115 protein-coding genes, 1 tRNA gene and 5 pseudogenes (1 of these 121 running past the window's edge) are annotated in these 110,168 nt (G+C 57.9%); 56 read left to right on the top strand and 65 right to left on the bottom strand.

Features of this window, described 5'->3' with window-relative positions; genetic code table 11:
* Positions 1-74: 74 nt before the first annotated feature.
* From I9188_RS15085 to I9188_RS15110, 6 genes are all read right to left on the bottom strand, one after another.
* Positions 75-1,205: a BamA/TamA family outer membrane protein gene (locus tag I9188_RS15085; protein ID WP_209505943.1), complete on the bottom strand. Its 1,131-nt coding sequence runs from the start codon at positions 1,203-1,205 to the stop codon at positions 75-77.
* A 293-nt stretch (positions 1,206-1,498) separates the two neighbouring features.
* Positions 1,499-1,666, bottom strand: a complete 168-nt coding sequence (locus I9188_RS15090; protein ID WP_209505945.1) for a hypothetical protein — start codon at positions 1,664-1,666, stop codon at positions 1,499-1,501.
* Between the two features lie 266 nt (positions 1,667-1,932).
* Positions 1,933-2,763 (bottom strand): neuromedin U, encoded by an 831-nt coding sequence (locus I9188_RS15095; RefSeq protein ID WP_209505947.1) that lies wholly within the window; start codon positions 2,761-2,763, stop codon positions 1,933-1,935.
* Positions 2,764-2,813: 50 nt separating this feature from the next.
* Entirely contained in the window at positions 2,814-4,262 is a 1,449-nt protein-coding gene (locus tag I9188_RS15100) for a DUF1254 domain-containing protein (protein ID WP_209599674.1), read from the bottom strand.
* 64 nt (positions 4,263-4,326) lie between these two features.
* Positions 4,327-5,817: a DUF1254 domain-containing protein gene (locus I9188_RS15105; protein ID WP_209505951.1), complete on the bottom strand. Its 1,491-nt coding sequence runs from the start codon at positions 5,815-5,817 to the stop codon at positions 4,327-4,329.
* A gap of 237 nt (positions 5,818-6,054) precedes the next feature.
* A complete protein-coding gene (locus tag I9188_RS15110; protein WP_209505953.1) occupies positions 6,055-6,462 on the bottom strand; it encodes a response regulator in 408 nt (135 codons plus the stop codon).
* Positions 6,463-6,634: 172 nt separating this feature from the next.
* Between I9188_RS15110 and I9188_RS15115 the strand changes: the two genes are divergently transcribed.
* Both I9188_RS15115 and I9188_RS20460 read left to right on the top strand, forming a co-directional pair.
* On the top strand, positions 6,635-8,467 hold the full coding sequence (locus I9188_RS15115) for a sensor histidine kinase (protein ID WP_209599675.1): 1,833 nt from the start codon (positions 6,635-6,637) through the stop codon (positions 8,465-8,467).
* A complete protein-coding gene (locus I9188_RS20460; protein ID WP_209505957.1) occupies positions 8,460-9,104 on the top strand; it encodes a response regulator in 645 nt (214 codons plus the stop codon). Before I9188_RS15115 ends, I9188_RS20460 begins: the two co-directional genes overlap by 8 nt.
* Before the next feature lie 126 nt (positions 9,105-9,230).
* Here the strand turns inward: I9188_RS20460 and I9188_RS20280 are convergent.
* A pseudogene (locus I9188_RS20280) lies at positions 9,231-9,353 on the bottom strand (IS6 family transposase); the annotation flags it as partial.
* Positions 9,334-9,641, bottom strand: a pseudogene (locus tag I9188_RS15125) (transposase); the annotation flags it as partial. The pseudogenes I9188_RS20280 and I9188_RS15125, both read right to left, overlap by 20 nt.
* A gap of 291 nt (positions 9,642-9,932) precedes the next feature.
* Between I9188_RS15125 and I9188_RS15130 the strand changes: the two are divergent.
* Together I9188_RS15130 and I9188_RS20285 are read left to right on the top strand one after the other, a co-directional pair.
* Positions 9,933-10,049 (top strand): annotated as a pseudogene (locus I9188_RS15130) (integrase core domain-containing protein); the annotation flags it as partial.
* 171 nt (positions 10,050-10,220) lie between these two features.
* Positions 10,221-10,331: pseudogene (locus I9188_RS20285) on the top strand (cytochrome C peroxidase); the annotation flags it as partial.
* Positions 10,332-10,601: 270 nt separating this feature from the next.
* On the opposite strand, the gene I9188_RS15140 reads toward I9188_RS20285, so the two are convergent.
* Genes I9188_RS15140 through I9188_RS15155 form a run of 4 tightly spaced genes read right to left on the bottom strand, consistent with a single transcriptional unit; the run spans position 10,602 to position 14,944 of the window.
* Positions 10,602-11,153, bottom strand: a complete 552-nt coding sequence (locus I9188_RS15140) for a VOC family protein (protein ID WP_209505961.1) — start codon at positions 11,151-11,153, stop codon at positions 10,602-10,604.
* 41 nt (positions 11,154-11,194) lie between these two features.
* Positions 11,195-12,727, bottom strand: coding sequence for a HAMP domain-containing sensor histidine kinase (locus I9188_RS15145; RefSeq protein WP_209505963.1), 1,533 nt, complete (start codon positions 12,725-12,727; stop codon positions 11,195-11,197).
* Entirely contained in the window at positions 12,712-13,404 is a 693-nt protein-coding gene (locus I9188_RS15150; protein WP_209505965.1) for a response regulator transcription factor, read from the bottom strand. Before I9188_RS15150 ends, I9188_RS15145 begins: the two co-directional genes overlap by 16 nt.
* A 13-nt stretch (positions 13,405-13,417) precedes the next feature.
* Positions 13,418-14,944, bottom strand: coding sequence for a DUF4173 domain-containing protein (locus I9188_RS15155; RefSeq protein WP_209505967.1), 1,527 nt, complete (start codon positions 14,942-14,944; stop codon positions 13,418-13,420).
* A gap of 280 nt (positions 14,945-15,224) precedes the next feature.
* Here I9188_RS15155 and I9188_RS15160 point away from each other — a divergent pair, with 280 nt between their 5' ends.
* Both I9188_RS15160 and I9188_RS15165 read left to right on the top strand, forming a co-directional pair.
* Positions 15,225-16,751, top strand: coding sequence for a malonyl-CoA synthase (locus I9188_RS15160; protein ID WP_209505969.1), 1,527 nt, complete (start codon positions 15,225-15,227; stop codon positions 16,749-16,751).
* A 65-nt stretch (positions 16,752-16,816) separates the two neighbouring features.
* The gene (locus tag I9188_RS15165) at positions 16,817-18,502 is read left to right on the top strand and encodes a tryptophan halogenase family protein (protein ID WP_209505971.1); all 1,686 of its coding nucleotides are present in this window, start codon (positions 16,817-16,819) and stop codon (positions 18,500-18,502) included.
* 73 nt (positions 18,503-18,575) lie between these two features.
* Here I9188_RS15165 and I9188_RS15170 read toward each other — a convergent pair whose 3' ends face one another.
* The 5 genes from I9188_RS15170 to ugpB form a co-directional block, all read right to left on the bottom strand.
* Positions 18,576-19,511 carry a glycerophosphodiester phosphodiesterase family protein gene (locus I9188_RS15170; RefSeq protein WP_245220554.1) on the bottom strand — a complete coding sequence of 312 codons (936 nt, stop codon included), beginning with the start codon at positions 19,509-19,511 and terminating at the stop codon, positions 18,576-18,578.
* Positions 19,511-20,566: a sn-glycerol-3-phosphate ABC transporter ATP-binding protein UgpC gene (gene ugpC / locus I9188_RS15175; RefSeq protein WP_209505973.1), complete on the bottom strand. Its 1,056-nt coding sequence runs from the start codon at positions 20,564-20,566 to the stop codon at positions 19,511-19,513. Before ugpC ends, I9188_RS15170 begins: the two co-directional genes overlap by 1 nt.
* A gap of 3 nt (positions 20,567-20,569) precedes the next feature.
* The gene (ugpE, locus tag I9188_RS15180) at positions 20,570-21,406 is read right to left on the bottom strand and encodes a sn-glycerol-3-phosphate ABC transporter permease UgpE (protein ID WP_209506351.1); all 837 of its coding nucleotides are present in this window, start codon (positions 21,404-21,406) and stop codon (positions 20,570-20,572) included.
* A 20-nt stretch (positions 21,407-21,426) separates the two neighbouring features.
* Complete coding sequence (gene ugpA / locus I9188_RS15185; protein ID WP_209505975.1) at positions 21,427-22,308, bottom strand: sn-glycerol-3-phosphate ABC transporter permease UgpA; 882 nt, start codon at positions 22,306-22,308, stop codon at positions 21,427-21,429.
* 63 nt (positions 22,309-22,371) lie between these two features.
* Entirely contained in the window at positions 22,372-23,682 is a 1,311-nt protein-coding gene (ugpB, locus tag I9188_RS15190) for a sn-glycerol-3-phosphate ABC transporter substrate-binding protein UgpB (RefSeq protein ID WP_209505977.1), read from the bottom strand.
* Positions 23,683-23,859: 177 nt separating this feature from the next.
* Here ugpB and I9188_RS15195 point away from each other — a divergent pair, with 177 nt between their 5' ends.
* On the top strand, positions 23,860-24,765 hold the full coding sequence (locus I9188_RS15195) for a LysR substrate-binding domain-containing protein (protein ID WP_209505979.1): 906 nt from the start codon (positions 23,860-23,862) through the stop codon (positions 24,763-24,765).
* Positions 24,766-24,864: 99 nt separating this feature from the next.
* On the opposite strand, the gene I9188_RS15200 is transcribed toward I9188_RS15195, so the two are convergent.
* The gene (locus tag I9188_RS15200) at positions 24,865-27,102 is read right to left on the bottom strand and encodes an adenylate/guanylate cyclase domain-containing protein (RefSeq protein ID WP_348540344.1); all 2,238 of its coding nucleotides are present in this window, start codon (positions 27,100-27,102) and stop codon (positions 24,865-24,867) included.
* Positions 27,103-27,311: 209 nt separating this feature from the next.
* Between I9188_RS15200 and I9188_RS15205 the strand changes: the two genes are divergently transcribed.
* The 6 genes from I9188_RS15205 (at position 27,312) to I9188_RS15230 (ending at position 30,639) form a co-directional block, all read left to right on the top strand.
* Positions 27,312-27,683, top strand: a complete 372-nt coding sequence (locus I9188_RS15205) for a YciI family protein (RefSeq protein ID WP_209505983.1) — start codon at positions 27,312-27,314, stop codon at positions 27,681-27,683.
* A gap of 3 nt (positions 27,684-27,686) precedes the next feature.
* The gene (locus tag I9188_RS15210; protein WP_209505985.1) at positions 27,687-28,922 is read left to right on the top strand and encodes a DUF6596 domain-containing protein; all 1,236 of its coding nucleotides are present in this window, start codon (positions 27,687-27,689) and stop codon (positions 28,920-28,922) included.
* Positions 28,923-28,990: 68 nt separating this feature from the next.
* Positions 28,991-29,377 carry a VOC family protein gene (locus tag I9188_RS15215; RefSeq protein ID WP_209505987.1) on the top strand — a complete coding sequence of 129 codons (387 nt, stop codon included), beginning with the start codon at positions 28,991-28,993 and terminating at the stop codon, positions 29,375-29,377.
* Positions 29,378-29,401: 24 nt separating this feature from the next.
* Entirely contained in the window at positions 29,402-29,623 is a 222-nt protein-coding gene (locus I9188_RS15220; RefSeq protein WP_209505989.1) for a hypothetical protein, read from the top strand.
* Positions 29,623-29,967 (top strand): TfoX/Sxy family protein, encoded by a 345-nt coding sequence (locus I9188_RS15225; RefSeq protein ID WP_209505991.1) that lies wholly within the window; start codon positions 29,623-29,625, stop codon positions 29,965-29,967. Before I9188_RS15220 ends, I9188_RS15225 begins: the two co-directional genes overlap by 1 nt.
* Before the next feature lie 12 nt (positions 29,968-29,979).
* Positions 29,980-30,639 (top strand): DUF2461 domain-containing protein, encoded by a 660-nt coding sequence (locus tag I9188_RS15230; protein ID WP_209505994.1) that lies wholly within the window; start codon positions 29,980-29,982, stop codon positions 30,637-30,639.
* A 182-nt stretch (positions 30,640-30,821) separates the two neighbouring features.
* Here I9188_RS15230 and I9188_RS15235 read toward each other — a convergent pair whose 3' ends face one another.
* From I9188_RS15235 to I9188_RS15245, 3 genes are read right to left on the bottom strand one after another with little or no spacing between them, the layout of a single operon-like run.
* Positions 30,822-31,937 carry an ABC transporter permease gene (locus I9188_RS15235; protein ID WP_209505996.1) on the bottom strand — a complete coding sequence of 372 codons (1,116 nt, stop codon included), beginning with the start codon at positions 31,935-31,937 and terminating at the stop codon, positions 30,822-30,824.
* Positions 31,938-34,631, bottom strand: coding sequence for a ribosome-associated ATPase/putative transporter RbbA (rbbA, locus tag I9188_RS15240; protein WP_209505998.1), 2,694 nt, complete (start codon positions 34,629-34,631; stop codon positions 31,938-31,940).
* Complete coding sequence (locus I9188_RS15245) at positions 34,628-35,623, bottom strand: HlyD family efflux transporter periplasmic adaptor subunit (RefSeq protein ID WP_209506000.1); 996 nt, start codon at positions 35,621-35,623, stop codon at positions 34,628-34,630. The genes rbbA and I9188_RS15245 overlap by 4 nt, the downstream gene beginning before the upstream one ends.
* Positions 35,624-36,064: 441 nt before the next feature.
* On the opposite strand from I9188_RS15245, the gene I9188_RS15250 reads away from it, so the two are divergent.
* Genes I9188_RS15250 through I9188_RS15260 form a run of 3 tightly spaced genes read left to right on the top strand, consistent with a single transcriptional unit; the run spans position 36,065 to position 40,520 of the window.
* Positions 36,065-37,972, top strand: a complete 1,908-nt coding sequence (locus I9188_RS15250) for a CHASE2 domain-containing protein (protein ID WP_209506002.1) — start codon at positions 36,065-36,067, stop codon at positions 37,970-37,972.
* Positions 37,972-38,652, top strand: coding sequence for a DUF928 domain-containing protein (locus tag I9188_RS15255; protein WP_209506004.1), 681 nt, complete (start codon positions 37,972-37,974; stop codon positions 38,650-38,652). The genes I9188_RS15250 and I9188_RS15255 overlap by 1 nt, the downstream gene beginning before the upstream one ends.
* 41 nt (positions 38,653-38,693) lie before the next feature.
* Positions 38,694-40,520 (top strand): caspase family protein, encoded by a 1,827-nt coding sequence (locus I9188_RS15260; protein WP_209506006.1) that lies wholly within the window; start codon positions 38,694-38,696, stop codon positions 40,518-40,520.
* Positions 40,521-40,823: 303 nt separating this feature from the next.
* Here I9188_RS15260 and I9188_RS15265 read toward each other — a convergent pair whose 3' ends face one another.
* The 7 genes from I9188_RS15265 to I9188_RS15295 form a co-directional block, all read right to left on the bottom strand.
* On the bottom strand, positions 40,824-41,258 hold the full coding sequence (locus I9188_RS15265) for a cytochrome c (RefSeq protein ID WP_209506009.1): 435 nt from the start codon (positions 41,256-41,258) through the stop codon (positions 40,824-40,826).
* A 6-nt stretch (positions 41,259-41,264) separates the two neighbouring features.
* Positions 41,265-42,137 (bottom strand): CopD family protein, encoded by an 873-nt coding sequence (locus I9188_RS15270; protein WP_209506011.1) that lies wholly within the window; start codon positions 42,135-42,137, stop codon positions 41,265-41,267.
* 2 nt (positions 42,138-42,139) lie between these two features.
* Positions 42,140-42,481: a copper resistance CopC family protein gene (locus I9188_RS15275; protein WP_209506013.1), complete on the bottom strand. Its 342-nt coding sequence runs from the start codon at positions 42,479-42,481 to the stop codon at positions 42,140-42,142.
* A gap of 10 nt (positions 42,482-42,491) precedes the next feature.
* Positions 42,492-42,923 (bottom strand): cytochrome c, encoded by a 432-nt coding sequence (locus I9188_RS15280; RefSeq protein WP_209506015.1) that lies wholly within the window; start codon positions 42,921-42,923, stop codon positions 42,492-42,494.
* Between the two features lie 95 nt (positions 42,924-43,018).
* Entirely contained in the window at positions 43,019-43,384 is a 366-nt protein-coding gene (locus I9188_RS15285; RefSeq protein WP_209598835.1) for a hypothetical protein, read from the bottom strand.
* 691 nt (positions 43,385-44,075) lie between these two features.
* Positions 44,076-44,151 (bottom strand) — tRNA-Ala (locus I9188_RS15290).
* A gap of 144 nt (positions 44,152-44,295) precedes the next feature.
* Positions 44,296-44,622: a TIGR02300 family protein gene (locus I9188_RS15295; RefSeq protein WP_209506019.1), complete on the bottom strand. Its 327-nt coding sequence runs from the start codon at positions 44,620-44,622 to the stop codon at positions 44,296-44,298.
* 100 nt (positions 44,623-44,722) lie between these two features.
* Here I9188_RS15295 and I9188_RS15300 point away from each other — a divergent pair, with 100 nt between their 5' ends.
* From I9188_RS15300 to I9188_RS15310, 3 genes are all read left to right on the top strand, one after another.
* A complete protein-coding gene (locus I9188_RS15300; RefSeq protein WP_245220556.1) occupies positions 44,723-45,418 on the top strand; it encodes a SprT family zinc-dependent metalloprotease in 696 nt (231 codons plus the stop codon).
* A 30-nt stretch (positions 45,419-45,448) separates the two neighbouring features.
* Positions 45,449-46,096 (top strand): GntR family transcriptional regulator, encoded by a 648-nt coding sequence (locus I9188_RS15305; protein WP_209506023.1) that lies wholly within the window; start codon positions 45,449-45,451, stop codon positions 46,094-46,096.
* A 113-nt stretch (positions 46,097-46,209) separates the two neighbouring features.
* Positions 46,210-47,340, top strand: a complete 1,131-nt coding sequence (locus I9188_RS15310; protein WP_209506025.1) for a lytic murein transglycosylase — start codon at positions 46,210-46,212, stop codon at positions 47,338-47,340.
* Between the two features lie 3 nt (positions 47,341-47,343).
* Here the strand turns inward: I9188_RS15310 and I9188_RS15315 are convergent, their stop codons facing one another.
* Both I9188_RS15315 and I9188_RS15320 read right to left on the bottom strand, forming a co-directional pair.
* Positions 47,344-48,306, bottom strand: coding sequence for an acetyl-CoA carboxylase carboxyltransferase subunit alpha (locus tag I9188_RS15315; protein WP_209506027.1), 963 nt, complete (start codon positions 48,304-48,306; stop codon positions 47,344-47,346).
* A gap of 185 nt (positions 48,307-48,491) precedes the next feature.
* Entirely contained in the window at positions 48,492-49,088 is a 597-nt protein-coding gene (locus I9188_RS15320) for a LysE family translocator (protein ID WP_209506029.1), read from the bottom strand.
* Positions 49,089-49,161: 73 nt separating this feature from the next.
* Between I9188_RS15320 and I9188_RS15325 the strand changes: the two genes are divergently transcribed.
* Both I9188_RS15325 and I9188_RS15330 read left to right on the top strand, forming a co-directional pair.
* A complete protein-coding gene (locus I9188_RS15325; RefSeq protein ID WP_209506031.1) occupies positions 49,162-49,614 on the top strand; it encodes an Lrp/AsnC family transcriptional regulator in 453 nt (150 codons plus the stop codon).
* A gap of 119 nt (positions 49,615-49,733) precedes the next feature.
* On the top strand, positions 49,734-50,312 hold the full coding sequence (locus tag I9188_RS15330; RefSeq protein ID WP_209506033.1) for a PA14 domain-containing protein: 579 nt from the start codon (positions 49,734-49,736) through the stop codon (positions 50,310-50,312).
* A 50-nt stretch (positions 50,313-50,362) separates the two neighbouring features.
* Here the strand turns inward: I9188_RS15330 and I9188_RS15335 are convergent, their stop codons facing one another.
* A complete protein-coding gene (locus I9188_RS15335; protein ID WP_209506035.1) occupies positions 50,363-51,325 on the bottom strand; it encodes a CoA ester lyase in 963 nt (320 codons plus the stop codon).
* A gap of 294 nt (positions 51,326-51,619) precedes the next feature.
* On the opposite strand from I9188_RS15335, the gene dgcN reads away from it, so the two are divergent.
* The 3 genes from dgcN to I9188_RS15350 all read left to right on the top strand — a co-directional run bounded on the left by dgcN (position 51,620) and on the right by I9188_RS15350 (position 54,533).
* On the top strand, positions 51,620-52,621 hold the full coding sequence (dgcN, locus tag I9188_RS15340) for an N-acetyltransferase DgcN (protein WP_209506037.1): 1,002 nt from the start codon (positions 51,620-51,622) through the stop codon (positions 52,619-52,621).
* Positions 52,622-52,696: 75 nt separating this feature from the next.
* The gene (gene dgcA, locus I9188_RS15345) at positions 52,697-53,662 is read left to right on the top strand and encodes an N-acetyl-D-Glu racemase DgcA (RefSeq protein WP_209506039.1); all 966 of its coding nucleotides are present in this window, start codon (positions 52,697-52,699) and stop codon (positions 53,660-53,662) included.
* Between the two features lie 10 nt (positions 53,663-53,672).
* Positions 53,673-54,533 (top strand): D-amino-acid transaminase, encoded by an 861-nt coding sequence (locus I9188_RS15350; protein WP_209506041.1) that lies wholly within the window; start codon positions 53,673-53,675, stop codon positions 54,531-54,533.
* Positions 54,534-54,573: 40 nt separating this feature from the next.
* On the opposite strand, the gene I9188_RS15355 is transcribed toward I9188_RS15350, so the two are convergent.
* The 3 genes from I9188_RS15355 to I9188_RS15365 all read right to left on the bottom strand — a co-directional run bounded on the left by I9188_RS15355 (position 54,574) and on the right by I9188_RS15365 (position 56,040).
* Positions 54,574-54,888, bottom strand: a complete 315-nt coding sequence (locus I9188_RS15355) for a DUF1244 domain-containing protein (RefSeq protein ID WP_209506051.1) — start codon at positions 54,886-54,888, stop codon at positions 54,574-54,576.
* Between the two features lie 88 nt (positions 54,889-54,976).
* Complete coding sequence (locus I9188_RS15360) at positions 54,977-55,216, bottom strand: DUF6868 family protein (RefSeq protein WP_209506053.1); 240 nt, start codon at positions 55,214-55,216, stop codon at positions 54,977-54,979.
* A gap of 86 nt (positions 55,217-55,302) precedes the next feature.
* The gene (locus I9188_RS15365; protein ID WP_209506056.1) at positions 55,303-56,040 is read right to left on the bottom strand and encodes an N-formylglutamate amidohydrolase; all 738 of its coding nucleotides are present in this window, start codon (positions 56,038-56,040) and stop codon (positions 55,303-55,305) included.
* Positions 56,041-56,183: 143 nt separating this feature from the next.
* Between I9188_RS15365 and pyk the strand changes: the two genes are divergently transcribed.
* Positions 56,184-57,629 (top strand): pyruvate kinase, encoded by a 1,446-nt coding sequence (gene pyk, locus I9188_RS15370; protein ID WP_209506058.1) that lies wholly within the window; start codon positions 56,184-56,186, stop codon positions 57,627-57,629.
* Between the two features lie 32 nt (positions 57,630-57,661).
* Here the strand turns inward: pyk and I9188_RS20465 are convergent, their stop codons facing one another.
* On the bottom strand, positions 57,662-58,168 hold the full coding sequence (locus I9188_RS20465) for a winged helix-turn-helix transcriptional regulator (RefSeq protein WP_348540346.1): 507 nt from the start codon (positions 58,166-58,168) through the stop codon (positions 57,662-57,664).
* Positions 58,169-58,305: 137 nt separating this feature from the next.
* Between I9188_RS20465 and I9188_RS15380 the strand changes: the two genes are divergently transcribed.
* From I9188_RS15380 to I9188_RS15405, 6 genes are all read left to right on the top strand, one after another.
* Positions 58,306-58,743, top strand: a complete 438-nt coding sequence (locus I9188_RS15380) for a universal stress protein (RefSeq protein ID WP_209506060.1) — start codon at positions 58,306-58,308, stop codon at positions 58,741-58,743.
* A 14-nt stretch (positions 58,744-58,757) separates the two neighbouring features.
* Positions 58,758-60,308, top strand: a complete 1,551-nt coding sequence (locus I9188_RS15385) for an alanine/glycine:cation symporter family protein (RefSeq protein ID WP_209506062.1) — start codon at positions 58,758-58,760, stop codon at positions 60,306-60,308.
* A 183-nt stretch (positions 60,309-60,491) separates the two neighbouring features.
* The gene (gene rpmI / locus I9188_RS15390) at positions 60,492-60,692 is read left to right on the top strand and encodes a 50S ribosomal protein L35 (RefSeq protein ID WP_010443552.1); all 201 of its coding nucleotides are present in this window, start codon (positions 60,492-60,494) and stop codon (positions 60,690-60,692) included.
* Positions 60,693-60,707: 15 nt separating this feature from the next.
* Positions 60,708-61,073, top strand: coding sequence for a 50S ribosomal protein L20 (gene rplT, locus I9188_RS15395; protein ID WP_039523695.1), 366 nt, complete (start codon positions 60,708-60,710; stop codon positions 61,071-61,073).
* Between the two features lie 224 nt (positions 61,074-61,297).
* The gene (locus I9188_RS15400) at positions 61,298-61,846 is read left to right on the top strand and encodes a YeeE/YedE thiosulfate transporter family protein (RefSeq protein WP_209506064.1); all 549 of its coding nucleotides are present in this window, start codon (positions 61,298-61,300) and stop codon (positions 61,844-61,846) included.
* Between the two features lie 4 nt (positions 61,847-61,850).
* Positions 61,851-62,441, top strand: a complete 591-nt coding sequence (locus I9188_RS15405; protein ID WP_209506066.1) for a YeeE/YedE thiosulfate transporter family protein — start codon at positions 61,851-61,853, stop codon at positions 62,439-62,441.
* Positions 62,442-62,533: 92 nt separating this feature from the next.
* Here the strand turns inward: I9188_RS15405 and I9188_RS15410 are convergent, their stop codons facing one another.
* Positions 62,534-63,925, bottom strand: a complete 1,392-nt coding sequence (locus I9188_RS15410) for an aminotransferase class III-fold pyridoxal phosphate-dependent enzyme (protein WP_209506068.1) — start codon at positions 63,923-63,925, stop codon at positions 62,534-62,536.
* 221 nt (positions 63,926-64,146) lie between these two features.
* Between I9188_RS15410 and I9188_RS15415 the strand changes: the two genes are divergently transcribed.
* Entirely contained in the window at positions 64,147-65,775 is a 1,629-nt protein-coding gene (locus I9188_RS15415) for an acyl-CoA synthetase (RefSeq protein WP_209506070.1), read from the top strand.
* Here I9188_RS15415 and I9188_RS15420 read toward each other — a convergent pair.
* The 7 genes from I9188_RS15420 to hmgA all read right to left on the bottom strand — a co-directional run bounded on the left by I9188_RS15420 (position 65,772) and on the right by hmgA (position 72,657).
* Entirely contained in the window at positions 65,772-66,107 is a 336-nt protein-coding gene (locus I9188_RS15420) for a DOPA 4,5-dioxygenase family protein (protein WP_209506072.1), read from the bottom strand. The two genes, I9188_RS15415 and I9188_RS15420, sit on opposite strands and share 4 nt — an antisense overlap.
* Before the next feature lie 86 nt (positions 66,108-66,193).
* Positions 66,194-66,832: a maleylacetoacetate isomerase gene (gene maiA / locus I9188_RS15425; RefSeq protein ID WP_209506074.1), complete on the bottom strand. Its 639-nt coding sequence runs from the start codon at positions 66,830-66,832 to the stop codon at positions 66,194-66,196.
* 11 nt (positions 66,833-66,843) lie between these two features.
* Positions 66,844-67,041 (bottom strand): DUF2783 domain-containing protein, encoded by a 198-nt coding sequence (locus tag I9188_RS15430; RefSeq protein WP_209506076.1) that lies wholly within the window; start codon positions 67,039-67,041, stop codon positions 66,844-66,846.
* Between the two features lie 5 nt (positions 67,042-67,046).
* Positions 67,047-68,657 (bottom strand): FAD-dependent oxidoreductase, encoded by a 1,611-nt coding sequence (locus I9188_RS15435; protein WP_209506079.1) that lies wholly within the window; start codon positions 68,655-68,657, stop codon positions 67,047-67,049.
* A gap of 134 nt (positions 68,658-68,791) precedes the next feature.
* Complete coding sequence (locus I9188_RS15440; RefSeq protein WP_209506081.1) at positions 68,792-69,742, bottom strand: MBL fold metallo-hydrolase; 951 nt, start codon at positions 69,740-69,742, stop codon at positions 68,792-68,794.
* Positions 69,743-69,829: 87 nt separating this feature from the next.
* Positions 69,830-71,086 carry a fumarylacetoacetase gene (gene fahA, locus I9188_RS15445; protein WP_209506091.1) on the bottom strand — a complete coding sequence of 419 codons (1,257 nt, stop codon included), beginning with the start codon at positions 71,084-71,086 and terminating at the stop codon, positions 69,830-69,832.
* 215 nt (positions 71,087-71,301) lie between these two features.
* Positions 71,302-72,657: a homogentisate 1,2-dioxygenase gene (gene hmgA, locus I9188_RS15450; protein ID WP_209506093.1), complete on the bottom strand. Its 1,356-nt coding sequence runs from the start codon at positions 72,655-72,657 to the stop codon at positions 71,302-71,304.
* 57 nt (positions 72,658-72,714) lie between these two features.
* On the opposite strand from hmgA, the gene I9188_RS15455 reads away from it, so the two are divergent.
* The 3 genes from I9188_RS15455 (at position 72,715) to I9188_RS15465 (ending at position 75,322) form a co-directional block, all read left to right on the top strand.
* Positions 72,715-73,167, top strand: a complete 453-nt coding sequence (locus tag I9188_RS15455) for a MarR family winged helix-turn-helix transcriptional regulator (RefSeq protein WP_209506095.1) — start codon at positions 72,715-72,717, stop codon at positions 73,165-73,167.
* Between the two features lie 39 nt (positions 73,168-73,206).
* A complete protein-coding gene (locus I9188_RS15460) occupies positions 73,207-74,478 on the top strand; it encodes an adenylate/guanylate cyclase domain-containing protein (RefSeq protein ID WP_245220557.1) in 1,272 nt (423 codons plus the stop codon).
* Positions 74,479-74,707: 229 nt separating this feature from the next.
* Complete coding sequence (locus I9188_RS15465) at positions 74,708-75,322, top strand: PIN domain-containing protein (RefSeq protein WP_348540345.1); 615 nt, start codon at positions 74,708-74,710, stop codon at positions 75,320-75,322.
* Positions 75,323-75,395: 73 nt separating this feature from the next.
* Here I9188_RS15465 and I9188_RS15470 read toward each other — a convergent pair whose 3' ends face one another.
* A complete protein-coding gene (locus I9188_RS15470) occupies positions 75,396-76,205 on the bottom strand; it encodes a division plane positioning ATPase MipZ (RefSeq protein ID WP_209506099.1) in 810 nt (269 codons plus the stop codon).
* A 135-nt stretch (positions 76,206-76,340) separates the two neighbouring features.
* Between I9188_RS15470 and I9188_RS15475 the strand changes: the two genes are divergently transcribed.
* The gene (locus I9188_RS15475) at positions 76,341-76,601 is read left to right on the top strand and encodes a hypothetical protein (RefSeq protein WP_209506101.1); all 261 of its coding nucleotides are present in this window, start codon (positions 76,341-76,343) and stop codon (positions 76,599-76,601) included.
* Positions 76,602-76,690: 89 nt separating this feature from the next.
* Positions 76,691-78,301, top strand: a complete 1,611-nt coding sequence (locus tag I9188_RS15480) for an MFS transporter (protein WP_209506103.1) — start codon at positions 76,691-76,693, stop codon at positions 78,299-78,301.
* 54 nt (positions 78,302-78,355) lie between these two features.
* Here the strand turns inward: I9188_RS15480 and rpmE are convergent, their stop codons facing one another.
* Positions 78,356-78,577: a 50S ribosomal protein L31 gene (gene rpmE, locus I9188_RS15485; protein WP_170380502.1), complete on the bottom strand. Its 222-nt coding sequence runs from the start codon at positions 78,575-78,577 to the stop codon at positions 78,356-78,358.
* Between the two features lie 11 nt (positions 78,578-78,588).
* Entirely contained in the window at positions 78,589-78,972 is a 384-nt protein-coding gene (gene rplS / locus I9188_RS15490; RefSeq protein ID WP_209506105.1) for a 50S ribosomal protein L19, read from the bottom strand.
* A 379-nt stretch (positions 78,973-79,351) separates the two neighbouring features.
* On the opposite strand from rplS, the gene I9188_RS15495 reads away from it, so the two are divergent.
* Complete coding sequence (locus tag I9188_RS15495; RefSeq protein ID WP_209506107.1) at positions 79,352-80,152, top strand: GH25 family lysozyme; 801 nt, start codon at positions 79,352-79,354, stop codon at positions 80,150-80,152.
* 125 nt (positions 80,153-80,277) lie between these two features.
* Here I9188_RS15495 and trmD read toward each other — a convergent pair whose 3' ends face one another.
* The 10 genes from trmD to ffh all read right to left on the bottom strand — a co-directional run bounded on the left by trmD (position 80,278) and on the right by ffh (position 86,605).
* Positions 80,278-81,087 (bottom strand): tRNA (guanosine(37)-N1)-methyltransferase TrmD, encoded by an 810-nt coding sequence (trmD, locus tag I9188_RS15500; protein WP_209506109.1) that lies wholly within the window; start codon positions 81,085-81,087, stop codon positions 80,278-80,280.
* A complete protein-coding gene (locus I9188_RS15505; RefSeq protein WP_209506111.1) occupies positions 81,084-81,899 on the bottom strand; it encodes a hypothetical protein in 816 nt (271 codons plus the stop codon). Before I9188_RS15505 ends, trmD begins: the two co-directional genes overlap by 4 nt.
* Entirely contained in the window at positions 81,899-82,402 is a 504-nt protein-coding gene (gene rimM, locus I9188_RS15510) for a ribosome maturation factor RimM (protein ID WP_209506113.1), read from the bottom strand. The genes I9188_RS15505 and rimM overlap by 1 nt, the downstream gene beginning before the upstream one ends.
* Positions 82,395-82,544, bottom strand: a complete 150-nt coding sequence (locus I9188_RS15515) for a hypothetical protein (protein ID WP_209506115.1) — start codon at positions 82,542-82,544, stop codon at positions 82,395-82,397. The genes rimM and I9188_RS15515 overlap by 8 nt, the downstream gene beginning before the upstream one ends.
* 6 nt (positions 82,545-82,550) lie before the next feature.
* Positions 82,551-83,186 (bottom strand): 5,6-dimethylbenzimidazole synthase, encoded by a 636-nt coding sequence (bluB, locus tag I9188_RS15520; RefSeq protein ID WP_209506117.1) that lies wholly within the window; start codon positions 83,184-83,186, stop codon positions 82,551-82,553.
* A gap of 12 nt (positions 83,187-83,198) precedes the next feature.
* On the bottom strand, positions 83,199-83,588 hold the full coding sequence (rpsP, locus tag I9188_RS15525; RefSeq protein WP_209506119.1) for a 30S ribosomal protein S16: 390 nt from the start codon (positions 83,586-83,588) through the stop codon (positions 83,199-83,201).
* A gap of 122 nt (positions 83,589-83,710) precedes the next feature.
* Positions 83,711-84,007, bottom strand: coding sequence for a chorismate mutase (locus tag I9188_RS15530; RefSeq protein ID WP_209506121.1), 297 nt, complete (start codon positions 84,005-84,007; stop codon positions 83,711-83,713).
* The gene (locus tag I9188_RS15535) at positions 84,004-84,546 is read right to left on the bottom strand and encodes a GNAT family N-acetyltransferase (protein WP_209506123.1); all 543 of its coding nucleotides are present in this window, start codon (positions 84,544-84,546) and stop codon (positions 84,004-84,006) included. Before I9188_RS15535 ends, I9188_RS15530 begins: the two co-directional genes overlap by 4 nt.
* Positions 84,543-85,097 (bottom strand): GNAT family N-acetyltransferase, encoded by a 555-nt coding sequence (locus I9188_RS15540; RefSeq protein ID WP_209506125.1) that lies wholly within the window; start codon positions 85,095-85,097, stop codon positions 84,543-84,545. The genes I9188_RS15535 and I9188_RS15540 overlap by 4 nt, the downstream gene beginning before the upstream one ends.
* The gene (gene ffh / locus I9188_RS15545; RefSeq protein WP_209506127.1) at positions 85,097-86,605 is read right to left on the bottom strand and encodes a signal recognition particle protein; all 1,509 of its coding nucleotides are present in this window, start codon (positions 86,603-86,605) and stop codon (positions 85,097-85,099) included. Before ffh ends, I9188_RS15540 begins: the two co-directional genes overlap by 1 nt.
* A gap of 304 nt (positions 86,606-86,909) precedes the next feature.
* Here ffh and I9188_RS15550 point away from each other — a divergent pair, with 304 nt between their 5' ends.
* Complete coding sequence (locus tag I9188_RS15550) at positions 86,910-87,797, top strand: sulfotransferase domain-containing protein (protein WP_209506129.1); 888 nt, start codon at positions 86,910-86,912, stop codon at positions 87,795-87,797.
* A 3-nt stretch (positions 87,798-87,800) separates the two neighbouring features.
* Here the strand turns inward: I9188_RS15550 and I9188_RS15555 are convergent, their stop codons facing one another.
* Positions 87,801-88,316 carry a hypothetical protein gene (locus I9188_RS15555; protein ID WP_209506131.1) on the bottom strand — a complete coding sequence of 172 codons (516 nt, stop codon included), beginning with the start codon at positions 88,314-88,316 and terminating at the stop codon, positions 87,801-87,803.
* A gap of 87 nt (positions 88,317-88,403) precedes the next feature.
* On the opposite strand from I9188_RS15555, the gene I9188_RS15560 reads away from it, so the two are divergent.
* Positions 88,404-88,934 carry a prolyl-tRNA synthetase associated domain-containing protein gene (locus tag I9188_RS15560; RefSeq protein WP_209506133.1) on the top strand — a complete coding sequence of 177 codons (531 nt, stop codon included), beginning with the start codon at positions 88,404-88,406 and terminating at the stop codon, positions 88,932-88,934.
* Here the strand turns inward: I9188_RS15560 and I9188_RS20470 are convergent.
* Positions 88,935-89,699 (bottom strand): annotated as a pseudogene (locus I9188_RS20470) (aspartate/glutamate racemase family protein). It abuts the gene before it with no gap.
* A gap of 45 nt (positions 89,700-89,744) precedes the next feature.
* Positions 89,745-90,326 carry an NAD(P)H-dependent oxidoreductase gene (locus tag I9188_RS15570; RefSeq protein WP_209506135.1) on the bottom strand — a complete coding sequence of 194 codons (582 nt, stop codon included), beginning with the start codon at positions 90,324-90,326 and terminating at the stop codon, positions 89,745-89,747.
* Positions 90,327-90,446: 120 nt separating this feature from the next.
* Here I9188_RS15570 and I9188_RS15575 point away from each other — a divergent pair, with 120 nt between their 5' ends.
* The 3 genes from I9188_RS15575 to I9188_RS15585 all read left to right on the top strand — a co-directional run bounded on the left by I9188_RS15575 (position 90,447) and on the right by I9188_RS15585 (position 92,775).
* Complete coding sequence (locus tag I9188_RS15575; RefSeq protein WP_209506137.1) at positions 90,447-91,325, top strand: LysR family transcriptional regulator; 879 nt, start codon at positions 90,447-90,449, stop codon at positions 91,323-91,325.
* The gene (locus I9188_RS15580) at positions 91,322-92,236 is read left to right on the top strand and encodes a DMT family transporter (protein WP_209506139.1); all 915 of its coding nucleotides are present in this window, start codon (positions 91,322-91,324) and stop codon (positions 92,234-92,236) included. The genes I9188_RS15575 and I9188_RS15580 overlap by 4 nt, the downstream gene beginning before the upstream one ends.
* 125 nt (positions 92,237-92,361) lie before the next feature.
* A complete protein-coding gene (locus I9188_RS15585) occupies positions 92,362-92,775 on the top strand; it encodes a universal stress protein (protein WP_209506141.1) in 414 nt (137 codons plus the stop codon).
* On the opposite strand, the gene I9188_RS15590 is transcribed toward I9188_RS15585, so the two are convergent.
* The gene (locus I9188_RS15590; RefSeq protein WP_209506143.1) at positions 92,772-93,107 is read right to left on the bottom strand and encodes a metalloregulator ArsR/SmtB family transcription factor; all 336 of its coding nucleotides are present in this window, start codon (positions 93,105-93,107) and stop codon (positions 92,772-92,774) included. The two genes, I9188_RS15585 and I9188_RS15590, sit on opposite strands and share 4 nt — an antisense overlap.
* A gap of 84 nt (positions 93,108-93,191) precedes the next feature.
* Between I9188_RS15590 and I9188_RS15595 the strand changes: the two genes are divergently transcribed.
* The 7 genes from I9188_RS15595 (at position 93,192) to I9188_RS15625 (ending at position 97,923) form a co-directional block, all read left to right on the top strand.
* Positions 93,192-94,103: a DMT family transporter gene (locus I9188_RS15595; protein ID WP_209506146.1), complete on the top strand. Its 912-nt coding sequence runs from the start codon at positions 93,192-93,194 to the stop codon at positions 94,101-94,103.
* 184 nt (positions 94,104-94,287) lie between these two features.
* Positions 94,288-94,620, top strand: a complete 333-nt coding sequence (locus tag I9188_RS15600) for an AtpZ/AtpI family protein (protein ID WP_209506148.1) — start codon at positions 94,288-94,290, stop codon at positions 94,618-94,620.
* A 2-nt stretch (positions 94,621-94,622) separates the two neighbouring features.
* Positions 94,623-95,411 (top strand): F0F1 ATP synthase subunit A, encoded by a 789-nt coding sequence (locus I9188_RS15605; RefSeq protein ID WP_209506150.1) that lies wholly within the window; start codon positions 94,623-94,625, stop codon positions 95,409-95,411.
* Between the two features lie 48 nt (positions 95,412-95,459).
* Complete coding sequence (locus I9188_RS15610; protein WP_005981269.1) at positions 95,460-95,684, top strand: F0F1 ATP synthase subunit C; 225 nt, start codon at positions 95,460-95,462, stop codon at positions 95,682-95,684.
* 86 nt (positions 95,685-95,770) lie between these two features.
* A complete protein-coding gene (locus tag I9188_RS15615) occupies positions 95,771-96,322 on the top strand; it encodes a F0F1 ATP synthase subunit B' (RefSeq protein ID WP_209506152.1) in 552 nt (183 codons plus the stop codon).
* Between the two features lie 5 nt (positions 96,323-96,327).
* Positions 96,328-96,888, top strand: a complete 561-nt coding sequence (locus I9188_RS15620; RefSeq protein ID WP_209506154.1) for a F0F1 ATP synthase subunit B — start codon at positions 96,328-96,330, stop codon at positions 96,886-96,888.
* A gap of 201 nt (positions 96,889-97,089) precedes the next feature.
* Positions 97,090-97,923 (top strand): hypothetical protein, encoded by an 834-nt coding sequence (locus I9188_RS15625; protein WP_209506157.1) that lies wholly within the window; start codon positions 97,090-97,092, stop codon positions 97,921-97,923.
* A gap of 23 nt (positions 97,924-97,946) precedes the next feature.
* Here I9188_RS15625 and I9188_RS15630 read toward each other — a convergent pair whose 3' ends face one another.
* Positions 97,947-98,717, bottom strand: a complete 771-nt coding sequence (locus I9188_RS15630; RefSeq protein WP_209506159.1) for an FCD domain-containing protein — start codon at positions 98,715-98,717, stop codon at positions 97,947-97,949.
* A gap of 150 nt (positions 98,718-98,867) precedes the next feature.
* Between I9188_RS15630 and I9188_RS15635 the strand changes: the two genes are divergently transcribed.
* From I9188_RS15635 to I9188_RS15655, 5 genes are all read left to right on the top strand, one after another.
* Positions 98,868-100,061 (top strand): PLP-dependent aminotransferase family protein, encoded by a 1,194-nt coding sequence (locus I9188_RS15635; RefSeq protein ID WP_209506161.1) that lies wholly within the window; start codon positions 98,868-98,870, stop codon positions 100,059-100,061.
* 44 nt (positions 100,062-100,105) lie between these two features.
* On the top strand, positions 100,106-100,513 hold the full coding sequence (locus tag I9188_RS15640; RefSeq protein WP_209506163.1) for a hypothetical protein: 408 nt from the start codon (positions 100,106-100,108) through the stop codon (positions 100,511-100,513).
* 140 nt (positions 100,514-100,653) lie between these two features.
* The gene (locus tag I9188_RS15645) at positions 100,654-104,109 is read left to right on the top strand and encodes an AAA family ATPase (protein WP_209506166.1); all 3,456 of its coding nucleotides are present in this window, start codon (positions 100,654-100,656) and stop codon (positions 104,107-104,109) included.
* Positions 104,110-104,162: 53 nt separating this feature from the next.
* Positions 104,163-104,513 carry a hypothetical protein gene (locus I9188_RS15650; RefSeq protein WP_209506357.1) on the top strand — a complete coding sequence of 117 codons (351 nt, stop codon included), beginning with the start codon at positions 104,163-104,165 and terminating at the stop codon, positions 104,511-104,513.
* Positions 104,514-104,889: 376 nt separating this feature from the next.
* Positions 104,890-105,585: a hypothetical protein gene (locus I9188_RS15655; RefSeq protein ID WP_209599676.1), complete on the top strand. Its 696-nt coding sequence runs from the start codon at positions 104,890-104,892 to the stop codon at positions 105,583-105,585.
* Positions 105,586-105,660: 75 nt separating this feature from the next.
* Here the strand turns inward: I9188_RS15655 and I9188_RS15660 are convergent, their stop codons facing one another.
* From I9188_RS15660 to cobD, 3 genes are read right to left on the bottom strand one after another with little or no spacing between them, the layout of a single operon-like run.
* Positions 105,661-106,824, bottom strand: a complete 1,164-nt coding sequence (locus I9188_RS15660; RefSeq protein WP_209506170.1) for a lytic murein transglycosylase — start codon at positions 106,822-106,824, stop codon at positions 105,661-105,663.
* Between the two features lie 11 nt (positions 106,825-106,835).
* A complete protein-coding gene (cbiB, locus tag I9188_RS15665) occupies positions 106,836-107,756 on the bottom strand; it encodes an adenosylcobinamide-phosphate synthase CbiB (protein ID WP_209506172.1) in 921 nt (306 codons plus the stop codon).
* The gene (gene cobD / locus I9188_RS15670) at positions 107,753-108,718 is read right to left on the bottom strand and encodes a threonine-phosphate decarboxylase CobD (RefSeq protein WP_209599677.1); all 966 of its coding nucleotides are present in this window, start codon (positions 108,716-108,718) and stop codon (positions 107,753-107,755) included. Before cobD ends, cbiB begins: the two co-directional genes overlap by 4 nt.
* Before the next feature lie 185 nt (positions 108,719-108,903).
* Here cobD and I9188_RS15675 point away from each other — a divergent pair, with 185 nt between their 5' ends.
* Positions 108,904-109,266 (top strand): response regulator, encoded by a 363-nt coding sequence (locus I9188_RS15675; RefSeq protein WP_209506176.1) that lies wholly within the window; start codon positions 108,904-108,906, stop codon positions 109,264-109,266.
* Here I9188_RS15675 and I9188_RS15680 read toward each other — a convergent pair.
* A protein-coding gene (locus I9188_RS15680; RefSeq protein WP_209506178.1) for a glutathione S-transferase family protein crosses the window boundary here: on the bottom strand, positions 109,248-110,168 show its 3' portion. 69 nt of this gene lie beyond the right edge of the window; only the last 921 of its 990 coding nucleotides appear in the window; its start codon lies beyond the right edge, outside the window; its stop codon occupies positions 109,248-109,250. The two genes, I9188_RS15675 and I9188_RS15680, sit on opposite strands and share 19 nt — an antisense overlap.

The raw sequence follows: 110,168 nt of genomic DNA on the forward strand, positions 1-110,168 counted from the left end.
ACAGGTGCCCGAAGGTCTTCCTGTCAGCCATCGCCCTCGCAGCACTCGTCATCTACTGGCTATGAGTCCTGACCCTAGAACCTCTGCCCAATAAAAATATAAACATACTCCTCGTGATCGTTATTTGTTGTGAAATCTAATGAAAAATCGAGAGGGTATTGTTTCGACACGCGGTACCTGACACCGGCGCCAACCGCAATTCGATCACCGTTGTCTAACAAATCCGCGAAGCTTGATGCAGTATAGCCAAGGCCTCCAAATGCGACCACACCAAATCGCTTTCCAAGCCGCTGACGATATTCGAGTTGAGCTGACAAAAGACGCGTGTCGAGATACTGCAATGGGTCAAATCCGCGAAAACTATCTGAAAAGCCTATTGAACACTTGTCAAAAAAGGGGGTGTCTGAAGACGCAGCGCAAGCTGATACCCGACCTGCAAACATCCCGGTCTCACTGATTGATCGATAGAAATCGTAGTTGGCACTGCCAAAACCATACTGACGGTCTCCAGCGCCTAAAGTTTCTCCGGCATTCGCTGAAAAACTAAAACGTTTGCCGTCCGTCGGGTAGGTTTTGTCATTCCTTTCGTCCCATAAAATTCGAAGTTCAATTGTTGCAACCTCAAGATTCAGATCCGGAACAAGGTCTCCTGGAATGGGCGTGCTGTTGGAAGCAAGGCTGATGCTTGAATCAAGATATCGGAGTCCTGCTCCGATAGAGAAATTGTTAGACAGTTTGTAGTCCGAACCTGCATTGAACAACGTCCCGTCCTGATCAATCGAGATTGGGTGAGAACCAAAGAAAAGATCATAGCTGAGCTGCGCTTCAGCCAATGCAAAGTCGAAACTCCAACCATTGTGGAGACTTACATCCGCGCCGATTCCGTAAGCTTGGCTACCATTACTAGATGCCATGGCACCAAGCGCAAAGAAAGAAGGATCGACTTCCGGTGCGGTGGTAAAAAGATATCCCACACCTAACGTTAAGCCGGTTCCAATCACCGGATTAGAAAATGGAACTGGCGCAACGATAGTTGAACCGTTCCGAATACCAAACTTTTGTTCTTCAACTGCTACATCAACAGATTCTCGGGTTTTGTTTATTATGTTCGGGTTCGCATTCGCCGCCCCAATGGTCAACATGGTAGATACCAGCAGACTAAAGACTGTTGGCGCCAAGAAACTAATATTCAGCAGATTTCGCATTGCGTTTCAGTGCTTCCAATTTACCATTTCCGAAGAAATCGATGATCTTAAATTGTCAAGTTTAACGGATCAAACACTGTCGATCCTGCATAGGTGCAATCATTGGGTAGAACATCCGACAAACTCATGACTTCCGCCCGCTACGCAAAATCAAGTCGCTCCCGAATGCCTCCTAGGTGGACTGTTGCTGAATACTAGCGAGTATCTGGACGCCAAGCACAACGTAAGCTTAGTGGACGCTTGATCCGGCAAACTTGATTCAGCTCAAAATCCGATTGGTATCCCAGTATAGACTAACCGAAATCTTTCAGCCTTAGTGGATTGCCCTGATTGATGCTCATCCGGTTGCGCGGTCCACAACTGGCCCCCTCTCTGTAGCGGTCGGCGTTTACATCGAATAAGTCGTTTTCGTCGATCAGGTCTCTGATCACTTCCGCGAGTGCGGTCCGAATTTCAGACATTGAGCAGCCCTTTCATTTACCTTTGGTAGATTTCGCCGTTGGTCAAATTTGTCGAGCCCAGGGATTATTCTCCAGGCGCACCGATTTACGCATGCGCCGAAGCCTATTGTGAGAGGGTGAAAACGAAAGCCAGTGTAGTCTTCGTGTTACCGAGCAAAGCTTTCATAACCATACCGCCTCTATCTCTATGTCGCCAATATGCGTTCGCAACATGGCGCAAGTCGTCTGCAATCACACCCTAGGCTTCCCTGACCGCATGATCGACATCAGGACTTTGGAAACAGGAACTGGATCGTGAACCCTGCCGTCCATTTCGGCGCCGTTGCCGGTCGCTCGACATTATAATAGGCTTCGGCCCGGAGATTGACCGGCTGGTTCCCCCATTTCGTGATCTTTCCGAAACCGCCGCCAACAGGAAACAGAAGCCTGTCGCCGGAAGAGGCCGCCCAGTCATAGGTGATTACCATGTCACTGATCAAGTACCAGCCATTGTCGAGATTGTAGTTGACGAAGGGTTCGAACAACGTCTGGTTGACATCCCTGCGGGCACTGTCACCAGCAAAGGACCAGAGATGGCGGACCAAGGCACCGTAGGTTCCCCAACCAGGTTGGTTCAAGGCTACTGCCGACACCCCAGCACTCCACTTGCCGCTACCAAGCCTATCGTCCGTTGCGGAATCTGCGGTTATAGATGGACCGACGCCCCAGATCCAACCGTTGACCGGTTTCACAGGGCTGAAGAACAGCGTGTAGTTTATGTCACCCAAACCGGTTGTGCGTCCAAGTGTAGTCGGGTCGCCAATCCCCGGATTCCCTGGCAGCCCTGCAACGCCCCCGGGGGCGTCGTAAAGAGGGATAATGAACCTGCTGACAAGGTTCCAATCTCCGATAGTAATTGGAATTACCGGATTAATACTCAGAACATTTGCCTTCCCGTTCGGCGCGCCATTGTCAAAGGTGAACTTCAACGGAACGCTGATGAGTGAGCTAATCGGGTTTTGAACGGCTGAACCCAAATCGGATTCAGCCATCGCATTGCCAGAAAGGCCTAACGCCAGTCCCAGGGACAGAACCGCGGATTTGAATGTCAGGCGCATTTTGTCCTCCTTAGGGTCAGCGCAGTTAAATAGCTTGTACTGTATCCGCCTCATTCATCCGCCTTCTCGATATCGGGCAGAACCCAAGTTTGATCGAGGAACGCCTTCGTCGGTGAATACAGGCGGAAATACGGGAACCATGCGCGCCCGGGTTCGGTCGGGATCCAGTTCTTGCGGGCATCGCCTGCCGGCTCGTTTGGTCCAATATGCAGTGTCACCGAGCCGTCGTCGTTGTAGGCCAAATCCATCCGTGACGAGCGGTCCGCGATCTCATAGTCGTTTCGAACCAGTGTTCGGGTGCTGACCTCGTAGACCGTGAGTGACCAGAAGGCCTCGGCCGGTACATCCGGCGGAACGCGGAGAACATAGTCAGTACCGCCATCCAGCCAATCGCCGTCGGCGTCCTTGTAGGTCGCCATATAGACCTGCCCCTTGCCCGTCTTCTGGCCATGCATCGCAACGTCGTTGGTCACGGCCTCGTAGAACCATGCCGCACGTTCATCGAGGTGATCATAGTTTTCGTCACGCTGGTCTGGGTTTGCGGTCGTCGCGTATTCCCATTGAACGTCGTCGCGGTAGTGGCTCGTCTCCACGCGTTTCGAGAAATCGTTGGCCTTGGCCATCGCTTCTCCAACAACGGCAGCCTCCATCAGAATGCGCTGTTCGCGCCAGCCCGGCGTGAACGGCTTGCCTTTCTCGATCCCGAGCGGCTGGAGCATGGCCATAAAAAAGCGGTCCCGCTCGAAGACGGGCTCGCGCTGGATCGTGTCGTTCAGTAACTCCCAGTATTCCAACCCGACGGGCTGTGCGCCCATCCAGGGCTTTCCATAGGGCGTGATGTATCCACGGGGCTTGGGATCGTCGCGTTCGGACCAGGGATAGACCTTGATCTGTTCCAGCAGCGCCATGCGTTCGTCGCGGTCCTCCGGCATCAACCGGATGCCCATGAGCACGCCGTTGGTCGGCGAAGAAAACACCTTGTAGCCCTCCGCCTCGGGCGCGTCCTGTCCGGGGCCAACGAACACGTACTTGCCGGGCTCGGTGATCTGCGTGATCCCGATCTGCCACATGTCATGGGCGGCCCCCCGCACCGACCCTTGCGGTTCCGGCATCTCGACAACCCAAGGGCCATCAGCGAGATCGATGAAGGGTAGCACGTAGGGTGTTGTGGCGTTGAAAGTCAGGCCACCGATCTTGTCGGCATAGGACTCCACGAAGACGATCTGGCCGTTCTCGGCGCCAAGCTCGTCTTCATGCGCGCGACGCCATTGCGCCATTCCCATTAGGGGGATCGACCAGATATAGGCCTGCACCGCCCTCTGGAAGTCCATTTCCTCGTAGAGCTTGGCGATGGTCTCATCGGTCGGGTAGCCGGTTGTGAAACCATGGGTGAAGCTCAAGGGGCCGATCCTTGTGTCGACCGTCTCTTGGGCCGGGGCGGCCAACGAGAAGGCGAGCAATAGCGCGAGGGCTGACGAACTGCGTGCAGCGACTTTCATTTCCAACTCTCCTCAGTCAATTCGAAATAGAAACGCTCCGCGATTTACGCGGGGCGGCGAGATATCAGTTCAGCTTCACAACGTCGTCCGGGCGCCATGCTTGGTCGAAGAAATCAAGATCCGCGCCATAGAGGCGGATCACGGCCATAAACGCACGTCCATCAATCGACTGGATCCAGTTCTGTTCCGGCGCATCCGCCGGTTTCTCGGGGCCGAACCAAAGATCGACCGATCCATCGTCATTCTTGACGATCGAGGCGTCCAGACTGTTCTTCGATGGCAGCAATTGCGGCGTTTCCGGCATTGTCCCATCGGTGACGTTGTAAAGCGTCACCGCCCAGAACGCCTTGGCCGGAATGCCAGCCGGCAGATGTAGCTTGTAGCTGTTGGTACCGTTCAGCAATTCACCCTCGGAATCCAGGAAGGCCACCGGATACTTGGAGCCAGCACCGATTGTGCGCATCACCATCGCCGGGGCAGAGGAATAGGCGTATTGGAAGAACGTCGCGCGCTGATTCACATCGAGATAGCTCTCCTGCATCCAGTCGGCCGTCGCCCCGGCCCATGCCCGGACGTAGTTCCGGTCATTGTAGTATAGGTCCCGGCCGTCCGCGCGGGGCTCCATGCGCAGCGCCATGATCATGCGCGGCGCGACATCCACCGCCTTTTCCAGCAACTCGCGCTCCCGATCGGTGGGCTCGAATGGTTCGCCCTTGACGATGCCGATAGAGGCAAGGACGCCTCGCAATTCTGGGCTGATCGCCCCGACGGGTTCGTAGTCCACGAATTCCTTCAGCTTGGTCCAGTAGGCGAAATCGACTGGATACATCATGTCGACCCGCTTGCCGGACCCGTTCGGGAACTCCATCGGTTTGACGCGTTTCTCGACCTCGTAGAGCGGGTAGATCCGGGTCCGCTCAGCCAAAGCTACGGCTGGCTTGGGATCCGGGCCCGGTTCCATCACTGTGCGAAAGAACAGGAAGACATTGTAGGTCGAGGACTCGAAGGCGAAATAACCGCCTGGCACTTCGCCGTCATAGCCCGGTGGTAGCAGCAGATAGAGTCCGCCACGCGCCCGATCCGGACCAATGGCGCCGACGTCGGTGATGGTCCGCTGGAAGAAATCCGTGAACATGCCGATGACGCCGGGTGGCGCGGCAACAACGAGCGGACCTGTCTCCTTTAAATCGAGATAGCTCATCGAGTAGATGACATCGGCATTCGGCGTGGGTACCCATGCTCGCGCATCCATTCGATCCTTCCAAATCGGCAGAACGTTGTAGCCCTTGCCGAACGCCGCTTCGGATCCGTCTCGCATACCGATCACGTTGAGCGCCGGAAGCATAGTCATATAGGCATGGATAGCCCGCTGGTAGTAAAGCTCCTCGCGCAGTTGCTGTGCCTCTTCCGGCGGTGGCCAGTTGCCGTTGTAAAGCTGACGCACAAGCGGAGGCGTCGTTTCCTCCTGGGCCGTGACAGGCGCAGCCCCAAAGGTTGTTGCGCCGAGGAGCATGGCACAAATCATCGACGACCCCGTAAGGCGTTTGATTTTCATAATATTCTCTCCCTTTCATTGTTTCTGTTGCGATCCGTCAGACGGTGTACGCCCCAGTAGCCAGGGCTTCCGCAAACCGCTGGATGCGTGCTGGCTTGCATCGCAACTTCCGATCTCAGCCGGTTCACTAACGGCTATCCTCCATTGCGGAGCTGTTTCCAGTGCTCCGGCTCGGCGAATGCTGCCAGAGATGCGATTGTGATTGCGGCAGATAGCAGTAGTTGCTTCATTCAGTTTTCACTCCTTTTCCAAATCCAAATCAGGTGCGTGTCGACAGGCAGAAATCGCCGCTTCCAAAGCGGCAAAGAGTTCTTCGGCCTCGAATGGTTTGCGCAGGCAGCGGGTCGCGCCCGCGGTGTCCGCCTTGGCGAGCTTCTCTTCGTCGTCAGTCGCCGACATGAAAACGATGGGCACCATTTCGTTCCGGCCATTGAGAATGCCTGGCACATCGAGCCCGCTTTCTTGGTCGAGGACGACATCGACAAGCAGGCAGCTGTCAACCGGCAGGGGCAATGCTGCGCGCAACGACGCGAGACTGTCCAACTGCTTTTCGGCAAATCCCTTTGCCTTCAGCAGACGACCTAGTGCCGAGCGAACGCTGCTGTCATCGTCGAGTACGAATATAGTGACGGGAGACGGTGCCACTGCGAAACCTTTCTCTTTCCTAGGGATCATGCGGTGGTGCGGTGAACCCCGCTATTGTCCCCGAAGGACAATTGACAGGCTTTTTGAGCAGCCGAATCAGGGATCTGAGCGCTTCCTTGCCTTGTCACTGGGGCCGCGCTAGCGTCTCTGTGCCCAAATATGAAAGGACCAGATGCAACTTCTTGGCCAGATCTATTTCGTGACTGCCGGTTTCGGCATCATTCTTGGTGCGGTCTACCTGTTGATCTGGTTGAGGCTCCGGGATCAGTTGGCGTATCTGTTTGCGAGCGTGATGAGCCTGGCGGGCAGTGCTGCGGCCCTGTGCGAAGTCTCCTATCTCGGGGCCCCGTCGACCGCAGATTTCGTGAATGCATTTCGGGCGCAAAGTGTTTTTATCGGTGTTTCGCTGATTAGCATGGTTTGGTTTCTTCAATTTCAGCTGAACAGCGGTCGGCGGTGGCTTTGCTGGCTCATCACCAGTCTTTGGAGCTTTAGTATCATCTTAATCTTAACTAACCCGGGGCAGATTGTGACTGGTTGGCTCAAAGGGCTGGACTACCGTACTACGCCCTGGAATGAGGCCTTCGCCCTGCCGGTTGGAGAAATGCACTGGTCCAAGTACCTGACGGATTTGGCCTCTCTGGCAATCGTGATTTACGTGATTGACGTGTTGCTTCGCGCCTTACGAACCGGTTCGGGTGCTCACGCACTCAAGACGGCGGGACCGATTTTGTTCTTCATAGTGGTCGCGGGAATTCACACGCCGCTCGTGGACGCGTCTGTGATCCAGACACCGTACCTTATCGGTGTCATCTTCGTTGCTATCTCCGTCTCGCTCGCGTTTTCGCTGGTTGGCGAAGTCGCCAAAGGAGCCTGGCTGAACCGCGAGATCAAGATCGAACGGGAACGATGGCAAAGAGTGATGGATGCGGTCGATTTGGCGCTGGTTCGGGTCGATGCCGATGGCAGGATCGCCGGCGTCAATCCCTTCCTCGAACGTTTGATAGGCCGCAGCTCCGTCGACTTGGTGGGGCAAAAGGCAGATACCCTCTTTATGGAAACCGCCCGAACCTCAGATCGGGTGCCGATCACTGATCCGGAATTCTGGACAAGTCAGGAGTCTGCGACCCGTTGCCTACCCGCCGCGGATGGGACGCACAGAGAAATGGCCTGGCATTGCGTGGCGCTCTCCAAGGAAGCGGGGACCAGCGATGGGCTGATCGCCATTGGAAAGGATCAGACAGAACGTCTGAAGGCCGAGGCCGAACGTGATGAAACAAGGCGCGAGTTCGAGAAACTGTCGCGCGCACTGACGCTTGGGGAGCTGGCTTCGACGATCGCCCATGAACTGAGCCAGCCGATTGCCGCTGTCCTCAGCAACGCGCAAACCTGCGAAATCCTTTTGGACTCAGATTCTGCCGGCGAGGGCGAAATAGAGGAAATCATTCGGGACATCCTCAGGGATACACTACGCGCCCGCGACCTTATGGGGCGCGTCCGCCGTTTCATGTACGACGGCGATCCAGAGCGCCAATGGTTCGACCCGGTAACAGCGCTGAGGGCCGTTCTGGAATGGCTCCAGCCTGAGGCGCAGCGCCGACGAATTGCCATTCGGCTGATCACCGAAAAACCGCCGGGCAGCTTCTTTGGTGTCGAACTGGAACTGCAGGAGGCGATGGTCAATCTAGTCATGAACGCTATGCAGGCAACCGGTGAGACAGAGGGCGGCGAGGTCATTGTCACGATAGGCGGGGGATCCGACGGCGGCCTGAACCTCTCGGTTGAAGACAATGGCCCGGGCATTTCGGACGAAGCGGCCGACAAGTTGTTTGCGCCCTTCGTAACCTCTAAGAGCAAGGGCATGGGTGTAGGCCTCGCCGTCGTGCGCCGGGTGGTCGAGCGGCATAATGGCATGATCGAAGTGGGCGCAAGTGCTAGCGGCGGTGCCCGGTTCACCATCACACTGCCACCGGGCCAACAAACGGAGTTAAGGATCAGTGCCTGAGACCATTTGCGACGTCGTGATCGTGGACGACGATCGATCGCTTCTGCGCGCGCTGGAAAAGCAGGTTCGTACGATGGGATATTCCACACAGACATTCGACGATCCCCTGTTGGCGCTCGAATTCTTGGAGCACGCAGACTGGAAATGTCTGCTTGCGGATCTCTCAATGCCGAAGATGGACGGACTCGAACTGCAGTCGCGCCTCGAAACCCGGTCAGAACCGTTTTCGATCGTGTTTCTGAGCGGTGTTGCAACGGTGCGTTCGGTGACCCGGGCAATGCGCGATGGAGCCGTCAACTTCCTGGAAAAACCTGTCGAACACAGCGATCTGCAAGCTGCCTTGAACGAGGCAGTGGAGAACGTGGAAGGCGCACGTCGGAAGAAAAACGAAAGCGCAAGCGCCCGGGTGCGGTTTGATCAATTGACCGACAGGCAAAAGGAGGTGTTCTGGCAACTGGTTGTTGGCGCCAGCAACAAGCAGATCGCGCGAAATCTCGATGTCAGCGAACGCACCGTCAAGGCACATCGAAGCGCTATTAGAGAGCGGCTTGGGCTTGAGACCCAGATGGATATGGTCGGTTTTTCGCAGACGCTCGATATGGAACGCGAAGGCTCTGTCGAAGGTGCAAAGCAGTAAGAAAACGTCTGCCATTCCGTCGGCATGAAAAATAGCTGCAGCCGAGGTGCGCGATCATGTGCAACGGCATTGTGGTACTGCCAGACGAATGCTAACCGGTCTCCACATGGATAGAATGGCTGTCCCTTAATCGGCGCAGAGACCCCGCCACTCGGCAAGTGCGGCGGCCCGGTTCGACTTGAAGTTTGGTCTGGAGGAAAGCGTGCGCTCCGAATTGAACAGGTTATAGATTGAGGCATGGACGGCGACGAGCGGGGCTCAAAAGTTTCCCTTTGTGGCTTCCGTCAGGATCAGCTTGTCCAAAGTCAGATCAGACACCGCGCGTCTCAGCCGCTCGTTCTCTTTCTGAAGCCGTTTCAGTTCCTTCAATTGATCAACACCCATTCCACCGTACTTCTTCCGCCAGCGGTAATAGGTTTGCTCAACAACTCCGATCTGTCTGATCGCATCAAGACGGGACATGCCTTGCCCCATCAGAACTTCAACCTGCCGTAACTTCCAGACAATCTCTTCGGGCTTCGGTCTCTTGTTTGCCATTCGTCGTCCTCCGTTTCCTAAACATAATGGTGGACCAGTTCAGTTGGGGAGGCTCAACTGGATGGACAGTTTCTCTCGAAGCGGATCAAACTCTGGCCATTAAGTTCGAGAACAACTGACGTGCGATTCATAAAGAAATCGCAATTTCTGCCAAGATACAACGCCGGCTGCTAAGCCTTAGCGTACGCGTCACAGTTCTTGATCATTCCAATAATCTGTCCGTCGGAAAACTTCCGTTTCAACCTCCATCCGTTGCTTGGGTGGACCACCAACTCCTCAAGAACTTGATTTCTGGTCGAACAATGGAGGAGACACTACAACACCAAACGCCCCCACAGTGCTCTGGGCTATCGCCCGCCAGCGCCCGAAACCATCATCTCAATGGAATACAGGCCGACGATGCACTAACAATCAATTTGGACCAGTCAGATGAGGCTGCTCACCATGTTCTCTGCGGCGGGCACTGAAAAGCCACTTGGGATTTACCGAGCATTCCCGGTGTTTTGGGACGGCAATCCCTATCTGGATAAATACGATCTGGTTCTTGATGAGCGTCCCGGCAGGTTTCGCGTGCCCTCCCTGCGCAATGTCGCGCTGACCGCGCCCTATTTCCACAATGGCTCGGTAAGCGATCTGGAAGAGGCGATCAGAGTTATGGCCGTATCTCAGTTGGGACGCACCCTGAGCGATGACCCTTTGGCAGACATTCGCATTGTAGCCGCGAGCGTTGAAGGCACGATTCCAGGGCGGAATACTGACATGTTCACCAATCGAGCGGTAAGCCGACAAGAGGTGTCTGACATTGCCGAATTCCTGCGGTCACTCACGGCGGCCACGCTTCCCGATTAGGTCTTTTGCGTGAAGAAGACCCCTGAAGAGGTGTTAGATCAATCAATCGACTTTGCCGGTTTCGATTGTAGGGGTCGCGATGCCCACCGCTCAGGGTAAACGACAAGAAGGCTACATCCGTGGAGTACGCTCCGAGACGATATTCTCGATCGCATCGGCAAGGTGGACGTCAGCAATCGCAAGATCACCGCGTTCAACGCGTAGCCTGTGCGCTTCGGCCAGAACGTCACCGTGAGTCGCACCTTCAGGTGGCTCAAAGCGGTAACTCGCAAGTTCGATCCTCAATCCCAAGGGGTCGTGGAAATAGATCGAGTTCATGAATCCCCGATCTTTGATTGGTGTATGCTTGATACCCCTCTCGTCGAGCCGTTCCTCGACCTGCATGAGAACTGAACGGGACACCGCGAAGGCCAGATGATGAACCGCGCCAACCTGATCCCTGAGCAAACTGCCGGACGGTTTCCGATCTTCATTGGTGAACACCGTGATCGTCTGACCGTTACCCGCGGCAAAGTACAGGTGACCCTGTGAATGATCGTCCAGGTTGGGTTGATCGAAGATAAGCGAAAACCCGAGAAGACCCTCCCAGAAGTCTATTGACGTTTGCCGGTCTGCACCAGTCAGGGTGATGTGGTGAATGCCCTGTGCCTGCAACTTGCGCATGTTGAGTTCCCTCCCGTTTATTAAGTTTGCATCTCGCCCAGCTAGTTGAAGGTGAGAAGAAAACAAGCGCCTTGATTGCTTGGTACAACACTGAGTTGCCCACCGATTGCTTCCATGGTCGCTTTGACAATATTCAGGCCCATACCCGTGCCACCGGCCTCTCTTTTTGTTGTAAAGAAGGGCTGCAAAATCTTGTCCTTGTTCCCTTCACTGATACCGGGGCCATTATCCGCAATTCTTAGACAGACGACACCGTCGTTTTGATAGGCTGTCAGCACGGCATTCTGCGCGCCGTGTTGCTGAGCGTTCTCGAGCATATGTGTCAATATGATGTGCAGGGTGGGTGCCGCGACGGGCAAGGGCAGGTGATCGTTCTCAGTCTTGATCGCAAGCGCGGGGAAAGTCTGGACGACCTGTTCAGTGATGTCGTTCAGACAGCATGTACCGTTAATGGCGCTCTGATCGGCCAGACTGAAGGCGCGCATGTTGGCCAGCAGATCCTCCATCCGCTTTCCGCCCTTTTCTACAGTGTCCAGCAGGCGGTGTTTCTGCGCTGGTGACAAATCATCGTCGCGCAGCAGCTCTGCCGCGCCTTTCAAGGCGGTGAGGGGTGACTTCAGCTCGTGGGTGACATGGGCGGTGTACGTTTTCAATCCGTCCTGCTTGTCCTGCAAGCGTTCCGTCAGCGATTGAAAACTCTGGCTCAGATCCGCAATTTCCCGCGTGCCAAGCTGGTCTGGTGGTTCCCATGCCTGACCACCGTGGCCCGCCATCTGGCTGCGCTGGATCAACAGGTGGATCGGCCGGGTGATGAACCGCCAGAACACGTACCCGATTAGCGCCGTGGACAAAGCAACAAATGCCGCGGCTTTGGCAAGGTTGAAACGTTCGCCGTACAGAAAGCGGAAAATATGGTTCGGGGTACGGCTCAGGTAAACCGCCCCGATAAGGGTCTGATCCACGAACACTGGCATCGCCACGAAAACGCGCACGCGGGCACCGCGGCTGAGGGTATAAAGTGCAGGCGTTGCATCCTCGCGCACGCGGGTGCGCGCGACCGAGACGGTTTTCCCTGAAAGGGCCTCGCGAACCTCGTCAACATGACCCAGCTTTTGGCCGATTTCCGCAGTACCGGCAAACACGTTCCCATCGAGGTCCAGCATCCGGTAACCCGCAAGGGTTTGCGCCTGTGCGGCGTTGGCGATGCGGCTTAGCGGGGCGGCGATGGCCTGATAAACCGAACTGGGTCCGACGGTTGCCGGTCGCGCGTCCGGGCGCGGCGGCAGAACCGTTTCGCGATTGACCGACAGCGATGGGAACACCGCGTGCTCGGTTGAGATTGCACTCGGGCGGGGCGGCTTGATCCCGGCTGCATCTGCATAAAGCTCGGCATACGCCGCTGACATGACCGCAGCCTGTGTCAGCAGGCTTTCTTCGGTCTGTTGCACCAGTTGACTGTCGTAAAAACGGAACAGGATCAGCCCGGTAAAGGGCAGGCACAGGACAATGCCCAGCACCAGCAGAACGATGGTCCACAATCTGGGGCGCCATTTGCGGTTCAGCCGGGCGTGCATGCACCCATCCTGAGGCCGACACCGTGAATGGTCACGATCCCTTCGGCACAGCCGGCCTGGGCCAGCTTGGCACGGACGTTGCGTATATGGCTGTCAATGGTGCGGTCCGAGACGTGGATGTTGTAGCCGTAAAGCGCATCGATCAGCTGCGCCCTTGACAGAACACGGTCGGGACGGGCCATCAGAGTTGCCAGCAGCCGAAATTCCGAACCGGTCAGCGTCACGGGCGTTGAAGCGAACCTGCACAGGTGACGCTCTGCATCCAGGTGCAGGCTGCCTTGCGACAACACCGGATCGGGCTGGGCAGGTGTCGGAGCGCTGCGTTTCAGAATGGCCTTGATCCGGGCCACCAATTCGCGTGGGGAAAAGGGTTTCGTCAGATAATCATCGGCGCCCAGCTCCAGCCCGACGATACGGTCGACCTCGTCATCGCGGGCGGTCAGGAACAGGATCGGCACGTCCGAGGATTTGCGGATTTCCCTGCATACTTCCAGACCATCCTTTTCGGGCAGTCCGATATCCAGCACGATCAGATCGGGGCTTTCCTGGCGGTTTGTATCAAGCGCGGTCAGGCCGTCGCTGGCCAGAAGTGGCGCATAGCCTGCCTTTTCAATCGCGAACCTTGTTACCTCAAGGATATCCGGATCATCGTCGACAACAAGAATGCGTGCAGGCATCAAATGGGGTCCTTCAACTCTGCTGCCGATAATAGGCTTGTATCCGCCATCTCCGAAAGCCCCATTCGCGCCAGTTGGTGATTGCATCCTTTTTCAGATCATATCGCATCCACGCGTCACAGACTTGCTGTCCGGTTCTGGTTTCATGATCACGGATTGCTGGGTAAGCATCAGCACCAAGGCTGCATATGTAACCAGTGTCCTGTTGCATCAGAGCGCTGCCGTGGCTCAGATTATAGCTGGCAATGACTGATGCGAAATTCACAAAGTTGCAAGTATACAAGACTACCAGAAGCGCTGCAAAACAACGCCGCAGAAGCCAGATTGTATCGAAGCCGCGATGGATTTGCACCACGGTCAGCAGCAATCCGGTGAGAACCAGTGCCATCCAGATAAAGGCGGCCACCCGCAAATAGGTTAGCGCATAGGCGTCGACGTAATGATGCAGCCTGATAGCAGCTGTCATCACCAGGAACACGTTCTGCGCCAACCACGTGTAGATCAGAATGCGCAACGTCCGGTCCGCACCGATCATGCTGTGAGTGACCAGAGTGAATACGCCCGCCAACAGGGCCGTAACCACCAGCGGATAAGCGCCCCGATGGGCATAAGCGGCATAGCTCATCCCTTGAGGCAGGGATACACCCCCGGTCAGGATACCAAGGTCCATCACGGTTTGTACAAGGAACATCAGGTTGAACAGTAACAGCGAATTGCGCACCGAGATTGGATTGATCAGAAATGCGGCCCGGCTTGGGCCTGTCTTTGGCATGGTGGCGGGGCGGGCAATGCCGCCCAGCCATAGTTCGCTGAGGTTTAGGAACGGCCACAGCAGCGAGGCCATCACGCTCCAGAACAGAAGTCGCAGCCAGAAGTACCCTTCGAACAGGAGACTTGGGTCCAGCTCGGCCAGAAGGTCTTCCAGCACCGGATTGGCGGCGGCCAGCAACGCAAGGAAGACCGCACCCAATAGCAGGGGCAAGGCCAGCGATGCTGCGTGGCGGCGGCTGTCGGACCCAAGATCGGCGGCCACCGCGGTGCGACATGTGTCGCGCAGCAAAAGCGTCGCACCGATGGAAGGCAGTCGCAGGGCGGTTCGCAGCAGCAGACGTTCGTTTACAGCCTGACCGAATAGCGCCCAGGTGGCCAGACTGACTAAACCTGCGAGGCTGAACAATAATGATAGAAGCTGCAAATCGATGGCCACCGGCAGGTTGGTGATCAAGGCAAATGCGGCGGCTATTGACCACTCCTTTGCAGTCGCACGCCGGGGTTTCATCGCCATGATCGCGGCGGACAAGACCAGCGCGAAGACTGAGACAGAAATGCCTAGCGGCTGTTCCCAAAACAACCAATCAGCAAGCGCCACCAGCGATGCAAGAAGCGGGATTGCATGGCGCATTTTCAGAGTAGACATCAGAGAACCACTCTGCTGTCGTCTGTTGCCTCTCCATCGGGGGACTTCGTCCATCTTTCCCAGCCACCACGCGTCCAGCACGATGCTGTCCGGCACGCCGCGAATTGTCAGTTCCTGCCTCATGTCCCGTCTCCTGCTTACAGGTTTCCTTTCCCGGCAGATTGCCTGCGGCGCTTGCATCTTTGGCGCGACGTATCCGCAGCCTTCATAGGGTTTTCGTGCAGAAAATGTGCAGAGGCGGTGAAAGGCTTTACACACCACGGGTTCCGAGCTGCAACTCGCGCCGCGCAGTAAAAGCGACGCGTCCAGACATTGAACTGCAAGCAATAGCGCAGTGTGACATAGTTGAACCTTCCCCTGAGAAGCGGTTCGCCGTTATGGCTGGGGAAACGGAGGATCGAACATGGCTAACCCTCTCTATGATGATCTGTTTGGCATTCACGCCGACAAAGATACGGCTTTCCTGCACCTGACAGACGGGACGACCATCACCTATCGAAACTTTCTGAGCACAGCCGCCCGGATCGCCCATGTGGCCACGCAACTGGGCCTAAAACCCGGGGACCGGGTTGCGGCTCAGGTCGATAAATCGCCTGAGGCGCTGGCGCTATACGCGGCATGCGCGCAGGCGGGCCTGGTTTTCCTGCCGCTGAACACCGCCTATACCGTGGACGAACTGACGTATTTCATCGAAAACAGCGGCGCGTCACTTGTTGTCTGCGACGGCCGAAGCAAAGACCAACTGACCCCGATTGCCGCGCGTTTTGGGGGCAGGGTGGAAACGCTGAATGCGGATGGCTCGGGCTCGCTGATGGATCTGGCGGTTGCAATGCCAGACAGCTTTGCGACCGTGGATCGGGATGGTGAGGATCTGGCGGCGTTTCTTTACACGTCGGGCACCACCGGACGTTCAAAGGGCGCGATGCTGACCCAGAACAACCTGTTGTCCAATGCGCGGACACTGGTCAAAGAGTGGCGGTTCACGTCGGAAGACGTTCTGTTGCACGCGCTTCCGATCTTTCATACGCATGGGCTGTTTGTGGCCACCAATATCATTTTGGCTGTCGGCGGAAGCATGATCTGGCTGCCAAAATTCGACCCTGATCAGATCATTGACAGGATGCCCGACGCCACGTCGATGATGGGCGTGCCGACCTTCTACACGCGCCTGTTGGCAGACGCGCGTTTTACCAGCGAGCTGACCAAACATATGCGCTTGTTCGTATCGGGTTCGGCCCCATTGCTGGCGGATACCCATGCACAATTTCAAGAGCGTACCGGGCATCGTATCCTAGAACGCTATGGCATGACTGAAACCAATATGAACACCTCGAACCCCTATGACGGCGAACGTCGCGCGGGCACGGTCGGGTTTCCTTTGCCGGGGGTCGAACTGAAGATATGCGATGCAGATGGTAACCCTTTGCCGCAGGGTGAAATCGGCGAGATCGAAGTGCGTGGCCCGAACGTATTCAAGGGATATTGGCAGATGCCGGAAAAGACGGCTGCCGAGCTGCGCGAAAACGGGTTCTTTATCACCGGTGATCTTGGGCGTATCGACGAAGATGGGTATGTCCATATCGTCGGGCGCAACAAGGACCTGATCATCTCGGGTGGCTATAATATCTACCCCAAGGAAATTGAACTGGTTCTGGACAGCCACCCCGGTGTTCTGGAGAGCGCAGTGATCGGCGTGCCGCATCCCGACTTCGGTGAAACCGTGCTGGGCCTGATTGTAGCGGAACCCGGGCAGTCTCCGGATCTCGACGCGGTCATGGTTGCAGTGCGCGACAGCCTGGCGCGGTTCAAACATCCCCGCACGCTTGTTCAACTGGATGAATTGCCCCGCAATACAATGGGAAAAGTCCAAAAGAACATCTTGCGTGACCAGTTTAGGGACATGTTCAAAGCCGGGTCACAAGGCACATAATGGCAGAGCCTAGATAAGCGTCGGAAACTTGATATAGTCCTCAAAACCAATGGGGACAGAAGAATATGAACAATCGTTTGCGCAAAATCACCATCGTAGGTGGCGGCACGGCAGGCTGGATGACCGCGTTGATCCTGGACATGGTGTTTTCACGCACTTCAGCAACAAAAGACCGACCACATATCTGCCTGATCGAAAGCCCCAATATTTCGACCGTGGGTGTGGGTGAGGCTACGGTGCCACGCATGCCGGTCACGCTCCGTCAGGCGGGCATTTCCGAACGGGATTTTTTCCGCGAGACGAACGCGTCCTTCAAACTGGGCGTGAAGTTCTGCAACTGGAACAAGGACCCCAAAGGAAAACGCATCGATTACGTGAACCCCTTTGCCCATGGCCAGATGCTGGAAGGGTTGGACGCCGCCGAGTATTTCCTGCGCTTTGGCAATGGAGAGAGGGACTTTACACAGTCCATTTCGCCCCACGATCATCTGGGCCGTCTGTGCAAAGGCGCGCGGCAGCTGGGTCAGCCCGAGTTTGAACAGCGTTTTGGCTATGCCTATCATCTGGATGCCGTGAAGTTTGCGGGCATGCTAACCACGGTCTGCACCAAGCGCGGTGTCGAGCATATTCAGGACGAGGTACAGAAGGTTGAGCTGGATGAACAAGGCAACGTCAGCCATCTGATGCTTGAGCGCGCGGGCCGTCATGACATTGAAATGGTTATCGATTGTACCGGGTTCCGCGGCCTTATCATCAATCAGGCGCTGGGCGAGCCGTTTTTGGATTATTCGGAATATTTGCCCAATGATCGCGCCATGGCGTTGCAGGTCGAACACCGCAATCCCAACAAGATCGAAAGCCTCACGCGGTCGACCGCGCTGGGCGCGGGGTGGACGTGGCGGGTGCCGCTCTACAATCGTGTGGGTACGGGCTATGTGTTCTCCTCGGCGCATCGAACGGATGATCAGGCGGCCGACGAATATCTTGAATGGCTGGGTGACAGCGGCAAGGGTTTGACACCGCGTGTAATCCCGATGCGCGTCGGGCGCGTGCGCAATGCCTGGGTCAAGAATTGCGTGGCAATTGGTCTGTCCGGCGGGTTTATCGAGCCGTTGGAAAGTACCGCGATCCACATGATTGATCACGCAGTGCGCTGGTTTGCAGAACACTTGCCGACGCGCGATGTCGCGCCGTCACTGCGGGCAAGATACAACCGGCAGATGGACAAGCTTTATAACGAGGTTCTTGAATTCATCTGTCTGCACTACCGATTGGGCAACCGAAAGGATGACCCGTATTGGATCGACGCGCGGACAGAGATGAAGATACCGGATCGGCTGGCCGAGAATCTGGAGTTGTGGCAGCACCGTCTGCCGATGGATCACGATGTGGAATTTGCCACGCTGTTCGACCATCGCGTTTATCAGACGGTTCTGTTGGGTAAACAGGTCTATGATACGGGTTACGGCACCGGCATTCGTGATCGTTTGCGGCCGTTGAAGAAAGTGATTTGGTTCCAGGGCATGAAGCGCGCAAAAGAGGACCTTGCGCAGATAATCAAAGCGATGCCGGATCATAAAACGCTGCTGCGCGATATCCGGGGTGAGCTGGAAAAACCGGTCTTTGGAATGGCGAACGTGGCGAAGCCGACAGTTGCGATGCCGGGCACGAAGCCTGCACCTGTTTCGATCCAGAACATGCCGAATTTTGCTGAAATCCAAAGCGGCGCGAAGGATTTGCAACTGTTCTAACGATTCTCTGCCCTTACGAAGGAAATTTAATAAACTGAAGGGCGAGGCATTCAGCCCCGGCCTTCAGGACGATTTAGCGCCACCTCATACCCCGGTCAGACAAGTGCCTTTGAACCCGACCCGGATAATCAGAAACAATGGCATCCACACGCAGGTCGATCATTCTGGCAATGTCATCAGGGTCATTGACCGTCCAAACCGCGACGCAAAGGCCCAAATCTTTGGCCAGTTCGACGTTTTCGGCAGTTACATCCGCATAATACGGGCACCACAGTGAGCCGCCCGCTTGCTTGACCAATCGCGGAATATCGCCCTCGCAGCTGCGAAAATCCGGGCAGACTGCTTTGGAAGAATCCTCCCCAACATCCTCGGCGTTTTCGGGAAGTTGGGTCAGATAAGAAGAAGGCATATCCGGTGCTTGCCGCTGACATTCTTCCAACAGATTCCAGTCGAAACTGTGAAGCACCGCGCGTGACGACAGGGCCTTGGAACGAACTTCTTGCAGGACAAGACTGACAAACGTCTCTCTGTAGCACGCGTCATGGGCCAAATCGGGGTCCGATTTGAGCTCGAGCATCAGACAGGCATCGCTATGTTGGGGATCACTTACCAGGTCCAGCAGGTCAAGCAGCCTTGGAACGCGAACGCCATCCATTTGTGCCTGATCAGGAAAACGCCGACCATAGGCAGTATTCCCATCCAATCGCCCGATATCGAACTTCTGAATCTGCTCAAACGTCAGGGTAGAAACCTTTGGCTCTTCCCCGGTCAGAAACTGGCCGTCAGCATCGCGAAAACTGGGGGCGTGCAGCCGGTGATTATGGGTAATGACAGGGATGTCGTCAGCCGAGAGGACAACATCAAACTCCAGAAGCGGCACACCAATGGACAGCGAAAAGTCGAAGCCAATCATGCTGTTTTCAGGCAGAACGCCTCGCGCACCCCGGTGGCCTACGATGCGGATCAGGTTGTCGCCCCCCCGGAAAGCCTCGACCTGAGGAAATGCCATCAGCCTTCCAGCCTTTCACCGGTGGAGCGGTCAAACAGATGCATATGGTTTGAGGACACAGAAAACCGCATGTTCGGATGCCGTCCTTCGATCGGATGCACACCCGGAAGGCTGATCGTGATCGAATCGCCCGAGCCGGTCAGTTGACCGTGCAACAGCGTGTTTGCCCCCAGTGGCTCGGCCATCTGAATCGTGGCCTCAATCGGGCCATTGTCATCCAGCAAAAGATGTTCGGGTCGTACCCCCAGCTTGAAGGCAGTATCAGGGCCCTGTGACGAACCAACCGCGACCTCACCAATCATGACGGTTCCGTTTTCACGTCGGGCCTCAAAGACATTCATCGCGGGGCTGCCGATGAACTGCGCCGCAAACAGGGTTCTTGGTGTTTCGTATACCTCTAGCGGTGTGCCTACCTGTTCGGCGATACCGCCGTTCATGACGATCATCCTGTCGGCCATTGTCATGGCTTCAACCTGATCGTGGGTTACATAAAGCGACGTGATCCCCAGTTTTTCCTGAAGCTCACGAATCTCAAGCCGCATCTGCACGCGAAGCTTGGCATCCAGGTTCGAAAGAGGCTCGTCAAACAGGAAAACCGCAGGTTCGCGGACAATCGCGCGACCCATAGCCACTCTCTGACGTTGGCCGCCTGACAATTGTCTGGGTTTGCGATCCAGCAATGGTTCAAGCTGCAATAGCCTGGCCGCCTCGGTCACTTTTTGATCAATCTGGGCTTTGGGCAACCCTGCGATCTTCAGGCCATAGCCCATGTTCTGCCGGACCGACATATGTGGGTAGAGCGCATAGTTCTGGAACACCATGGCAATGTCGCGATCCATCGGTTCTTTTTCGTTGGCCCGTTCCTCGCCAATCCGGATTTCACCCGAAGTCACGGTCTCAAGCCCTGCCACCATCCGCAACAGCGTGGATTTTCCGCAGCCCGAAGGGCCGACGATGACAATGAACTCACCATCTTCAATGTGGATGTCGATGCCATGTATGACATCTGTCGGGCCAAAACTCTTTTTGACATTCTCCAGGGTTACTGTTGCCATTTCTTACTTCTCGCTATCGACAAGGCCGCGGACAAAAAGCTTTTGCATCGACACCACCACGATGACCGGTGGGATCATCGCCAGAATGGACGTCGCCATAATGACGGGCCAATCAGCCACATCATCGCCAGACGGGAACATCTGCTTGATGCCCATCACAATGGTGTTCATTTCAGGGTCGGTGGTGATAAGCAGCGGCCACAGATACTGGTTCCACCCATAGATAAACAGGATGACGAACAGTGCCGCGATGTTTGTCCGGCTCATCGGTACGACGATGTCGATGAAAAACCGCATCGGCCGGGCACCATCCACACGCGCAGCTTCGGCCAGCTCGTCCGGGATTGTCAGAAAGAACTGACGGAACAGGAAGGTCGCCGTGGCCGAGGCGATCAGCGGAAAGATCAGTCCGTAATAGCTGTTGAGCATGCCGAACCCGGCGACAACTTCGAACGTCGGAACGATTCGCACTTCAACCGGCAGCATCAGGGTCAGGAAGATCAGCCAAAAGAACGTTGTTCGACCGGGAAAGCGGAAATAGACGATTGCAAAAGCCGAAAGCAGTGAAATGATGATCTTGCCCACTGCAATCCCGATGGCCATCACAAGGCTGTTGAACAGCATCGTTGCGACAGGGACATTCACGCCGGAAAACAGGGCTGCCTTGTAGTTTTCCCAGAACTGATCGCCCGGCAAAAGTGGCATGGGCGGTGATACAACTTCCGGCTGGGTAACGGTTGAGGCAACAAATGCCAGCCAGATCGGAAAGAAGATGACCAGAACGCCAAGGATCATCAGGGCATGTGTCAGCCAGATGCCCGCTCCGCGCTTTTCGACCATTCCGTGCTGTTGGGTTGCCATCAGTAATGCACCCTCTTTTCCACGTATTTGAACTGGATGACGGTCAGCAGGCCGACGACAATCAGCAAGATGACCGATTGCGCCGAAGACGATCCCAGATCCTGACCGACGAACCCGTCTGAAAACACCTTGTAGACCAGAATGGTCGTGGCCTGCTGCGGCCCGCCGCCGGTGATTGTGTGGATCACGCCAAAAGTTTCAAAGAACGCATAGACCACATTCACAACAAGCAGAAAAAAAGCTGTCGGTGACAGTAACGGCAGGACAATCGTGAAAAACCTGCGCCAGAACCGTGCGCCATCGATCGCGGCGGCCTCGATGACCGACCGCGGAACCGACTGGAGTGCGGCGAAGAAGAACAAAAAGTTATAACTGATGCGCCCCCAGGCCGAAGCGACAACCACAAGCCCCATCGCCTCGGTGCCATTCAAGACGTGGTTCCAGTCATAGCCCAGCTGTCCAAGATACCACGACACGACACCGACGCGCGTGTTGAACATGAACAGCCAGAGCACACCTGCAACCGCGGGAGCGACTGCATAAGGCCAAATCAGCAGCGTCCGATAAGCTCCGGATCCTTTGATCAGCCGATCTGCAATGACAGCCAGAAACAGGGCCGGGATCATGGAGCAGAGCGTAACAAGCGTCGAAAACACCGCCGTGGTTACGAAGGATGCGCGATAAAACTTGTCGCTTAGCAGAAATTCAAAATTGCCCAGACCGACGAACTTGGACGACAACCCGAACGGATCTGGGATGAACAGCGACTGCCATACAGCTTGTGCAGCGGGATAGAAGAAGAATACGGCAGAAATGACGACCTGTGGGGCGATCAGCGCCAATGGCAACAGCCAGCCGCGAAATGTGACGCGTTTTTCCATCCTGATGACCCGCCGAGAAAAGTGGATGCGGGCTCTGCCGAGCCCGCACCGGATTTCAGAGGTTTATTGATTTGCCGATTCGAACCTGCGCAGAAGCGCGTCACCGCGTTCTTTTGCGCTGTCCATGGCTTCCTGGGCGGATTTCTCGCCGGACCAGATGGCCTCAAGCTCCTCATCGATGATACCGCGGATTTGATCGAACGATCCCAGACGCAGACCTTTCGAGTTTGCTGTCGGCTCTTTCGCGGTCATCTGGATCACAGCGATATCGGTGCCCGGGTTTTCATCATAGAAACCGGCTGCACGGGTCGCTTCACCGGCTTCTGCGGTAATCGGAAGATAGCCGGTATTCTGGTGCCATGCCGCCTGAACGTCGGACGAGGACAAGAAGCTCAGGAACTCACCAACGCCTTTATATTCTTCGGGATCATGACCTTCCATCACCCAAAGCGATGCACCGCCGATGATGGTGTTTTGAGGCTCGCTTGTGACCGCTTCCCAATACGGCAGCGGACGCACATCAAAGTCGAACTCGGCCTCGGCTTTGATCCCGGCATACCCGGCCGAGCTTTCGGTGAACAAGGCACACTCACCCGCCCGGAAGTTTGCGCCGCCTTCATTTCTGCGACCGGTATAGATGAATTTACCATCCTTGGCCCAGTCGCCCATGGCGCTCAGGTGCGCGACCTGTACCGGGCCGTTCAGCATCAGTTCTGTGTCCAGACCGGCAAAACCATTGTCCTGCGATGCAAACGGAACGTTGTGGTACGCAGACAGGTTTTCCAGGTGGATCCAGCTTTGCCATGCCGTCACCAGCGGGCAGTCCTCGCCTCCGGCTTTGAGTTGCTCCAGAACGTCGCCAACCTTTTCCCAAGTCGACAGGTCGGTGTCGGGATCAACGCCTGCTGCCTGCATGGCATCTCGGTTGACCCACAAGACCGGCGTGGAAGAGTTGAACGGCAGCGACAACATATCTCCGTCGGTGGTGGTGTAGTAACCTTTCACCGCACCGATATAGGCGTCGGGATCAAAAGACGCGCCACTTTCAGCCATGACTTCGTAGACCGGCTTGATCGCGCCTTTCGCCGACATCATCGTTGCGGTGCCAACTTCGAAAACCATCAGGATGTGTGGCTGTTCGCCAGCACGGAACGCGGCAATGCCAGCGTTCAGGGTTTCCGAATAGTTGCCCTTGTGGCTTTCGACCACGACAAACTCATCCTGACTGGCGTTGAACTCTTCAACCTGCGCTTTGACAAGTTCGCCAAGGCGGCCGGTGAAGGCATGCCAGAATTGAACTTCGGTTTGCGCCATTGCCGCCAAGGGTGACAAGGCAGTTGTAACGGCAAGAGCGCCAAGCAAATTCTTTTTCATGATTCCTCCCATGCATCAGGTTTGATGCTTCGTTGAGTGACGACCGCAACGCGTATTCGACACACATGACGATTTCACGACGTTACCGTTACAGAAATATAATTCAAGCCCTACTTATTGGCAAAAAACATAATGCAATGTTATAGACGTGAATGAAAAAGCGGAACTGGGTCTGCAATGAGACAAACTTTGAGAATTCGGCAACTGGAAGCGCTTATGGCGGTGACCACCAATGGTTCGGTCACAGCAGCGGCCGCCGATTTGGGGGTGAGCCAACCAGCTGTCAGCAGGTTGCTGTCGGATCTTGAAAAATCGTTTGGCTTTCAACTTTTTGATCGCCGCAAGGGCCGATTGGTTCCGACACAGGAAGTTCGCTATCTGCAACCCAGCGTGGACCGAGTTCTGGAATTGATGAAGCAGATATCAGACGCCAGTCAGAATATCACGCAGCGAAAAGCCGGGCATATCCGCGTCGCCTGCCTTCCCGGTTTTGCCACCAGCCATCTGCCGGATGTTGTGGCAAGTTTTCTGAAAGACCGGCCAGGTGTCACCATGACGATCGAACCGGACAGGCCGGAACGGATATTGGAATGGATGGTTGGCGAACAATATGACTTTGGAATCACCGATGGTTTTAACGGTCATCCGGGGGTGGAAAGCAGAAATGTAGATGTGCGCACGGTTTGCGTGTTCCCGAAAAATCACGCGCTTGAGAACCTCTCGGAGGTGGCACCATCCGATCTTGCAGATGAGAACATCATACATACGCGGCGCGACAGCGATTTTTTCGGACGGCTTTCGAAGGCATTTCAGCGGGCCAACGTTACACTCAACTCGCATATCGAGGTCAGGCAATTCACGGCGGCATGTGAATTGGCGATAAAAGGCGTCGGCGTTTCCATCGTCAGCGAGCTGGACGCAGTCCAATATACGGACCGAGGGCTAAGCTACAGGCCATTCAAGCCGTTTTTGCCGCATACGCTTTCGCTGGTACGCCCGGTCTTGAAGCAGCCGTCTTTGATCACACTGGAGTTCATTGAGCATTTCAGCGAAAGCCTGAGTGCGTTCAGAACACCTGCCTGAGGTTGCGGTCGCCGGGACAACTGATATCTGCCCGCGTTTCCAGCCGACAGTCTCCAGAAAAAGCAGGATCCAAGTGGTCGATAGCGCCCAAAGTCGTCGTTATTGTGAGGCTCCGCGTATCTGTTCAATGGCTCGGGCGGCAAATCTTCCCGACAAAGATCCGTCTGCGTTTGCTTCCAATGCAGGCAGTGCGGGGGATGCTTGTTCTCCGATTTCACCCAAGGCGATGGCCGCTTCTTTTCTGACAAAAACCGAAGGGCTGCCCAACAGCATGATCAGTTCCGGAATGGCTAGGGCTGCATCGGCCCCAAAGAGCGCCAAAGACTGAGCCGCGTCACGTTGTTCCTTGGCATCTCCGCGCATCAGATCAGCTTTGAGGCTTGCAACTGTGGTGCTCGGCGGAAGCGCGGCCAATTGAAGGCCGTTTTTCAAGCGGTTGTTTAAGTGCTGATGCTCGCCGATCCATCGCACGATAAAGAAATACTCTCGTACAACTTCATCCAGAACACTCTCATTCTCTCCTTTCTGCCATCGTTCGATCATTGCCCTTGCGGCATTTCGGTCGCCGTTTAAGGCCAAGATCGAGGCCGCAAATGGCATCAACTCAACTGCCTGCGGGTTTCTATCCAGCTCAGACATAATGACCGCCTCTGAGCCTGTCAGATCATTCATGGCAAACAGCGCGGCACCTTGAAATAACGCGTAGTGACTGGGGTATTCCGGGTCGAGGCGCATCGCAGCCTGCACAAACGCCAGCCCTTCCTCTGGCTCGCCACCCGCGATCAAAGCCCATCCCATTGTCAAATGCGATTCTGGGTCGCTTGGTTGCAGGGCGATGGCCTTTGCGGCTTCTTGTCTCGCTTCTTCCGTTCCCCGACTTACACCCTCGGCACTGTCCCAATCCGGAAGGTTGAGAGCGACAATTGCCCTGATGACGTGGATGAGCGAGGTGTCCTGATGCGTCAGTTCACGGTAGTATTTATAGAACAGCCCAATATGCATCTGTTCGTCAGCATTCGCAAAGCCTGACCAGTGGTGGAAGATGTGCGGTCGCAAATGTACCATAGCTAACATCGCCCAGGCTCGCGCGTAATTCGGGTCCAGTTCGACCGCGCGCTCAAAATGCGGAATTGCAGCCTGATTGTCCTGTTCATTGAAGCGTGAATAAAGCTCCCACCCGCGCTGGAACGCTTCGCGCGCCTCGATCTTTTCAGTTTCTATGTTTTCGATAGCAATCCGGCTTTCTGTGTCCAGTGGAACATCCAACTCGTGCGCAATCGCCAGTACAATGTTGTTTTGCAGATCAAAGATCTCATCGATTTCACCGTCGAAACGTTCCGCCCAGATTAACCTGCCGTTCAATGTGTCCGTCAGGCGGATGTTGACCCGAAAACCTTCTCCGCTACGTCTAAGACTCCCATCGACGACATAGCGAACGCCCAGTTTCTCGGCAAAACCTGCCACATCAATGTCGCGGTCCCGAAATGCAAAGGAAGTGTTTCCGGCGATGACAAATAACCCAGATATGCGGGACAAATCCGTTATAAGATCCTCGGAAACACCATCTATCAACATCTTGTTGGACGCGTCGCTGGTGAAATTCGTCAACGGAAGCACGGCGATCGAAGGAAGATCCGGCAGAGGGTAGGCCATCTGCGCCTCAGAAGCGCGCAGCTGACCCTTTTCCCATATCTTCACTCCGAAAAATCCTGTCGCGCCTATTGCGACGATTACAGCCAGAACTATGAAATGAGGAACTTTCTTGGTTTTGTGCTTTACCGCCGGGGTCAACGCATCTGTTTCGACGCAGAACGCCTCGATAGGGTCCGCAATATTCTTGACCGATTGCGGACCAATTGGCGTAAAGGCGAAGGGCACCTTGTTGCGCGCGTATCCGACAATCGCCTGCGAGGCGATAATCCCACCTGGTTCTGCCAGCGCCTCAAGCCGTGCGGCCACGTTGACACCATCACCCAAGATGTCGTCGGCGTTCGAGACGACATCGCCAACATTCAAACCGATCCGAAAAACGATTGCGCGGTCGGGTTCGGTATCCGAGTTTCTTTTCAACAGTTCGGTCTGTATCTCGACGGCGGCGCGAACCGCATCGACTGCGCTGGGGAATTCGATCAGAAAACTGTCACCCGCTGTGTTCGCAATGCGCCCTGAATACCCGGCGATCAATGGCTCGATGACTTCAGCGCGGATCCGGCGCAGCTTGTCGATTGTGCCTTCTTCATCCAAGCCAACCAATCTTGAATAGCCTGCGATATCGGCTGCTAAGATGGCTGCTAATCGACGATTTGGCCGGCTTTTCATAGTTTCGCAGCCTACCATTTGGACATTTTTCTGGGAACTGGTTTTCAAGGTGCCGGTTTTGCACCGGATTTTGAGAACCCTTGACCTGTTCCCTAGATGGTAATGGAAGCCCGGGCCGCAGGGTTTTAAGACAAAAGCGGTCTGGGCAATTTGTCGGTTCTGGTCGTTGTCGGATTTGCATGGCCTCGCGCGTCCTTGCACAATGCGACCAACGCAAGGAGGCGATAATGATCTACGCGATTACAATTTATGGGGAACCGGGCGTGTTCGAGGCATTGCCGAAAGATCGCCAGGACGAAGTGATGTCGGGCCATCGCGCCCTGCAAGCGGTATTGTCGGAACGCGGAGAGTTCGTGTCGATAAAACTGATGCCGCCAACGTCAGCGGTAATGGTCGAACCAGCCGCGTCTGAGGGCGCTGCACCCCTGATCACCGATGGCCCGTTTTCCGAGACCAAGGAAAATTTCCTTGGGTTTTACGCCGCTGATTTCAAAGACCTTGAAGAAGCATTGGAACATGCAAAACTGATCTCTTCACCGGTCGCGCAGCTGGAAGTTCGGCCTGTGGCCTGGGCTGGGGGAGCCATATCGTCGGAATAGATCATGTCAGACTGGCTGGAGGCCACATTCGCTGAACAACGCCCGCGCGCCATTGCTGCCCTGACGCGGGTTTTTCGGGATTTGGACACCGCAGAGGAGGCCTTTGCCGACGCCTGCCTGAAAGCCTTGGCGGTTTGGCCCCAGGACGGGGCACCTCGTGATCCATTGGCATGGCTTCTGGCCACGGCCCGGAATGCGGGTCTGGATGATTTACGCAAATCCCGGCGGCGCGCGGCAATCCTGTCGCGCCACGCAGAAGAGTTTCAACCGATGCCGGCGGAAACACCCGACCCTGACGAGATGCGGGACGATGTCCTGCGCTTGCTGTTCATCTGCTGTCACCCGGAACTGGATCGGCGGGATCAAATCGCCATCGCCTTGCGGGTGGTCGTGGGGCTGAGCGTCGATGAGATTGCCAGCGGATTTCTGGTCAAATCCAAGACCATGGAGCAGCGTATTACTCGCGCCAAAAAGAAGATAGCAAATAACCCGGTCGCCTTTGAAGCGCCAAGCCCGGCTGAAAGGCAAGCCCGGTTGGGCGAAGTCTCGACAATGGTTTACCTGATGTTCAGCGAAGGGTGGTCGACCTCGGCCGGGCCGCAGCAAATCAAGCTCACGCTGTGCAGAGAAGCGATCCGGCTTGCCCGTCTTCTAGTTGCATTGTTCCCTGCAATGGGCGAGCAGGCCGCACTGCTGGCGTTATTGTTGTTTCAACACGCCCGGCGCCGGGCCCGTATTGACGAGGAAGGCAAGCTTGTCGCTCTCGACGATCAGAACCGTGACCTTTGGGATCGTTCGAATATCGCCGAGGCTACATCGCTGTTGCAAAAAGCCCAACGAATTGGCCACCGCGGGGTCTATATCATCCAGGCTGCAATCGCAGCGGCTCATGCCTGTTCTGCCTCATCCAAAGAAACCAACTGGGCGTTAATAGAAAGCCACTACGCCGCCCTTTACGCATTACAGCCGACACCCGTGATCCGGCTCAACCAGATTGCCGCACAGGCCAAGCTATACGGTCCACAATACGCGCTACAGGCGATGGACCCGCTGTCACAGGAGTTGTCCAACTATCGTTGGTTTCACGCGATGCGAGGTGGCCTTTTGCAAGAAGCGGGGGAGCATAAAGCCGCCATTTCCGCCTTTGAAACCGTATTGGCGCTTTCCCCCACCACGTTGGAATGTGACGTGATCAACGAAAAAATCAAAATCAGTCAAAAAGAATTAGAGGGCCTGTAGGAGCACACACTCCTCGTACGTCCTTGGGTCAGACCCGCATGTGGCGGGCGTAACCAACGGAGGTACCTATGAGTATACTTGAGATGACGGCTGTCGGAAATTCAGGATGGATCGGGCATTCCGGGCCGGATCAGAGCAAGGCCAAATCCTTTTATCAGGATGTGCTGGGCTGGACGATCAGCGATATGCCGATGCAGGATGGGTCCAGTTATTCAGCCGCAGTTGTGGGCGAGACCGCTATCGGAGGCTTTTCACCAATGCCGGAGGAGCGTGGAAGCTGGACGATCTTCTTCACAGTTCCCGATGTGGATGCCAGTGTTGCAAAGGCCGAAGCCAAAGGCGCCACAGTTCTTCAACCCGCGATGGATATGTCGGGGGTCGGGCGCATGGCCACGCTGAACGACCCGCAAGGTGCCCGCTTTGCATTGATCACCTACGAAAGCATGAGACCCTGAGAACTGCCTGAAAGGAGGGCGCAGATGGAACAATATTCGCACATCGTGCAGGTTTTTGCAGCGTTATTGGTCTGGGTGTGCATTCCACTGGCGATTGCTTTTGACCTGCGTCGATTCAGGGCGGGTGCCCATCCGCTATGGGATGGGGGCGACAGGCTCTTGCGCGTGATGTGGCCCCACGGAAACTTCGTCGATTATGTTCCGTTCGCGCCTTCGATCCACCGTCAGCTTGAGGCATCCAGCTGATGCCGGTGGATGAGACCCTCAACGCCCGCATCCGCGACGCTTTGGCCGCGCATGTGGGCATATCCGAAAAGCGTATGATGGGTGGCAATTGCTTTTTCTTGAACGGCAACATGCTGTGTGGGGCGCGGCGGCATAACGACGGGCTGGGCCGTTTCATGTTCCGGGTGGGCAAGCAAAACGAAAGCATGGCGCTGGCGGACCCCACGGCGCAAGCAGTGATTCACGGTTCACGCAAACTGGGTGGCTTTATCCGCGTGGACGAGAGTGATTGCGATGACGCTGCTTTGTTGCGCTGGTTGCACCTTTGTCTCGAACACGCGGCAGCCCTTCCCGCGAAAGACTGAACGGAAAAAGCAATGGCCAAATTTGAAAGTTTCTCACCCGAAGCGCTTGGTTTTCTCAGGGATTTGCGAGCCAATAACACGAAGGAATGGTTTGCAGCCAACAAGGCAATTTACGAAACCCATTTGAAGGAGGCCAGCAGGCAGTTCGCGGATGACATGGCGACTGCCTTGCGTGTTCTGACCGGCCAGACCCACAGCAGCAAGATTTTTCGCATTCATCGGGATGTCCGTTTTTCCAAGGACAAAACACCTTACAACGCGCACCTGCATATTGCGTTTAGTCCGGACGGGAAAGCGGATCAGCCGCCGATGTGGTTCTTTGGGCTCTCGCCCGACGATATGGCGCTTGGCTGCGGGGTGTTTCAGTATGAAAAGGAAGCGTTGGCTGCCTTCCGAACTGAGATGGCAGGCCCAAAAGGGGCTGAGTTGACCAAGCTAACCGCTGAGATGCGAAAGCGTGGATTCCGGGTCGGGGATCCTGAATTGAAACGTGTTCCCTCCGGTTATAACAAAGATCATCCAAACGAAGAGGCATTGCGCCGCAAAGGCTTTACCGTCTGGACGGATTTGGGCAACTCTGCCTTTGCTATCGAACCAAACCTCATTGAACGAACTATAGAATTGTTCGAGGATCTCTTACCTGTTTTTCTGCTGCTTTCTCGGGTCGAGTAACCCCATCTTTCCGAGAGTCCGGAATGGAGATTTGATGGCCTGCACAAAATTGTCGTTCTTATCCAAATTTGTGTTCCATATATGATCGGAGGCCGTGCATCCGGTCACATATGAATAAATCACTCATCCCAGCGACATTGTGAAATCGCCCTTGAGTATTAATCAGAACCGGTTTGGCTCAATTACTCAACAGACCTCCGAAAGAGGACCAGACTTGTTGCCAGCAGGACAGCGCCCAGTAAAGCCATCCAGATGAACTCTGGCCAAACTGTTTCGAGACCGGCGCCCTTGAAAACAATCGCCTGACTGGCGGCCATATAGTGACGAGATGGTAATAGTAGCGTCCCGACTTGCAACCAGTCTGGCTGCCCTTCAACCGGCGTCTCTCCGCCGGACAGCATCAGCATGGGAAGGACGATTAGCATGACCAAAAGCGCAAACTGCGCCATCGAACGCGCAATCGTTGCCAGAAAAACCCCGAGTGCGGTCGCGGTGAACAGAAACAGGGCGGTGCCAAACAGGAACAGTCCTTTTGATCCCGAGATTTCAATTCCCAGCGCACCCTGCATGACAAAGGTTAGCGACAGGCTGGCAGCAATCAGGACAATTGCTGCATTGGCCCAGATCTTGGCTGCTGCAATGTCAAACGGGGTCAGTGGCATTGCCAGCAGATGCTCAATCGTCCCGTGCTCTCTTTCTCGGATCATGGCAGCGCCGGTCAGAATGGTGGTAAGCCACATGATCTGTCCGATCAGGGCAACGATCCCGGCAAAACGCACGGTATCACGGTTGGGGTTGAAAGCGCTTCTTAGGATGACATCGACCAGAGGTGGATCGACAAGATCGACACCGATTGCAAAGCGGCGAATTTCCGCGCCCAAAATATTGGTGATATAGCTGGCACCGATCCCGGCCTGCTCCATCGCCGTGGCGTCGATCAGAACTTGGATTTCAGGCTTGCGCCTTGCCCTCAGGTCTTTTTCGAATCCCGGTGGAACAACAACTATGAAGATGAATTCTCCGGCGTCCATTTGCGCTGGACCGCTACCTGGTTCGATTTGTACGACCGGCTGGAACTCGGGCGGAAAAAATGCTGTGGCAAGCGCTCGGGACAGTGGAGAATTGTCCTCATCAGAGAATGCAATCGACGCGTTATTGACCGAGGTCGCTACGCCGGTTGCCTCCATCATGGGCGCCAGCGTGAAAGACCAGACCAACAGCGCCATCATCACCCAGTCCCGGCGCAGGCTCATCATTTCTTTCAGGCCAAGCCAGAATATGCAGGACAATCGCTGCATTCATTTCTCCTGCGCGCGAAGGCAAAGCGCGGCGATCAGTGTCAATGCCGGCCCGAAGCAGGCAAGTGCCAAAATGTCCGGTGCGAGCGCCTCCCATCCCAGCCCTTTGGTGAAAGCCCCGACATTGAGGTGCAGGAAGTAGGATGAGGGCCAGAGAGAGCCGATAAGCTGCGCACCATCCTCAAGCGTTGATACGGGCTGCAAGAGGCCCGAGAACTGAATGGTGGGCACGACCGAAGCGATAGCAGTGGCAAAAGTCGCGGCCACCTGGCTGGATGTCATGGTTGCGATCAGCAACCCATAAGATGTCGTCGCCCAAACGTACAAAAACGCACCCAATGCCAAAGGTAGAGGATCGCCCTTAAGCGGCACATCGAAGACGAAAATAATCATTGCCGCCAGCAACAGGAAATTCACGTAGGCAATCATGATATAGGGTATCTGTTTGCCGATCAGGAACTCGAGCCGCGTTGTCGGTGTCACGTAGAAATTGACGACCGAGCCCAGCTCGCGCTCTCGTGCGACGCTGACCGCAGCCAACACGGCAGGCAGCATGATCAGCAGGATGGCGGGCATGGCCGGGGCCATCGCTGCAATGCTCTCAAAGCTCTGGTTATAGCGAAACCGGGGTTCAATACGGGCGATCTCAACCGCGTGTTCGCCTTTGGTCCTCGACTGCCCGTCGAGAAACGACTGGTGCAACCCTGCGACATACCCCTCGACTGTTTCCCCCTTGAAGGGGATCGCTCCATCTACGGTTGCCAGCACTTGGGTAGGTTCACCTGTGCGCTGCTTGCGCCCGAAATCAGGAGGCAACTCGATCACCATCGAAACGTCCCCGGCCTGCAACCGTCTGCGCCCTTCTGTGGCGCTGATCAAAGGTGGCGTCTGCTTGAAATAAGGCGATCCCGATATTTCTTCCGTGTAGGCCCTGCTTTCCGGGCTTTGAGATAAGTCCAGAACGGCAAACTCAAGATCTTCTATGTCGAGGGATATGCCAAAGCAGAACACCAGCATCAAAATCGCCGAGCCTAGAAATGCAAATGCCAGACGAACGGGATCACGGACCACTTCAACCGCTTCGCGTCGTGTGTAAGTCAGGGCACGACCGATGCCTTGTCCGGTGACCTTGGTCTTGGTGGCAAAGTCAACTTTGGGTGCCACGACAGGTGCTGGTTTTTCTGCGGTCTCCAAAACTGAAATGAAAGCTTCCTCAAGGCTACCGGTGCCTTCTGCGGCGATCAGGTCTGCGGGCGTACCTTCCGCCAGAACACGGCCTGCATGCATGAACGATACGCGGTCGCAGCGTTCTGCCTCGGCCATGAAATGGGTGGAAACAAAGATCGTCACCAAGTCTTTGTGCGATAGTTCGACCAACAAAGCCCAAAAGACATCGCGTGCTTCGGGGTCTACACCCGAAGTTGGCTCATCAAGAATAAGAACACGGGGACGATGGATAACCGCCACCGCCAATGACAAACGTTGTTTGATCCCAAGTGGCAGCGCGGCAGCCAGTGTATCGCGATGGGCCGCCAGGCCAAAACGTTCGGTCAATTCCGCTATCCGCTCCTCTCGATCAGGGATTGCAAATATTCGGGCATGAAGCTGTAGATTTTGATGGACGGACAACTCGCCATAAAGCGAAAAAGCCTGGCTCATGTAGCCGATGTCGCGACGCATCCTGCGATCACGCGCATCAACCGGGTTGCCAAACAACAATGCCTCGCCGGAACTGACTGGCAACAGGCCGGTCAGCATCTTCATAGTAGTGGATTTGCCACAGCCGTTTGACCCAAGAAAACCGAATATCTCTCCGCGATGGATCGAGAAATCGACATTGTCGACAGCGGTAAAATCACCGAACCGACGTGTCAGCCCTCGGGCAGAAATCACAGGGTTCGGGTTGATCTGCCGTACAGGTGCTTGATCCGACACCAACCTAAAACCATCGTGTGCCCGCAAGCGCCGATATGCGGTTTCGAGATCCCGGTCCTGCCCTTTCAGTTCAGCAGGTTTGCCTTGAAAGATGACGTGACCGCCGTCCATTGCAACAATTTGGTCAAAGCTTTCCGCCTCCTCCATGTAAGCAGTGGATACAAGGACAGACAGTCGGGGATGCTCTGCCCGAATGGCATTAATCAATGCCCAGAATTGACGGCGTGAGAGTGGGTCGACACCAGTTGTCGGTTCGTCCAAAACCAGCAGCTTCGGATCATGTATGAGAGCACAGCACAGGCCGAGCTTTTGCTTCATCCCGCCCGAAAGCTTGCCCATAAGCCGGTCTTCAAACGGTGCCAACCCCGTTGCCGACAACAGCGCATTGGTCCGGATGTCACATTCTTCTTGCCCTTGGCCAAATAGCCCTGAAAAGAATTCAAGGTTCTCGCGTACTGACAACTCAGAATAAAGGTTTCGACCCAAGCCCTGTGGCATGAAGGCAATGGCCGGGCAGATAAGGCGTCGGTGCGCGGCGTCGTCGATCGAGCCACCTAAAACACTGATCGATCCGGTTTGCAGTTTCTTTGCACCGGTGATCAACCCAAGCAGTGTCGACTTTCCAACCCCATCCGGTCCGATGAAGCCGACCAGCTGGCCTTTGGGAAGATCAAGCAAAATAGACTCCAATGCGACATTGCTGCGATACCGGTGCGTGACACCCGTAATGCGAATCTCAATGTCGGCCTCTGGCGTCATTCGAACAGCTCGGGCGGGATACCCTGTTCCAACGCGGCTGGCCACGCAAGGTTTGGATCGATCCGGATCACGGCAACACCGCGAAGCCCGGTTTTGACGTGCTCAATCCGGCTTTGGATCAGATCCTCGGGGATGCGCACACGGACGCGGAACACCAGTTGTTCGCGTTCATCCAATGTCTCGACCTGCTTGGGCGTGAACTGTGCTTCAGGAGAGACAAAGGTTACAAAGGCTGGAATGGAATAGTCCGGCAGGGCGTCAAGAACGATGCGAGCTTCGGCGCCAATAGGCAGCAATCCGGCTTCGCGCGCTGGCAGGAACACCTCCATATACACATTCTCAAGGCTGAGCAGGGTCAGGATTGGTTCACCTGCGGCAACGACCTCGCCGGGTTCCGCCAGCCGGTAAAGCACACGCCCGCGCGTCGGAGCCAAAAGCGAGCTGTCTTCGATCAGCGCCTCAATACGGCGCATTTCGGCCTCTGCGGCCGCAATCTGACTTTCTGCGGTGGCAACGCGCGCCTGCGCGGCACCCAGAACCGCCGCAGCAACCTGATGTATGGTTTCGCGTTCTTCGAAAACCGTTTCAGAGATATTCTGCCCAGTCAGAAGCGCCGTTGCGCGCTGAAGCTCCTGCGCGGCCCGGCGCAGTTCGCTTTTCCGCTGCACAACAAGTGCCTCTGCTTCCACTTTGGTCTGATGCGCCAGCGCCACTTCGGCCTTGGCACGATCCAGCGTTGCGGACAACTCATCACTGTCCATTTCGGCCAGCACGTCACCGGTGGCGACCATACCGCCTTCAACCGCCATGACGCTTTCGACACGTCCGGCTAAGGTTGGCGCAATTTCAATCTGCTCGGCCTCGATCCGACCATTCCCCTGCGCAAATCCATCAGGCAACTGGCTTCCATTTTCAGAGACCAGGGAATAGACCACCACGCCCACCATCGCGAGCGCAGCCAAAGCAAGAAAAATCAATGAGTTTTTCTTCATTATTCACCGCCTGAAAACTCGCTGCGGGTATTCCTCTATACTGCTGCTGAACCGTGGGCTTTGCTTTGGATCAAGCCAACGACGTCAGGGCAAAGAAAGACTCTGCGCGCCTGTCGCGGACATGTTCAGCCTTAGTGACCTGAAATTTTACCACAAAAGAGAAACAACATGGCATGCAAACCAATCCTGAGTTCCTGCGCCTAGGCAATGCGCACCGCGTTGACCTGCAAGCTGAACCGTAATCGAGTGGCAGCCGATTTCAGAGTCAATTTCTCGCCCCTGAACCGATAGCTTTAGCAGGTTCCTCAAAAGTCCGCCTTGTGAAGTTCACCCTCAAAGACACGGGTTGAGCGGCGTTCAGCCCTCCAATCTCTCGGCTGGTTTTGAGAAAACAACGAACGTAAGTTGCTATTTACCTTCGAACAACTGCAAACTTGTAAGATGAACAGAAGGCTTCTTAGTCCGGTGCAGGCGCTTTTGGTGGCGGGTCTTGCCGCGCTTGGAGTTTTCACGATCCTCGCTGGCCTTCGTTCTGAAGGTTACCTGCAGCGGCCCGAGCTTGCACACTACGATTGGGTTTTGGCCCGCAGGGCCAGCGATGCGTTGGCACAAGATGTTGTCGTGGTCGCGGTCGATGACGAGGACTTGCGCACCTGGGGCTGGCCCCTCTCAGATGGTCAGGTTGCGAACATTATCGACGCACTGTCGTCGGCGGGCGCCGCTGTAATCGGTATCGACATCTATCGCGACAACGAGGTGATCGAGGGGCGGCAGCAACTCGAAGCGGCGTTCCTGAAGACCAATGCGATCTGGGTTGTGAAACTGAACGATCGAGGCGGGCTGAGTATCGAGGCGCCGGATTTCGCGCAAAACGACGGCAGCGTGGGGTTTGCTGATATCCCTGTCGACGCGGATGGTGTCGCCCGGCGCGGTATTCTGCTGGTCAGCGGCACCGATCGCATTTCTTTGGCGTTCAGCACACAGTTGGCCCTGCGCGCCACGGGTCAAAACAGCCTGAAAGCCTGGCCGGACGATTCCCGGACCCTGTTGTTTGGTCAGACGCCGGTGCGACGGCTGGAAGACGGGTTCGGCAGTTATCGCGGGCTGGATGATACAGGCTATCAGGTGCTGCTGGATTACACCAATGCATTGCCGATGGCCCCAATCGTACTGGCCCGCGACCTGCTCTCCGGACAAGCAGACGCTGACATGATCGAAGGAAAGGTCGCCCTGATTGGGGTTACTAGCAAGTCGATCAAAGACGATTTTCGCACACCGCTGAACAACCCGCCACAGACGCCATTCAGCTATGGCGTATTGGTGCATGCAGCCACCACCCAGCAATTGATCGATTATGCTGCGGGCCGCAGCGAACCGATGCGCAGCCCCGGGCAAAGTGCGCACTTGGCGATAATATTCGCCGGCGCATTATTCGGGGCACTAGCTGGCGTTCTGTCGCGCACTGTGCTGACCGTCATACTACTTGGACCAGGCCTTGCCATCGCTATCGGAGCAGCGCTTTCGACCCTGTTGTCTCGTGGACTATGGTTGCCGGTCGTTCCGACATCGGTTGCTTGGTTTACCGCCTTTCTCTTAGTTCTCCTCACCGTCGGGATCATCTCGCGTCGGCAACGCCAGGCCATCGCCAAACTGTTCTCGGATCATCTGTCCCCGGAACTCACAGCCGAGATATGGAACGCGCGTGATATCCTTTTTGCTGGCGGTAAACCGCGCCCCCGTCGCTTGCGCGTCAGTGTCCTTCTTGCTGATCTGGCAGGCTCGACGACCGTCGGCGGCTCGGCCGAGCCGGGAGCCTTCATGGATTGGACAAGCCGAATTCTGGATGTGATGAGCCAGGTCGCGCGCGAAAACGGCGGGTTCATTGAGAAGTTCACCGGTGACGGAATCCTGGTGGTGTTCGGTGCGCCGCTGCCTCGAACAGCCGAAGAGGACATCCAAAAGGACGCTGTCGCGGCCTGCCGGACGGCACTGCAAATTTCTGACCGGATTGACAGACTGAATGCAGAAGGTGGTCTGTTGGCACCTTATGGTCTGCGGATCGGGCTCCATAGTGGTGTGGTTTTGGGCGGCACGTTGGGCAGCGCGGGCAGCCTTCAATACAACATCATGGGCGACACAGTGAACGTCGCAGCCCGTATCGAGGCATTCGGAAAGGCGTTGCAAGACAGAGGAACGTCGGCAACCACGATCTGTGCCAGTGCTGATCTTCGGGAACTCGTCGGAGGCGATTTCATGTTTCAGCCGGTCGGACACCTCATACACGACGACAAGTCGCGGGAAATTGGGTTATTCTTGCTCACAGGATCTGCACAGAAGGGGGCATCGTAATGATGACACCGGCATGTTCGGGAAACACTCTTGGCGCTTTGATAACCGGTTTGCTGCTGCTTCTGGGCTCGACCATTGATCTGTCGGCGCAAGAAAGCGAAGGCAGTCAGCAGGCTGATCCAGACGAGGTCATCTTCATTCCGCCCACCATCGGTGCCCCGGCGGACCGCGTCGGTGCTGCCACCCGCGATGTCGGGCAAGAGGCTGGTGTGCTGGCCGTGCTGGCACCGGCTGGCGGCGGTGTGACTACATTAGGTAAACCCCCACTGATCTGGCACTTGGCTGAAAACTTTTCAGGTCAGATGACCGCACAGTTGGCCCCGATCGGAGCGCCGCAGAATGGGGTCGGTATTTCCGGCAAAGGTCGGTTCAGAAAAGGGTTCTACGCGCTTGACCTGTCGCGCTCAGAATTCGTGCTGGAGCCGGGGAGTATCTATGTCTGGACAGTCGTTTTGGCGGAACCTGAGGCGGGGACCGTTATCGCGACGGTAACGACTTACGTGGAACGGGTCACCGCCCCAGAGCCCGCCGCAGAGGATGTGTCGGCCTTGGCCGCCGAGGGATTATGGTTCGATGCCCTGCGACCCTTTGTCGAAATCGAGTTGTCGGGTAAAGTAAGGGTCAACCGGAATGCGGGGTTTGCGAGCCTTGTCCGGTCTGCTGGCATTTCGCTGCCATAGGACACGCTCCAGCCCCTCGGCCGACACGCGGGGGACGCTTGATGATAAACTGGTCTTTTTCAGGTCTGGCTCTGCGCTGCGTTCTGCTGGTCCTTGCGCTGATCTGCACCCTGACAGCGGCAGCCTCTGCGGCGACGGAAAGACGCGTGGCTCTGGTTATTGGCAATTCCGCTTATCAGCATGTCTCGAGTCTGGAGAACCCGGTCAATGATGCTCAGGACATCTCGATATCGCTGGCACGTATAGGGTTCGAGGTCACCACGGGTCTGGACCTGGATTACAACGGTATGCGCATCGCACTTCGGGACTTTACCGAAACCGCCGCAGGGGCCGATGTGGCGCTTGTCTATTTCGCGGGCCACGGAATTGAGATCGAGAACACCAACTACCTGATCCCGGTGAGTGCGGCCCTGAAAAGCGACCGCGACGTCGACTTCGAGGCCATCCGTCTGGATGCAATCGTGAATTCGATTGCCGATACGCCGGGGCTGAAGCTGGTTCTGGTCGATGCCTGCCGCAACAATCCTTTCGTTGCGCAGATGTCGCGCGCGTCGGCCACTCGGTCGATCGGGCGTGGGCTGGCCGCAGTGGAACCCGGTGGGGTTGTCGTGGGCTATGCCGCGCGTGGCGGAACGCTGGCGCAGGACGGGGGCGGTCGGAACAGCCCCTATGCGACGGCACTTTTGGAACATATCGAACAGCCGGGGTTGGAGCTTGGGAAAATGTTTCGCCGGGTGCGCGATCGGGTGGTGGAGCTTACGGATGGATTCCAGGAGCCATTTACATATGGCTCACTGCCTGGCGAAGACATTTACCTTGTGCCACAGGTCGAACAGGTGGCAATGGTGGCACCTGCGGACCAGACGGCCATGCCCTCCGCCGTGCGCCCCCTTGCGACCCGTGACACTGCAATCAGCGCCGCGATGAAAGTGAACACCATGCGTGGCTGGTCGCTGGTCGCTGGCAAGTACCGGGCGGCCACCATCGTCGAGCCTAAGATTCTGGGGCGCATGGCCGAGATCACGCCGGAGTGGCTGAAGAAACAGGGCCATCTGTCCACAATGGAGGATTTCCTTTTACCGGGCCGCGAACGGAAACAGCAACTGCAAGAGGCGCTCAATACCGCCGGTTTCGAGGTCGGTGTGCCGGACGGCGCATTCGGACCGAAGACGCGGGCGGGACTAAAGGCTTTGCAGGAGGCCAGTGGACTTGATCCGACGGGCTATGTCGATGCGGCCGTTCTGGCAAGCTTGCGAATAGAGTGGCAGGATGGGGCCGACGATAGTTTTGTCAGCAATCCATTTGCCGTGCGTCAAATGCCGGATGACCTTGAAATGCTGGGTGAGAATGAAGAGATCATAACGGTTCTCAGGTGCCTTGGGTTGCGGAAAAGCATCTATGGCAAGTACCGGGGCAGCTTCTACATCGCCATGATTTATTCCGGCTCGATTGACGACGCGCGCCGCCTCGCCGAGAGCTGTGGCATCGATCTTGCATCCCTGACATCGGCTGACGAGAACGCATTCGTGGTGCGCATGATCGCCCATGATCCGGCCTTGTTTGAACAAGGCTATGACAGTCGAACCAACACCAGTTACAAGGCTGGCCCCTATTTCGGTTTCCGGAAGGACCCAAAGGAAGAAAATGCCGTGAAAGGCTGGCGGTGGTACACCGGAGAGCCGGTCAAATACACGAATTGGTTGCCATCGAAACCAAACAAGACCCATGGGAAAGGCGACAAGGCTTTCGCTCAGTTTCAGTATGAACGGACCGGACGCCGAGACCTGAGTGAGATCGTGCCTACACAATGGTTCGACGGGTCGGGACGCTTTGCACGCTCAGTTGTTCTGGAAGGCAGGTTGCCCTAATCGGGGAAAGTTCAAATGGGTTGGAGTCCCATGCATTTCTCGCTTCTACAAAAGTTCCAAACTAGGGCTATCCCGGCATAACTTGCGATGGAAACGTTTGGTGATGTGCAATCCGATTGCTCTCAAGCCCGATCCGGGTGGGGCGAGCTTGCTCCGAAGCGCCCTGAAACACGCTCCCAGGCCATCAATATTTGAGGATTCCGCTAGGGACGCTTGGCTGAGAGAGTGGCATCAAATCGCGATACGTCCACAACCGGCTACGTCGAACTGTGCATGCCCAAACCTACACCGGACTACTGCCTTCTATTGGTGGGGCAGGTTGCGGCTGGCCTGCATGTGCTGAACATCGTCGGGCCAAGTGGAGCGTATGTAGGCCAGCACGTCCCATATGTCGTCGTTAGTCAGGGTGCCGTCAAAGCCCGGCATGCCACTGTTGAAGTCTTTTATACCGCGTACTGCCAACGCGTCAGCCCCACCTAGCTTGGTATACTCGAACAGTAGCCTGTTATCATGGTGCCATGTGTGCCCTGTCACGTCATGTGGTGGTGCAGGTAACACTCCGTTATCGTCGGGTGTTTGCCAGTCGGGTTGGCCTTCCAGATTAACTCCATGGCATGAGGCACAGTGCTCTGCATAGAGTTTCTGCCCATTCGCTAAGTCTCTGTCCAACAACTCATGATCTGCAGCAACGCTAGTACCAATGCCGCATATGGCGAGTGCACACAGGTGTTTGTTCATCTCTACCTACCCATAACTCGGAAGCGTTAGTACTCTCGTGAGTGCCGCCGTCGTCGCCAGAACCGCTAATACGACTATTGCCTCAACCTCGATGGATCGGGCGAGGCGTTGCGCTGCTATTGCCTCTCCGCTTTGCATGGCCGGAACAAATCGGAGCTTGTTGGCAGCGGCGAGGACCATCAATAACGCCACAAGGAATACTTTGAGCATTAACGTTTGCCCGTAACCCGTGAACAAGAGCCCTTGGAGATTGCCGACAAGCAACCAGGCCATCCATAGGCCCGCACCGATTAAGGCCGGTACCACCAATGCAGCAGTTTGCCCAAACCTATGACCAAGTTCAGCGGCATCTGTCAGGTGTTCAGACATGAGAGCCATACCTCGCAGCGGGCTAAAGATGCCCACCCAGAAAGCTACACATAGAAGGTGCAACAGCAGCAAGAGTTGGACACCAAAACTCTCCAGTTCCAGCACATGTCCGATCTGTGCGAAGGACCACATTGCCAATGTGCCACCCAACAGCGCGATCCAAAGACCAAAGCGAGGAACAGACAGCCCCACAAGGATCAACACTGCGCCTGCAAGGCGATAAACAAATACGTCGCCCACGGAGGTCTGCCAAAGCAAGCCAAGCATCTCTGGATCGACCATGCCGTCAACGCCGCCCGTTAAGGCGGCTCCTCGGAGCATGAAGCCAAATACTGTTGCTGCGAGGGAAAGCCACGCCAAGACCAAGGCTTGGCGCTTCATCGCAAGGCTTACCGGCGCGACTAGTTCGGAATAGAGGCATTTAACGACGACAAGCCCGGTGGACCCGGCAAAGCCGATGTAGAGCACCAGCTTTGCGAGGATTGCGACAACTCCCCAAATGTCTGGCATGCTCATTCCACGGAAAAGGAAAATTCGCCCTGCATCGCATGGCCGTCTTTGCCTAAGCCACGCCATTCGATGACATAGGTGCCGGTTCCATTGCTTGGCAATGGGATCGTGAATACCTGACGGAAACTTGTTTGGTCCCCCAAATCTAAGCGTACCGCCGCGTGCTCTTCATGGGCCATCTCAATCCGTGTCAACCGGATGTCCTTGGTGAAGCTGAGGCCGATTTCGGCGGGCACAGAGGTTACAGTAGCCCCGTTGGCAGGTGTCGTTTCTTCGGCCTTGGAATGCGCCAGTACCCCGCTGGGAATAGCAGCCATGATTACGAGCGTTATGATCTTTTTCATGGTCCTGTCCTCAATTTATTCCGTTGGCACGTTGAATTTCACGAATGTACGCGATCACCATGGCAACGTCACCTCGCGTCAATCCCTCGACCGGCGGCATGTCACCAAACTGCCAATGATGGCTTCTTACACCTTGTGAAACCGCCCTCTGAAAGGCTTCGTCAGCGTGGTGGCTGGGCTCGTATATCTTGTGGATCAGAGGCGGTCCTGCGCCATCTACTCCGACCGCGTTGACGCCGTGGCAAGTAGCGCAGGAGGCATCAAAGACACGCTGACCGATTACGGCATTGCCCTCGATTGGCGGCATTTGAATTGCGACCATAGCATCGCCTTCAAGTGCCTCCTGCGGCGCGGTCTCTTCGATTGAACCGGGCCGAAGCGTTATGAAAGCGGCGACGGCAGCGACAGTGCAAACGCCGATGAGTAAGTAACTTTTTTTCATGGAGTAATCCTGACTTTTTGAAGCTGATAGTGCTGCGGTTCATTGCGAACAGCGGCACGCGCAGGTCGCAGATGTTCGCAAGGATCTACGCTGCTTCAAAGGTCAGGGGGCTTGTATGGGTTATCTGGTTCAATCGGTTTGGCTTGGGCTCCAATCTGGAACTCTGGATCAATTTCACGTTGGTCCTGCGCGGCTTCTTTGTTCTGGGCAAGCAAAATAACTGCTTGGCAGATTGAGGGATTACACTCGCTGGTTCCTGAACTGTCCGGGTCATGGTGGCTGTGTAGGGTCGATTTATCGATGCTATTATTCGCCACGGAAGCGTGTTCCGTTAATTGCATGTGGCTTTCACAGCCAAGACCGATGCAGCCATCCGATCGCGCATGAGCCACGCCACCAAGCCCGGACAGGATGACCAGAATGCCAGCGAGTAGCAAAAGTGAGTATCGTCGGATGACCATGGTTTGGGACGCTACCGCACGAGAATAAGTATGACAACGCCAGCCCTTTGGTTTTTCGGATCACGACCAGCTTTTGTTCGGTCAATTGATTGAAGCTTCCCCTTTTTCCTAGACAGCAATACGAGAAGGGCCGTCTTAATAACTCCCTAACTGCAGTGATGTGGGCGACGCTGTGGTTGTGCGTTGACCTGTGTCATAGCGTCGATTGCCAAATTGTTAGAAAGGTGCTTCGCAAATGGATGAGAGCCATAGCATAAATACACCCCGGATAGCGGTTACGCTTTTGGCCGTACTAGTAGCTATTGCCGGTTGTACGGGCAGGCATCACCACGGTGACTGGCATGGCCACGTGGCAGAAGAGTGTTATGGACCACACAATGACGTCGTTCATGAGGCTCATTGTGGGACATCTGAGTAAGTTATTCTGCACGTAGGCACCCGCAGGCAACCGGTCTGACTAGATGATGTCCATTAGTCGCCAGGCCAATGCCGTCAGTCTGTCCTTTACCCGAAGGGTCCGACGTGTGGTGCTTGGTCTAGTGTGGGACTTTGGGCTTGTGTCGGGCAGTGGCCAACGGAAGTAATATATGCCGTGTCTGGACCGTGAGAGATACGCATGCAGCTTCATTTTGTGTCACACCTGTGTGTCACACCGCTCTAATGCTTGCTATCTAGTTGTATTGTTAGGTTTTGGTGGAGCCTAGGGGAGTCGAACCCCTGACCTCTTGCATGCCATGCAAGCGCTCTCCCAACTGAGCTAAGGCCCCATCACGGTACCGTCGGTACGGTGGACGGACGTTTAGGAGACAGCGGCAGTGAGTGCAAGTCCAAAATTTGAATTGGGCGCGAAATTCCACCCGAGCTGCCCCTCAGGTGAAAAAGGCGACCCCAGGGGATCGCCTTTTACTTGGTCAGTTATCGTCTTCTGATGACATGTCGGTGATGTCGTCCAGAGAAACATCATCATTGTCATCGTCATCATCGTCCAGCAGATCGTCATCCAAATCCACGTCGACATTGTCTTCGTCGTCCAGAACCAGATCGTCCTCAGATGCGTTTTCACGCGCTTTGACCGAAGCTGCGTCTTCTGCATCCGCCGAGATCATACGGCTTTTGGATGTTTCAAGCTCCACGATCTCGCCAGTGTAGGGGCTGATGATCGGGTCCTTGTTCAGGTCGTAAAACCGCTTACCGGTTGTCGGGCAAACACGCTTTACGCCCCATTCTTCCTTGGGCATGTCAAATCCCCTTGATATCAGGTGAGTCGTTTAAATGATTCAGCTCACCTGCCACAGGCAGAGGGCACTGTCAAAGTCTTTGCGCAAGAGAGGTCGCGATATGGGAGAGCACGCATTGCCAGGGACACCGCCAGTGCCGCTGAGATTGCGCAAATCGGCCCGGGCACGGCGCATCAGTCTACGAATCTCCCAGCTGGATGGGCGCGTCACGCTGACTTACCCGACCGGTGTGCCGGAATCCGAGGCATTGAGCTTCGCCCGGACCAAGGAAGGGTGGATCCGGCAGCATCTGCAGGGTCGGCCGGATATGGCCACCGTGCAGTTTGGGCAGGTGATCCCGATCGAGGGTAAAACGCGCCGAATCGTCCCTGCAACCGGGCGGCGGGTTTTGCTGGATGCAGATGAGGTTGCCGTGCCCAAAGGGGCCGAGGCCCGCAGGCTGGCCCGTTATCTCAAGGAATTGGCGCGGGACCGGTTGACCGGAGCCTGCGATGATTATGCAGCTATCTTAGGGCGTTCGTATACGACACTCAGCCTGCGTGACACGCGGTCGCGATGGGGATCATGCAGTTCGCATGGCGGTTTGATGTTTTCGTGGCGCCTTATTCTGGCGCCTCCTGACGTGTTGCACTATGTCGCTGCGCATGAGGTGGCACATCTTGCCGAGATGAACCACTCGCCCGCCTTCTGGGCGCAGGTTGAAAAGATCTTTGGCCCGTATCAGTCGCCCCGCCGCTGGTTGCGTGACAACGGGGCCGAGTTGCATCGCTACAGATTTGACACAGAGCCGAGTTGACGTGGTGTTTTTTTGTGATCACATGAGCAAATGTTGAACGCGCGCCCTTCCGAAACCCAGACCGCAACACATGACCGGGTGTACCGGGCGCTGCGATCCCGGATCATGCATGGTGAGATGGCACCGGGGCAGGCCCTGACCCTTCGGGGCATCGGCAAGGAATTCGGTGTTTCAATGACCCCGGCGAGAGAGGCGGTGCGCCGCCTGGCCGCAGAAGGGGCATTGTTCCTGTCCACATCGGGCCGGGTTTCGACCCCGGAGTTGACGAATGACCGGATTGAGGAACTGGCTGCCTTGCGCGCATTGCTTGAGGTCGAACTGGCAAGCCGGGCCTTGCCCAGGGCACACATGGCCCTGATCGACCGGTTGCAGAGCATCAACATGACGGTTGCCGAGATGGTGACCAAACGGGATGCGGTTGGCTATATCCGCTCGAACCTGGAATTTCACCGAACCCTGTATCTGCGCGCTCAGGCCCCTGCGATGCTGGCCATTGCCGAAACCGTTTGGCTACAGCTTGGGCCGACGATGCGGGCGCTTTATGGGCGTCTCAGACGCGCAGAGCCGCCACACAATCACAAGCTGATCATCGCCGCGCTCAAGGCAGGCGACGAGCCAGGCTTGCGGCTGGCAGTGCGTTCGGATGTGACGCAAGGGCTGCGTTTGCTGGTCAGCTGAGCGGCTTCCTGCCGACATCGACACAGCGCCTTTCCAAGGTGTCACGGTTCTGGCCTGCGCAACCCGGCTGGGTTATTCTTGCGGCAAATCGCAAACAAGAGCAGACCCAAACCATGATTACTCGCCGGACCTTTTCCATTTGCCTCGGATCGACGCTTTTGGCCGCCTGCACGGGTGGCACCGCTCCGTCCGGCACGCCTGCATCCCGGATGCGGGCAGTTCCCAATGCCGGGTGGGATGCCTGGGTTGCCGGTTTCAAGGGCAGGGCAACGACGCAGGGAATTTCCCGGACAACCGTTGACCGCGCCTTTCAGGGGGCCGGTTATTTGCCCGACGTAATAGAACGCGACCGAAATCAGGTCGAATTTAAGCGCAGCCTTGAAGATTACCTTGCCATCGCGGCGTCGGACGAGCGGATCAGCACCGGGCAGCAGATGCTGCGGCAACATAACGGCACCCTGTCGCGGATCGAGGCGCAATATGGCGTGGATAAGGAAATCGTGGTGGCCGTCTGGGGGCTGGAAAGCCGCTATGGTGCGCGCCGCGGTGATGTGCCCGTTGTATCGGCGCTGTCTACGCTGGCTTATGATGGCCGACGCGGGCAGTTCTTTGAAAGCCAGCTGATCGCGGCGATGAAAATCCTTCAGAACGGCGATACCACGCCCGCTAAGATGACTGGCAGTTGGGCCGGGGCGATGGGGCACACGCAGTTCATTCCGACCTCGTATCTTGCCTATGCCGTGGATTTCACCGGCGACGGGCGGCGCGACATCTGGTCAGACGACCCGACAGATTCGCTGGCTTCGACCGCTGCTTATCTTTCGCGTGCAGGTTGGGTGCGGGGCCAACCCTGGGGCGGAGAGGCCGGAACCGTTTCCGGTACTCCGGTGGCCATATTGCAGCCGCAAAAACCTGGCCCCCGCATCGCCGTGTTCCGCAATTTCCAGGTGATCAAACGCTACAACAACTCGGACAGCTACGCGATTGGTGTCGGTCATCTGGCGGACAGGATCGCGGGCGGCGCGCCGTTTCAGGCCTCGTTCGGGCCGGATGCAAACGGGCTGACACTGGACGACCGCAAGGAATTGCAGCGCCGCCTGACATCTGCGGGGTATGACACGCAAGGTGCAGACGGCGTGATCGGAAACAACACCACCACAGCCATCAGCGCGTATCAAAGCGCCAATGGCCTGCCCGTGACAGGTGAGCCTTCGGTTGCGTTGTTGCGCAGGTTGGGTGGCTGACGGTTACGACGCCAGCCCTTTAGATCCGATATCAAGGAATTTCTGACGGCGGTCCTTTATCAGGGCCGCCCCATCCTTGCCGTCCAGTTCAGTCAACATGGTGGTGATGGCCTTGCGCACCGCCTCAACCGTTGCCGGACGATCGCGATGTGCACCACCCTTGGGTTCCGGGATGATCCGGTCACATACGCCCAGCTTGTGCAAATCCTGAGCCGTCAAACGCAGTGCCTCGGCCGCTTCGCGCATTTTTTCGGCATCTTTCCACAGGATCGATGCGCAGCCTTCCGGCGAGATCACCGAATAGACCGAATGCTCCAGCATCGCCACGCGGTTCGCGGTCGCAAACGCCACAGCGCCGCCCGAGCCGCCTTCGCCGATGATGACCGAAACCAGCGGCACGCCGATTTTCAGGCACATCTCAGTCGACCGGGCAATCGCCTCGGATTGGCCGCGTTCCTCGGCCCCTTTGCCGGGATAGGCACCGGCGGTGTCGATCAGGGTAATGACAGGCAGTCCAAAACGCCCCGCCATCTCCATAAGACGCACGGCCTTGCGATAGCCCTCGGGGCGGGCCATCCCGAAATTACGTTCGATACGCGACTTGGTATCGCTGCCTTTCTCGTGGCCGATCACCATCACCGGCTTATCGTTAAAGCGGGCAAGACCACCGATAACGGCCAAATCATCGGCAAAGTTCCGGTCACCGGCCAGAGGGGTGAATTCGGTGAACAGTGCGTCCACGTAATCCTTGCAATGCGGGCGTTCCGGGTGACGCGCCACCTGGCACTTCCGCCAGGGTGTCAGGTCGCGATAGAGTTCATCCAGCAGCTTGGAGGCTTTGGCATCCAGCGCGGCGGCTTCTTCGGCCACATCCATTTCTTCGTTGGCACGAGCCAACGCGCGCAGTTCTTCAGCTTTGCCTTCAATCTCGGCAAGCGGTTTTTCGAAATCCAGATACTGGGTCATGACGCCTCATCTGCGTGAAATTTCCTAGCTATATGCCGCTGGCTGGCCTCAGATGCAACTAGATGAGACTGAAGCGGCATCGTTCATGTCAAAAGCCGTTGATCAGATTGAGAGATTCATTTGCTTGCCAGCACAGTCCCGACATGCCCAGCAAAACAATCGCTGATATCGACCTTTGAGGAAATTCACCCCTGCCAAAGCACGGGATAGAGCGAAACCACAAGCAGCACAGCCATTGTCCAGTTGAATATGACCAATCTGCGCGGGTTCGTTAGCATTCGTGCCATCTGCTGTCCTAAAACGGTCCATGTGCTGACCGATGGTAAGTTGACGGCTCCGAAGACAAACGCAACGATGGCAATCGCATACATCGTCCGATCAGGCGTATAGGCCGTGGCGGCGGTCAGGGCCATGGTCCAGGCTTTTGGATTTACCCATTGAAACGCTGCGGCTTGCAAGAATGTCATCGGCACGCCGGTCGCCTCGGCGCTGTTTGCCGGCGCGGCATGTGCAATCTTCCAGGCCAGATAGAGCAGATAGATAACCGACAGGATTTTCAGCACTGTATAGCTGACGGGATACCGGTCGAAAACCTGCACCAGACCGGCTCCGACAAGCAATACCATGAAGGTAAAGCCGAGCCCAATGCCCAACATATGCGGGATCGAGCGTCGAAAGCCGAAATTCGCCCCCGAAGCCATCAGCATCAGGTTGTTCGGCCCCGGTGTGATCGAGGTTACGAAGGCAAAAGCGATCAGGGCCATAAGGATGTCATAAGTCATGGAGCGAAGTATTGTCGGCTCTGCGGCAAATGAAATTGCTTTTATGTGCGCGTTTCCTGTATTTGTGCAATTAATGATGAAAAATGACAGAATAAACCGCCATATATTGCAGGAACTGACCCGTGACGGACGGATCAGCAATCTCGACCTAGCCGAGCGTGTAGGCCTTTCCCCTTCGGCCTGCCTGCGCCGCGTGCAAGAACTTGAGCGGGCCGGGGTGATCACGGGGTATCGCGCGGTGCTGGACCCGGCGGCGATGGGTATCGGCTTTGTCGCTTATATTGGTGTAGGGCTGGGCGAGCATACGAAGGCCGCGCAGGAGGGGTTTGAACGTGCGCTCCAACAAGCCCCGGAAGTTGTCGAGTGTCACAACATCACGGGAACAATCGAATACCTGCTGCGGGTCGAATGTGCAGACCTGCCGTCTTACAAGACCTTCCATACCGAGGTGCTGGGGACGTTGCCGCATGTCACCTCGATCACATCCTATGTGGTCATGGATTCCCCCAAGAATTTTCGGGCGTGACGTCTTGAATTGTGAAGGCACACTCTCTTGCAGGGCGAAAATTCACGCCCTAATGTCGTGGAAATGACGTTGCCAGGGGATATGCACAGCCATAACGGCACGCAAACAGGGAGAATACGATGAAACGCGTTCGAACAGTGGTGACCGCAGTTGCCTTGTCAATGGTTGCCGGGGCCACCTTGTCTGCCCCGCTTAAACTGCAACCTGCCAACCCGCAGCCTTCTCCGAAGGCGGGGCTGAATGTGAAGTATGTTGGTACAGGTAATCAACACAAGAAGATCCGCGATCTGAGTCAGGCAAAAAGCATGTTGTCCAAAGCACAGCCTGGGCAACCGCTGCGGGGTTTGGATTACAGGGACACCAGTCAGGGTGACGATGTTATGACCTTCGACAGCGCTTATAATGTTGCTGCCGAAATTACGGGGTACATGCGGTTCGATTCGCCGGGGATTTACGAGTTGGAAACCTGGTCGAATGACGGGATAGAAGCATTCGTCGGAGGCCAGAATATTGGCTATGTCACGGGCATTCAGGGGTGCGAGGCCAACCAGCGGACCGAAGTCGAAGTGCCCAGGGCCGGGTGGTACCCGCTCAAGATCATCTATTTCCAGAAGCTTGGAACATCCTGCCTGATGATGAAGTCGGGTAAAAAGGGCGAAAGGTTCACCTGGACGCCGAATGCTGTTTTTGGGCGGTGACGCCAGAAAACAATTGAAAAAGGCGCCGGGTCGGGCGCCTTTTTTATTTCTCAGCCGTTGGCCGCGATCAGTTCGGCCTGTGCCACGATCACCTCGGCCTGCTTGATCGACGCGATGTCGACCAGACGTCCTTTGTAAACTGTCGCACCTTCGCCATTGGCTTTGGCCTGCTCCATCGCTGCGAGGATTTCGCGGGCCTCTGACACGGCTTCCTCCGACGGGGTGAAGACCTGATTGGCCAGCGCGATCTGCTTTGGATGGATGGCCCATTTGCCCACCATGCCCAGCGTGGCCGAGCGTTTGGCCTGTGCAATGTACCCCTCGTCATCGCTGAAGTCACCGAAGGGCCCGTCGACTGGCAGCACGCCATGGGTGCGGCACGCGGCGACGATGGCCGCCTGTGCCCAGTGCCATGGATCCGACCAGTGTTTCGCACCCTCGTGCAGCATGTAATAGTTTTCCTGCGTGCCACCGATGCCGGTGGTTTGCATCCCCATCGAGGCAGCAAAATCCGCAGCTCCCAGGCTTATAGCTTGCAAACGGGGCGAGGAGGCCGCGATTTCTTCGACATGAGCGATGCCAGCCGCGGATTCGATGATAACTTCGAAGCTGATCGGTTTGGCGCGACCTTTGGCGCGTTCAATAGCAGTGACCAGTGCGTCCACCGCATAGACATCTGCCGCACAGCCGACCTTGGGAATCATGATCTGATCCAGACGGTCGCCCGCCTGTTCCAGTACATCGACAACGTCGCGATACCAATACGGGGTGTCCAATCCGTTGATGCGAACGGACATGTATTTGTTGCCCCAGTCCACGGTGTTCAGCGCTTCGATGACATTGGCGCGGGCCGCATCCTTGTCAGAAGGCGCAACTGAGTCTTCAAGATCGAGGTTGATCACATCCGCAGCGGATGCTGCCATCTTCGGGAACAGTTTGGTGTTCGACCCCGGGCCAAACAGCTGACAGCGATTGGGACGCGCCGGTGCGGCAGGTTGGATGCGAAAGCTCATCAGGACCTCGTCTGAGTAATGAAATTGCGATTTTTCTGCTCAATGAGGTATTAAATTGCGTGGCGTGGTGCAAGGGTGATTGTGCATCTGCGGCAATGCGGTCGCAGAAAGAAGCTTCAAACAACCCGAGTGGGGTGACTAAAGTTTAATCATTTTGAAAACTTCGAAGATTTTTGCGCACATTGATAACACTGCGCAAGAATCTCGCGCATAGGTCGTAGTTGACGGACTAGAACGCGAAGCGCTCGTGTTACCGCTTCTCTAGCCTGCCCCGGAATCAAAGGAGTGACCGCGATGATCGAGACACCGTACCTGCTGTTTCTGGGCGATGCGCCCGACCAATTGGCGGCCAAAGTGGCTGTTGGGATCAAGGACTGGCGTCCGGAAAACGCCGTGGGCCAGTATCGAATGGATAGCTGCAAGGCCGATCTGGGCTTGACTGACATGACCCTGACCGAAGCGAAAGAAGCCGGTGCCAAGACGCTGGTGATTGGCGTAGCGAACCGCGGCGGTGTGATCAGCAAGGCCTGGAAAGAAGTTCTGATAGAAGCGCTGGAAATGGGCTTTGATCTGGCGTCGGGCTTGCACAACCTGCTGCGCGATGAAGGCGATCTTGTTGCCGCGGCACAAACGCATGGCTGCACCTTGCATGACGTGCGTGTGCCGACTGTCGGATACCCGATCGCAAATGGCCGCAAGCGCACAGGCAAGCGTTGCCTCGCGGTCGGAACCGATTGCTCGGCGGGCAAGATGTACACGGCGATGTCGATGGATGCCGAGATGCGCAAGCGCGGCATGAAATCCACCTTCCGTGCCACAGGTCAGACAGGCATCCTGATCACCGGGCAGGGTGTTCCGCTGGACGCGGTCATTGCAGACTTCATGGCTGGCTCGGTCGAATATCTGACACCGGACAATGACGAGGATCACTGGGACCACATTGAAGGGCAGGGGTCGCTGTTCCATGTCTCTTACTCGGGTGTGACCATGGCGCTGATCCATGGCGGGCAGCCCGACGCACTGATCCTGTGCCACGAACCGACCCGGACCCATATGCGTGGTTTGCCCGAGTATTCCCTGCCGACACTGGCGCAATTGCGTGACACGGCCCTGCCGCTGGCGCGGATTGCAAATCCGGCCTGTCAGGTTGCGGGTGTGTCGGTCAACACGCAGAACCTGAGCGAAGACGACGCCAAGGCTTATCTGGCCAAGGTCGAGGAAGAGTTGGGTCTGCCCGCAACCGACCCGTTCCGCTTCGGTGCCGGTAAGCTGGTGGACGCGCTGGCCGCAATGTGATCTGAACAACGCGCCGGTGGCGGGGCTGTTCCGCCTCCGGCGTGAGTATTTGGGAAAAGATGAAGGAACGGGTGCGTGCATATTGAGGTTTCTCGCGATGTGTTCCGGCTGGCGCAGGTCTTCACCATCTCGCGCGGGTCGCGGACCGAAGCAAAGGTGCTGACGGTTCGGGTTTCGGACGGAACTCATCAGGGCTGGGGCGAATGCGTTCCTTATGCGCGTTATGACGAAACGCTCGAGTCTGTTGAGGGCGAGATTGCCGGTCTGCCCGCGGATGTCACCCGCCAGTCACTGATGGATCTGCTGCCCGCAGGCGCCGCGCGGAACGCCGTGGATTGCGCCTTGTGGGATCTGGAATGCAAACGTGTTGGCAAGCGCGCCTGGGACCTGGCAGGTCTGCCCAAGCCCGGCCCCGAGATCACCGCCTATACATTGTCGCTGGACACACCCGAGGCAATGCAGGCGCAGGCGGCCGCGAACGCGCATCGCCCGCTTCTGAAGATCAAGCTGGGCACGCCCGATGACATGCCCCGGCTTGAAGCTGTGCGCGCCGGTGCTCCGAAGTCCAAGGTCATTGTGGATGCGAACGAAGGCTGGTCGGCCGAGGTTTACGCCGACCTCGCCCCGCATCTGGTGCGGCTGGGCGTGGCGTTGGTGGAACAGCCCTTGCCCGCGGGAGATGACGACGCATTGATCGGAATGAAGCGCCCGGTGCCAGTCTGCGCTGACGAATCCTGCCATGACCGCGCCAGCCTGCCCAAACTGAGGGGTAAATATGATGTCATCAACATCAAGCTCGACAAGACCGGGGGCTTGACCGAGGCGCTGGAGTTGCGCACGGCGGCAGTTGCCGAAGGCTATGACATAATGGTGGGATGCATGGTTGGCAGCTCGCTTGCCATGGCGCCTGCGACATTGCTGGCACAGGGTGCGATGGTAACGGACCTTGACGGCCCGCTTCTATTGGCCGAAGACCGCGACACCCCGCTGAATTTTGACGACGCCGGAGTGCACCCGCCTGCGGCCGCACTTTGGGGCTGAGGAGACGAACATGACACGTACCGTTTACGTAAATGGCGAATACCTGCCCGAGACTGAGGCCAAGGTTTCAATTTTTGACCGTGGCTTCCTGTTTGCGGACGCGGTTTACGAAGTCACAAGTGTGCTGGACGGCAAGCTGATCGACTTCGAAGGTCACTCAGTCCGTCTGAAGCGTTCGCTGGACGAGCTTGAGATGGCCGAGCCCTGCACCAAGGATGAACTGCTGGAAATCCACCGCAAGCTGATCGAGCTGAACGGCATCGAGGAAGGTCTGGTCTATTTGCAGGTCTCGCGCGGCAGCGATGGCGACCGGGATTTCGTGTTTCCGTCGGCAGATACCAAGCCCAGCCTCGTTCTGTTCACGCAGAACAAGCCCGGGCTGGCTGACAGCCCGGCGGCAAGGAAAGGTGCCAAGATCATCTCGATCGAAGACATCCGCTGGGGCCGCCGCGACATCAAAACGGTGCAATTGCTTTACCCGTCGATGGGCAAGATGATGGCCAAGAAAGCGGGGTGCGACGACGCATGGCTGGTCGAGGACGGCTTTGTGACCGAGGGCACCAGCAACAACGCCTATTTCGTCAAGAACGGCAAGATTGTTACCCGCCCTCTGTCCAACGATATCCTGCACGGTATTACCCGAAAGGCCGTGCTGCGGATGGCGGCTGAGGCGCAGATGGTGGTGGAAGAGCGTCTGTTCACCATCGACGAGGCCAAAGAGGCGGACGAGGCATTCACAACCTCGGCCAGTGCCTTTGTGATGCCGGTGGTCGAGATCGACGGTGTGGCGCTGGGCGACGGAACACCGGGTCCGATTGCCAAGCGTTTGCGCGAGATTTATCTGGACGAAAGCCGTAAGGCGGCGATCTGAAGAAAAAGGCCCGCTGCAGCGGCGGGCCTTTTCTCAGGCGTCAGCCTTTATCGGTGACATTTTCTTCGAAGGCGACCTTGAAGGCGGCTTGTTTCTCGGGGCTGGCTTCGGTCTGGTAGTTGGTCTTCCACTCATCCATGGTCATGCCATAAAAAACTTCGCGGGCTTCTTCCTTGCCCATCTCGATGCCTTTTTCATTGGCCGCTTCCTGATACCAGCGCGACAGGCAGTTTCGGCAGAATCCAGCAAGGTTCATCATGTCGATATTCTGCACATCGGTGCGGTCTTCCATCAGGTGCTTTTGCAGCCGGCGGAAGGCCGCAGCCTGAAGTTCGATTTCGGTTTGCTTGTCCATAGTGTGGCTCCGAAAGGCAGTGTGTGTTGCGTCTGACCTAACAATCCTGCCGTGTCGTTACAACAACGGCGCTTGTGGTCGGTGCCATCTACATCAGCTTCAAAGCCAGCCAGGGCATGATGCAAAAGATCAGTGTCAGGATCTTGTAGTTGGCAAGGTATCTGAAATAGGCGCGTTTCACGTCGGCGCGATCCATCTGAAACATCCTGCCGTGAATGCCAGCGATCCAGTCCTGAAAAAGAAGAATCATGACTGTGCTGAACAGCAAAACCGCGATATTAAGCGCGGCCATCCAGCCGAAAAACGTTGTCAGAAACTCAAGTGTCATGACGATCCCCTTTCCCGCATTATATGGGGATCAGGGATTTTGCTCACAATGGCGTGAGCGGAGGAACGCCCCAGCAAACCTTGCGGTCAAAGGTCGCTGGCGCCCAACGCATCTTGCAGGATTATCGCCAGCCGCTCGGCCCAATGCCGTTGCCCGGCATGGTCGGCGATCAGGTCGTTGCGCAGCTCGATCAATGCATTGGGACGGCCAAAAGCGGTGCAGTGCTTGTCAATCGCATCACCAGGCAAAACGCCGGTATAGGGTTCATTGACACCAACGCACAGGTCATCTTCCTGTTGCAGCCGGTCGATCAAAGGGTGCGAAAACCGCTCGTCCGGGGTGTGCAAAACGCCAATGTGCCATGGTCGGGGGTCACGTCCACGCAACTGGCGCGTGAAGGAATGCATCGACACAATTACCGCATGTGGCAGTGCCGCCAACTCGGCCAACGCTGTGTGGTAGGGGCGATAGCACATGTTCAGGCGGCGTTCGCGTTCGGCGGCATCGGCATTGCGGTTGCCGGGAATGATCGACCCGTCATACAGTTTCATCAACAGCGTGGGGTCATCTTCCCCTCGGTTCGGGTCGATTACGAGGCGCGAGAAATTGGCGGCAATCACCGGCGCGTTCAGAATCTCGCCCAGATGTTTTGATACCTCATACGCGCCGACATCATAGGCGATATGGCGCTCCATGTCCTCGCGCGGCAGGCCAAGGTCGCCGTCATTGACCTCGGGGGGGACAGTGTTGGTTGCGTGGTCGCATGTGATCAGCCATCGGGACGGGCGATCCGCGCCGTGAACGAAAAACGGGGTGTAAGTCATAAGCCTGTCATCTAGTTTGTCGAAGGTGTAGGGCAGTTGCTTTAAAAAGGGAATTGCGCAATAAGCGCCATAGCAGTGTTTGCGGTAACATTTTGCAAAAGCTGATCTGTGCAATCTGAGCCGGCATGAGGAGGTCAAGACCAATGCGACGCCTGAGAAATGTAAAAATCGTGGCGACGCTGGGACCGGCGTCCAGTGATTATGACACCATTCGCGCCCTGCACGAGGCCGGGGCAGATGTGTTCCGTCTGAACATGAGCCACGGCAGCCATGATGAGATTCGCGAACGCCACAGGATCATTCGGCAGATTGAAAAGGATCTGGACAGCCCGATTGCCATTCTGGCTGATCTTCAGGGCCCCAAGCTGCGGGTTGGTGTTTTTGCAAATGATGCTGAGGAACTGGAAGAGGGCGCGGCGTTCCGTCTGGACCTTGATCCAGCCCCCGGCGACACCACCCGCGTGTGCCTGCCGCACCCCGAGATTTTCGCGGCCCTTGAACCGGGCGCGCGCCTTCTGGTCAATGACGGCAAGATCCGTCTGATCGTTGAGGATTGTGGTCAGGACTTTGCCAATTGCACAGTTGAGGTCGGCGGTACGATCTCGAACCGCAAAGGTGTGAACGTCCCGGATGTGGTGCTGCCGCTGGCGGCCTTGTCGGAAAAGGACCGTGGTGATCTGGAGTTCGTCTGCCAGTTGGGCGTTGACTGGCTGGCGCTGAGTTTCGTGCAACGCGCCAAGGATGTGTTCGAGGCCCGCGCGCTGGCTGATGGACGCGCCGCGATCCTGTCGAAGATCGAAAAGCCGGCGGCGGTCGAGGCGTTCGACGACATCCTCGATGCCTCGGACGGTATCATGGTGGCGCGGGGCGATCTGGGGGTGGAGCTGCCGGTATCTGCGGTGCCGCCCATTCAGAAGAGGCTGGTCCGCAAGTGCCGTAGTGCCGCCAAGCCGGTTATTGTCGCCACCCAGATGCTGGAAAGCATGATCGAAAGCCCGATGCCCACCCGCGCCGAAGTGTCGGATGTGGCCACCGCGATCTATGAGGGCACGGACGCCATTATGCTCAGCGCGGAATCGGCGGCAGGTGCTTATCCGGTTGAGGCCGTGCAGACCATGAATAAGGTCGCCATCGAGGTCGAGGCCGACCCGACCTATTCCCAGATCATCGCCGCGTCCCGGACGGCAAAAGGAAGCACTGTGGCCGATGCCATCGTCGCGGCCGCCCGAGAGATTGCTGAAAAGACCGATATCAAAGCCATCTGCTGCTTTACGCAAAGCGGAACGACCGCCTCATTGACAGCCCGCGAACGTCCCGGTGTTCCGATCATCGCGATGACATCGTTGATGGGGACCGCGCGCAGGCTTTGCCTGAGCTGGGGATGCAATTGCGTCATGACGCCCGAACTTCAGCGGTTCAAAAGCGCCGTGGTCAACGCGGCCCGCGCGGCGCGGGCAGGGGGGTTTGCAACCGAAACCGATCAGATCGTGGTTACGGCCGGTGTCCCCTTCAACGTTCCCGGCACTACCAACATTCTGCGGGTGGCCCCTTGTGATGAACGGCTGATCTACAGCACGGATCCGGAATAACCGCACCCTGACACTCGGGCCCGAGTGTCATGTCAGCCAACCGGCTCTTTTACAATTTCCATAACCGTAAAAGAGCTGGTCTGGTGTATCCCCGGCAGCTTGTTGATCTTCTCGCCCAGCACCAGCCTGAAATGCGCAATATCGCGCGTTCGAACAGTCAAAAGATAATCAAACGAGCCCGCCACCATCAGGCAGCTTTCGATTTCCGACACATTCCGAACAGCGTCGTTGAACCTTACCAGGGATTGTTCCGCCGTCGCGACCAGGGATACCTGCACCACGGTCAACAGCGCCAGCCCCATCCTTTCCTTGTCGACGACGGCTCTGTACCCTTTGATATAGCCATTCTTCTCAAGTCGTTTTACACGCTCGGAACAGGGCGTATTGGTCAGGTTCACGCGCGCCGCCAACTCAACTATCGAGAGCCGTCCATTGGCCTCCAGCTCGTGCAGGATGCGTTGGTCGATTTTGTCTAAATCTCTACTAATTAGTAAAATTCCCTGTATTTTTGGCGCAATACGACAAATTACACTGAAGATGGCCCAAAAAAATCTCCAATTCCTAGTGAAATTTCCTAATACTTATCAAAGGGTGGTCTTATTGAAAAGTTCCAAGTTCCGGCCGCCCTGCCGGGGGCGTGGGCCCCGGCCTTAACAACAAAAAACGGAGGAACGAAATGACAACAAAGATTGTCATAGGACTCGACGGGACTGAGACCGGCGAGCGTGCGATTGCCTTTGCCAAGGATTTGGCAAAGCTGATCGGAACGTGCGATTTGCTGGTCGCTTATGTGATCGAATGGTCACCTTACACATTCCAGACACCTGAAGAAAACGCCCAGCGCCACAAGCGCCGCGAAGAAGAGGTTGATCTGGCGATGTCGCGTGTCGTGACACCTGCTGTAGAGGCCCTCAGGGCGGCAGGTTTCGAGGCGCAGGGCATTGTGCGCCATGGAGATGTAGCGGAAACGCTGAACGCCATCACGGTCGAAAACGGAGGTTCGCAAATCGTCGTGGGCCGGGCGTCCGCGGACGGGATCAAGAAACGTCTGTTCGGAAGTTCGACGCAATACCTGGTAATGCATGCCGACGTTCCGGTTACGGTAGTGAACTGAAGGGAGGGCCAAAAATGAGAACGCTAAAAACACTTGGCGCCGTAATGGCCGCCACCATTGCCGCCAGCCCTGCCCTTGCACAAGAGGCGCCGGGACTGGATGAAAAAATCAACCAAGCCTTTGCGAACCTGACCGGACCGTTTGTCAGCTTCATCTTTGCGCCGCTGCCCGGAACCAGCTTTCCGTGGATCGTTATGTGGCTGGTGATCGCTGCAACGGTTTTTACGTTGTATTTTGCCTTTGTGCAGATGCGGTTCTTTAGCCACGCGATCAGCCTTGTCAAAGGTGATTACTCCGATCCCAACGATGCGGGCGAGGTCAGCCACTTTCAGGCTCTGGCCACGGCGCTGTCCGGAACTGTCGGTCTGGGGAATATCGCGGGCGTGGCCGTTGCCGTTGGCATCGGCGGCCCGGGCGCAACCTTCTGGATGATCCTTGCGGGCCTTCTTGGCATGGCGTCGAAATTCACCGAATGTACGCTGGGCGTGAAGTACCGCAATGAATACGAAGACGGTACAGTATCCGGTGGCCCGATGTATTACATGTCCAAGGGCTTTGACGAGCTGGGCCTGCCGGGCGGCAAGATCCTGGCGGTACTGTTCTCGATCTTCTGTATTCTGGGCGCATTGGGCGGTGGGAACATGTTCCAGGCCAACCAGGCACATCAACAGATCGCGGGTATCGTTGGCGACTATCCGGGCTGGATTACCGGCATTGTTTTTGCTGGTGTCGTGTTCATGGTCATTGTTGGCGGCCTGAAATCCATTGCACGGGTGACCGAAAAGGTCGTGCCGTTCATGGGTGTGCTGTATGTCGCCACCGCACTGGTCATCATCGCGATGAATGCGGACATGATCGGCTGGGCCTTTGGTCAGATCTTTGCCGGTGCCTTCACGGGGCTGGGTGTTGCAGGGGGCATGGTCGGTGCGCTGATCCAAGGCTTCAAGCGCGCGGCATTCTCGAACGAGGCGGGCGTGGGCTCTGCAGCTATCGCGCACTCGGCGGTTCGGACCAAGGAGCCGATCACCGAGGGTTTTGTATCGCTGCTTGAACCCTTCATCGATACCGTCGTGATCTGTACCATGACGGCGCTGGTGATCATCATCACGCAACAGCTGATCATCGATCCTGAAACCGGCAACTACATGCTGAACGAAGCGGGTTCCGCCATCGCAACAGTGGATGGAAATTCCGGTGTCAGCCTGACTTCTGCCGCGTTTGGCAGCGCGTTCAGCTGGTTCCCGTACATCCTTGCGATTGCGGTGATCCTGTTTGCCTTCTCGACCATGATCAGCTGGTCCTACTATGGCCTCAAGGCCTGGACCTACCTGTTCGGAGAAGGACACACAAAAGAGCTGATCTTCAAGGTCATCTTCTGTGTCTTCGTGGTGATCGGCGCTGCGGCCAACCTCGGCCCCGTTATCGACTTCTCGGATGCGGCGATCTTTGCGATGGCGGTTGTGAACGTCTTTGCTCTCTACTTCCTGATGAAAGTGGTGCGGCAGGAACTGGCGTCCTACTCCGCAAGGCTGAAGAGCGGTGAAATCCGCAAATTCGAACACTAAATCCAATCACCGGGGCGGCTTGTGTCGCCCCGGTGCCTGACCAGGCTGCAAAAAGCACAGATTCTGGTCCAAACCCCCTTGCCAGTATGACCGAACTTGCGTAAACGGCGCTTCTGATCGCGTGACCGGCCGAGATGGCATGCCGAGTCGCGTCTGAAACCGAACCCGAAAAAGGAGACGGAAATGCCTAAGATGAAGACCAAATCAAGCGCCAAGAAGCGCTTCAAGGTGACTGCGACCGGTAAGGTCCTTGCTGGCCAGGCCGGCAAACGGCACGGCATGATCAAGCGGACCAAGAAATTCATCCGCGACGCCCGTGGCAACACCACCCTGTCCGCCCCCGACGCAAAGATCGTCAAGGGCTACATGCCCTACGACCGCTAAGAGGAGATGTAAGAGATGTCCCGCGTTAAAGGTGGAACCGTAACTCACGCCCGTCACAAGAAGATCATCAAGGCCGCAAAAGGCTATTATGGTCGTCGCAAGAGCAACTTCAAAGTCGCAACTCAGGCCGTCGACAAGGCCAACCAGTACGCGACCCGTGACCGCAAGAACCGCAAGCGCAACTTCCGCGCGCTGTGGATCCAGCGGATCAACGCTGCTGTGCGCAGCCATGACGAGGCTCTGACATATTCCCGCTTCATCAACGGTCTGAACCTGGCCGGTATCGAAGTGGACCGCAAAGTTCTGGCCGACCTGGCCGTGCACGAACCGGAAGCGTTCGGCGCGATCGTCGCCAAAGCTCAGGCTGCTCTGGCTGCCTGAACCTCTGAAAAGAGACAGTGAAAGAAAGGCCGTCCCTTTGGGGCGGTCTTTTTTGTTGCAACATGCGGTGCATTCCAAGCGCTTCTTGGATCAGGGCATCCATCCCTTCTGCATTGGGATGACGCCAACCAGTTTCAGGCATGACCGGTTTGATCTAGATCATGTAACAGCCCTCGGATCATATTATATATGATTTTATGAATATAAGTGAGAAGGGTGAAATCATGACACTAAACTGGAAAGTTGGAGGTGTTCTGCTAGGGCTCGTGTTCTTCGGGGCAGTTCTTCTGGTGAAGCCGATCGGTGTTTCGACCCAATTCGTCATCCTTGACGGAATTATTGCGGACACCGTCAATTCAGAATTCGTAACACAGACGGATGACGGTTACAGTTCAAGCAACGCATACATGGCGAAATCCAATGGCAAATACGCCAAATACGTATCCAATCCGTTGAATTACAGCTTTGTCTTCGTTTTGGCTATGGCCGCAGGGGCGTTCTTGTCGGTCAAGGCGCGCGGCGGTCTGGAACGCGGCGAGGGCAAGCTGCCCATGATCTGGCGCGAAAACTATGGCGACACGCCCTGGGCCCGAAACCTGGTCGCGCTATTGGGCGGCTTTGTCGTCCTCTATGGGGCCAGGTTGGCGGGTGGGTGCACATCCGGTCACATGATGTCCGGTATGATGCAGACAGCCCTGTCAGGCTATATCTTTGCAGCCGGAGCATTTGCAGCGGCAATTCCTACAGCAATGCTGATCTACCGGAAAGGATAAGGCGATGGAAATCATTCTTGCGATCATCATTGGCGCCGCTTTCGGAGCCGTACTTGACCGGATTGGCGCGGCGAATCCAAATTGGATTGTGGGCATGTTGACACTGCGTCGACTCCACCTGATGAAAACGATCCTCCTGGCAATCGGAACCGGTTCGATCCTCATGTTTGGCGGGCAGATGCTGGGGTTTGTGGATGTCGGCCATATGTCGGTGAAATCGGCCTATGTCGGTGTCTTCATTGGCGGATTGTTACTGGGTGCGGGCTGGGCTGCATCGGGCTACTGTCCGGGAACAGGGGTCTGCGCCGCTGCGTCCGGTCGCCGTGACGCCTTGTTCTTCATCGTCGGCGGTTTGTTAGGCGCTGCGGCCTATATGGCGACATATCCGGCCTGGAAGGCCACGGGCCTGCTCGATGAAATTGCTGGCGGCAAAGTCACCTTGGGTACAGTTCCGGGATCCGCTTACGAAGGTGTTTTGTCACTGTCCGGCGATATCCTCGGTATCGCACTGGGTGCCGTCTTTGTTCTGGTTGCGTTCGTTCTTCCGGACAGCCTGATCGCAACTGGCGAAAAGGTTGGTGTTGCGGCTGAATAATCACGGCTGAGCGTACACATTCACGACCGGCATCCCGACAAAAAAACCGGCGCAACATGCGCCGGTTTCTTTTTTAGCCAATATCGGTGATCTTACCCGAACACACGCCCCAGTGCGCCGTCAACCGCGTCGGTGATCTGGTCAATGTCGTCGGCCGTAGCGATCAGCGCAGGCGAGAAGCACAGCGTGTTGTTGCGACCGGGGATCGAGCGGTTGGTCACGCCGATGATCACGCCCTGCGCCATACAGTCGGCGGTAACGGCCTGCGCCAGTTTCTCATCCACCGGCTCTTTGGTGCCACGATCCACAACCAGTTCGGCCCCCAGGAACAGGCCTTTGCCGCGCACATCGCCGATGACCTTGTGCTTGTCCATCAGCGCCAGAAGGTTGTTCGTCATACGCGCGCCCATGTCCGTGCAGTTCTGCAACAGGTTTTCATCCTGAATGATGCGCATGTTCTCGATGGCCGCTGCCGGACCAGCGGTGCACCCACCAAAGGTCGAGATATCGCGGAAATAGTTCATCGGGTCGGCGGCATCGTCTTTGAACAAGTCAAAGACTTCCTCGGTGGTGACCATGCAGGCAATCGCGGCATAGCCTGACGCCACACCCTTGGCCATGGTCACGAAATCGGGTTTGATACCGTATTGCTGGTACCCGAACCACGTGCCGGTGCGGCCCACGCCACAGACAACCTCGTCGATATGCAGCAGCACATCGTATTTCTTGCAGATCTCCTGCACGCGCTGCCAGTATCCTTCAGGCGCTTCGATTACACCACCACCCGCTGTTACAGGCTCAAGGCACAAGGCACCTACTGTATCGGGGCCCTCGCGCAGGATGACGGCTTCAATCTGGTCTGCGGCCCATTCGCCGAAATTCTCTTCGGGCGCGCCGTCCAGCTCGTGCTTGCGATATTCCATGCAATGCGGCACGCGCACGAAATCAGGTGCGAAGGGACCGTATTGCGCTGTTCGCTCGTCCTGACCGCCTGCCGACATGGTCGCCAGCGTCGAGCCGTGATAGTCCCGGTCGCGGTACAGGATCTTGGTTTTCTTGCCGCCATATTTCTTGTGCGCGATCTGGCGCACCATCTTGAACGCCTTCTCGTTCGCTTCGGAACCTGAATTGGTGTAATAGACGCGGCTCATGCCCGGCATCTTGTCGATCAGTTGTTCGGCAAACAGCGCACCCGGGATCGAACCCGCCGAATTGGCGAAGTAGCACAGCTTCATCAACTGGTCGTAAACCGCCTTGCAGATCGATTCGCGGCCATAGCCGACATTGACGGTCCAGACGCCGCCGGAAACCGCATCCAGATGCTCTTTGCCTTTCTGGTCCCAGACACGCATGCCCTTGCCCTCGACAATGATGCGTGGGTCATTGGTTTCAAAGGGTTTATGCTGGATCAGATGGTGCCAGATATGGGCGCGGTCAGCCTCGACTACGCGGGAAAGATCGTTTTCGTTGAACGTGCCGTCCATGACATGTCCTTTCAGTGAGGAAGCGGTGCGCGGGATATGGGAATACCACATCCCAGCATGTGTTTAAGATGCTTCAGATCACCGCGAAAGCCCTGCTGTAGATAGGGCCAGATCGTATCATCCCGTATTGCCAGTCGATTTTGCCGCCGTATTTCTACGGGTTTGTCAGAACGCGAACTTTGTGCTCAATTCGCCCAAACTGCGTTTCGGGAGGACAGCGGATGGCAGCGACACATATCTACGAGCGTCATTTGGACAAATGCCGGGCAAATTACACACCTCTGTCGCCTCTTACGTTCATTGAACGGACGGCGCAGGTCTACCCGGATTACCCATCCGTGGTTTATGGAGATCGCCGGTATACCTGGGCCGAAACCTATGCCCGCTGCCGGCGTCTGGCCAGCGCACTGACTGCGCGTGGTATTGGACGGGGTGACACCGTGTCGATTATCGCGGCCAACATCCCGGAAATGTACGAGGCGCATTTTGGCGTACCCATGACGGGCGCTGTTCTGAACGCAATCAACACACGGCTGGATGCGCCGATTGTCGCATTCATCCTGAACCATGCCGAAGCCAAGGCGCTGCTGGTCGACCCCGAGTTTTCGGATGTGGTGAAAGATGCGCTGCAACAGGTCGATCATGACATTCTGGTCATCGATATCGAAGACCCCACCTTCGACGGCGGTGAAAAGCTGGGCCACCAGACCTATGATGCCCTGCTGGCCGAAGGCGACCCCGCGTTTAACTGGTCACTGCCAGCGGACGAATGGGACGCGATCACGTTGAATTATACCTCGGGCACCACGGGCAACCCCAAGGGCGTGGTCTACCACCATCGCGGCGCGACCCTGAACGCACAGTCGGATTTGCTGGACTGGGATATGCCCAAGCATTCGGTCTATCTGTGGACCCTGCCGATGTTCCACTGCAATGGCTGGTGCTTCCCATGGGCCATGGCAGCCAATGCAGGTGTTTCCGTTTGTCTGCGCGCGGTGCGGGCCGAACCGATCTATGCCGCCTTCCGGGACGAGAAAGTGACCCATTTCTGCGGTGCGCCGATCGTTCTGAATATGCTGGCCCATGCGCCGGATGAGCTGAAGGACTTTGACCACCAGATCAAGGTGATGACGGCAGGTGCCCCGCCGCCTGCGGCTGTGATAGAAGCGATGGAGGCGATGGGTGTCGAGGTCACGCATGTCTATGGCCTGACCGAAACCTATGGGCCTTCGGTTGTCTGCGCATGGAAAGACGAATGGAACAGCAAAGGACCTGAAGACCGCGCCGCGCTTAAGGTGCGGCAAGGCGTGCGCTATACCGCGTTGTCCGGCCTTATGGTGGCCGACCCGGAAACTCTGGAACCGGTTCCGGCTGATGGCGAAACCATGGGTGAGATATTCATGCAGGGCAACGTGGTGATGAAAGGATACCTCAAGAATCCCGACGCAACCGACAAGGCCTTTCACGGTGGCTGGTTCGCGTCCGGTGATCTGGGTGTCATGCACCCCGATGGCTATATCGCGCTCAAGGACCGTTCAAAGGACATCATCATCTCGGGCGGCGAAAATATCTCATCTGTCGAAGTCGAAGGTATCCTCTACAAGCATCCGGCGGTGATGGAGGCCGCCGTGGTGGCCCGTCCCGATGAGAAATGGGGCGAAACGCCCTGCGCCTTTGTCGAGTTGAAACCCGGCGCGGCCGCAACCGAGGCAGAGCTTATCGCCTTCTGTCGCGACCACATGGCCCATTTTAAAGCACCCAAAACGGTGGTGTTCGGCACCCTGCCCAAGACATCAACCGGCAAGGTGCAGAAATTCGTTCTGCGGGATCAGGCGCGGGCGCTGGGTTAAAGATTGTCGAAGATCGACAGGTCCAACGCCAGCATCTCACCCATCCAGATCGCGCGGTCGCGGTGATCCTCCAGATGTTCACCGGTTTCCGGGTGCGTGAAGACCGTCAGACCCTGCCGGTTCAGCATCAGCCATGGGATGACCTGATCGAATGCGCTCGCAGCAAAGCCCAGCTGGCAGCTCCAGCGGGGATGCGGGCCGACGTTTCGGGCGTGCATTCGGCCCATTTGAACAGGGAACAGGCGGGCCGCCTCTTCACAGACCAGTCGCGCGGTGTCCTGCGTGTCGGCATCGAAATAGACATGGGCGTGATAGCCGGTGATCTCGGGCATAGGAACCTCATTTGCTTTGTTGGCTCAAAGCTAAGGCCTAAAAGGAAGAAAACCTAGCTGCGCATGCACACAGGGTCTGTGCAATGTTAACCCGGCGCATGTGCGTCGGGATGCGCCGCGACAAAGGCCGGGTGATCTGCGCAGGCCTCTTCAACCCGCAGCAGACGGGGCATATCCGACAGATCAACCTGCCACCGGCGCGCGTTATAAATCTGCGGGATCAGGCAGAGGTCGGCGAGACCGGGCTTTGACCCAACACAGTAGGGGGCCTGTTCGAAATCCCCCAGCATGGCTTCAAACGCCTGCAATCCGGGTTTGATGAAATGCCGCATCCAGTCGCCAGGCATGTCCGGGGCGTTTTGGCTCAGGGTGGTGGCAAAGCGCGCAACCGACAGGTTGCAGACCGGATGGATGTCGACCGCAATCGCATAAGCCAGCGCCTGAACACGCGCGCGTTCCGCCGGATCATCAGGCAGAAGGTTCAACTGCCGGGTCCGGTCCAGATAGTCGAGGATGGCCAGCGATTGCGTCAACCGCAGCCCGTCAATATCCAGAACCGGCACAAAGCCCTGCGGGTTTCGAGCGATATGTTCATCACTCTTTTGTGCGCCGCCGACCAGATCGACAACAACCGGGCGATACGCGATCCCGGCCAGATTCAGGGCGATCCGCACCCGGTAACTGGCCGAGGATCGCCAATAGTCATAAAGAACGACCTCGCTCACGCCCGGGCCTGTCAACTGTCAGTCAAAGCGGCAGCGCGAAGGGCGTCCGTCAGCACCGTACTGTCACCGATGTGATTGGCCAGCACCAGTACCAGCCGCGCATTCAGCGCGTCGCTGTCTGCTTTTTCCAGGCCTTCATGCGCGGCCAGAAGTTCGGCATAGAAGTCATCGGCGTTTTTGATGTTCGGGGTTAGGATCAGGTCTGACATGGGGCTTACTCCTTACCGCAGGCTCTGCGGATCGCGTGCCGGAAGGTGTTTTCTTCGTAACTGTCACGCCGGGCGGCCACATGCTGGTCCGGGCGGATCAGGTAGACTGCGCTGGTCGCGTCGCCCAGATAGCGGCGTTTGAGGGCCAGCGTCATATCATCCTTGACCGACAGCGCCAGTCGCGTGACCTCGATCCCATCTTCTTCCAGGGTATCAGGGGCGTCTGCATCGATGGTCAGAAGCGTGAACTTGCCTGCAAGCTTGGGCAGCAGAAACTCGTCACCAAGCGGAGCGTCGGGGCAGGCCGAACCCGGGCGCGTTCCGGCGGGGCCGTTCAGCGCGTCCGCAGAATTCAGCGAAGACCCGTCATAGGTGCAGGGCTGGCTCAGGCGACCCGAATTCACCAGTGGGCGGGCGAAGTCGTAATGTTCGCTCAGATCCAGTACCGCATCACGCAGGATCCGCGACATCTCGGATTTCGGGGTGATGAAATCGGTCGACCGGCTGGAATTCAGGATGTTCTCGTCCGCCCCGTACACGCGTTCGGCGTTGTAGCTGTCCAGCAGAGTTTCAGGTGCTTTCCCATCCAGAACCAGCTTCAGTTTCCAGCACAGGTTGTCGGTGTCCTGAAGGCCGGAATTGGCCCCGCGCGCGCCAAAGGGGCTGACCTGATGCGCGCTGTCACCCGCAAACAGAACACGGCCCTTGCGGAAGCTTTCCATGCGACGGCACTGGAACGTATAGATCGAGACCCATTCAAGCTGAAACTCGACATCATCGCCCAGCATCGCCTTGAGGCGGGGGATCACGTTCTCTGGGCGCTTTTCGCGTTCCTTGTCGATATCCCAACCCAGTTGCAGGTCGATGCGCCACACATTGTCGGGCTGTTTGTGCAACAACGCGGATTGTCCGCGATTGAACGGCGGATCGAACCAGAACCAGCGTTCAGACGGAAAATCCGCATCCATGATCACGTCTGCAATCAGGAAGTTGTCTTCAAATATCCGTCCTTCGAAATCAATGCCCAACATCCGCCGGGCAGGGGATGTCGCGCCATCACAGGCAATCAGCCAATCGGCTTCGATTGTGTAAGGTCCTTCGGGCGTCTCGACCTCCAGCCGCACGTGATCTTCATGCGTGCCAATCGCCTCGACCTTGTTGCGCCCGCGTATCTCAATCGGTGCGCCTTCTGCCTGCAACTCGCGGACCCGTTCAACAAAGTAGTTCTCGAAATGGTATTGCTGCAGGTTGATGAAGGCAGGGTTGGCATAACCTTCATCCGGTTGCAGGTTGAAGTCATAGACCTGTCGATCATCGAAGAAGACCTTGCCCCGATCCCACAGGACGCCCTTGTCGACCAGTCGGCGCCCGCATCCCAGCCGGTCAGCAATTTCCAGCGTGCGTTGCGAGAAACAGATGGCGCGGCTGCCGAAACTGACCTTGTCGTTCTCGTCGAGAACCACGACGTCGACCCCTTGTTGTGCCAGATCAATCGCGGCGGCAAGACCAACCGGGCCCGCGCCGATCACGATAACCTTGTGCCGAACCGGCGTCGGGCTGTCCTGATCGGGGCTGCGTTCATAGCCGTAAAGCGGAGTTTCAAAGATCTTGTTCATGGGCTTCCCCCCAAGCAGATGCGCCAAAGTGCTGCGTGTCCTGTGCCCCGGCAGCGCGTGCCGAAGCCTTTGGCATATGGTTTCACTGAATCCCGCCGCCTAAAACGATCTGGATCAAACTGGGCCGTTTTTCCTTACCCTTGCAGGGCCTCCCACATCTCAAGATCGCGTTGGGCGGTCCAGATGCGAGGCGTGTCGATACCGCGGGCTTCGTCATAGGCGCGGGCGACGTTGAACGGCAGGCAGTGTTCGTAGATCGCGTAACTGACGAATTTCGGGTCACATTCGGCGCGGACTGCATCCCATGCCTCTTTCAGGCTGCCACCGCGCGCCGCAACCTTGGCCGCCGGGCGGTAGGTGCTTTCGACGAAATCGCGGGTGTTTTCGATGGCGGCATTGACCATGTCCTTGCCAACCAGCGCATCGCCGCGACCCGGTGCGATGGCGTCGACATCGAACCACTTGATCTCGTCCAGTGTGTCGCCCCAGTCGCTGAAATGCCCGTCGCCGCAATAGCAGGCCGAGTGATATTCGACGATGTCGCCGGTGAACATCACGTTCTGGTCTGGCACGTGGATGACGATGTCACCGGCGGTATGGGCGCGCCCCAGATGCATCAGGTCGATCCGGCGATTGCCCAGATAAACGGTCATCGTGTCGCTGAAGGTGGTGGTGGGCCAGGTCAGGCCAGGAATGCTTTCATGCCCTTCGAACAGGCGCGGGAAGCGCTGGAACTCGCTGTCCCAGTCTTCCTGACCGCGTTCAACCACCATGGCACGCGCCATGTCGGACATCAGAATCTGTTGCGCGCCAAAAGCGCTGGCACCCAAAACCCGCACAGCGTGGTAATGGGTCAGCGCCACGTGGGTGATCGGCTTGTCGGTCACAGACCGGACGCATTCGATCACCTTATTGGCCAGGCGCGGGGTCGCCTGTGCCTCGACGATCATCACGCTGTCATCGCCAATGATCACGCCCGAGTTCGGGTCACCTTCGGCGGTGAAAGCATAAAGCCCTTCGCCCACTTCAGTGAACGAGATTTTCTTTTCCGACATGTCCCCCTGGGACGCGAATGCTTTGGCCATCTTGGTTTTGTCCTTTTGCGGTTGCGCGGAAGGCAGAGGTTGGATGCCTCCGGCGGGAGTATTTGGAAAAAGATGAAGCTCAGTGCGTCATCGCCCGAATGGGGAATTGAGTGCAGGCAGAACGGTGCCGGTGCAGTCGCCGAACCCGATCGTATAGCCATCGCCCCTGGCAGCGCCGGTCAGGGTCATCGTGTCGCCGTCTTCGATGAAGCTGCGGGTTTCACCTGTGTCCAGCGTCAGCGGCTCTTTCCCGCCCCAGCTGAGTTCCAGCAATGATCCGCGTTCGGGCTTGGTTGGCCCGGAAATCGTGCCCGATCCCAGCAGGTCTCCCGTGTTCATCGGGCATCCCGATGTGGTGTGGTGGGCCAGTTGTTGCGCGGCGGAATAGTACATCTGGTTGTAGTTGGTCCGCGCGATGGTCGTGGCGTCTTTGCCTTCGGGTGCCATGGTGACGGCCAGATCGATGTCATACAACATCGGGCCGCAATCCTTGAGGTGGTCCAGCAGCGCGAACTCGCGAGCTGGCGTGTCACAGCGGAACGGCTCGAGGGCTGCCTTGGTCACAATCCAGGGGCTGATCGAGGTTGCGGTTGCCTTGGCCTGAAACGGGCCCAGCGGCTGGTATTCCCAGGCTTGAATATCACGTGCCGACCAGTCGTTCAGCAGAACGTAGCCGAAGATGTGGTCGTCAGCTTCCTGTACCGTGATCGGGCCATACGAGGGCGTGCCGACAATCGCACCCATCTCCAACTCGATATCAAAGCGGCGGCTGGGCAGGAAGGCGGGCAGGTCTTGATCGGGGGATTTCAGCTGTCCCCAAGGGCGGCGGATATCCGTGCCGGACACCACGACCGAGGACGCCCGTCCGTTATAGCCAATCGGAATGTGCAACCAGTTCGGCGGCAGCGCGTTTTCCGGACCACGGAACATAGTGCCAACGTTGAAGGCATGGTTCCGCCCGGCATAGAAATCGGTGTATTCGCTGACTGCGAAAGGCAAGTGCATCTCGGCTTCGGCCTGTGGTACAAGCAGCGGTTCGACCTTGCTTTGCTCGTCAGAGCCATCGGCCAGAAGGCTGATCAGCCGCTCACGCAGGGCTGCCCAGACGGCGGGGCCTTCTTCCATCAAAGGGTTCCAGAACGGCAGATCGAACAGCGGCTCATCGCTCAGGGTGATCAACCCTTCGGCTTCGGCGGTGGTGACGTCGAGGATCATGTCGCCGATGGCTACGCCGCAGCGCGGATCATTGCCTTCGGTCGAAAAGACACCGTAAGGCAAGTTGTTCAGCGGAAACGGATGCGCCGCGTCATTGGCCGAGGCCACCCAGGATTTCATCAAAGGCATATTTTGCCCCTATTTTGTTGTATTTGGTGCGTGGTTCGAAACGATCATAACCCCGAATAGACAGGCGCCAAAGCCCAGAGCGGGCGCGGTTGCAGCAGGTTGGCTGCCAAGGCCCCGCCTTTGTTTTCCGGTTGCGGCGGCAGTACGCCTGCAACCGGAATGGGAATGTTCCTCGCCATCAGGACGAGTGCCGTCTGGGTAACCCAACCTGAGGGTCATTTCTTGCCTGGTGTGCCGTCGAACTTCTTCTCAAGCGATGTCCAGCAGTCGATATAGTCGTCCTGCAACGGTGCCTCATTGGCGGCAAACGGCGTCAGGTGCTGGGGGAACCGGGTTTCGAACATGAACGACATCGTCTGGTCCAGCTTTTCCGGCCCCAGATTGGAATAGGATGCCTTGTCAAACGCTTCCCTGTCGGGACCATGCGGAATCATCATGTTGTGCAGGCTGGTGCCACCGGGAATGAAGCCCTGCGGTTTCGCATCGTATTGGCCATAGATGTTGCCCATCAGTTCCGACATGATGTTCTTATGATACCAGGGCGGGCGGAACGTATCCTCCATCACCATCCAGCGTTCGCGGAACAGGACAAAGTCGATATTTGCGGTGCCGGGCTGGCCCGAGGGCGCTGTCAGAACGGTAAAGATCGACGGGTCTGGATGGTCAAACAGGATCGCGCCAACCGGGCAATAGTTGCGCAGGTCGTATTTGTAGGGCGCATAATTGCCATGCCACGCCACCACATCCAGCGGGCTGTGTCCGATCTTGGTGGTGTGGAACTGCCCACACCATTTGATCGTCACGGTCGACGGGGTTTCACGATCCTCATAGGCAGCGACCGGAGCCTTGAAATCGCGCGGGTTGGCCATGCAGTTGGCCCCGATCGGACCACGACCCGGCAGTTCGAATTTCTGGCCGTAATTCTCGCACACAAAGCCACGTGCAGGGCCTTCGAGAACTTCAACCCGGTACAGCAGTCCACGCGGGATGATCGCGATTTCTTTGGGCTCAAGGTCAATGATTCCCAGTTCAGTCGCAAAGCGCAGGCGCCCTTCCTGTGGCACCACCAGCAACTCGGAATCAGCCGAGAAGAAATAGTCTTCGACCATGGATTCGGTGACCAGATAGATGTGGCAGGCCATGCCAACCTGGGTGTTCACATCCCCCGCAGTGGTCATGGTCCGCATCCCGGTCATCCAGTTCAGACCTTCATCGGAATGCGGCACCGGGTCCCAGCGATACTGGCCCAGGCTGATCACATCCGGGTCGATGCAGGGGGCCGATTTCCAATAGGGCAGGTCGATTTTTTCGTAACGGTGCGAATGCTTTACCGACGGGCGAATACGATAGCACCAGGTGCGTTCAGGCGGGTTGGCGGTAAAGGCCGTGCCGCTCAGCTGTTCACCGTAAAGTCCGTAGTTGCACCTTTGCGGGCTGTTCATCCCCTGCGGCAGCGCATCGGGCAGCGCCTCGGTTTCAAAGTCGTTGCCAAAGCCGGGCATGTAGCCGGCATGGGTACCAACAGGCGTTGCTGCTTGCGTCAATGAATGCGGATCCGTCGGACGGTTCATTACGTATTCCTCCGTTTGCTGCTTGTCGGTTAATAGTTGATTTTGTAACTAACAAGCATGACACATGACGAATCTGAAAAAAATGATGACTTTTTCCTGCAAAATTTTCTGCCGTTCCTGCTGAACCAGGCGGCCGAGCGCGCCTCGTTGGAATTTCAGGCTGTCTACAAGGGGCGGTACGGAATGCTCAGAACCGAATGGCGAGTGTTGTTCCATCTGGGGCTGTTTGGCGAAATGACCGCCAAGGAAATTGGTGAACGGGCCAGAATGCACAAGACCAAGATCAGCCGTGCAGTTGCCAAGCTTGAGGAGCGACGGTACCTGAAACGCACACGGGACGAGGCTGATCGGCGGGCGGAATGGCTGACACTGACACCCGCCGGGCAAGCCGTGTATCGCGACTTGTACGGGGTGGCCGCAAGCTATGACGCCAGGCTGTTGGGTCTGTTCAGCGAAAAAGAGGCCGCCTTGCTGCGCCAGATGTTGCGACGGTTGGCTGGTGTGGACTGACCACTGGTAATTGCCGCCTGCCGCCCCCAGATGTGTGTCATGCTTGATACGGAATTTGAAATGACGTCATTTGAACCTGCCAATGTATCCACACACACCCTGATCGACTGGTTGGTCCAAAAGGGGCTTGAGGGTGCCGGGCAGGAAGAGTTGCTGGAAGGGTTCTGCACCAGTCTGCTCGATATGGGCATTCCACTGATGCGGTTTCATGCGGCGCAGTCGGCCTTGCACCCGGTTTATGGTGGAACCGGATATAGCTGGTACAAAAGCACCGGCGGTGAATCCGAGAAGTTTGAAAACACGGATACGCCCAGCGAAATGTGGCAACAAAGCCCGCTTTATGCGCTGCTGAACGAGGATCTGGATGAAATTCGGGTCAAACTGGTCGACCAAAACGAACCCAGTCGATTTCCGTTGCTGAACGACCTGAGAGAGGTTGGGGCGACCGATTATTATGCCACCGGCATCTCGTATGAGGGGTCGGGAAAGATGCGCCCCGACGGTACCAAAAAGGTCAGTGATGGCGTTCTGATGTCCTGGGCCAGCGATGCACCGTCCGGGTTTGATGACAGCGATCTCAGGCACATTCACGCGGTGTTGCCGCATCTTGGGCTGGCGCTCAAATCCGCCAAGAACCAGAACCTGACCGAAGACCTGATGAGGGTCTATCTGGGTCGTGATGCCGGGCGCCGCGTCCTGTCGGGTGAGATTCGTCGCGGATCATTGCAGCAGATCGATGCGGTGATCTGGAATTTCGATCTGGAAGGGTTCACCAACCTGTCAGAAGACCTGCCGGGTCACGAGATCATCGACATGCTGAATGATTACCTGGCCGTCGCCGTGGGCGTTGTGCACGACAAGGGTGGGAATATCCTGAAATTCATGGGCGATGGGCTGATGGCCATGTTCGATGTCGGCGATATCGACGAGGACGCCCGTGCCGCGCTCAGCGCGGTGCCCTTGCTGCAAGCCCGTATGGATGAATTGAACGCCAGACGTCAGGCAAAGGGGCTGCCGGTTGCGAATTTCACGCTGGCCCTGCATTCCGGCGAAATCCTGTATGGCAATATCGGCTCCGAAACACGGCTGGATTTCACAGTGATCGGCCCCGCCGTCAATCAGGCCGCCCGGATTTCGGGAATGCACCGGTCGCTGGGTCAGCGAATCCTGATCTCGGACGACGTCGCGGTCGCGGCACGCCCCTGCGCACAAGACCTCATCTCGGTCGGGCGCTACATGCTGCGCGGGGTGAACGAACCGAAGGAGCTGTTCACAGTATACAGTCCCGGCGGGCCATCAGTTACCGGGTGAAACCGAGGCTGCTCCGTTCAGCGGTTCCGAAACTGAAAGCCGTGAAGGAACATCTTTTTTTCGCTGGGTACGAGCGTCGGGTTGGAGCGGGTGTTCGAGGCAGTGAGGGTTTGAACGAATGGCTGGTTTAGAGGCCATTGCCGACAATGCGGTTTTACGCAGGGTAATCAGGGAAACCTTCGTATTGACCTGATCCGGCGTCCTGTATTTGCATTGAGCTCGAATTGGAGTGCGGCCTTTGAAAAACAACTACATACTAATCGACTTTGAAAATGTTCAACCCAAGAACCTCGAACTCCTTCGGGGACATATTTGCACCTTGATTGTTTTCGTAGGAGCCAATCAAAAAAGCATACCCTATGACTTTGCACAAGCACTGCAAAGCTTGGGAGAAAACGCTGTTTATCAGAAGATAGCAGGGAATGGTTCGAACGCCTTGGACTTTCATATCGCGTTCTACTTAGGCGAACTCGCTACCAAAGACGCCAATGCGTGTTTTCATGTTATTTCTCGTGACAAAGGCTTCGACCCATTGATTGCACATCTGCGACAAAGGAAGCTCCCAGCTTTCCGTCATGCAGACCTATCCGAGATCCCATTCGTCAAAATCTCGAATGCAAGCTCGCTGGATCAAAAAATTGATGCGATTGTTGACAGCTTGAAGTCTAGAGGAACTTCACGTCCTAGGAAGATCAAAACCCTTAAGGGAACGATGAACGCCCTTTTTCTAAAGACCTTGGAGCAGGAAGAGCTGGAAAGGCTGGTTGATGAGTTGAAAAGACGTGGTCACGTCGTCTTTTCGGATCAATCAGTCAGTTATGGCCCCGACATTACCCAGCACTGACTGGCCTTGGGGCCGAGAGTTTCGCGTTTTGAATGGCCCAGTTGCCCCGCGTCCCAGCCTCCAATACAACTGATCAGAAATCGACTTCGACACCCGGCAGGTTCAGCTCTCGCATCATGTCGCGCAGTTCCTGCCGTGCCGCGATGTTCGAGATGTTCAGCTGTTTGACGCCAATATCCTTGAGGTCCAGCAGGGTCAGGCCGCGGGGAAACAGTTCGCGAAAGATCACCCGTTCGGAAAAGCCCGAAGCGACGCGGAAGCCGATGCGCTGCGACAGCATTTCGATCGCGCGCTGCATCTTTTCCTTGTTGACCATGCGCTGGGTGCCGACGCGGTTGCGCACAACGACCCAGTCGATGGGCTTCAGCCCGGCCTGCGCCCGCAATTGGCGGGCGTTCCAGACCATCTCGGAGTAGACGGACGGGCCAAGGATTTTCTCACCCTTTGAATCAATCCGCGCCAGCAGGTCAAAATCGATGAAACTGTCGTTCAAAGGGGTGATCAGCGTGTCGGCCAGCGAATGCGCCACCTGGCTCAGGCGTGTATGAGAGCCGGGGCAGTCGATCAGGATAAAGTCGCTGTCGCTTTCCAGTTGCGACACGGCAGCAGACAGGCGGTGGTCATAAATGTTCTCGCCCGGTTTCAACGTGCTGGCATCAATCTCGGGCAGGTCGTGATGGCGTGGGCCGGGCAGCGTCAGGCTTGAGCTTTTCAGAAAGTTGTTCCGGTTCTCGAAATACCGTCCAAGGCTGCGCTGCCGCAGGTCCAGATCCAGCGTGCTGACCTTGTGCCCCAGTCGGGCCAGTGCGGTTGCCACATGCATCGACACGGTCGATTTGCCAGCGCCGCCTTTTTCGTTCCCGACCACAATGATATGTGCCATGCTTGTATTCCCAAGTCTTGCCGTGTTTAACTACACGTTGTTGGCACCCACTATATGTTGTGTCGCCTGCGATGAAAAGAACCTCAAGCGGCGCTTTTTGGCATTATCGGACTCTATTTTGGAAAACACAGCGCCGTGCGCGGGTTACGCGAAGGTGCCTGTCTGGTGATCTGCCATGATCTGCCATCTGATCGCGGTTTTGGCGGCGAAATCGCCGCGTCAGTGCCTGTTTCCGAACGCATACACCAACCGCTGCCTGCAACGATCCGCGTCGGAATCAATCGCGCCTTTAGCCTGTTCATACACGCACAGATCGCCCGCCCAATGGGTCCTTACGCGGTGGCGCCGGTTGGGCCGGATCGTGAAAACTATGCGGGGGGCGGAAAATTTGGTTAAATACCAAACAGATTTACACCGGATAGCCTTGTAGGTTCTGCACGGGTCTTCTTCGGTTCATCTTCAAAGCAGGTGAAAGGGGCATAGGCATGCCGGACACTGCTGCGGACAATTCAGGCGGTTCACGCGTCGTTCTTGCAATGACGGCCATTTGCATGATGGTTGTTGGCTTCAACACAACCGCTGTTGCGACCATCCTTCCGTATTTGAAGGCCGAGTTCGATCTGACGCCTTCGGGTCTGCAATGGGTGATGGCGATCTATACGGTGGCCAGTGCGGCCCTTGTGACGATTGTAAGTCGGCTTGGGGATATCACGGGCAAGATGGGTGTCTTTTTCTTTGGCATGATCGTGTTTGCTTGTGGCTCGGCTTCTGTGCTGTTTTCACAGAACGCGTCGATGCTGCTGATCGGGCGTGGCGCGCAGGGGGCAGGGGCTGCGGCCCTGTTCGGCACCTCATTATCCCTGCTGACCGCCGCAACACCCGAGGAAGAACGGGCCAGCGTGACCGGTGTGTGGGGCGCGATCGTGGGCCTTGCGATAGGCGTCGGGCCCATAGTCGGAGGAAGCTTTGCCAATTTCCTAAGCTGGCGCGGGGTATTCGCCACAGACCTTGTGTTGCTTGCCATTGCGTTTGCGATCGGCCTGCAGGTCAGCAGGAAGAACTATGTCCCGGATACGCGCCTTCAGGGTGCGAAATTCGATACCGCAGGTGCGATTGCCATTGTCTTGCTGCTGGGCCCATTGTCTTTCGCACTCAGCAACGGTGAGGCACACGGATGGGGCAACGCCCTGACCATCGTGCCTTTGGGTGTCGCCGCTTTGGCGGCTGTCGGTCTGGTCTATACCTCGCGGCGCAGCGACGATCCGCTGGTCGAGTTCCGGTACTTCCGGCACCCGCGCTATCTTATGGCGGCAACGGGGATGTTCTTTGCCGGGTTCGCGTTGTTCTGCTTCTTTGTCTACTTCAACGTGTTCGTCCAATCCCCGGACGCGTTCGGCTATTCACCGGTTGAGGCGGGCGTGGCAATTCTGCCGCTGAGCCTGAGCATGTTTGTCATTTCCGTCACCGCGCCGCGCTTGCTTGCACCTTACAGTTTCCAATGGCCGGTGAGCGCTGCAATGGGGTTGATGGCCTGCGGCTTCCTGCTTTTGACAACAACCTCGAATATCGACAGCTATGCTGAAATCTGGTGGAAGCTGATCATTGTTGGGGTTGGCATCGGCATCTGTTTTTCGTTGCTGCCCCGTCTTGGGCTTCGGTTGCTGCCCGACGAACATGTCGGGCAAGGGTCCGGGGTGATCAACGCATTCCTGTATTTCGGGGCCACGATGGGATCGGTTGTCGGCGGTCTGGCCGAAGCTCTGACCATCCGCTCGGGCCTGTCAGAAGTCATCACCGCACTGCCCGCCGGGTCGACGCAGCGCGACGACATTGCGCGCGCCCTGACACATGGCACGGCAACACAGGTGGAACAGCTGATTGCCGGGCTTGACCCGTCAACAGGTTCGGCACTGGCCGGGGCGTTGCGGGACCTGCGGGACAATGCCTTTGATGCGGCGATGCTCATGGCCGCTATTGCGGCGTGTATCGGGCTGGTGATCGCGCTGCTGCTGCTGCGCGGTCCGGTTCCGCCATTGCACGACGCGGCTGAACTTACAAAACCCAAGGATCAGAAACCGGAGAAAACAGGGGCCTGAAACGAAAGAAGGCCGCCCGTTGGCGACCTTCCTTTGAAAGACTGTGGCAAAGGTTTAGAAACCCAGGCCTTCGTATTTCTTCTTGAACTTCGACACGCGGCCGCCAGCGTCCATCAGGCGCGACGAACCACCGGTCCATGCAGGGTGTACCGAGGGGTCGATTTCCAGTGCCAGCTGGTCGCCTTCGCTGCCCCAGGTGGATTTCATCTGAACCACGGTGCCATCGGTCATCTTGACGTCGATGACGTGATAATCGGGATGGATGTCTTTTTTCATCTTTCCGCTCCTTACGCTTCGGCGCCAGCTTTGGGCTTGTAGTTGGAAACCTCTGCGATACGTGCGGATTTACCGCGACGGGTGCGCAGATAGTACAGTTTGGCGCGACGAACGCGGCCGCGGCGGACAACGGTGATGCTGTCGATATTGGTCGAGTACAACGGGAACACACGCTCCACGCCTTCGCCGAACGAAATCTTGCGAACGGTGAACGAACCGGCAATGCCATTGCCGTTGTTGCGCGCGATGCAGACGCCTTCGTAGTTCTGCACACGGGTGCGCGACCCTTCGGTCACCTTATAGCCGACACGGATAGTGTCACCGGCTTTGAAATCGGGGATGTCTTTCCCCAGGGCGGCAATCTGTTCCGCCTCAAGCTGTGCGATCAGGTCCATCGCAGTTTCTCCTATCTGCTCGTGGTTGGTCCACGAAGTTGGGCACGGCCTGAGAGCTCTTGGTCTTCACCGGGTCCTGCGTACAGCCCGCCAGAGGTCAGATCGAATGTTCCTTTGGTCTGGCCTGACCCGGCGCATCCCTGCCGAAGAAAACGGGACGTCACGCCATGGTGCAAACCAAAATACCGGAGTCGCAGAACGCGGCACCGGATTGCGGTCGTTTAAGGGTATTGCAGGCAGGGATCAAGGGAAAAACGCCCTGTCTTGCCCAACGGGCCGGTAGGAATCCGCCAGCCTTAAACTAAGGCGTTGCCAAGCGGCCCAGATCAGGCATTCTGAGGCAAATAACATGAGCAGATATTTCAGACAGGACCCTATAATGCGATTGGCATTCATGCTGGCCATAACGGCCGTTGCGCTGATGTCTTGCGGGCGCGGCGGCCCAAAACCTCAGGCCGTTGAACCCGTTCCGGGCGTGGACAGGACAGCACCGCTTGTGATCTACCCCGATTTCGGCGACGCGGATCCCCATGACTGGGAAGGGAGCCACCCCGGACAATACCCGATCCATGGCCTTGACGTGTCACGCTGGCAGGGGCCGATTGACTGGCGCACGGCCCGGGCATCAGGTGTCAGCTTTGTGTTTCTGAAAGCGACCGAAGGCGGTGACGTGGCCGATCCCCTGTTCGACGATCATCGCCGCGGCGCGCAGTCGGCGGGTGTGCCTTGGGGCGCCTATCACTATTATTATTTCTGCCGTTCGGCCCGGGAACAGGCCCGCTGGTTCATCCAGAACGTGCCCAAAGGGGCAGACCTGCCGCATGTGCTGGATATGGAATGGACACCGCATTCCAAGACCTGCACGCTGCGCCCCGATGGCAGAACCGTCCGCGCCGAGGCGCAGCGTTTTCTGGACATTCTCGAACGACATTATGGCCGCCGCCCGATCGTCTATTCCACGGTGGATTTCTATGAAGACACCGATATCGGGCGCCTGCCCAAGACTGAGTTCTGGCTGAGATCTGTTGCAGGCCACCCCCGCAATGTCTATCCCCGCGCGGTCTGGCGGTTCTGGCAATATACCGGCACCGGTCTGGTTCCGGGCGTTCAGGGCCGGGTGGACATCAACACCTTCAACGGCACGCCAGACGTCTGGGCCAGATGGAAGGCCGGAGGTTAGGTCTTTGGTGCGCCGCAGGTTTCAATGGTGATGCCGCCAACCAGATGGTCCAACCGGCGCTCCCGCTCTTCCCCAAAGGCGTTGCGCACACTAGACCTGCGGCAAGTGCGCAACAATCCGGCCTATCACTCAGACGAATCCGACCAGGATTTTTCATAGGCGGCCCAGATATCCGGGCGCCGTTCGCGGGTAATGTCCTCGGCCATCTTGTGGCGCCATTCGGCGATGCGGCCATGGTGGCCCGACATCAGAACCTCGGGTATCGGGCGGCCTTTCCAATCCGCCGGGCGAGTGTATTGCGGATGTTCCAGCAGGCCCGAGGAAAAGCTTTCCTCTTCGGTCGAGGCCTGATTGCCCAGAACGCCGGGGATCAGGCGCACTGTGGCATCGATCAGGGCCTGTGCCGCAATCTCACCACCGGTCATAACGAAATCACCTAAGGAGACCTCCTGCACACCGTAATGCTCCAGCACGCGCTCATCCACGCCTTCGAACCGGCCACACAACAGGGTCATGCCATCACAGCGTGCAAAGGTCTGCATCATGCGCTGGTCCATGCGCCGCCCGCGCGGGCTGAGGTAAATCAGTGGCCAGTTGCCCTGAATGCCCGCCATGGTGTGCTCAATGGCTTCGCCCAACACATCGGGCCGCAAAACCATACCCGCGCCGCCCCCGGCAGGCGTGTCATCCACGTTGCGATGCCTGCCGACGCCGAATTGCCGCAAGTCCACGGTTTCCAGCTGCCACAACCCTTCCTGCAGCGCCTTGCCGGTCAGGCTTTCTCCCAGAACGCCCGGAAAGGCGGTTGGAAACAGGGTGATGATCTTCGCCTTCCAGACGCCGTGCAGGTCCGGGGTGGGTGTCATCAGCTCACGCGGTTTCAGCGTGGCCCGGATCGCCTTGCGACCATGGGATTTGCCGGGTTTGTCAGTCATTTCTGGCGGGCCAGTTCATGTTGGGCGGTTCGAATCAGGGCCTTTTTCTGAGTGATCAATGCCGCTTCGTCCAGCGATGATCGATTCAGAGCCAGCAGTTCCCTCAGGACGTCGTCGGACAGCTGAGGGCTTTCATGCACGGGCTTCACAAGCTGCGCAGATTTCCCGGGTGGCAGGTCGAGAAATTCGGCAAATGGTGCGCCCAGTCCAAGGTGGTGGCCTTTCAGCGCTTCCATCCACGCGGTCCGTACCGTGACAGATGGCAACCGGTCCCTGATCCGGTCTGCCGTGTCCTGTAGCGATGGCAGGTGCGCAAGATCAGCGCAATAGCCGTCCAGGTCCTGAACCATGCGCGACAGGTGCAGATCGTGGGCCCAAAGGCTGCGCAACCACACATCGCGATTGCGTAACGACAGGTAGACGGTGATGTCGGTTTCTTCGCCCACCAGACGGCGGCGCAGCACGCTGACGACCGTTTCCGCCAGTTCGGGTGCGGCCCCGTATCCTTCGATTTTGTTCCTGCTGGGGCGCAGGCCCAGAAAATTCTCCTCGCTCAGGATCAATCCCCGGCGTGCTCCGAAATCCAGACCGCCGAAAAAAGTGTGCAGCTGACCGCCAAAACCCGCCAGCGTGTCATCCAGTCGATAGATCGAATGGCGCGTGGCCGCTTCGCTTAAACCGGCCTTGCGGGTCTTATACGGAAGGACCAGAGCGAAATGAGGCCAGATCAGCTCGCGGTTTTCATGCAGAAAGGACTGTGCTGCCGTCATGCCGGTTTTGTGAAAACCCAGATGCAGCAGAACACGTCGCATCAGATCAGGCCTTCGGGCGGGTCGGCCACAATGCGGCCCTGTTCCAGATCGACGGTTGGCACCACCTGCATCGTGAACGGCAGCAGAACCGTCGCCTTCAGGCCCGGCCCGTGTAGTTCCAACAGGTCCGTGGCCCCGTGGTTCTGCACGGATTTGACCTTGCCCAGCAGGGTGCCGCCAGTGTCATAGACCTCAAGCCCGATCAGGTCTGTGTGGTAGAACTCGTCATCGGGCAACGAGGGCAACTGATCGCGCCGCGCAAACAGGCGCAAACCGTTCAGGGCATCCGCCTGTTCCTTGGTTTCAACCCCGCCAAGACGGGCGGCAAAACCGTTCTTGATCGTACGCGTCAGAACCACCGGATAGCGTTCCTTGCCGGTTTCATCCGTCAGTGGCGAATACGCCTCGATATCTTCGGGAACGGCGCAGAAGCTTTTCAGGCGCACTTCACCACGTACACCATAAGACCCCGCGACGCTGCCGACGCAGATCAGATCATTCATTGGCAGCCCCCGTCGTCAAACAGATCCCGTTTCTCCATTCGCCTAGCCCTTCGCAGGCTTCGCGCTGATTGTTGCGCTCAAAGAACACGCCCACAATAAAGGCGATCAGCAGCAGAATGGGAAGGCGTATCAATCCGAACATGCGGCCCTACCTTGTTTCGATCTTCAGGCTGTCGGCCCGGTTTTCCCAGCCAACCTGCTCAAGTTCGGGGGTGTTGGACACCTGTTCTGGCCACCCGACGCAGAAATACCCGATCAGACGCCAGTTGTCCGGCACATCCAGATCGCGCGCCATCTGCTCGGGGTCCAGAATGGATACCCAGCCCAGCCCCAGCCCCTCGGCCCGCAGGGCCAGCCAGAACAGGGTGATGGCAGAGACAACGGAATAGCGCCGCATCTCGGGCATCGAGCCCGCGCCAAGACCCATTCCCTTGTCGGTGCTGTCGTCGCAGAAGACGGCCAGTTGCACCGGCGCTTCCTGCATTCCCGACAGTTTCAGGCGGCTGTAAAGCTGCGCCCTGTCGCCGGAATAGCCCGCCAGGGCGTCATCGTTCGCGGTTTGGAAATTCCTTAGCGCCGCAGCCCGGGCCGCTGCGCTTTCGACGCGGATCACGCGCCAGGGTTCGCTCAGCCCCACGGACGGGGCCAGCCGAAACGCGTCGAGGCAGCGCGCAAGCACTGCCTCGTCTACCGCGTCGCCGCGAAACCGGCGCACATCGCGCCGGAGCCGCAACAACAGATCGAACTGCGTGCGAAATGCGTCAGTAAAGGTCTGATCCCGCACGCTTCGGCCTGCTTATTCTTCTGCAGCCGCTTCTTCAGCCGGTGCAGCAGCCGCTTCGGCAGCTTCCGCAGCCTTTGCAGCTTTCTCTTCCGCGCGTTCCTGAGCTTTCTTGCCCGGGGTACCCTTGTTGGGGTTGTTGCGCTCGGCCTTGTCACGGGTGCCGGCAGCTTCCAGCATACGTGCGATACGGTCGGTGGGCTGGGCGCCCTGATCCAGCCAGTGCTGAACGCGTTCCATGTCCATTTTCACACGCTCTTCGCTGTCTTTCGGCAGCAGCGGGTTGTAGGTGCCCAGTTTCTCGATGAAACGGCCGTCGCGCGGCATCCGGCTGTCAGCCGCAACGATGCGGTAAAACGGACGTTTTTTCGAGCCTGCGCGGGCGAGACGGATTTTCATTGCCATGGTGGTATCTCCTTTGAATGGCATCACGCCGGAGGCGTGTATTTGATTGGCCGGTGTCATTTCCGGTTAATTCTGGTGTTTGTTGAACCTCTGGTTCACTTCTAACTTGCTGAACCTCTGGTTCACCCTTGGTGTTTCCTGTGGTGTCTGATGACTTCCTGAATGATGAAATTCAGAAAAGCCTTGGCGAAATCGGGGTCCAGATCGGCCTCTTTCGCCAGGTCTTCAAGCCGTGCGATCTGCGTGGCCTCACGCGAGGGATCGGACGGGGGAAGGTTGTGTTCGGCCTTGAGCTTGCCAACGGCCTGTGTGTGTTTGAAACGCTCGCCCAGCGTATAGACAAGGATCGCGTCCAGCCGGTCGATGCTTTCGCGATGCTCTTTCAGCAATGCAGCCGCGCGTGTCACGGGGTTGTTCATTGGCCGGTCCTTTCGGCTGTCGAAACGTCAATCTTGGGGTGCCGCCACACCTGGCAGGGCTGGCCCAGCAGTTCGGCATTGTCGCGCACCAGCGTTGCACCCAACCGTTCGGCCAATGCGCGCGAGCGGTCGTTTTCGTGGGCGATATAAGAAATCAACCCGTTCAGGCCCTGATGCCGCGCCGCATAGGACCGGGCGGCAAGCGCCGCCTCATAGGCAAACCCTTTGCCTTCGAAATCTTCCATCACGGTCCAGCCCAGTTCAGGCTCGTCCCAGCCGGGGGCGTCAATCAGGCCGACGCCGCCAGCGAACCGACCGCTGGATTTCTCGGTCAGGTGCCAAAGGCCAAATCCTTTCAACGCCCAGTGCCCAAGGCGTCTGGCCAACATGCTCCAGCTTTCCAGCGCGTCCCGGGGGCCGCCTACCATATGGCTGCGCTCGGTTGCAAAGAATGCGGTCAGCGCAGGCAGATCATCCAGATGCGGCGCGCGCAGGATCAGACGTTCGGTTTCAACGGTGGGGATGGTGAACGTGGTCATGCGTAGGCCTCCATCCCGCCATTCACCAGATCGGCAGGCGCGGGGTGCCGCCAGATTTCGGACCTGCCGAATTTGGGGTGGTCATAGTGATACTCGAACTGCGCGCCCAGCCGTTTCGCCACGGCCTTGCTGGCATGATTGTCCAGATCAATCAGCGAGATCGCCGTCTCCCACCCCAGAACATCATACGCATAAGACCGCGCGGCCAGTGCCGCCTCGGTCGCGTACCCCTTGCCGGTGGCGTGGTTCATCAGCGTCCAGCCGATTTCGGGTTCGGGCCAGCCTTCGGGGCACCAAAGCCCGATCCGCCCGACATAAGTGCCCGAGGCTTTTTCCTCGGCGCTCCAGAACCCGTAACCGCGCAGGGACCAGTGGCCCAGCAGCGAAGCGATCAGTCGCCAGACCTCATCCCGGCGCAGTGGCCCGCCGACGAACTTCGCCGCATCGCTGGCGAAAAACGCAGTATCGGCGTCCAGATCAGCCTCGGACGGCGCGCGCAGGATCAGGCGCTCGGTTTCAAGCCGGGGGATATGTTGTGCGATGGCGTTCATTACTTCTTCTTGCCAAACCCGCTCAGGCCCTGAGGCAGCCCCATGCCACCGCCCAGGCCGGGCAGACCGCCGGGCATCTTGCCGCCCATCGCCTTGGCCGCCTGTTCCAGTGCCTTGGGGTCCATGCCTGCCGCCATGTCTTCGGGGCTGGGGCCGCCTTTGCCGAACATGCCCTTCATGGCCTGTTTCAGCATCTTGCCTTTGCCCATCTTGCCCATCTTTTTCATCATGTCCGACATCTGCCGGTGCATCTTGAGCAGCTTGTTGAGGTCGCTGACCTCCATCCCCGAACCGGCTGCAATCCGTTTCTTGCGGCTGGCTTGCAGCAGCTGCGGGTTGGCGCGCTCGCGTTTGGTCATGGACTGGATCAAGGCGATCTGCTGGCGCAGGATCTTGTCGTCCAGACCCGCCTGATCCATCTGCTTGGCCATTTTACCCATGCCCGGCATCATGCCCATCATGCCCTGCATGCCGCCCATCTGGATCATCTGCTCCAGCTGCATCTTCAGGTCGTTCATGTTGAACTGACCTTTGACCATGCGCTTCATCATGCGCTCGGTCTGTTCCATCTCCATCGTTTCCTGGGCCTTTTCGACCAGGGCAACGATGTCGCCCATGCCCAGAATACGTCCGGCGATCCGGTCCGGCTCGAAGGTCTCCAGCGCGTCCATCTTCTCGCCCAGACCGACAAAGCGAATGGGCTTGCCAGTCACTGCGCGCATCGACAGCGCCGCACCACCGCGCCCGTCGCCGTCCATTCGCGTCAGGACCACGCCCGAAATGCCGACCTTGGCGTCGAATTCTTCGGCCACCTCAACGGCGACCTGACCGGTCAGGCCGTCAACCACCAACAGGGTTTCGCGCGGGTCAACCGCGTTGCGGACCTGCTCGACCTCGTCCATCAGCACTTCGTCGATATGCAGGCGACCGGCGGTATCCAGCATGTAGACGTCATAGCCGCCCAATGTGGCCTGCTGCTTGGCGCGCTTGGCAATGTCGACGGGTTTCTGGCCCGGTACAATCGGCAGCGTATCAACGCCGACCTGCGCGCCCAGAACCGCCAGCTGGTCCATCGCCGCCGGGCGATAAACGTCGAGCGAGGCCATCAGGACCTTCTTGCCCTCTTTCTCTTTCAGGCGCTTGGCCAGTTTACCGGTGGTGGTGGTCTTACCCGAACCCTGCAAACCGACCATCAGGATCGGGGCGGGCGGGTTATCGATCTTCAGCTTGCCGGGGTCTTCCTCGCCACGCAGGGTATCGACCAGCGCGTCATGTACGATCTTGACGACCTGCTGACCGGGGGTGATCGACTTGGTCACCGCCTGACCGGTCGCCTGGTCCTGCACCTTCTTGACGAATTCACGCGCCACCGGCAGCGAGACGTCGGCCTCAAGCAGGGCAACACGGACCTCGCGCAGGGCGGTCTTGACGTCTTCTTCAGACAGGGCACCCTGTTTTGTCAGCCGATCAAAGACGCCGGAAAGGCGTTCGGATAGATTTTCAAACATGCCTTCGGCCTCCTTAGCCGGTTATCTGGTGGCGCTTCTCAGATAAGAAACGCCGGTTAAATGCACAATTGCCCCCTCCCACCGAACCAAACGTGGGGGTAATGCCAAATGGCATTGCCCCCACGGGCGAAACTCGCTGGTGGGGGGCGATCCCTGAACGACTCAAGGGACCGGAAGATCAAGACGCTTCCGGATGTTTGGCGGTCATCTACGCCTCTGGGCTCTGCGAGTCAAGGCAAACGCTTTGAGCATCTGGCCACTTGGTGTAGCGTCCAAAGGTCGGGGTCAGTTTTGGAGTTTGGTCATGAGTCAACCATTGCCGCAGCGCACCAGGGATTATGTCGGTGAAGTCACGAATACCGATATCTGGTCCGACTTCATAATCCGTCCCGACGACATCTTTGTCTGCACGCCTCCCAAATGCGGCACCACGTGGACGCAGACGCTGGTACGAATGCTGATCACCAAAACCGCGGATCCAGCCGTGTACAACAACGCGGTCTCACCCTGGCTGGATTGCGGTTTCAGAAATCGTGAGGAGCAGGACAGAATACTTGCCGCACAAACGCACAGGCGGTGCATCAAGACCCACACGCCATTGGACGGGATCACCTATTCACCGGATGCGACCTATCTGGTGGTGCATCGTCATCCGGTTGACGTGCATTTCTCGCTGCGCCGCCATGTGGAAAACATGAAAGACGACTGGCTGGACTACCTGTTTCCCGATGATCTTTCCGAAGCCTTCGCGATGTTTCTGGACCGGCCCGCCTCGTCAAAGGGCACCGACGATCTGACGCTGGCCTCATACCTCCACCATTACCGTTCATTCCGCGCGTTCCGGCATCTGCCAAACATCCATTTCCTGCATTACGCGGAACTCAGCCGCGATTTGCCGGGGCAGGTGGCGCGGATCGCAAACATCTTGGGGACCGAGATCGCGCCAGAAATGATCGACGAAATCGCTGAGGCCGCAAGCTTTGGATCAATGAAGGAAAACGCCCGGCGCGCTTCGCAGCAGCCCGGTTTCAAAAGCGCATTTCAGGATTATGCGCAGTTCTTCGCGTCCGGGACCAGCAATAAATGGGAAGGAAAGCTGACCGCCGATGACATGGCCCGGTACGACGCGCGCCTGTCCGAAATGGTGACACCGGCTGACCGAGCCTGGCTGGAGCATGGACAAGTCCTGTAATCGTCAGGCCTGTTCCTTCGCGTCTTCCTGCTGCGCGGGCAGCCATGCATTGACCGCGTCCACCAGTTTATGCGCGCCGCGCCCGTTCGAGTACGCATCGACAATCGGATGACGCCCTTCGCTCATTCCCTTGTCAAGCACCAGAACCGGGCGATACAGCGTCGAACTGCTGCTGTCGCTGCGGAAAGTCGAGCTTTCAACTTCGGCATGGGACAGGCTGGACAGCTGATGCTCAACCGCCTCATAGCCAAAGACAGACTGCCTGCGGATCAGAATGCTGTTCTTTGTGCGGTCCAGAATGACCTGAACCCGTCGCACGAATACACAGAACGCCCCGACACCTAGCCCGCCGCCGATTAATGCAAAGAACAGCCCGAACCAGATATTCTCGCCGCCGTCGCTGACCATGACCAGCCCTGCGCCGACAAAGGTCAGTATGAAAAAGACCAGCATGATTCCGATGAACCAGGGCGAGTCGGCAAGGATCAGTTGGGTCGGAGTGTTTCGTGTGACTTTCATGGCGGCACGCTAGCACCGTTTTCTGCTCTGCCCCAGCTTGAATTCGCCGCCATGTTGCGCGATGAGCGCTACAAACAGGAGGGCCTCATGGACGCATCATCCACATTTCAGGATACATTGCCGCTCAGTTCTGACGCGCTGTTGGCGCAGCTGGATGATTGGGGGCTGCCCTACCGCCTGCATACCCATGTTCCCTTGCGCACGGTCGAGGACTCCAAGGCCGTAGAAGGCCAGTTCATGGTGCCGGGCGAGAACGCGTTGCGGGTCAAGAACCTGTACTTGCGCGACAAGAAAAAGCGCAACTACTTGGTGACGCTGGAACAAAGCCGCGAGATTGACCTCAAGGCGCTGGGCGCAGAACTGGGTGTCGGCGCCCTGTCCTTTGGGTCGGCAGACCGGCTGTTGCAGAACCTAGGTATTCGCCCCGGCGCGGTCAGCCCGCTGGCGATGATCAACGGTGTGCAGAACAATGTGCAGTTCTTCATGGACGCTGCTGCCCAAGGGGCCGAGGTGATTTATATGCACCCGTTGGTCAATGACCGTACCGTTGTGATGAAACAATCCGACGTGATGGGGTTCTTCGATCGCATCGGTTGCATCATTACGTGGCTGCCCTGATCACTCAAGCGCCAGTTTCAGCGCGGCGGCGACATGCGCGGCGGACGGGTTGATGAACAGGTTCCCGTCGGCCTCGAATACCGGGTCATCCAGATGCTTTGGAAAGGCAAGCGGCAGTTCGGTACAGGCCAGCAGGATGGCGGTTCCGGGACGGGCATGTTTGTTGCAAAAGGCCAGCAGCCTTGCGCGCGCCGCATCAGAGGCACCACCGTAGAATTCACTGTCGATCATCGCCTGCATCTCGGAAATCTCGGGGTCGGGCAGCCGCGCATTCGCGGTGATGCCCTCGGCCGCCAGACGATCCGCATAGTTGGTGGCCTGCATTGTCACGGTTGTTCCCAGCACCAACGCGTTTGATACGCCTGTGCTGGCCGTAGCCTCTGCCGTCGCGTCGAAAATGCTGAGGATGGGCATGGAAACACCCTATCTGATCGCGTGCAATCGCGCGTGCGGGGTGTTGGACGCTATGATGCCAAAATCGCAGCCTGCGCGCTCCAGCGTCAGCAGCGCGTCGCGAAACACCGCATCAAACGCCGCCCAGCTGGCTTCGTCCCCGGCGACACCCCGCAAAGCGCGGGTCTTGGCCTGTGTGACAGACTCGATGGTCATGGCAGGGATCGGCAGGGGCGCGCCGTGGCCGCGCACCGCAAAGTGACGCCCGGCACCTTCGGCAATGGCCCTGTAATAGTCCACGGTCGAGGCCCAACCCACACCACCCAGAACTCCGATCTTCTTCATGCGCGCCATCCAGTCCGCCAGTTCCATCTGACCAGCAGACTGGACGTTTCAGGGCTCATTGACCAGAGGCGATCAGGCCGCCAGTTCTGTCACCGCCTTTTTGGCGCTTTCCAGCGCGGCTTCGGGGTTCACCGCCATCTGATCCGCGGCGATGACCGCTACATCATGGATGCCGATAAAGCCCAGAACGTGACGCACATAGTTGGTGGCAAAGTCGATCTCGGACCCGACAGCTGTACCACCCGACGCGATTGCCAGAATGGCGCGTTTACCCTCCAGCAACCCTTTTGGTCCGTTTTCCGAATAGGAAAAGGTCAGGCCCGCTCGGGCGACCAGGTCGATCCAGGCCTTGAATGCAGCGGGGACCGAGAAGTTGTAGATCGGCAGGCCGATAACGATGGTGTCAGCCTCTTGCAACTCGGTCACCAGCGCGTCCGAAAGGGCCAGCCGGTCGCGTTGCAGGTCGTCGCGCTGCTCGGCCGGGGTAAAGTTGGCGGCGATCCAGTCTTCGGTCAGCAGGGGCAGGGGGGTGGCCAGATCCCGGCGGATGATGCGTTCCGCACCCAACTGCCGGACAATGCGGTCAGACAGGTCGCGGGTGGTTGAACCCACGCGGCGGGCAGAGGCGTCGATATGCAGGATGGTTTTAGCCATTGATTGGGTCCTTTGGGTAAGAGAAATCTTGTGCTGGCTCCAATATGATTATTGCGTTTGTGAACAAAACTCGGATATATCAACAGTTATTGTTGGAAATTGCACAATTACGGTATTGCCATGGATAATTGGGATGAGGTGCGGACCGCCTATCAGGTGGCACGCATGGGAACCGTCAGCGGTGCGGCCGAGGTTCTGGGCGTGCACCACGCCACAGTGATCCGCCACATCGACGCGATCGAGGCCCGGTTGGGTGTCAAACTGTTCCAGCGTCACGCGCGGGGATATACCCCGACCGAAGCGGGCGACGATTTGCTGCGCGTTGCGCAAGCCACCGAAGACCAGTTCAACCAGCTTGTCGGCCGGATGAAGGGGCGCGGTGACGATGTATCGGGCGAACTGGTGGTTACGTCGCTGGGCTCCATCGCGCCATTGGTGGTGCCGACGCTGACCGAATTTCAAAAGATGCACCCCGAGCTGATCGTGCGCTACCTGACCGGAGACCGCCTGTTTCGGCTGGAATATGGCGAGGCACATGTTGCAATCCGTGCGGGATCGGCCCCGGATCAGCCCGACAACGTTGTGCAACCCTTCCGGCAGGAAGAAGTCGGCCTCTATGCCAGCACCTCTTATATCGAACGGCACGGCAAACCCTCGGGCATCGAGGATTTCGGAAACCACCACTTCGTCAGTTCTGACGATGAAAGCAGCCGCGCGCCGTTCACCCGGTGGCTGCGCAACACGGTATCCGCCGACCGCATCACCTTTCGCTGTACCAACAATTTCTGTATGCGCGAGGCCGTTCTGGCCGGTGCCGGTATCGGCTTTATGGCCCGTTGGGAGGCCGCCCGTCATGACACTCTGGTCGAAGTGATCGACCCGCTTCCGGAATGGTTCGGCAACCTGTGGCTGGTGACCCATGTGGACCTGCACCGAACCACCAAGGTGCAAGCGTTCCTGAGTTTTCTGAAAGAAGCCTCCAAAGGCTGGTGTCCATGAACCCGCAGATGCGTGGCCATCTGGCCATGCTGGCCTTTTCCGCCCTTGTCGCAGGCAGCTTTTCGCTTGGGTCGATGATAGCCAACGAAATTGCCCCTGCTGCCTTGAATGCGGTGCGCTTTGCCATCGCGGCTGTGGTGATTGGTGTGGCGGCATTGGCGACAACCGGTCTGCCCCGAAGTGCCGCACAGGCGCCCTGGCGGTATCTGGTGCTGGGCGGGTTGTTCGCCACCTATTTCGTCCTGATGTTTTACGGGCTGAAAACCGCTCCACCGGTCAGCGCTGCCGCGGTTTTCACCCTGACCCCCGTTGTCTCGGCCATTGCGGGCTGGGTCCTGCTGCGCCAGATCACCACGCCGCGCATGGCAATGGCCCTGTCCATCGGTGCGATTGGGGCGCTGTGGGTGATCTTTCGGGCCGACTGGCAGATGTTCCGCGCCTTCCAGATCGGCGGGGGCGAGATAATCTATTTCTGGGGATGCGTCGCGCACGCGATCTACACCCCCATGATCCGCAGGCTGAACCGCGGAGAACCTGCCGTCGTGTTCACGTTCGGAACGCTGGTTGCCGGGTGCTTGTTATTGGTCCTGTTCGGCTGGTCCGACCTGAAAGCGACCGAATGGGCAGCCCTTCCCGCCATCGTCTGGATCGGGTTGTTCTATATCTCATTCTTCGCAACAGCAGCCAGTTTTGTTCTGGTGCAATTCTCCTCGCTCCGGCTGCCGTCGGCCAAGGTCATGGCCTATACCTATCTGGTGCCAAGCTGGGTGATCCTGTGGGAAATCGCGCTGGGCAAACCTGTCCCGACGGGATTGATCCTGGGCGGTGTGGCGCTGACGGTCATTGCCCTGCTGATGCTGCTGAAGGAAGAGGCCCCGCGCAACAGCCCCCAACGCCGGGCAGCTGAATAAAGCCGCTCCCGGTCTCAGGCCGGTACCGATTGCCCACGAATTCCAAAAGCAGAATCTGTTGAGCCAGATCAAGGCAGGCCCTTGGTCTCAGGACTACCTTGGAAAGCGGACAAAAGGAGGAGATTATGTTCAAACATATCATGCTGCCGATTGACCGCCATCTGCCGCCCGAGGTTCGCAAGGCCGCAGATGTCGCCGCGCAGGTGGCAAAATGGCAGGGCGCCAAGATCACTCTGGTCAGTGTCAGCGGGGCCCATATGGGTGCATCCTCGGAAGCCGAGGCCGAGATAGACAAGCAACTGGCCGAATTCACCGAACAGCTTGCATCAGAAGGCGCGGCCGAAGTTGCGGTGCGCAAGATACACTCGGTCGATGTTGCTGCCGAAGTGGACAGCGACCTGACCCGCGCGGCAGAAGAGATCGGTGCAGACCTGATCATCGTGGGCACCCATGCGCCCCGGATCACCGATTACATCTTTTCCAGCCACGCCGGATATCTGGCCAAACATGCCAGCATGTCGGTCTTCGTGGTGCGCTAGGCCTCGTCCGAGGTCGGAAGCTCGACTTCCAGAAACCGTTCGAACGCATCCAGGTTGATGGGTTCGAACTGACCGAACCCCTGCATCCAGACCGAAGCGTTGCGCAGCGCGTCGGGTTCCAGCTTGCACCATTTCACCCGGCCGCGCTTTTCCTGTGATATCAGCCCGGCCTTGGTCAGGATGACCAGATGTTTCGAGATCGCCGCCAGCGACATCTCGAACGGCTCGGCCACATCCGTCACGGCCATATCGTCCTCCAGCAGCATCGCCAGAATGGCGCGGCGGGTGGGGTCGGCAAGGGCCGCAAACACGGTGTCGAGATCGTTGGACATGGGTCTTTCCTAATGGGCGAGAACCCGTTTGACAATTTCCCCCATCACGTCACTGTGCAGCGGTGATGCGCAAGGGGGGCGGCAATGGCGCTGAAATACTGGCTGGTGATCTGCGTCCTTGGCATCGGGTGGGGCATGTCTTTCATGTTCAACGCCATATTGTTGCGCGAACTTGGGCCGCTATCCGTATCGTTGGGACGCGTTGCATTTGGGGCGCTGGGCTGTTGGATCTATGTGATTGCAGCCCGCATGCCGGTTCACCTGACACTCGGGCGCGCCATCGGTCTGCTGGGGTTCGGGGCGCTCAGCTATGCAGCACCATTTGCGTTCTATGCGCTTGGGCAGCAGCATATCGCGTCCGGCGTGGCAGGGATCGTGAATGCGACAACACCGGCCTTTGCCGTCATCGTTTCGCATTTCTGGCCGGGAAGCGAGCGTGCGACGCTGTTGAAATCCCTTGGCGTGTTGTGTGGCTTCATCGGGATTGTCGTGTTGTCCGTTCCGATTTTGCGCAATGGCGAAACCTCTCAGTTCTGGGCGGTTCTGCTGACCCTGTGCGCGCCGATCTGTTACGCGTTTTCCGTCAACATTGCGCGGGCCTTCCGAGACATGCAGCCGGTGGTGCTGGTCGCCCTGGCCCTGACGGGGGCGGCCTTGGCAATTTTACCCCTGGCGCTTTGGCGTGAAGGCCTGCCGGTGATCGAGCGTACTGAAACCTGGCTTTCGTTGCTGATGATCGGTTTTGTGCTGACCTCGGCCGCTTTCATTGCCTTCTACTGGTTGCTGCCCAGGGTCGGGCCAACCAACATTTCGACCGTCACGCTGATCGCACCGGTTTCCGCCCTGATACTTGGAATCTGGGTGTTAGGGGAAACCTTGCACCCCGAGCATTTGATGGGCATGGCGGCGATTTTTGCCGGGCTCTTGCTGATCGACGGACGCCTTGTTCGACGCCTTTGGCCTCAGCGGGCAAGAAAAGATCAACCAAAAGGTTGAATATGGGTTTTTGGCTAATTAACGCCGTTTCGACCAAACGCAGGCAACCCGGTTGGACAAATGATCCTTAAATATTATAGTAAAAACAATGTGATAACCTGCGTCATTTCACGCCATCATCGCCGTTGACTCTGTGCCTTTCGCGCCTTAGCACCATGCGCAAGACAGCGCGAGGATTCCGTCCGTGACCGATGACGACCAAAAGCAGCGTATGGCGCAGCTTGAGGCCAAGATCGACGCGGTGAAAAAGGCCAGACAACCGGCTGCCCGCGCTGACAGTGACATATCCGGGGGCGAGCTTGCCTGGAGGATGGTCATCGAAATGGTTTCCGGTCTGGGGATCGGATTTGGCATCGGATACGGGCTGGACAGCCTGCTCGGGACGATCCCGGTCTTTCTGGTGCTGTTCACATTGCTGGGCCTTGTCGCGGGCGTGAAGGTTATGCTCCGTAGCGCGAAAGAGGTTCAAGATAAACAAGCGGCCCATATGCAGGCCGAAAAGGACGAGAGGGACTGAACGTGGCAAGCGAGACCACCGCAGCACACGGCGCCGAAGGCGCAGACCACGCAGCAGAAGCCAGCAGCCTGGTGTTTCACCCGATGGACCAGTTCATCGTCAAGCCGTTGTTCGGCGACGGTGCTATTGCCTGGTACACACCCACCAACGTGACCCTGTGGCTGTTCTTGGCAATTGTTGCCATCATTGGCCTGCTGGTTCTCAGCACGTCAAAGCGCGCCATCGTCCCGACCCGGATGCAGTCGATTGCGGAACTGGCCTATGGCTTCATCTACAAGATGCTGGAAGACATCTGCGGCAAGGAAGGCGTCAAGTTCTTTCCCTATGTCATGACCCTTTTCATGTTCATCGTGACCGCGAACTTCCTGGGCCTGATCCCGACCTCGTTCACCACTACATCGCACTTCGCCGTGACCATCCCGCTGGCGCTGGCCGTGTTCCTGACCGTGACCATTCTGGGCTTCGTCAAGAACGGTGCCGCTTTCCTGGGTCTGTTCTGGGTCTCCAGCGCGCCGCTGGCGCTGCGCCCGATCTTGGCGATTATCGAGCTGATCTCGTACTTCGTGCGCCCCGTCAGCCACTCCATTCGTCTTGCCGGTAACGTCATGGCGGGCCACGCGGTGATCAAGGTGTTTGCGGGCTTTGCCGCAATTTCCCTGATTTCGCCCGTGTCGGTTCTGGCGATCACCGCAATGTACGGTCTCGAGGTCCTTGTGGCCTTCATTCAGGCCTACGTATTCACCATTCTGACCTGTGTTTATCTGAAAGATGCGCTGCATCCTTCGCACTAAGGTCCGATAACCCAACATCGAAACTTCCAATTCGTAAGGAGATACATCATGGAAGGCGATCTCGCACACATCGGCGCAGGCCTGGCAGCAATCGGTTCCGGCGCAGCCGCAATCGGGGTGGGCAACGTTGCAGGCAACTTCCTGGCCGGCGCCCTGCGCAACCCTTCGGCGGCTGCTTCGCAGACCGCAACCCTGTTCATCGGTATCGCATTCGCAGAAGCCCTGGGGATCTTCGCATTCCTGGTCTCGCTGCTGCTGATGTTCGCCGTCTAATCTGCGGAACCTGATCCTTACGCGCAGGTGGGTCCAAGCCATAGCGGCCCACCTGTTGTAAAGACAACGTTCCGACGGAGGACATCATGGCGACTGAACCCATTAGCGAAGAAGTAGTTGGCGCGTGCGTCGACTCGCATGGCTCTGCCATCGGGATGCCGCAGCTCTGCTTCGATTGGTTCCCCAACCAGATTTTCTGGCTGGTCATTACGCTGGTCGTCATCTTTCTGGTCCTGTCTCGCGTGGCTCTGCCCCGCATCGCGGCAATCCTGGCCGAGCGCCGGGGGACCATTACAAATGACCTGGCTGCGGCCGAAGATCTGAAGGCCAAAGCGGTCGAGGCCGAGGAGGCCTATAACAAGGCGCTGGCCGATGCCCGTGCCGAAGCGCAGCGTATCGCGGCCGAAGCACGCGCAGAAATCCAGGCTGGTCTGGATGACGCGATTGCAAGGGCGGATGCGGAAATCGCTGCAAAGGCGGCTGAATCGGAAAAGGCAATTGCCGAAATCCGTGCCGGTGCGCTGGAAAGCATTCAAGTGGTCGCCAAGGATACGGCGGCTGAACTGGTCACCGCGCTGGGCGGCGAGGCGGATGCCAAAGCCATCGACAGTGCCATTGACGCGCAGATGAAAGGATAAGTGACATGCGGAACACTCTTGCCCTTATCCTGACCGTTGGTGCCGCCAGCCCCGCGCTGGCTGCAAGCGGCCCGTTCTTCTCGCTTGGCAACACCGACTTTGTCGTCCTTCTGGGCTTCATCGTTTTCATCGCGGTCCTGTTCTACTTCAAGGTGCCGGGCATGATCGGCGGTGCGCTGGACAACCGTGCCGAAGGCATCAAGGCCGAGCTGGACGAAGCCCGCGCCCTGCATGAAGAAGCACGCAGCCTGCTGGCTTCGTACGAGCGCAAGCAGCGTGAAGTGCAGGCACAGGCCGACGCGATTGTCGAGGCGGCCAAACAGGACGCGGCTCTGGCTGCGGACCAGGCGAAAGTCGATCTCGAAAAGTCGATCGAACGCCGTCTTGCTGCTGCGCAGGACCAGATTGCCTCGGCCGAAGCCTCGGCTGTGAAAGACGTGCGCGATCAGGCCGTTTCGGTTGCGGTTGCCGCTGCCAGCTCGGTTCTGGCCAAGCAAATGACAGCCGCGCAGGCGAACAAGCTGATCGAGGCCTCGATCGCAGATGTGGGCGCCAAGCTGCACTGACGGGGACACCGACAGGTAAAAAACGCAGATGACCCGAGAGCATTGCGCTGTCGGGTCTTTTGTTTTGGTGGCGGGGCTGATTGTATTGACCGGAACATCACCCGGATTCTGTACCCTTCAGAGGGTCTGAATGTTCCGCTTGGGGTCTAAGGGTGCGAAAAGAGCAGGGAAAGACGGGCCGTGGCAGGCGAAGACGTTTCGATGAATATTGTTGGGGTGGTCAGAAACGGCGGGGCCGCGCTGATCGAAAGCATCAACAGGATCGAAGACCTGACCACCCGCTTGCACCGCTATTCCGTGACCATCGCGACAAACGACAACGCCGATCGTACAGATCGGGTTCTGTCCGAATTCGCGCGCCGCGACCCGAATGTGGACCTTGTCCGCATGGATGGTCTGGCGTCCAGACTGCCAGACCGGGTCGAGCGGATCACGGCGGCCAGAAACGCAGTCCTCAACAGGCTGGAAGAACGCGACAGCGGTCACGACCTGACACTGGTGCTGGATCTGAACGGGCCGAATGTCTGTCTGGACGTTCAGACGGTTCTGACTGCCGCACAACGGTCCGCACCGCGCTGGGAAGGTGTCTTCGCCAATTCCCAACCGGCCTATTACGATATCTACGCCCTGCGTTGCGCGGGCTGGTGTGACGAAGACGTCTGGCAAAGAATTCAGACAACGCGCAAACCGCTGTTCGGGCGCCGAAAGTGGCGGAAAGTTCTTCTGAAATCAGCGGTTTTCGACCGGCAGTACCACATCCCGTCCGATATGCCCCTGATACCGGTCGACAGCGCCTTCGGCGGTGCAGGAATGTACAAGACCCGCGCCCTGCGTGGCCTGCGCTATTCCTGCCGGGACGAAAAGGGCGACCTCGTGTGCGAGCATGTGATGCTGCATAAACACCTCAGGGACCGGGGCGCGCGGCTGTTCATCGACCCGGCCCTGACAACCATCGCCCCGAATGACGATCTGGGCGAAGGCAGTGGCGCAGCTTTCCCGTCCCATCTGATCCAACCCGAGACCGGCGCCGCCTGATCCCTGAGGGCGCTTGGAAAGCGCTAGGCCTGACGGGTTTCGTGCTGCAACCTTTGCTGCGCAACAGCCTCGTTCCGCTCGGCCTTCTGCTGATCGATCATGCAGCGTTCGACAAAACTCAGATGCGTTTCGACGGCCTGACGTGCGGCTGCTGGATCGCGGGCCTGAAGGGCCGCGTTGATAGTGCTGTGCTGGTCCAGAATGGCCTCGCGGGTCGCGCGCTGCCGGAACATTGTCTGTCGGTTATAGAACACACCCTGTACCAGCAGGTCATACATCGACCGCATCATATGCAGCATCACCACATTGTGGCTGGCCTCGATGATGGCCATGTGAAACTCGGCATCCAGCTGCGCCTCTTGGTCCGCGGCGTTCCGGTCATGGGCCGCCCGCATCTTGTTAAAGATCGCCTGAACAACCTTCAGATCGCTCTCTGATCCCAGCCGCGCGGCCCGTTCTGCCGCCAGCCCCTCCATGTCGCGGCGAAAGGACAGGTAATCGAATACGGCTTCGTCATGGCTGCTGAACAACCGGATCAGCGCTGGCGAAAAGGCCGACCCCAAAACCTCGGCCACATAGATCCCGGACCCGGCTTTTGTTGTCAGCAACCCCTGTTCCTGAAGCTCGGACACCGCATCGCGCAGGGACGGGCGCGACACACCCATCCGTTCGGCCAACTCACGCTCGGGAGGCAGGCGTTCACCGGGGCGCAGGATGCCGCGCAGGATCAACAGTTCGATCTGGCGAACGACCGCAAGCGACAGTTTTTCCGTCTGAACTTTTTGAAAAGGCATGATCTGTTCCGAAATTGGTCAACTCATTTGACCATGGACCGGGGGGCTGTTCAAGAATACCCGGTCACATCCGCTGAAATATTAGGTCAGAAGTGTTGACTTTAATTTGAGAAAGCATAGGCTGCGCCGAAATGAGATCGGAGGAGCCTCATGTCCCAACACCCTTTGTTTGCCACCCGGGCCTCCCGGATGAAGGCATCAGAAATCCGCGAGCTGCTGAAACTGCTCGATCAGCCCGGTATCATTTCCTTTGCAGGTGGCATTCCGGACCCCGCGCTTTTCCCGGCTGAGGCTTTCTCTCAGGCGTTTCAGCAGGCATTGGGGCCGGACATGCAGGCGCAGGCTCTGCAATATTCCGTCAGCGAAGGCTATGCGCCCCTGCGCCGGTGGCTGGTGCAGCACATGCGCGAATTCGGGGTGGAATGTGACATGGACAACGTCCTGATCACCTCGGGCTCGCAGCAGGCGCTGGATTATCTGGGCAAGCTGTTTCTGTCCCCCGGCGACACGGCCTTGGTCGGGTGGCCCACCTATCTGGGCGCGCTTGCCGCGTTCAACGCGTATGAGCCGCGCTTTGACCGGCTCAATGGCAACAAGGGGGCCGATGAATTCAGGGCTGCGGCAGAGGATGGCGCTGTGAAATTCGCCTATCTGTCGCCCGATTTTGCCAACCCGACAGGCGAAACCCTGACACGCCCGGGCCGTGAGGCATTGCTGAACCTGACCGACGAACTGGACTGCGCGTTGATCGAAGACGGAGCCTATCAGGCACTGCGCTATGACGGCGATCCGATCCCGCCAATCCTGGCTCTGGAACAGGCGCGCAAGGGATCGATCGAAAACTGCCGGACGATCTACTGTGGCAGCTTCTCGAAAACCCTGTCACCGGGTCTGCGCATGGGGTGGGTTGTTGCGGCCAAGCCGATCATCTCGCAGATGGTTCTGCTGAAACAGGCGGCAGATCTGCATTCGGCAACCATCAACCAGATGGCTGTGCATCAGGTGGCGGAAGCGTGTTTTGATACTCACATTCCGAAAGTGCGCGACACTTACCGCGCGCGCCGTGATGCGATGCTGGATGCGCTGCAACAGCACATGCCCGACGGGGTCGCGTGGACGCGCCCCGAAGGCGGCATGTTCGTCTGGGTGACACTCCCGTCGGGAATCAGCGGGTCTGACCTGCTGGCGCAGGCGCTGGATACGGTGAAAGTGGCCTTTGTGCCGGGGCAGGCGTTTTTCCCCGACGGCAGCGGGGCGAACACGATCCGGCTCAGCTTCTCGAACTCGGACGAGGCGACAATCCGCGAAGGCATCCGCCGGTTGGGCCAAGTTCTGCGTGCCTGACGTCCGGAAAGGTTCTGTTAACCAAATTGCTGCAACTCTGCGGCATGATCCGGTTTCTCGCTCCGCTCCTGCTGGCCGCCTGCGCCGCCGGGACCCCGCATTTCCGCGACGTTCCTGCCACCCGCGTGGCGGTGAACGGCAGTGTGTTCGATGTGCGCGTGCGCGGCTATCTCGCCGAGGCGGTGCGGATCAACGCGCAATATGCACCGCGGCTAGGCCCTGTTCGGGATCGCGCCGCGCTGGCCATGGCGCAGGTTTCGGGCTGCCCGATCCTCGACGTGCTGGGCGATGCGGCTGTCACGGTTGGTGTTCTGGGGTGTGACCGCGAGGCGGGGGAACGGTTGCTGCTGACTGCCGTCTCGACGCCCCGATATGAATGTATCGACTATGGCATCTATGAAAATGTCGGGGGCAGTACCGGGTATCAGGTCTTTGAATGCATCCCATACTGACATACGCGTGTTCCTGCGCATTTCGGCAAGATGTTGTGGATAACTTGCGCTGATATCCCATATCCTGCGCAACTGCGTTGACTCGGACCCCATCCCTTGCGCAGACTTTCAATTCATAGGAATCACGGGACACGCGGCCATTGCGTTTCAGCAAGCTCAAACTGACCGGCTTCAAAAGCTTTGTTGATCCGACCGATCTGATCATCGCGGACGGGTTGACCGGTGTGGTGGGTCCGAACGGCTGTGGCAAGTCCAACCTTCTGGAAGCCTTGCGCTGGGTGATGGGTGAAAACCGCCCCAAATCCATGCGCGGCGGCGCGATGGAGGATGTGATCTTTGCTGGCGCCGCCACACGACCCGCCCGCAATTTCGCCGAAGTTGTCCTGACCATGGACAATTCCGAACGTCTTGCGCCTGCGGGGTTCAACGACACCGACCAGCTTGAAATCGTGCGCCGGATCACCCGCGATGTCGGCAGCGCCTACAAGACCAACGGCAAGGATGTGCGCGCGCGCGATGTGCAGATGCTGTTTGCGGATGCCTCGACCGGTGCCCATTCGCCCGCGCTTGTAGGGCAGAACCGCATCGCCGAGCTGATCAGCGCCAAACCCCGCGCCCGCCGTCGCATTCTGGAAGAGGCCGCTGGGATCTCGGGGTTGTATCAACGCCGGCACGAGGCCGAGCTGAAGCTGAAAGCGACCGAGGCCAACCTGACCCGCGTCGATGACGTGCTCGAGCAGTTGGGCGGGCAGCTTGCGCAACTGGCCCGTCAGGCCCGTCAGGCCGCACGCTATCGCGAAATCGGCGAACAGCTGCGTCAGGCCGAGGGGATGCTGCTCTATCGCCGCTGGAAAGAGGCCGACATGGCCCGCCAGCAGGCCGAAGACAAGCTGAGGGACCGGCTTTCCGAGGCTTCCCGCGCCGAGGCCGAAGCCCGCGCGGCCGCAGCAAAAAGGGCCGGGATCGAAGAAACCCTGCCCCCCCTGCGCGAGGAAGAGGCCATCGCCGCCGCTGTTCTGCAACGCCAGCAGGTGCAGCGCGATCAACTGACCGATCAGGAAACCCGCGCGCGCCAGACCATTGAAACGCTGACCAGCCGCATCCATCAGCTCGGCAAGGATATCGAACGGGAAACTGGCCTGAACCGCGATGCGGGCCAGATGATCGAACGGCTGGAATGGGAAGCCCGCGAACTGGCCAAGGCCGCCGAAGGGCATGACACAAAGGTGGCGGAAGCCGCAGAAATTGCCCGCGAAGCGGCTTCGATCCTTCAGGACCGCGAAGACCACCTGTCACAGCAGACCGAAGATATGGCGCGTCTTGTCGCCCGTCACCAGTCGGCGCAGCGTCTGGTCGAAGACAGCCGCAAGACACTGGCGCGCTCTGAGGGGGAAGAGGAAAAAGCCCGGCTGGCCGTGGATGAGGCCAAAACAGCCCTGACCCGCGCCAGCGAGGCGTTTGAAACCGCGCAGGAGGGTGAGGAAGAAGCCCGCGAAGCCGCCGAGGCTGCCGAAGAGGCGCTGGCCGCCGCAGATGAGTTGCGCACCGAAACGCAGGCCCGCGAAGCCGAGGCACGCGCGCAACGGTCCGAGGCCGAAGGTGAATTGGGTGCAATCCGCGCCGAAACCACCGCGCTTGCCAAGCTGGTGGAACGCGACACGGCCGAAGGCGGGCAGGTGATGGACCTGCTGCGCGTGGAACCGGGTTTTGAGAAGGCTCTGGGTGCTGCGCTTGCCGATGACCTCCGTGCACCGCTGGTCGAAGGTGACGGCCCGTCCGGCTGGGTTCAGGTGGCAGGTTATGACAGTGATCAGCCCTTGCCAGATGGGGTCGACCCGCTGGCGTTGCACGTGTCGGGGCCGGACAGGCTCAGCCGTCGCATCGCGCAGATCGGACTGGTCGATGCGGATCAGGGCGCGCGGCTGCAGGCGTCGTTGAAGCCGGGCCAGCGTCTTGTGTCCCGCTCCGGCGATCTGTGGCGCTGGGATGGGTTCCGCGCCTGGGCCGAAGATGCGCCAAGTGCGGCGGCGCTGCGGCTGGAACAGCTCAACAAGCTTGAGGCGCTGAAACAGGAACTGGCCCGCACCGAGGCGCAGGCCGATGGCGCCCGCGCCGCGCATGAAACCTTGTCGCAGCAACTGGCGGACGTGACCGAGGCCGACCGCCGCGCGCGCGAAGCCCGCCGCGCCGCTGATCAGCGCATGGCCGAAACCGCACGCCAGCTCAGCCGCGCCGAGGCGGATCGCAACCTCGCGCAGGGCAAGCTGGAAACCCTGACGCTTGCCGTGGATCGACACAAGGAAGATGCCATGTCCGCCCGCGTGCAGCTGCGCGAGGCCGAAGCGGCGCTGAACGATCTGGGTGACCTCGACAGCGCCCGCGCCGAGGTTGAGGACATCAAACAGACAGTCGAGGCGGCGCGGATCACCATGCTGACCCACCGCTCGACCCATGATGAGCTGCGCCGTGAAGGCGACGCCCGCACCCGCCGCACGCAGGAGGTCACCAAGGACCTGAGTGGCTGGCGGCACCGTCTGGAAACGGCCGAGAAACGGATTTCGGAACTGGCCGAGCGCAAGGAAAGCTCGGAAGAGGAGCTGACCGAGGCCATGGCCGCCCCCGGTGAGATCGCCGAGGCACGGGAAGAGCTCAACGAGTTGATCGAAGCCGCCGAAGCCCGGCGGGCCGATGCCGCCGACAAGCTGGCCGAAGCAGAAACACAGTTGCGCGACGTGGTGATGGCCGAGCGTGAGGCGGAACGCCTGGCCTCGGAAGCCCGCGAAAACCGCGCCGCAGCCGAGGCGCGCTGTGACGCGGCAAAGGAAAGCGTGCTTGCGGCAGCAGAACGAATTGCCGAAGACCAGCAACTGACCCCGAACCAGTTGCTGAACCAGCTGGACGTAAACCCCGACCAGATGCCCGCTGCGGATGCTCTGGAGGCCGAAGTGAACCGTCACAAACGCCAGCGTGACGCCATGGGCGCGGTGAACCTGCGGGCCGAGGAAGACAGCAAGGACGTTCAGGAAGAATTCGACACGCTCAGCAGTGAAAAGGCCGATCTGGAAGAAGCGATCAAAGCCTTGCGCAGCGGCATCTCCAGCCTCAACCGCGAAGGGCGCGAGCGTCTGCTGACCGCGTTTGAACAGGTGAATTCAAACTTCGCGATGCTGTTCAAGCACCTCTTTGGCGGGGGTGAGGCCAATCTGGTCATGGTCGAAAGCGACGACCCGCTGGATGCGGGGCTGGAAATCATGTGCCAGCCGCCGGGCAAGAAACTCTCGACCCTCAGCCTGCTGTCGGGCGGCGAACAGACCCTGACAGCGACCGCGCTGATCTTTGGCGTCTTCCTGGCCAACCCGGCCCCGATCTGTGTGCTGGACGAGGTTGACGCGCCGCTGGACGATGCCAACGTCACCCGTTTTTGTGACCTGCTGGACGAGATGTGCCGACAGACCGACACCCGTTTCCTGATCATCACCCACCACGCGGTGACCATGGCGCGCATGGATCGTCTGTTCGGCGTCACCATGCAGGAACAGGGCGTCAGCCAGCTGGTTTCGGTCGACCTGAAGAAGGCCGAGCAGATGGTGGCCTGACCGCTCACTGCAACGTTATGAAGATTGCAGGCATAACGCGCTACCTTGGCCTCATTACGCGTTTCCTGATCCCCGCCCTCATCGCCGCTACTCCGGTTGTCGCCGCCGACTGGCCCGTCAAACCCGGCGATGTCCCGCTGACAGTGGCCGAGCTTGACGCCCTCGCGGGTCAGACGCTGACCTTCTACGATGATGGTCAGGCCAAGTTTTCGGCCGGGGGCGCCTATTCCTATACCTACGCGGGTGGAGATTCTGCATTCGGAACCTACTCCATCGCCGATGACGGTTCCGTCTGCATCGCGTACCGCAACGGGTTCAGCCGCTGCGACCTGTATGTCCACAGTGGCGAGCGGCTGATCCTGATCGATCAGAAAGGGGATCGGTACCCGGTGCGGCCCGAATAAGGGAGTCACTGGTTCACGCCGGTCACTTTGGCATGGACCAACCCGCGCAGCGAACTGAACCTGCGGCAAACGTCAAAGGCCATGCCGGGAACACCAGCCCAAATATGCGCGCCCGAAGACGGGCCAGAACCAAACTGTGGGCACCCCGACACAACGCACTGGCGCAAAGCAGGGTAAGTCGCGCCAAAACCGCCGCTGCGGTTGACGAGCCACGCACCGCTTCGTTAGTGCAGCAGCGATCCCGTTTCGGCTTTGGGCAAGAGGTGCTGTTTTGGATTTTCAAGTTGCAAGTTTCTGGTTTGGCTCGCCGTTATCTTGCGTTGAAAGAGTATGCATTCAGTCCTTTCTGGATCATGGCTATGTCTTCCACCTGTACGTGCTGGATCTGAACATAGATGTTCCCGACGGCGTCGTTGTTCATGATGCCCGCGAAATCTATGCAGATGAAACCACCGAAAACCTGACCGGTGGCCGACGACGGATGGCGGTCTATTCAGACATCTTCCGGATCCACATGCTGCAAAAAACCGACTATGTGTGGGTGGATCTGGATATCTACTGCATCCGGCCGCTGGATGTTCCACCGGACTATCTGTTTGGTGTCGTCTGGCGCAATAAGGCGATGAACAATTGCGTATTGCGTCTTCCCAAAAATTCTCTGGCACTGAAGCTGATCCTGAATTTCCTTGAGTCAGAAGTCCCGATCCCGTTTTGGTTGGGCAGTGATCACATTGAAAAACTGGTCAAACGCTATGAGGCGGGCGAGACACTCACGCTTTACGACCTTCCGTGGACGACAACCGGCCCAAGCGTGACCCGCTGGGCGCTGGGGGTCACTGGTGAAATCGACCGAGGCCAGCATTGGCATTTATATTGGCCGCGTCGCGGGTTTCTGGACCCGGTCGAGAACATTGAAGACTACGAACCCGATTGGGCCCGGTTTCATCACTTCCAGGGCGAAACCCGCAGTGGTATTCGCAGTAAGTTCGGCGGTATTCCTCCAAAGGGAAGTTACATCGATATTGTCTGTCACAGACATGGAATTGACCCCGAAAAATATCCGGTCACATAATCAGCGGTGACGGCGCTGATATCGTCGAATAATCTTCGGGTTTTGCGTCATACCATAGAAGTGCGGGCCGCTGGATCAGAGTTTTCCCAGCAACTCCATCGTTGGCCATGCGTCCGCAGGCAGGCCCAGACGTTTCTGCTCCGCCTGCGTCGCAGCTCGCGTCCCTGACCCCAGGATCCCGTCGATCTTGCCCACATCATATCCTTTGGCCTGAAGCTTGGTCTGCAACTGTTTCATCTGTGCGCCATTCAGGCCCTGCGCGGGATTGCCCGCGTCATAGATCTGGCCGCCCTCAAGCCGTGTTCCGAAATAAGCGGCGGTCAGAACATAGACAAAGCTCTGGTTCCATTCGAAATAGACATCGAAATTCGGGTAGGCCAGAAAGGCAGGCCCGTTGCGCCCCTGTGGCAGGATCAGCGAGGCGGGCAGGTTGGCCAAGGACCCGCCGCGCGCCTGAACGCCCATCGCCTGCCATTCCGCCACCGAACGCGGTTTGCCGGGGCCGGACAGGGACCAGTCCATCTGCGCGGGCACGGTGACCTCCTGCAACCACGGCTCACCCGCGCGCCATCCCAGATGAGACAGCATTCTGGCCCCCGACATCAGCGCATCAGGGGCCGAGCTTTTCAGGCGGACATGCCCGTCACCGTCACCATCGACGCCGTTTTCCAGTATGTCACGCGGCAGCATCTGCACCATGCCGATCTCTCCGGCCCATGCGCCGGTGGTGCGGGCCGGGTCGAAATCACCGTTCTGATACAGCTCGATGGCGGCGAAGATCTGCGGCCGGAACAGTTCCGGGCGGCGGCAATCATGGGCCAGCGTCACCAAGGCGTTGCGGGTGTTGAAGTCGCCCTGAAACGATCCGTAATCGGTTTCAAATGCCCAGAAGGCCAGCAGCACCCCGCGGGAAATGCCATACTCGCGCTCAATCCGATCAAAGACCGCATCGTACTTACGCGACATCGCTTGCCCGCGCTCGATCCGGTTCTGCGAAATCAGACGACGGGAAAATTCAACAAAGGGCTTCTGAAAAACGCCCTGCGCCCGGTCGGCCTTCAGCACGGCGCTGTCTTGCTGCACCCCGTCAAAAAACCCGTTCACTGCTGATTTGTCCAAACCCTGCTGCACGGCTTCGGCCTTCAGCCCTTTGACAAAGGAATTAAAACCACCGCCACATTGCGCCAGCGCAGGTGAGGTGAACAGGGCAGCGGCGATCAGGCCAGAGAGTATACGCATGAAAAGGTCCGTCAGAATATCAGTTCGACCCCAACCCACACTGACACGAGCCCAAGCGCAAGCCCCCAAACCCGCCAGAGCATGTCACATGCGCGAAAAACTTCTGATGCGCCGATCTCGCGCGGGGCGTCACCATTGACCCAGGCCAGGTCGCGCACCTGCCCATCATAGCTGCGCGGCCCCGCCAGCGCGACATTCAGGGCGCGGGCCATGGCGGCCTCGGGCCAGCCAGCGTTGGGCGAGATATGCCGCCGGGCATCCCCCGCAATCTCGCGCCAGCGCAACCATTGGCCGGACAGTGCCACGATCATCACGCAGGTCAGGCGGGCAGGGATCAGGTTCAGCAGGTCGTCGAACCGGGCCGCGGCCCAGCCAAAATCGCGGTACGTTTCGGTGCGATAGCCGATCATGCTATCGGCGGTGTTCACCGCCTTGTACACCAGCAACCCCGGAAGCCCCGCGACCAGAAACCAGAAGGCAGGGGCAATGACCCCGTCACTCAGGTTCTCTGCGGCGCTTTCGATGGCTGAACGCGCCACCTGTGCCCCGGCCATGTCCTGCGTGTCGCGCGAGACGATCATAGCCACCTGCGCCCGCCCGTCTTCCAGCGAGGTTTGCAACCCGTCACCAACCGCGCGGACATGGGCAACCAACGACTTCTGCGCCAGCAGGATCGCACAGCCGAGGATTTCAACCACCGGCCCCAGCTGCGACAGACCCCATCCAAGACCCCATGCCCCGCAGATCAGAAGGGCAAGCACCGCCACCCCTTTCAGTCGCCGACCGCGCCCGTGGTTCAGGCGCTTGTCCAGCCAGCCGATCAGGTTGCCGATCATCACCGCCGGGTGTTTGACGCGGGACCAGAGCCAGTCGGGCTCTCCCAGAGTGGCGTCCAGACACAGGGCGCAGACCAGCATCAGGGCAGGGCTCACAGTGCGGCCTCCAGCCTGTCCCATCCCCTTTCTGGTGGCAGACCCAGACGCAGAAAACTTTCCGAATAGGGAAAGATACGGCTCCAGATATGGGCGCGGGCCAGCCGGTCCTGCCACCCCGAGGCGTCATCGACCCGATAAAGACGAAACAGGCTGGTGCCACCGACAATATCCGCGCCCCTGGTCAGCATCAGCGCATCCAGCCGGGCCGCCTCATCCGCCAGTCGCGCGCGTGTGGCATCAGCCCAGTCATCGTCCGACAGGGCCTGTGTCCCAACCCGCAGGGCCGGGCCGGACACCGACCAGGGTCCGGTCAGGTCGTTCAGGCGGTTGATCAGTTCAGGCCGCCCGATGGCAAACCCAAGCCGCATCCCGGCCAGCCCCCAGAACTTGCCAAAGCTCTTCAGCACGATCACGCCGGGACGTTCCGCCAGATGGATCAACGATACCTCTGGCATGACATCGCAAAAGCTCTCGTCGATCACGGTCAGCGGGGCCGAGACGTCGCTTTCCTGCCAGATACGCCCGTCCGGGTTGTTGGGATGCACGATCACGCGGGCGTCAGCCGCGCCCTCAGGCTGAACACGCCACCCCTGCGCCGAAAAGGCGGCGGCGTGTTCGTTATAGGTGGGCGGTGTGATCTGGACACGTCCTGACGCGGCCAGCGCCGGAATGCGAGAGATGACAGCCGATGCACCGGGTGCCGGCAGGATCGCAGCCCCCTGCGGCACGTTCCAGAACCTGCGGGCTGCATCGCTCAGCCGTTCAAAAGCACCGTGATCCGGCAACTCGGCCCAATCTCCGGCGGTCAGGCCCGCGACTGCATAAGGATGCGGATTGATTCCGGTCGACAGATCGATCCAATCTGCGCGCGCTCCGCCATACCTGACAATCGCCCTGTCCAGCCCCCCGCCGTGGTCGCGAACTGCGCGGGGGTCCAAGCCGTGATCACGTTTACTCATCTGCTCTCTCTGCGGGGATTGACCGGTTTCGGGGTGCTTCAAGCGGATTTTTGCCATTTACACAAGCAAATCCGCCCGAACACGCAAGCGTGCGGCTGCTGTTAACACTTTGTTAAGGAAATAACGAGATCACGGACCACGGGGGTCGGCACCACTCACCATACCAAGTGCCGAGGTTGTTGCAAATGAAAGTTCTGATTGTTGAGAGTAACCCCGACCTTGGTCGGGTCTGGAAAAGACATCTGGAGCGGCAAGACGCCGAAGTCACGCTGGTTGACGCTCAGGAGGCCGCCATTCTGGCGCTCTATGGCACGGATTTTGATATCATCGTGCTGGATCTGGTTCTGGAAACCGGAAGCGCATTGGCTGTGGCCGATTTTGCCAGCTATCGCCGCCCCGAGGCGCGGGTGATTTTTGTCACCAACACCACCTTCTTTTCCGACGGGTCGATATTTGCGCACAGTCCCAATGCCTGTGCCTATGTTCAAAGCGAAACGCCGCCAGAGGATCTGGCGGCGATGGTCGAACATTACGCTGCCGGGCGCTGATCGCGTCCATGCGGCTCCAAGTAATCCAGCACCGGGTTCACCGGAATGATCCGGTGCGGATTGATGCTGTCATGGCTGTAGTGATAGTGGCGCACGATGTGATCCATGTTCACAGTCTCGGCGACACCGGGCCATTGATACAGCTCCCGCGTATAGGCCCATAGGTTCGGATAATCGATCAGGCGCTGCCTGTTGCACTTGAAATGCAGGTGATAGACCGGGTCGAAGCGGATCAGGGTTGTAAACAACCGCCAATCGGCTTCGGTGATCCGGTCCCCCATCAGATACCGGTTCCGGGCCAGACGCCCTTCCAGCCAGTCCAGCGTGTCAAACAACGGGTGTACGGCGGCGTCGTAGGCCGCTTGCGAGGTGGCAAAGCCCGACTTGTAGACGCCGTTGTTGACATCTGAATAAATACGCGCATTGACCTCCTCGATCTCGTCCCGCATCGCCTCGGGCCAGTAATCGTCCGTATTGCCAGTGATGTCGTTGAAGGCCGAATTGAACATGCGGATGATTTCCGAACTTTCGTTCGAAACAATGGTCTCTTGCGCCTTGTCCCACAGGATCGGCACTGTGACGCGACCGGAATAGGACGGATCCGCCTTGGTATAGATCTGATGTGCATAGCTCAGCCCGTAAAGACGGTCACCCGTGGCACCGTGATCATCCGCCTCAAAGGTCCAGCCGTGATCCAGCATGTCGGGATGCACGACCGAAACCGAAACCAGATCGCTCAGCCCCTTCAACGCGCGAAAGATCAAGGTGCGATGCGCCCAGGGGCAGGCATAGCTGACATACAGGTGATACCGCCCGGCTTCGGCCCGGAACCCGCTTTTGCCCGACGGCCCCGCGCGGCCATCGGCGGTCAGCCAGTTGCGAAACTGCGCCGCGCTGCGCTT

This window comes from Ruegeria sp. HKCCSA071, assembly GCF_017872555.1.
In the GTDB taxonomy this organism is placed as follows: domain Bacteria; phylum Pseudomonadota; class Alphaproteobacteria; order Rhodobacterales; family Rhodobacteraceae; genus Ruegeria.

What these genes read in the sequence shown, in the direction of transcription:
- I9188_RS15335 (WP_209506035.1), bottom strand. Translation starts at nt 51,325, where the DNA reads ATGAGCTTTCGCATCCAACCTGCCGCACCGGCGCGTCCCAATCGCTGT.
- I9188_RS15635 (WP_209506161.1), top strand. Translation starts at nt 98,868, where the DNA reads ATGTCCCAACACCCTTTGTTTGCCACCCGGGCCTCCCGGATGAAGGCA.
- I9188_RS15210 (WP_209505985.1), top strand. Translation starts at nt 27,687, where the DNA reads ATGTCAGACTGGCTGGAGGCCACATTCGCTGAACAACGCCCGCGCGCC.
- I9188_RS15505 (WP_209506111.1), bottom strand. Translation starts at nt 81,899, where the DNA reads ATGCGACGTGTTCTGCTGCATCTGGGTTTTCACAAAACCGGCATGACG.
- I9188_RS15095 (WP_209505947.1), bottom strand. Translation starts at nt 2,763, where the DNA reads ATGCGCCTGACATTCAAATCCGCGGTTCTGTCCCTGGGACTGGCGTTA.
- I9188_RS15155 (WP_209505967.1), bottom strand. Translation starts at nt 14,944, where the DNA reads ATGAGGCAGGAACTGACAATTCGCGGCGTGCCGGACAGCATCGTGCTG.
- ffh (WP_209506127.1), bottom strand. Translation starts at nt 86,605, where the DNA reads ATGTTTGAAAATCTATCCGAACGCCTTTCCGGCGTCTTTGATCGGCTG.
- rpmE (WP_170380502.1), bottom strand. Translation starts at nt 78,577, where the DNA reads ATGAAAAAAGACATCCATCCCGATTATCACGTCATCGACGTCAAGATG.
- I9188_RS15585 (WP_209506141.1), top strand. Translation starts at nt 92,362, where the DNA reads ATGTTCAAACATATCATGCTGCCGATTGACCGCCATCTGCCGCCCGAG.
- I9188_RS15590 (WP_209506143.1), bottom strand. Translation starts at nt 93,107, where the DNA reads ATGTCCAACGATCTCGACACCGTGTTTGCGGCCCTTGCCGACCCCACC.
- I9188_RS15415 (WP_209506070.1), top strand. Translation starts at nt 64,147, where the DNA reads ATGGCAGCGACACATATCTACGAGCGTCATTTGGACAAATGCCGGGCA.
- ugpB (WP_209505977.1), bottom strand. Translation starts at nt 23,682, where the DNA reads ATGAAAAAGAATTTGCTTGGCGCTCTTGCCGTTACAACTGCCTTGTCA.
- I9188_RS15555 (WP_209506131.1), bottom strand. Translation starts at nt 88,316, where the DNA reads ATGAAAGTCACACGAAACACTCCGACCCAACTGATCCTTGCCGACTCG.
- I9188_RS15215 (WP_209505987.1), top strand. Translation starts at nt 28,991, where the DNA reads ATGAGTATACTTGAGATGACGGCTGTCGGAAATTCAGGATGGATCGGG.
- I9188_RS15550 (WP_209506129.1), top strand. Translation starts at nt 86,910, where the DNA reads ATGAGTCAACCATTGCCGCAGCGCACCAGGGATTATGTCGGTGAAGTC.
- I9188_RS15115 (WP_209599675.1), top strand. Translation starts at nt 6,635, where the DNA reads ATGCAACTTCTTGGCCAGATCTATTTCGTGACTGCCGGTTTCGGCATC.
- I9188_RS15625 (WP_209506157.1), top strand. Translation starts at nt 97,090, where the DNA reads ATGAATATTGTTGGGGTGGTCAGAAACGGCGGGGCCGCGCTGATCGAA.
- I9188_RS15560 (WP_209506133.1), top strand. Translation starts at nt 88,404, where the DNA reads ATGGACGCATCATCCACATTTCAGGATACATTGCCGCTCAGTTCTGAC.
- I9188_RS15385 (WP_209506062.1), top strand. Translation starts at nt 58,758, where the DNA reads ATGAGAACGCTAAAAACACTTGGCGCCGTAATGGCCGCCACCATTGCC.
- I9188_RS15355 (WP_209506051.1), bottom strand. Translation starts at nt 54,888, where the DNA reads ATGGACAAGCAAACCGAAATCGAACTTCAGGCTGCGGCCTTCCGCCGG.
- I9188_RS15380 (WP_209506060.1), top strand. Translation starts at nt 58,306, where the DNA reads ATGACAACAAAGATTGTCATAGGACTCGACGGGACTGAGACCGGCGAG.
- I9188_RS15350 (WP_209506041.1), top strand. Translation starts at nt 53,673, where the DNA reads ATGACACGTACCGTTTACGTAAATGGCGAATACCTGCCCGAGACTGAG.
- I9188_RS15470 (WP_209506099.1), bottom strand. Translation starts at nt 76,205, where the DNA reads ATGGCACATATCATTGTGGTCGGGAACGAAAAAGGCGGCGCTGGCAAA.
- I9188_RS15675 (WP_209506176.1), top strand. Translation starts at nt 108,904, where the DNA reads ATGAAAGTTCTGATTGTTGAGAGTAACCCCGACCTTGGTCGGGTCTGG.
- I9188_RS15515 (WP_209506115.1), bottom strand. Translation starts at nt 82,544, where the DNA reads ATGTTCGGATTGATACGCCTTCCCATTCTGCTGCTGATCGCCTTTATT.
- I9188_RS15440 (WP_209506081.1), bottom strand. Translation starts at nt 69,742, where the DNA reads ATGGCCAAAGCATTCGCGTCCCAGGGGGACATGTCGGAAAAGAAAATC.
- I9188_RS15285 (WP_209598835.1), bottom strand. Translation starts at nt 43,384, where the DNA reads ATGGTCATCCGACGATACTCACTTTTGCTACTCGCTGGCATTCTGGTC.
- I9188_RS15225 (WP_209505991.1), top strand. Translation starts at nt 29,623, where the DNA reads ATGCCGGTGGATGAGACCCTCAACGCCCGCATCCGCGACGCTTTGGCC.
- I9188_RS15530 (WP_209506121.1), bottom strand. Translation starts at nt 84,007, where the DNA reads ATGAACAACCCCGTGACACGCGCGGCTGCATTGCTGAAAGAGCATCGC.
- dgcN (WP_209506037.1), top strand. Translation starts at nt 51,620, where the DNA reads ATGATCGAGACACCGTACCTGCTGTTTCTGGGCGATGCGCCCGACCAA.
- I9188_RS15165 (WP_209505971.1), top strand. Translation starts at nt 16,817, where the DNA reads ATGAACAATCGTTTGCGCAAAATCACCATCGTAGGTGGCGGCACGGCA.
- I9188_RS15315 (WP_209506027.1), bottom strand. Translation starts at nt 48,306, where the DNA reads ATGACCCAGTATCTGGATTTCGAAAAACCGCTTGCCGAGATTGAAGGC.
- I9188_RS15280 (WP_209506015.1), bottom strand. Translation starts at nt 42,923, where the DNA reads ATGAAAAAAAGTTACTTACTCATCGGCGTTTGCACTGTCGCTGCCGTC.
- I9188_RS15325 (WP_209506031.1), top strand. Translation starts at nt 49,162, where the DNA reads ATGATGAAAAATGACAGAATAAACCGCCATATATTGCAGGAACTGACC.
- I9188_RS15250 (WP_209506002.1), top strand. Translation starts at nt 36,065, where the DNA reads ATGAACAGAAGGCTTCTTAGTCCGGTGCAGGCGCTTTTGGTGGCGGGT.
- I9188_RS15235 (WP_209505996.1), bottom strand. Translation starts at nt 31,937, where the DNA reads ATGCAGCGATTGTCCTGCATATTCTGGCTTGGCCTGAAAGAAATGATG.
- I9188_RS15320 (WP_209506029.1), bottom strand. Translation starts at nt 49,088, where the DNA reads ATGACTTATGACATCCTTATGGCCCTGATCGCTTTTGCCTTCGTAACC.
- I9188_RS15220 (WP_209505989.1), top strand. Translation starts at nt 29,402, where the DNA reads ATGGAACAATATTCGCACATCGTGCAGGTTTTTGCAGCGTTATTGGTC.
- I9188_RS15275 (WP_209506013.1), bottom strand. Translation starts at nt 42,481, where the DNA reads ATGAAAAAGATCATAACGCTCGTAATCATGGCTGCTATTCCCAGCGGG.
- I9188_RS15270 (WP_209506011.1), bottom strand. Translation starts at nt 42,137, where the DNA reads ATGCCAGACATTTGGGGAGTTGTCGCAATCCTCGCAAAGCTGGTGCTC.
- I9188_RS15085 (WP_209505943.1), bottom strand. Translation starts at nt 1,205, where the DNA reads ATGCGAAATCTGCTGAATATTAGTTTCTTGGCGCCAACAGTCTTTAGT.
- I9188_RS15620 (WP_209506154.1), top strand. Translation starts at nt 96,328, where the DNA reads ATGCGGAACACTCTTGCCCTTATCCTGACCGTTGGTGCCGCCAGCCCC.
- I9188_RS15305 (WP_209506023.1), top strand. Translation starts at nt 45,449, where the DNA reads ATGTTGAACGCGCGCCCTTCCGAAACCCAGACCGCAACACATGACCGG.
- I9188_RS15265 (WP_209506009.1), bottom strand. Translation starts at nt 41,258, where the DNA reads ATGAACAAACACCTGTGTGCACTCGCCATATGCGGCATTGGTACTAGC.
- I9188_RS15610 (WP_005981269.1), top strand. Translation starts at nt 95,460, where the DNA reads ATGGAAGGCGATCTCGCACACATCGGCGCAGGCCTGGCAGCAATCGGT.
- I9188_RS15260 (WP_209506006.1), top strand. Translation starts at nt 38,694, where the DNA reads ATGATAAACTGGTCTTTTTCAGGTCTGGCTCTGCGCTGCGTTCTGCTG.
- I9188_RS15430 (WP_209506076.1), bottom strand. Translation starts at nt 67,041, where the DNA reads ATGTCAGACCTGATCCTAACCCCGAACATCAAAAACGCCGATGACTTC.
- I9188_RS15100 (WP_209599674.1), bottom strand. Translation starts at nt 4,262, where the DNA reads ATGAAAGTCGCTGCACGCAGTTCGTCAGCCCTCGCGCTATTGCTCGCC.
- I9188_RS15400 (WP_209506064.1), top strand. Translation starts at nt 61,298, where the DNA reads ATGACACTAAACTGGAAAGTTGGAGGTGTTCTGCTAGGGCTCGTGTTC.
- ugpE (WP_209506351.1), bottom strand. Translation starts at nt 21,406, where the DNA reads ATGGTCGAAAAGCGCGGAGCGGGCATCTGGCTGACACATGCCCTGATG.
- rplT (WP_039523695.1), top strand. Translation starts at nt 60,708, where the DNA reads ATGTCCCGCGTTAAAGGTGGAACCGTAACTCACGCCCGTCACAAGAAG.
- I9188_RS15310 (WP_209506025.1), top strand. Translation starts at nt 46,210, where the DNA reads ATGATTACTCGCCGGACCTTTTCCATTTGCCTCGGATCGACGCTTTTG.
- I9188_RS15230 (WP_209505994.1), top strand. Translation starts at nt 29,980, where the DNA reads ATGGCCAAATTTGAAAGTTTCTCACCCGAAGCGCTTGGTTTTCTCAGG.
- I9188_RS15595 (WP_209506146.1), top strand. Translation starts at nt 93,192, where the DNA reads ATGGCGCTGAAATACTGGCTGGTGATCTGCGTCCTTGGCATCGGGTGG.
- I9188_RS15195 (WP_209505979.1), top strand. Translation starts at nt 23,860, where the DNA reads ATGAGACAAACTTTGAGAATTCGGCAACTGGAAGCGCTTATGGCGGTG.
- I9188_RS15455 (WP_209506095.1), top strand. Translation starts at nt 72,715, where the DNA reads ATGACACATGACGAATCTGAAAAAAATGATGACTTTTTCCTGCAAAAT.
- I9188_RS15145 (WP_209505963.1), bottom strand. Translation starts at nt 12,727, where the DNA reads ATGCACGCCCGGCTGAACCGCAAATGGCGCCCCAGATTGTGGACCATC.
- I9188_RS15160 (WP_209505969.1), top strand. Translation starts at nt 15,225, where the DNA reads ATGGCTAACCCTCTCTATGATGATCTGTTTGGCATTCACGCCGACAAA.
- I9188_RS15300 (WP_245220556.1), top strand. Translation starts at nt 44,723, where the DNA reads ATGGGAGAGCACGCATTGCCAGGGACACCGCCAGTGCCGCTGAGATTG.
- I9188_RS15245 (WP_209506000.1), bottom strand. Translation starts at nt 35,623, where the DNA reads ATGAAGAAAAACTCATTGATTTTTCTTGCTTTGGCTGCGCTCGCGATG.
- I9188_RS15460 (WP_245220557.1), top strand. Translation starts at nt 73,207, where the DNA reads ATGCTTGATACGGAATTTGAAATGACGTCATTTGAACCTGCCAATGTA.
- I9188_RS15570 (WP_209506135.1), bottom strand. Translation starts at nt 90,326, where the DNA reads ATGGCTAAAACCATCCTGCATATCGACGCCTCTGCCCGCCGCGTGGGT.
- I9188_RS15150 (WP_209505965.1), bottom strand. Translation starts at nt 13,404, where the DNA reads ATGCCTGCACGCATTCTTGTTGTCGACGATGATCCGGATATCCTTGAG.
- I9188_RS15540 (WP_209506125.1), bottom strand. Translation starts at nt 85,097, where the DNA reads ATGAACGCCATCGCACAACATATCCCCCGGCTTGAAACCGAGCGCCTG.
- I9188_RS15495 (WP_209506107.1), top strand. Translation starts at nt 79,352, where the DNA reads ATGCGATTGGCATTCATGCTGGCCATAACGGCCGTTGCGCTGATGTCT.
- pyk (WP_209506058.1), top strand. Translation starts at nt 56,184, where the DNA reads ATGCGACGCCTGAGAAATGTAAAAATCGTGGCGACGCTGGGACCGGCG.
- I9188_RS15105 (WP_209505951.1), bottom strand. Translation starts at nt 5,817, where the DNA reads ATGAAAATCAAACGCCTTACGGGGTCGTCGATGATTTGTGCCATGCTC.
- I9188_RS15365 (WP_209506056.1), bottom strand. Translation starts at nt 56,040, where the DNA reads ATGACTTACACCCCGTTTTTCGTTCACGGCGCGGATCGCCCGTCCCGA.
- rplS (WP_209506105.1), bottom strand. Translation starts at nt 78,972, where the DNA reads ATGGACCTGATCGCACAGCTTGAGGCGGAACAGATTGCCGCCCTGGGG.
- I9188_RS15405 (WP_209506066.1), top strand. Translation starts at nt 61,851, where the DNA reads ATGGAAATCATTCTTGCGATCATCATTGGCGCCGCTTTCGGAGCCGTA.
- I9188_RS15480 (WP_209506103.1), top strand. Translation starts at nt 76,691, where the DNA reads ATGCCGGACACTGCTGCGGACAATTCAGGCGGTTCACGCGTCGTTCTT.
- rpmI (WP_010443552.1), top strand. Translation starts at nt 60,492, where the DNA reads ATGCCTAAGATGAAGACCAAATCAAGCGCCAAGAAGCGCTTCAAGGTG.
- I9188_RS15205 (WP_209505983.1), top strand. Translation starts at nt 27,312, where the DNA reads ATGATCTACGCGATTACAATTTATGGGGAACCGGGCGTGTTCGAGGCA.
- I9188_RS15255 (WP_209506004.1), top strand. Translation starts at nt 37,972, where the DNA reads ATGATGACACCGGCATGTTCGGGAAACACTCTTGGCGCTTTGATAACC.
- rbbA (WP_209505998.1), bottom strand. Translation starts at nt 34,631, where the DNA reads ATGACGCCAGAGGCCGACATTGAGATTCGCATTACGGGTGTCACGCAC.
- I9188_RS15090 (WP_209505945.1), bottom strand. Translation starts at nt 1,666, where the DNA reads ATGTCTGAAATTCGGACCGCACTCGCGGAAGTGATCAGAGACCTGATC.
- ugpC (WP_209505973.1), bottom strand. Translation starts at nt 20,566, where the DNA reads ATGGCAACAGTAACCCTGGAGAATGTCAAAAAGAGTTTTGGCCCGACA.
- rpsP (WP_209506119.1), bottom strand. Translation starts at nt 83,588, where the DNA reads ATGGCAATGAAAATCCGTCTCGCCCGCGCAGGCTCGAAAAAACGTCCG.
- I9188_RS15360 (WP_209506053.1), bottom strand. Translation starts at nt 55,216, where the DNA reads ATGACACTTGAGTTTCTGACAACGTTTTTCGGCTGGATGGCCGCGCTT.
- I9188_RS15410 (WP_209506068.1), bottom strand. Translation starts at nt 63,925, where the DNA reads ATGGACGGCACGTTCAACGAAAACGATCTTTCCCGCGTAGTCGAGGCT.
- I9188_RS15435 (WP_209506079.1), bottom strand. Translation starts at nt 68,657, where the DNA reads ATGAACAAGATCTTTGAAACTCCGCTTTACGGCTATGAACGCAGCCCC.
- I9188_RS15630 (WP_209506159.1), bottom strand. Translation starts at nt 98,717, where the DNA reads ATGCCTTTTCAAAAAGTTCAGACGGAAAAACTGTCGCTTGCGGTCGTT.
- I9188_RS15615 (WP_209506152.1), top strand. Translation starts at nt 95,771, where the DNA reads ATGGCGACTGAACCCATTAGCGAAGAAGTAGTTGGCGCGTGCGTCGAC.
- I9188_RS15660 (WP_209506170.1), bottom strand. Translation starts at nt 106,824, where the DNA reads ATGCGTATACTCTCTGGCCTGATCGCCGCTGCCCTGTTCACCTCACCT.
- I9188_RS15170 (WP_245220554.1), bottom strand. Translation starts at nt 19,511, where the DNA reads ATGGCATTTCCTCAGGTCGAGGCTTTCCGGGGGGGCGACAACCTGATC.
- I9188_RS15420 (WP_209506072.1), bottom strand. Translation starts at nt 66,107, where the DNA reads ATGCCCGAGATCACCGGCTATCACGCCCATGTCTATTTCGATGCCGAC.
- hmgA (WP_209506093.1), bottom strand. Translation starts at nt 72,657, where the DNA reads ATGAACCGTCCGACGGATCCGCATTCATTGACGCAAGCAGCAACGCCT.
- I9188_RS15640 (WP_209506163.1), top strand. Translation starts at nt 100,106, where the DNA reads ATGATCCGGTTTCTCGCTCCGCTCCTGCTGGCCGCCTGCGCCGCCGGG.
- cobD (WP_209599677.1), bottom strand. Translation starts at nt 108,718, where the DNA reads ATGAGTAAACGTGATCACGGCTTGGACCCCCGCGCAGTTCGCGACCAC.
- I9188_RS15330 (WP_209506033.1), top strand. Translation starts at nt 49,734, where the DNA reads ATGAAACGCGTTCGAACAGTGGTGACCGCAGTTGCCTTGTCAATGGTT.
- I9188_RS15140 (WP_209505961.1), bottom strand. Translation starts at nt 11,153, where the DNA reads ATGCGCAAGTTGCAGGCACAGGGCATTCACCACATCACCCTGACTGGT.
- I9188_RS15200 (WP_348540344.1), bottom strand. Translation starts at nt 27,102, where the DNA reads ATGGTAGGCTGCGAAACTATGAAAAGCCGGCCAAATCGTCGATTAGCA.
- ugpA (WP_209505975.1), bottom strand. Translation starts at nt 22,308, where the DNA reads ATGGAAAAACGCGTCACATTTCGCGGCTGGCTGTTGCCATTGGCGCTG.
- I9188_RS15580 (WP_209506139.1), top strand. Translation starts at nt 91,322, where the DNA reads ATGAACCCGCAGATGCGTGGCCATCTGGCCATGCTGGCCTTTTCCGCC.
- fahA (WP_209506091.1), bottom strand. Translation starts at nt 71,086, where the DNA reads ATGCCTTTGATGAAATCCTGGGTGGCCTCGGCCAATGACGCGGCGCAT.
- rimM (WP_209506113.1), bottom strand. Translation starts at nt 82,402, where the DNA reads ATGAATGATCTGATCTGCGTCGGCAGCGTCGCGGGGTCTTATGGTGTA.
- I9188_RS15575 (WP_209506137.1), top strand. Translation starts at nt 90,447, where the DNA reads ATGGATAATTGGGATGAGGTGCGGACCGCCTATCAGGTGGCACGCATG.
- trmD (WP_209506109.1), bottom strand. Translation starts at nt 81,087, where the DNA reads ATGACTGACAAACCCGGCAAATCCCATGGTCGCAAGGCGATCCGGGCC.
- I9188_RS15535 (WP_209506123.1), bottom strand. Translation starts at nt 84,546, where the DNA reads ATGACCACGTTCACCATCCCCACCGTTGAAACCGAACGTCTGATCCTG.
- I9188_RS15295 (WP_209506019.1), bottom strand. Translation starts at nt 44,622, where the DNA reads ATGCCCAAGGAAGAATGGGGCGTAAAGCGTGTTTGCCCGACAACCGGT.